The organism is Streptomyces sp. NPDC002676, assembly GCF_053592455.1.
Genome location: NZ_JBSFVT010000009.1, coordinates 144,320 through 257,291 on the forward strand (window position 1 = coordinate 144,320; position 112,972 = coordinate 257,291).

At 71.5% G+C, this 112,972-nt stretch carries 102 protein-coding genes, 2 tRNA genes, 1 pseudogene and 1 riboswitch (2 of these 106 cut by a window edge); of the genes and pseudogenes, 61 read left to right on the forward strand and 44 right to left on the reverse strand.

Features of this window, described 5'->3' with window-relative positions; all coding sequences use genetic code 11:
- Positions 1-559, forward strand: partial view of an adenylyltransferase/sulfurtransferase MoeZ gene (gene moeZ, locus ACWD3E_RS25035; protein WP_451389796.1) — the 3' portion only. The gene continues 620 nt to the left of window position 1, outside the view; the window shows 559 of its 1,179 coding nt (coding positions 621-1,179); its start codon lies beyond the left edge, outside the window; it ends in the stop codon at positions 557-559.
- A 68-nt stretch (positions 560-627) separates the two neighbouring features.
- On the opposite strand, the gene ACWD3E_RS25040 is transcribed toward moeZ, so the two are convergent.
- From ACWD3E_RS25040 to ACWD3E_RS25050, 3 genes are all read right to left on the reverse strand, one after another.
- On the reverse strand, positions 628-2,178 hold the full coding sequence (locus tag ACWD3E_RS25040; RefSeq protein WP_451389797.1) for an alpha/beta hydrolase: 1,551 nt from the start codon (positions 2,176-2,178) through the stop codon (positions 628-630).
- A gap of 167 nt (positions 2,179-2,345) precedes the next feature.
- The gene (locus ACWD3E_RS25045) at positions 2,346-3,893 is read right to left on the reverse strand and encodes an alpha/beta hydrolase (RefSeq protein ID WP_451389798.1); all 1,548 of its coding nucleotides are present in this window, start codon (positions 3,891-3,893) and stop codon (positions 2,346-2,348) included.
- A gap of 109 nt (positions 3,894-4,002) precedes the next feature.
- Positions 4,003-6,801 (reverse strand): lysylphosphatidylglycerol synthase domain-containing protein, encoded by a 2,799-nt coding sequence (locus ACWD3E_RS25050; RefSeq protein ID WP_451389799.1) that lies wholly within the window; start codon positions 6,799-6,801, stop codon positions 4,003-4,005.
- 186 nt (positions 6,802-6,987) lie between these two features.
- Between ACWD3E_RS25050 and ACWD3E_RS25055 the strand changes: the two genes are divergently transcribed.
- The 5 genes from ACWD3E_RS25055 to nudC all read left to right on the forward strand — a co-directional run bounded on the left by ACWD3E_RS25055 (position 6,988) and on the right by nudC (position 17,360).
- On the forward strand, positions 6,988-7,374 hold the full coding sequence (locus tag ACWD3E_RS25055) for an MGMT family protein (protein ID WP_451389800.1): 387 nt from the start codon (positions 6,988-6,990) through the stop codon (positions 7,372-7,374).
- Between the two features lie 257 nt (positions 7,375-7,631).
- Positions 7,632-11,135 carry a UvrD-helicase domain-containing protein gene (locus ACWD3E_RS25060; protein WP_451389801.1) on the forward strand — a complete coding sequence of 1,168 codons (3,504 nt, stop codon included), beginning with the start codon at positions 7,632-7,634 and terminating at the stop codon, positions 11,133-11,135.
- A gap of 115 nt (positions 11,136-11,250) precedes the next feature.
- Positions 11,251-14,808 carry a UvrD-helicase domain-containing protein gene (locus ACWD3E_RS25065; RefSeq protein ID WP_451389802.1) on the forward strand — a complete coding sequence of 1,186 codons (3,558 nt, stop codon included), beginning with the start codon at positions 11,251-11,253 and terminating at the stop codon, positions 14,806-14,808.
- A 47-nt stretch (positions 14,809-14,855) separates the two neighbouring features.
- Positions 14,856-16,259: a dipeptidase gene (locus tag ACWD3E_RS25070; protein WP_451389803.1), complete on the forward strand. Its 1,404-nt coding sequence runs from the start codon at positions 14,856-14,858 to the stop codon at positions 16,257-16,259.
- Positions 16,260-16,415: 156 nt separating this feature from the next.
- A complete protein-coding gene (gene nudC, locus ACWD3E_RS25075) occupies positions 16,416-17,360 on the forward strand; it encodes an NAD(+) diphosphatase (RefSeq protein ID WP_451389804.1) in 945 nt (314 codons plus the stop codon).
- A 111-nt stretch (positions 17,361-17,471) separates the two neighbouring features.
- On the opposite strand, the gene ACWD3E_RS25080 is transcribed toward nudC, so the two are convergent.
- Positions 17,472-17,714, reverse strand: a complete 243-nt coding sequence (locus tag ACWD3E_RS25080) for a mycoredoxin (protein ID WP_451351868.1) — start codon at positions 17,712-17,714, stop codon at positions 17,472-17,474.
- Between the two features lie 239 nt (positions 17,715-17,953).
- Between ACWD3E_RS25080 and ACWD3E_RS25085 the strand changes: the two genes are divergently transcribed.
- The 5 genes from ACWD3E_RS25085 (at position 17,954) to ACWD3E_RS25105 (ending at position 21,844) form a co-directional block, all read left to right on the forward strand.
- Positions 17,954-20,149: an ATP-dependent DNA helicase UvrD2 gene (locus tag ACWD3E_RS25085; protein ID WP_451389805.1), complete on the forward strand. Its 2,196-nt coding sequence runs from the start codon at positions 17,954-17,956 to the stop codon at positions 20,147-20,149.
- 163 nt (positions 20,150-20,312) lie between these two features.
- Entirely contained in the window at positions 20,313-20,633 is a 321-nt protein-coding gene (locus ACWD3E_RS25090) for a hypothetical protein (protein ID WP_451389806.1), read from the forward strand.
- A gap of 172 nt (positions 20,634-20,805) precedes the next feature.
- On the forward strand, positions 20,806-21,174 hold the full coding sequence (locus ACWD3E_RS25095) for a WhiB family transcriptional regulator (RefSeq protein WP_451389807.1): 369 nt from the start codon (positions 20,806-20,808) through the stop codon (positions 21,172-21,174).
- Entirely contained in the window at positions 21,171-21,494 is a 324-nt protein-coding gene (locus tag ACWD3E_RS25100; RefSeq protein ID WP_451389808.1) for a hypothetical protein, read from the forward strand. Before ACWD3E_RS25095 ends, ACWD3E_RS25100 begins: the two co-directional genes overlap by 4 nt.
- A 137-nt stretch (positions 21,495-21,631) precedes the next feature.
- Positions 21,632-21,844 carry a hypothetical protein gene (locus ACWD3E_RS25105; RefSeq protein WP_451389809.1) on the forward strand — a complete coding sequence of 71 codons (213 nt, stop codon included), beginning with the start codon at positions 21,632-21,634 and terminating at the stop codon, positions 21,842-21,844.
- Between the two features lie 124 nt (positions 21,845-21,968).
- Here ACWD3E_RS25105 and ACWD3E_RS25110 read toward each other — a convergent pair whose 3' ends face one another.
- Positions 21,969-23,390: an ABC1 kinase family protein gene (locus tag ACWD3E_RS25110; protein ID WP_451389810.1), complete on the reverse strand. Its 1,422-nt coding sequence runs from the start codon at positions 23,388-23,390 to the stop codon at positions 21,969-21,971.
- The gene (locus ACWD3E_RS25115) at positions 23,383-24,597 is read right to left on the reverse strand and encodes a TOMM precursor leader peptide-binding protein (RefSeq protein ID WP_451389811.1); all 1,215 of its coding nucleotides are present in this window, start codon (positions 24,595-24,597) and stop codon (positions 23,383-23,385) included. The genes ACWD3E_RS25110 and ACWD3E_RS25115 overlap by 8 nt, the downstream gene beginning before the upstream one ends.
- Before the next feature lie 265 nt (positions 24,598-24,862).
- Between ACWD3E_RS25115 and ACWD3E_RS25120 the strand changes: the two genes are divergently transcribed.
- From ACWD3E_RS25120 to ACWD3E_RS25135, 4 genes are all read left to right on the forward strand, one after another.
- Entirely contained in the window at positions 24,863-25,459 is a 597-nt protein-coding gene (locus ACWD3E_RS25120; protein ID WP_451351860.1) for a M48 metallopeptidase family protein, read from the forward strand.
- A gap of 201 nt (positions 25,460-25,660) precedes the next feature.
- On the forward strand, positions 25,661-27,400 hold the full coding sequence (locus tag ACWD3E_RS25125) for a TerD family protein (RefSeq protein WP_451389812.1): 1,740 nt from the start codon (positions 25,661-25,663) through the stop codon (positions 27,398-27,400).
- Positions 27,401-27,411: 11 nt separating this feature from the next.
- A complete protein-coding gene (locus ACWD3E_RS25130; protein ID WP_451351858.1) occupies positions 27,412-28,092 on the forward strand; it encodes an AIM24 family protein in 681 nt (226 codons plus the stop codon).
- Positions 28,093-28,110: 18 nt separating this feature from the next.
- Positions 28,111-28,866 (forward strand): AIM24 family protein, encoded by a 756-nt coding sequence (locus ACWD3E_RS25135; protein ID WP_451389813.1) that lies wholly within the window; start codon positions 28,111-28,113, stop codon positions 28,864-28,866.
- Positions 28,867-29,043: 177 nt separating this feature from the next.
- Here ACWD3E_RS25135 and ACWD3E_RS25140 read toward each other — a convergent pair whose 3' ends face one another.
- Entirely contained in the window at positions 29,044-29,565 is a 522-nt protein-coding gene (locus ACWD3E_RS25140; protein ID WP_451389814.1) for an NUDIX hydrolase, read from the reverse strand.
- Positions 29,562-31,010, reverse strand: coding sequence for a zinc-dependent metalloprotease (locus ACWD3E_RS25145; RefSeq protein ID WP_451389815.1), 1,449 nt, complete (start codon positions 31,008-31,010; stop codon positions 29,562-29,564). Before ACWD3E_RS25145 ends, ACWD3E_RS25140 begins: the two co-directional genes overlap by 4 nt.
- A 192-nt stretch (positions 31,011-31,202) precedes the next feature.
- Here ACWD3E_RS25145 and ACWD3E_RS25150 point away from each other — a divergent pair, with 192 nt between their 5' ends.
- From ACWD3E_RS25150 to ACWD3E_RS25165, 4 genes are all read left to right on the forward strand, one after another.
- On the forward strand, positions 31,203-32,315 hold the full coding sequence (locus ACWD3E_RS25150) for an SDR family oxidoreductase (RefSeq protein WP_451389816.1): 1,113 nt from the start codon (positions 31,203-31,205) through the stop codon (positions 32,313-32,315).
- Positions 32,316-32,436: 121 nt separating this feature from the next.
- Entirely contained in the window at positions 32,437-32,895 is a 459-nt protein-coding gene (locus ACWD3E_RS25155) for a molybdenum cofactor biosynthesis protein MoaE (RefSeq protein ID WP_451389817.1), read from the forward strand.
- Between the two features lie 193 nt (positions 32,896-33,088).
- Positions 33,089-33,274, forward strand: coding sequence for a hypothetical protein (locus ACWD3E_RS25160; protein WP_451389818.1), 186 nt, complete (start codon positions 33,089-33,091; stop codon positions 33,272-33,274).
- A gap of 36 nt (positions 33,275-33,310) precedes the next feature.
- Positions 33,311-34,408, forward strand: coding sequence for a YlbL family protein (locus ACWD3E_RS25165; protein WP_451389819.1), 1,098 nt, complete (start codon positions 33,311-33,313; stop codon positions 34,406-34,408).
- An 81-nt stretch (positions 34,409-34,489) separates the two neighbouring features.
- Here ACWD3E_RS25165 and ACWD3E_RS25170 read toward each other — a convergent pair whose 3' ends face one another.
- Entirely contained in the window at positions 34,490-35,032 is a 543-nt protein-coding gene (locus tag ACWD3E_RS25170; RefSeq protein WP_451389820.1) for a PPA1309 family protein, read from the reverse strand.
- A gap of 164 nt (positions 35,033-35,196) precedes the next feature.
- Between ACWD3E_RS25170 and ACWD3E_RS25175 the strand changes: the two genes are divergently transcribed.
- The 4 genes from ACWD3E_RS25175 to ACWD3E_RS25190 all read left to right on the forward strand — a co-directional run bounded on the left by ACWD3E_RS25175 (position 35,197) and on the right by ACWD3E_RS25190 (position 40,406).
- Positions 35,197-38,130, forward strand: a complete 2,934-nt coding sequence (locus ACWD3E_RS25175; RefSeq protein ID WP_451389933.1) for a UPF0182 family membrane protein — start codon at positions 35,197-35,199, stop codon at positions 38,128-38,130.
- 41 nt (positions 38,131-38,171) lie between these two features.
- Positions 38,172-38,245 (forward strand) — tRNA-Met (locus ACWD3E_RS25180).
- Between the two features lie 204 nt (positions 38,246-38,449).
- A complete protein-coding gene (locus ACWD3E_RS25185; RefSeq protein ID WP_451389821.1) occupies positions 38,450-40,264 on the forward strand; it encodes a sel1 repeat family protein in 1,815 nt (604 codons plus the stop codon).
- Between the two features lie 68 nt (positions 40,265-40,332).
- Positions 40,333-40,406 (forward strand) — tRNA-Met (locus ACWD3E_RS25190).
- A 156-nt stretch (positions 40,407-40,562) separates the two neighbouring features.
- On the opposite strand, the gene ACWD3E_RS25195 is transcribed toward ACWD3E_RS25190, so the two are convergent.
- The 3 genes from ACWD3E_RS25195 to hisN form a co-directional block, all read right to left on the reverse strand.
- Complete coding sequence (locus ACWD3E_RS25195; RefSeq protein ID WP_451389822.1) at positions 40,563-40,979, reverse strand: Fur family transcriptional regulator; 417 nt, start codon at positions 40,977-40,979, stop codon at positions 40,563-40,565.
- Positions 40,980-41,044: 65 nt separating this feature from the next.
- Positions 41,045-41,446, reverse strand: a complete 402-nt coding sequence (locus ACWD3E_RS25200) for a CBS domain-containing protein (RefSeq protein ID WP_451389823.1) — start codon at positions 41,444-41,446, stop codon at positions 41,045-41,047.
- A gap of 174 nt (positions 41,447-41,620) precedes the next feature.
- On the reverse strand, positions 41,621-42,421 hold the full coding sequence (gene hisN / locus ACWD3E_RS25205; protein WP_451389824.1) for a histidinol-phosphatase: 801 nt from the start codon (positions 42,419-42,421) through the stop codon (positions 41,621-41,623).
- Between the two features lie 171 nt (positions 42,422-42,592).
- On the opposite strand from hisN, the gene ACWD3E_RS25210 reads away from it, so the two are divergent.
- Both ACWD3E_RS25210 and ACWD3E_RS25215 read left to right on the forward strand, forming a co-directional pair.
- Entirely contained in the window at positions 42,593-43,201 is a 609-nt protein-coding gene (locus ACWD3E_RS25210; RefSeq protein WP_451389825.1) for a TetR/AcrR family transcriptional regulator, read from the forward strand.
- A 105-nt stretch (positions 43,202-43,306) separates the two neighbouring features.
- Positions 43,307-45,100, forward strand: coding sequence for an outer membrane protein assembly factor BamB family protein (locus tag ACWD3E_RS25215; protein ID WP_451389826.1), 1,794 nt, complete (start codon positions 43,307-43,309; stop codon positions 45,098-45,100).
- Positions 45,101-45,131: 31 nt separating this feature from the next.
- On the opposite strand, the gene ACWD3E_RS25220 is transcribed toward ACWD3E_RS25215, so the two are convergent.
- The 4 genes from ACWD3E_RS25220 to ACWD3E_RS25235 form a co-directional block, all read right to left on the reverse strand.
- On the reverse strand, positions 45,132-45,455 hold the full coding sequence (locus ACWD3E_RS25220) for a DMT family transporter (RefSeq protein WP_451389827.1): 324 nt from the start codon (positions 45,453-45,455) through the stop codon (positions 45,132-45,134).
- Positions 45,456-45,539: 84 nt separating this feature from the next.
- Positions 45,540-46,550 (reverse strand): ribosome small subunit-dependent GTPase A, encoded by a 1,011-nt coding sequence (rsgA, locus tag ACWD3E_RS25225; protein WP_451389828.1) that lies wholly within the window; start codon positions 46,548-46,550, stop codon positions 45,540-45,542.
- Positions 46,551-46,566: 16 nt separating this feature from the next.
- Positions 46,567-47,907, reverse strand: a complete 1,341-nt coding sequence (gene aroA / locus ACWD3E_RS25230) for a 3-phosphoshikimate 1-carboxyvinyltransferase (RefSeq protein WP_451389829.1) — start codon at positions 47,905-47,907, stop codon at positions 46,567-46,569.
- A gap of 28 nt (positions 47,908-47,935) precedes the next feature.
- Positions 47,936-48,658, reverse strand: a complete 723-nt coding sequence (locus tag ACWD3E_RS25235) for a M50 family metallopeptidase (RefSeq protein WP_451389830.1) — start codon at positions 48,656-48,658, stop codon at positions 47,936-47,938.
- A 105-nt stretch (positions 48,659-48,763) separates the two neighbouring features.
- On the opposite strand from ACWD3E_RS25235, the gene ACWD3E_RS25240 reads away from it, so the two are divergent.
- The 10 genes from ACWD3E_RS25240 (at position 48,764) to ACWD3E_RS25285 (ending at position 58,829) form a co-directional block, all read left to right on the forward strand.
- Complete coding sequence (locus tag ACWD3E_RS25240; protein ID WP_451389831.1) at positions 48,764-49,579, forward strand: SOS response-associated peptidase; 816 nt, start codon at positions 48,764-48,766, stop codon at positions 49,577-49,579.
- A 1-nt stretch (position 49,580) separates the two neighbouring features.
- Positions 49,581-50,207 carry an alpha/beta hydrolase family protein gene (locus tag ACWD3E_RS25245; RefSeq protein WP_451389832.1) on the forward strand — a complete coding sequence of 209 codons (627 nt, stop codon included), beginning with the start codon at positions 49,581-49,583 and terminating at the stop codon, positions 50,205-50,207.
- 265 nt (positions 50,208-50,472) lie between these two features.
- Complete coding sequence (locus ACWD3E_RS25250) at positions 50,473-51,192, forward strand: sigma-70 family RNA polymerase sigma factor (RefSeq protein ID WP_451389833.1); 720 nt, start codon at positions 50,473-50,475, stop codon at positions 51,190-51,192.
- On the forward strand, positions 51,189-51,491 hold the full coding sequence (gene rsrA / locus ACWD3E_RS25255) for a mycothiol system anti-sigma-R factor (RefSeq protein WP_451351836.1): 303 nt from the start codon (positions 51,189-51,191) through the stop codon (positions 51,489-51,491). Before ACWD3E_RS25250 ends, rsrA begins: the two co-directional genes overlap by 4 nt.
- A gap of 156 nt (positions 51,492-51,647) precedes the next feature.
- Entirely contained in the window at positions 51,648-52,970 is a 1,323-nt protein-coding gene (locus ACWD3E_RS25260; protein WP_451389834.1) for an HD-GYP domain-containing protein, read from the forward strand.
- Entirely contained in the window at positions 52,967-54,241 is a 1,275-nt protein-coding gene (locus ACWD3E_RS25265; protein ID WP_451389835.1) for an HD-GYP domain-containing protein, read from the forward strand. The genes ACWD3E_RS25260 and ACWD3E_RS25265 overlap by 4 nt, the downstream gene beginning before the upstream one ends.
- A 150-nt stretch (positions 54,242-54,391) precedes the next feature.
- Positions 54,392-55,372 carry a tetratricopeptide repeat protein gene (locus ACWD3E_RS25270; protein WP_451389934.1) on the forward strand — a complete coding sequence of 327 codons (981 nt, stop codon included), beginning with the start codon at positions 54,392-54,394 and terminating at the stop codon, positions 55,370-55,372.
- 63 nt (positions 55,373-55,435) lie between these two features.
- The gene (gene def / locus ACWD3E_RS25275; RefSeq protein WP_451389836.1) at positions 55,436-56,086 is read left to right on the forward strand and encodes a peptide deformylase; all 651 of its coding nucleotides are present in this window, start codon (positions 55,436-55,438) and stop codon (positions 56,084-56,086) included.
- A 257-nt stretch (positions 56,087-56,343) separates the two neighbouring features.
- Positions 56,344-57,462 (forward strand): epi-isozizaene synthase, encoded by a 1,119-nt coding sequence (gene cyc1, locus ACWD3E_RS25280; RefSeq protein ID WP_451389837.1) that lies wholly within the window; start codon positions 56,344-56,346, stop codon positions 57,460-57,462.
- On the forward strand, positions 57,459-58,829 hold the full coding sequence (locus ACWD3E_RS25285) for a bifunctional albaflavenone monooxygenase/terpene synthase (RefSeq protein ID WP_451389838.1): 1,371 nt from the start codon (positions 57,459-57,461) through the stop codon (positions 58,827-58,829). The genes cyc1 and ACWD3E_RS25285 overlap by 4 nt, the downstream gene beginning before the upstream one ends.
- A 157-nt stretch (positions 58,830-58,986) precedes the next feature.
- Here ACWD3E_RS25285 and ACWD3E_RS25290 read toward each other — a convergent pair whose 3' ends face one another.
- The 8 genes from ACWD3E_RS25290 to nagB all read right to left on the reverse strand — a co-directional run bounded on the left by ACWD3E_RS25290 (position 58,987) and on the right by nagB (position 68,088).
- Positions 58,987-60,000, reverse strand: a complete 1,014-nt coding sequence (locus ACWD3E_RS25290) for a ribonucleotide-diphosphate reductase subunit beta (protein ID WP_451389839.1) — start codon at positions 59,998-60,000, stop codon at positions 58,987-58,989.
- Positions 60,000-62,378: a ribonucleoside-diphosphate reductase subunit alpha gene (locus tag ACWD3E_RS25295; RefSeq protein WP_451389840.1), complete on the reverse strand. Its 2,379-nt coding sequence runs from the start codon at positions 62,376-62,378 to the stop codon at positions 60,000-60,002. The genes ACWD3E_RS25290 and ACWD3E_RS25295 overlap by 1 nt, the downstream gene beginning before the upstream one ends.
- A gap of 125 nt (positions 62,379-62,503) precedes the next feature.
- Positions 62,504-62,640: riboswitch (cobalamin riboswitch) on the reverse strand.
- A gap of 63 nt (positions 62,641-62,703) precedes the next feature.
- Positions 62,704-63,210 (reverse strand): GNAT family N-acetyltransferase, encoded by a 507-nt coding sequence (locus tag ACWD3E_RS25300; RefSeq protein WP_451389841.1) that lies wholly within the window; start codon positions 63,208-63,210, stop codon positions 62,704-62,706.
- A gap of 72 nt (positions 63,211-63,282) precedes the next feature.
- Complete coding sequence (gene mctP, locus ACWD3E_RS25305) at positions 63,283-64,884, reverse strand: monocarboxylate uptake permease MctP (protein WP_451389842.1); 1,602 nt, start codon at positions 64,882-64,884, stop codon at positions 63,283-63,285.
- Positions 64,881-65,144 (reverse strand): DUF3311 domain-containing protein, encoded by a 264-nt coding sequence (locus ACWD3E_RS25310; RefSeq protein ID WP_451389843.1) that lies wholly within the window; start codon positions 65,142-65,144, stop codon positions 64,881-64,883. Before ACWD3E_RS25310 ends, mctP begins: the two co-directional genes overlap by 4 nt.
- Positions 65,145-65,242: 98 nt before the next feature.
- On the reverse strand, positions 65,243-66,220 hold the full coding sequence (locus ACWD3E_RS25315) for a polyprenyl synthetase family protein (RefSeq protein ID WP_451389844.1): 978 nt from the start codon (positions 66,218-66,220) through the stop codon (positions 65,243-65,245).
- A gap of 115 nt (positions 66,221-66,335) precedes the next feature.
- Positions 66,336-67,094 carry a GntR family transcriptional regulator gene (locus tag ACWD3E_RS25320; protein ID WP_451389845.1) on the reverse strand — a complete coding sequence of 253 codons (759 nt, stop codon included), beginning with the start codon at positions 67,092-67,094 and terminating at the stop codon, positions 66,336-66,338.
- 208 nt (positions 67,095-67,302) lie between these two features.
- Positions 67,303-68,088 (reverse strand): glucosamine-6-phosphate deaminase, encoded by a 786-nt coding sequence (gene nagB / locus ACWD3E_RS25325; protein WP_451389846.1) that lies wholly within the window; start codon positions 68,086-68,088, stop codon positions 67,303-67,305.
- Positions 68,089-68,570: 482 nt separating this feature from the next.
- On the opposite strand from nagB, the gene ACWD3E_RS25330 reads away from it, so the two are divergent.
- Complete coding sequence (locus ACWD3E_RS25330) at positions 68,571-70,037, forward strand: sensor histidine kinase (RefSeq protein ID WP_451389935.1); 1,467 nt, start codon at positions 68,571-68,573, stop codon at positions 70,035-70,037.
- 201 nt (positions 70,038-70,238) lie between these two features.
- On the opposite strand, the gene ACWD3E_RS25335 is transcribed toward ACWD3E_RS25330, so the two are convergent.
- Both ACWD3E_RS25335 and ACWD3E_RS25340 read right to left on the reverse strand, forming a co-directional pair.
- Positions 70,239-70,496 carry a WhiB family transcriptional regulator gene (locus tag ACWD3E_RS25335; protein WP_003992873.1) on the reverse strand — a complete coding sequence of 86 codons (258 nt, stop codon included), beginning with the start codon at positions 70,494-70,496 and terminating at the stop codon, positions 70,239-70,241.
- Positions 70,497-70,816: 320 nt separating this feature from the next.
- Positions 70,817-71,785: a diacylglycerol/lipid kinase family protein gene (locus ACWD3E_RS25340; RefSeq protein WP_451389847.1), complete on the reverse strand. Its 969-nt coding sequence runs from the start codon at positions 71,783-71,785 to the stop codon at positions 70,817-70,819.
- 157 nt (positions 71,786-71,942) lie between these two features.
- Here ACWD3E_RS25340 and ACWD3E_RS25345 point away from each other — a divergent pair, with 157 nt between their 5' ends.
- On the forward strand, positions 71,943-72,389 hold the full coding sequence (locus ACWD3E_RS25345) for a hypothetical protein (protein ID WP_451389848.1): 447 nt from the start codon (positions 71,943-71,945) through the stop codon (positions 72,387-72,389).
- A 3-nt stretch (positions 72,390-72,392) separates the two neighbouring features.
- Here the strand turns inward: ACWD3E_RS25345 and ACWD3E_RS25350 are convergent, their stop codons facing one another.
- The 3 genes from ACWD3E_RS25350 to ACWD3E_RS25360 form a co-directional block, all read right to left on the reverse strand.
- Positions 72,393-73,463 carry an RNA polymerase sigma factor SigF gene (locus ACWD3E_RS25350; RefSeq protein ID WP_451389849.1) on the reverse strand — a complete coding sequence of 357 codons (1,071 nt, stop codon included), beginning with the start codon at positions 73,461-73,463 and terminating at the stop codon, positions 72,393-72,395.
- 17 nt (positions 73,464-73,480) lie between these two features.
- Complete coding sequence (locus tag ACWD3E_RS25355; RefSeq protein ID WP_009190566.1) at positions 73,481-73,897, reverse strand: ATP-binding protein; 417 nt, start codon at positions 73,895-73,897, stop codon at positions 73,481-73,483.
- Between the two features lie 262 nt (positions 73,898-74,159).
- Positions 74,160-74,420 (reverse strand): UBP-type zinc finger domain-containing protein, encoded by a 261-nt coding sequence (locus ACWD3E_RS25360; RefSeq protein WP_451389850.1) that lies wholly within the window; start codon positions 74,418-74,420, stop codon positions 74,160-74,162.
- A gap of 62 nt (positions 74,421-74,482) precedes the next feature.
- Here ACWD3E_RS25360 and ACWD3E_RS25365 point away from each other — a divergent pair, with 62 nt between their 5' ends.
- Positions 74,483-76,078: a Na+/H+ antiporter gene (locus ACWD3E_RS25365; protein WP_451389851.1), complete on the forward strand. Its 1,596-nt coding sequence runs from the start codon at positions 74,483-74,485 to the stop codon at positions 76,076-76,078.
- Between the two features lie 13 nt (positions 76,079-76,091).
- Here the strand turns inward: ACWD3E_RS25365 and ACWD3E_RS25370 are convergent, their stop codons facing one another.
- Entirely contained in the window at positions 76,092-76,985 is an 894-nt protein-coding gene (locus ACWD3E_RS25370) for a 1-aminocyclopropane-1-carboxylate deaminase/D-cysteine desulfhydrase (RefSeq protein WP_451389936.1), read from the reverse strand.
- Positions 76,986-77,042: 57 nt separating this feature from the next.
- Positions 77,043-77,541: pseudogene (locus ACWD3E_RS25375) on the reverse strand (N-acetylmuramoyl-L-alanine amidase); the annotation flags it as partial.
- Between the two features lie 209 nt (positions 77,542-77,750).
- Between ACWD3E_RS25375 and ACWD3E_RS25380 the strand changes: the two are divergent.
- Positions 77,751-79,157, forward strand: a complete 1,407-nt coding sequence (locus ACWD3E_RS25380) for a family 2B encapsulin nanocompartment shell protein (protein ID WP_451389852.1) — start codon at positions 77,751-77,753, stop codon at positions 79,155-79,157.
- A gap of 259 nt (positions 79,158-79,416) precedes the next feature.
- On the opposite strand, the gene ACWD3E_RS25385 is transcribed toward ACWD3E_RS25380, so the two are convergent.
- On the reverse strand, positions 79,417-80,019 hold the full coding sequence (locus tag ACWD3E_RS25385) for a TetR/AcrR family transcriptional regulator (RefSeq protein ID WP_451389853.1): 603 nt from the start codon (positions 80,017-80,019) through the stop codon (positions 79,417-79,419).
- 123 nt (positions 80,020-80,142) lie between these two features.
- On the opposite strand from ACWD3E_RS25385, the gene ACWD3E_RS25390 reads away from it, so the two are divergent.
- Genes ACWD3E_RS25390 through ACWD3E_RS25410 form a run of 5 tightly spaced genes read left to right on the forward strand, consistent with a single transcriptional unit; the run spans position 80,143 to position 82,074 of the window.
- Positions 80,143-80,727 (forward strand): dihydrofolate reductase family protein, encoded by a 585-nt coding sequence (locus tag ACWD3E_RS25390; RefSeq protein WP_451389854.1) that lies wholly within the window; start codon positions 80,143-80,145, stop codon positions 80,725-80,727.
- 42 nt (positions 80,728-80,769) lie between these two features.
- Positions 80,770-80,988 (forward strand): hypothetical protein, encoded by a 219-nt coding sequence (locus tag ACWD3E_RS25395; RefSeq protein WP_451389855.1) that lies wholly within the window; start codon positions 80,770-80,772, stop codon positions 80,986-80,988.
- 15 nt (positions 80,989-81,003) lie between these two features.
- On the forward strand, positions 81,004-81,426 hold the full coding sequence (locus tag ACWD3E_RS25400; protein ID WP_451389856.1) for a YciI family protein: 423 nt from the start codon (positions 81,004-81,006) through the stop codon (positions 81,424-81,426).
- 49 nt (positions 81,427-81,475) lie between these two features.
- Positions 81,476-81,808: a DUF952 domain-containing protein gene (locus ACWD3E_RS25405; RefSeq protein ID WP_451389857.1), complete on the forward strand. Its 333-nt coding sequence runs from the start codon at positions 81,476-81,478 to the stop codon at positions 81,806-81,808.
- The gene (locus ACWD3E_RS25410) at positions 81,805-82,074 is read left to right on the forward strand and encodes a hypothetical protein (RefSeq protein ID WP_451389858.1); all 270 of its coding nucleotides are present in this window, start codon (positions 81,805-81,807) and stop codon (positions 82,072-82,074) included. Before ACWD3E_RS25405 ends, ACWD3E_RS25410 begins: the two co-directional genes overlap by 4 nt.
- Here the strand turns inward: ACWD3E_RS25410 and ACWD3E_RS25415 are convergent.
- The 5 genes from ACWD3E_RS25415 to ACWD3E_RS25435 are packed head-to-tail and all read right to left on the reverse strand — an operon-like array spanning position 82,053 to position 85,397.
- Positions 82,053-82,820: a VOC family protein gene (locus ACWD3E_RS25415; protein WP_451389859.1), complete on the reverse strand. Its 768-nt coding sequence runs from the start codon at positions 82,818-82,820 to the stop codon at positions 82,053-82,055. The two genes, ACWD3E_RS25410 and ACWD3E_RS25415, sit on opposite strands and share 22 nt — an antisense overlap.
- 43 nt (positions 82,821-82,863) lie before the next feature.
- Positions 82,864-83,298, reverse strand: coding sequence for a VOC family protein (locus ACWD3E_RS25420; protein WP_451389860.1), 435 nt, complete (start codon positions 83,296-83,298; stop codon positions 82,864-82,866).
- A 43-nt stretch (positions 83,299-83,341) separates the two neighbouring features.
- A complete protein-coding gene (locus ACWD3E_RS25425) occupies positions 83,342-83,740 on the reverse strand; it encodes a helix-turn-helix domain-containing protein (protein WP_451351806.1) in 399 nt (132 codons plus the stop codon).
- Complete coding sequence (locus ACWD3E_RS25430) at positions 83,737-84,510, reverse strand: response regulator (protein ID WP_451389861.1); 774 nt, start codon at positions 84,508-84,510, stop codon at positions 83,737-83,739. Before ACWD3E_RS25430 ends, ACWD3E_RS25425 begins: the two co-directional genes overlap by 4 nt.
- Positions 84,507-85,397, reverse strand: coding sequence for a sensor histidine kinase (locus ACWD3E_RS25435; RefSeq protein ID WP_451389862.1), 891 nt, complete (start codon positions 85,395-85,397; stop codon positions 84,507-84,509). The genes ACWD3E_RS25430 and ACWD3E_RS25435 overlap by 4 nt, the downstream gene beginning before the upstream one ends.
- A 128-nt stretch (positions 85,398-85,525) precedes the next feature.
- Here ACWD3E_RS25435 and ACWD3E_RS25440 point away from each other — a divergent pair, with 128 nt between their 5' ends.
- The 4 genes from ACWD3E_RS25440 (at position 85,526) to ACWD3E_RS25455 (ending at position 90,466) form a co-directional block, all read left to right on the forward strand.
- Positions 85,526-86,269 carry an ABC transporter ATP-binding protein gene (locus ACWD3E_RS25440; RefSeq protein WP_451389863.1) on the forward strand — a complete coding sequence of 248 codons (744 nt, stop codon included), beginning with the start codon at positions 85,526-85,528 and terminating at the stop codon, positions 86,267-86,269.
- On the forward strand, positions 86,266-88,611 hold the full coding sequence (locus tag ACWD3E_RS25445; protein WP_451389864.1) for an FtsX-like permease family protein: 2,346 nt from the start codon (positions 86,266-86,268) through the stop codon (positions 88,609-88,611). Before ACWD3E_RS25440 ends, ACWD3E_RS25445 begins: the two co-directional genes overlap by 4 nt.
- A 206-nt stretch (positions 88,612-88,817) precedes the next feature.
- Entirely contained in the window at positions 88,818-89,651 is an 834-nt protein-coding gene (locus ACWD3E_RS25450; protein WP_451389865.1) for a hypothetical protein, read from the forward strand.
- On the forward strand, positions 89,648-90,466 hold the full coding sequence (locus ACWD3E_RS25455; RefSeq protein WP_451389866.1) for a class I SAM-dependent methyltransferase: 819 nt from the start codon (positions 89,648-89,650) through the stop codon (positions 90,464-90,466). The genes ACWD3E_RS25450 and ACWD3E_RS25455 overlap by 4 nt, the downstream gene beginning before the upstream one ends.
- A gap of 93 nt (positions 90,467-90,559) precedes the next feature.
- Here ACWD3E_RS25455 and sodN read toward each other — a convergent pair whose 3' ends face one another.
- Complete coding sequence (sodN, locus tag ACWD3E_RS25460; protein WP_100828187.1) at positions 90,560-90,955, reverse strand: superoxide dismutase, Ni; 396 nt, start codon at positions 90,953-90,955, stop codon at positions 90,560-90,562.
- 145 nt (positions 90,956-91,100) lie between these two features.
- Here sodN and sodX point away from each other — a divergent pair, with 145 nt between their 5' ends.
- The gene (gene sodX, locus ACWD3E_RS25465; protein WP_451389937.1) at positions 91,101-91,535 is read left to right on the forward strand and encodes a nickel-type superoxide dismutase maturation protease; all 435 of its coding nucleotides are present in this window, start codon (positions 91,101-91,103) and stop codon (positions 91,533-91,535) included.
- Here sodX and ACWD3E_RS25470 read toward each other — a convergent pair.
- Complete coding sequence (locus tag ACWD3E_RS25470; protein WP_451389867.1) at positions 91,439-92,068, reverse strand: CGNR zinc finger domain-containing protein; 630 nt, start codon at positions 92,066-92,068, stop codon at positions 91,439-91,441. The two genes, sodX and ACWD3E_RS25470, sit on opposite strands and share 97 nt — an antisense overlap.
- 232 nt (positions 92,069-92,300) lie before the next feature.
- Here ACWD3E_RS25470 and ACWD3E_RS25475 point away from each other — a divergent pair, with 232 nt between their 5' ends.
- Together ACWD3E_RS25475 and ACWD3E_RS25480 are read left to right on the forward strand one after the other, a co-directional pair.
- Positions 92,301-92,789 (forward strand): SigE family RNA polymerase sigma factor, encoded by a 489-nt coding sequence (locus ACWD3E_RS25475; protein ID WP_451351799.1) that lies wholly within the window; start codon positions 92,301-92,303, stop codon positions 92,787-92,789.
- Positions 92,786-93,517, forward strand: coding sequence for a hypothetical protein (locus ACWD3E_RS25480; protein WP_451389868.1), 732 nt, complete (start codon positions 92,786-92,788; stop codon positions 93,515-93,517). The genes ACWD3E_RS25475 and ACWD3E_RS25480 overlap by 4 nt, the downstream gene beginning before the upstream one ends.
- Before the next feature lie 81 nt (positions 93,518-93,598).
- Here the strand turns inward: ACWD3E_RS25480 and ACWD3E_RS25485 are convergent, their stop codons facing one another.
- From ACWD3E_RS25485 to ACWD3E_RS25495, 3 genes are all read right to left on the reverse strand, one after another.
- Positions 93,599-94,351: an amino acid ABC transporter ATP-binding protein gene (locus ACWD3E_RS25485; RefSeq protein ID WP_451389938.1), complete on the reverse strand. Its 753-nt coding sequence runs from the start codon at positions 94,349-94,351 to the stop codon at positions 93,599-93,601.
- Between the two features lie 77 nt (positions 94,352-94,428).
- Positions 94,429-95,367 (reverse strand): amino acid ABC transporter permease, encoded by a 939-nt coding sequence (locus tag ACWD3E_RS25490; RefSeq protein WP_451351797.1) that lies wholly within the window; start codon positions 95,365-95,367, stop codon positions 94,429-94,431.
- Positions 95,368-95,404: 37 nt separating this feature from the next.
- Positions 95,405-96,361 carry an ABC transporter substrate-binding protein gene (locus ACWD3E_RS25495; RefSeq protein WP_451389869.1) on the reverse strand — a complete coding sequence of 319 codons (957 nt, stop codon included), beginning with the start codon at positions 96,359-96,361 and terminating at the stop codon, positions 95,405-95,407.
- Positions 96,362-96,982: 621 nt separating this feature from the next.
- Between ACWD3E_RS25495 and ACWD3E_RS25500 the strand changes: the two genes are divergently transcribed.
- On the forward strand, positions 96,983-98,203 hold the full coding sequence (locus tag ACWD3E_RS25500; RefSeq protein ID WP_451389870.1) for an NAD(P)-dependent malic enzyme: 1,221 nt from the start codon (positions 96,983-96,985) through the stop codon (positions 98,201-98,203).
- Between the two features lie 168 nt (positions 98,204-98,371).
- Positions 98,372-99,337, forward strand: a complete 966-nt coding sequence (locus ACWD3E_RS25505) for a zinc-binding dehydrogenase (RefSeq protein WP_451389871.1) — start codon at positions 98,372-98,374, stop codon at positions 99,335-99,337.
- 46 nt (positions 99,338-99,383) lie between these two features.
- Here ACWD3E_RS25505 and ACWD3E_RS25510 read toward each other — a convergent pair whose 3' ends face one another.
- Complete coding sequence (locus ACWD3E_RS25510; protein WP_451389872.1) at positions 99,384-100,538, reverse strand: PadR family transcriptional regulator; 1,155 nt, start codon at positions 100,536-100,538, stop codon at positions 99,384-99,386.
- A gap of 1 nt (position 100,539) precedes the next feature.
- On the reverse strand, positions 100,540-101,499 hold the full coding sequence (locus ACWD3E_RS25515) for a DUF4097 family beta strand repeat-containing protein (RefSeq protein ID WP_451389873.1): 960 nt from the start codon (positions 101,497-101,499) through the stop codon (positions 100,540-100,542).
- A 242-nt stretch (positions 101,500-101,741) separates the two neighbouring features.
- On the opposite strand from ACWD3E_RS25515, the gene ACWD3E_RS25520 reads away from it, so the two are divergent.
- The 8 genes from ACWD3E_RS25520 to fxsT all read left to right on the forward strand — a co-directional run.
- Entirely contained in the window at positions 101,742-101,921 is a 180-nt protein-coding gene (locus ACWD3E_RS25520; RefSeq protein ID WP_003992906.1) for a DUF6104 family protein, read from the forward strand.
- Positions 101,922-102,066: 145 nt separating this feature from the next.
- Positions 102,067-102,477, forward strand: coding sequence for a CU044_2847 family protein (locus ACWD3E_RS25525; RefSeq protein WP_451389874.1), 411 nt, complete (start codon positions 102,067-102,069; stop codon positions 102,475-102,477).
- A complete protein-coding gene (locus ACWD3E_RS25530) occupies positions 102,474-104,735 on the forward strand; it encodes a VMAP-C domain-containing protein (protein ID WP_451389875.1) in 2,262 nt (753 codons plus the stop codon). The genes ACWD3E_RS25525 and ACWD3E_RS25530 overlap by 4 nt, the downstream gene beginning before the upstream one ends.
- A 175-nt stretch (positions 104,736-104,910) precedes the next feature.
- Entirely contained in the window at positions 104,911-105,951 is a 1,041-nt protein-coding gene (locus ACWD3E_RS25535) for an AAA family ATPase (protein ID WP_451389876.1), read from the forward strand.
- Between the two features lie 7 nt (positions 105,952-105,958).
- Positions 105,959-109,192 (forward strand): SAV_2336 N-terminal domain-related protein, encoded by a 3,234-nt coding sequence (locus tag ACWD3E_RS25540; RefSeq protein ID WP_451389877.1) that lies wholly within the window; start codon positions 105,959-105,961, stop codon positions 109,190-109,192.
- A gap of 121 nt (positions 109,193-109,313) precedes the next feature.
- A complete protein-coding gene (locus tag ACWD3E_RS25545) occupies positions 109,314-109,598 on the forward strand; it encodes a hypothetical protein (protein WP_451389878.1) in 285 nt (94 codons plus the stop codon).
- Positions 109,595-110,872, forward strand: a complete 1,278-nt coding sequence (locus ACWD3E_RS25550) for an aKG-HExxH-type peptide beta-hydroxylase (RefSeq protein ID WP_451389879.1) — start codon at positions 109,595-109,597, stop codon at positions 110,870-110,872. Before ACWD3E_RS25545 ends, ACWD3E_RS25550 begins: the two co-directional genes overlap by 4 nt.
- 78 nt (positions 110,873-110,950) lie before the next feature.
- Positions 110,951-112,972, forward strand: the 5' portion of a protein-coding gene (gene fxsT, locus ACWD3E_RS25555; protein ID WP_451389939.1) for an FxSxx-COOH system tetratricopeptide repeat protein. The gene runs 972 nt beyond the window's last position; 2,022 of the gene's 2,994 nt are visible here — the first part of the coding sequence; the start codon lies at positions 110,951-110,953; the stop codon falls past the right edge of the window.

The window sequence follows — 112,972 nt, forward strand, 5'->3', positions numbered from 1 at the left end:
CGCGTCCATCGGCTCCATCCAGGTCACCGAGGCGATCAAGGTCCTCACCGGCACCGGCGAGCCGCTCGTCGGCCGCCTGATGATCTACGACGCCCTGGAGATGCAGTACCGCCAGGTCAAGGTCCGCAAGGACCCGAACTGCGCGGTCTGCGGCGAGAACCCGACCGTCACCGAACTCATCGACTACGAGGCCTTCTGCGGCGTCGTGTCCGAGGAGGCCCAGCAGGCCGCCGCCGGTTCGACGATCACTCCCAAGCAGCTCAAGGAGTGGATCGACGAGGGCGAGAACATCGAGATCATCGACGTCCGTGAGCCGAACGAGTACGAGATCGTCTCCATCCCGGGCGCCAAGCTGATCCCCAAGAACGAGTTCCTCCTCGGCGCCGCCCTGGAGTCCCTCCCGCAGGACAAGAAGATCGTCTTGCACTGCAAGACGGGTGTCCGCAGTGCGGAAGTCCTCGCGGTCCTGAAGTCCGCGGGCTTCGCCGACGCCGTCCACGTGGGCGGCGGCGTCATCGGCTGGGTCAACCAGATCGAACCGGAGAAGCCGGTCTACTGACCGGGAGATTCGCCTCCCTTTCCGTGACGGGTTCCGCGCACAGCAGGCGCGCGGAACCCGTCGTGCGTTCACGAACAGACCTTGCCGTCCCTCGGCACCGTCCCGTTCAGCAGGTACGCGTCCACCGTCGAGTCGACGCAGTCGCTGCCGTTGCCGTACGCCCCATGTCCCTCGCCCTTCCAGGTGAGTTCGACACCGACACCCTTGCCCAGCTCGTCGGCCATCCTGCGGGCGCCCTCGTACGGGGTGGCAGGGTCCCCGGTGTTGCCGACCAGCAGGATCGGTGCCGCACCGGGCGCGCCGACCTCGGGGGTGTCGTACTGGCCCGGCACCGGCCAGTCGTGGCACCAGCCGGCCGTGTCCCAGCCCAGGAAGTCCCCGAACACCGGAGAGATCCGCTCGAACTCCGGCAGCAGCCTCTTCGTCTCGGCAAGGGTCGGCCGCTGCCTGTCGTCCAGGCACGATATGACCCGCTGGGCGTGGCTCGTGGTGCCGTAGTGTCCCGCGGAGTCCCGTTCGTTGTACCGGTCCGCGAGCGACAGCAGCCGTGAACCGTCGCCCTGCTGCGCCGACTTCAGTGCGTCGGTCAGCGTCCCCCAGCTCGACTCGCTGTACAGCGGCAGCACGATTCCGGTGACCGCGAGCGTCTCGGTCAGCTTCCGCCCCGACGACGTGGGCAGCGGCCGGGCGTCGATCCGCCGCAGCAGGTCCGCGATCTTCCGCGATCCCTGCTCGGGGTTCTGACCGGTGGACTTCAGATAGTCGTCCAGGGCTCGCTGGAAGCCGCGGGCCTGGTTCTCGGCGTGGCCCACCGCGTCCGCCGTCGGGTCGACCACCGCGTCGAGGACGGCCCGCCCGACGTTCTTGGGGAACAAGTGGGCGTAGACACCGCCCAGTTCGGTGCCGTAGGAGATGCCGAAGTAGTGCAGCTTGTCGTCGCCGAGGACCTGGCGCATCAGGTCCATGTCGCGAGCGGTGTCGGTGGTCGACGCGTGGGCCAGCAGGGGGCCGGCGGCCTTCTGGCAGCCCTTGCCGAAGTCGGTGGCGTCCTGGAAGTACGCCTTCTCCTCGGCAGGGGTGTCCGGCGTGACGTCCACGTCCTCCTTGGCCGCGAGCTCCCGGTCGCTCCGGCAGCGGACGCCCTCGCTGGCGCCGACCCCGCGCGGGTCCCAGCTCACCAGGTCGTAATGCTCCCGGAGCTTGGAGGCGGTGCCCGCGTAGTACGGCATCGTCGACACGCCCGAGCCGCCGGGGCCGCCGAAGTTGAACAGCAGCGAGCCGATCCGGTGGCCGCCGGTCGCCCGCGCGCGGATGAGAGAGAGCCCGATCGTCGTACCGTCCGGCTTCGACCAGTCCAGCGGCACCTTCAGCGTCGCGCACCGCCAGTCGTCGCCCGGCGCGCCCGAGTCCGCCGTGGCCTTGCAGCGGTTCCAGTCGAGGCGCTGCCCGGTGAGTGAGGCGGGAAGGGCCCCGGAAGCGGACGGCGCGGACGACGGGGGAGTGGACCGGCCGCCGGCCCCCTTGCCCTCGTTTCCGCCCCCACCTGACGAGCCGCCACCGCACCCGGCCAACAGCAGCGTCGCTGTCGCGGCGGCCAGCCACCGCGGGAATCGAGACATGCGCACCCCCCCTCACAGGCCCTCCGCGTCTCGTCCGCGGCGAGCGATGAGGCCATGTTAGGGCGCCGGACCACAGCCCGTGACGGCCTGTGGATAACGCTGTGACCTGCGGTTTTGTGTGGCTTGTCGACCGGTCCCCGGAAATCGGCCGGGGACTCGAGGGGAAATCAGGAACAGACCGTACCGGCCTTCGGCACCTTCCCGTTCAGCAGATATCCGTTCACCGCAGCCTGCACGCACCTGTTCTTGCTGTCGTACGCACCGTGCCCCTGGCCCTTGTACGTCAGCTCGACGCCGACGCCCTGGCCGAGCGCGTCCACCATCTTCTTCGCGCCCTCGTACGGCGTGGCCGGGTCGCCGGTGTTGCCGACGACGAGGATGGGCGCCGACCCCGGCGCGCTGACGTCGGGATGGTCGGCGGCGCCCGGCACGGCCCAGTCGGTGCAGCTGACCATGCCCCAGGCCAGGAAGTCCCCGAACACCGGGGAGGCGGAACGGAACTCGGGCAGCCTCCCCTGGACGAAGTCGGCCGTGTACCGGGGCTTCTGGTCGGCGCAGTTGATGGCGATGTTCGCCGCGGTGATGTTGCTGTACTCGCCGTTCTCGCTGCGGCCGTTCAACGAGTCGGACAGCAGCATCAGGATCTTGCCGTCGCCGTCGTAGGCCTGTTCAAGCCCCTCGGTGAGGTACTGCCAGAAGTCCTTGGAGTACAGGGACTGCGCGATGCCGTTGGTCGCGGCCGTCTGCGTCAGCTGGCGCGGGGAGATACCGGGGATCGGCTTCGACTCCAGGTCCGCCAGCAGGTGGGCGATGCGGTTCTTGACGTCCTGGGCGGTGTCGCCGATCGGGCACTCGGTGATCTTCGAGGTGCAGTCCTGGGCGAAGTTGTCGAGCGCGAGCTGGAAGCCCTGGGCCTGTCCCAGCGCGCTCTGCTCCGGGTTCTGCGTGGGGTCGACCACCGCGTCGAGGACGGCCCGCCCGACGTTCTTGGGGAACAGGTGGGCGTAGACGCCGCCGAGTTCGGTGCCGTAGGAGATGCCGAAGTAGTGCAGCTTGTCGTCGCCGAGGACCTGGCGCATCAGGTCCATGTCGCGGGCCGCGTCGGTGGTGCGCACATGCGGCAGGATCCTCTTGGAGTTCCTCTCGCAGGCCGCGTTGAACTGCTGGGTGCGCTCGATCAGCTGGGCGCGCTCGGCGCTGTCGTCGGGCGTCGCGTCCTGCTGGAAGTACGCGTCCAGCTGGCTGTCGCTCTCGCACTTCACCGGCGCGCTGCGGCCGACTCCGCGCGGGTCGAAGCTGACCAGGTCGTAGCGGGTGCGCAGGGTGGCGTAGTCCGCGCCGAACGCGGGCAGCGTGGTGACGCCGCTGCCGCCGGGGCCGCCGAAGTTGAACACGAGCGAGCCGATCCGCTTGCTCGCCGCGCCGCTGGCCCTGGCGCGGATGAGGGCGAGGTTGATGGTGTCGCCCTCGGGCTTGCTCCAGTCGAGGGGCGCCTTCATGGTGGCGCACTGCCACCTGGTGCCGTTCGGCAGCGGGGAGGGGGCACTGCCGCCGCCCTCCGCCTCGGACGGGGCCGGGCAGTCCTTCCAGTCCAGCTTCTGCGCCGCCAGGTCACCGACCTCGGTGCCGTTGTTGCCGCATCCGGCGAGCAGCGTGGACAGCAGCACGGCGGTGGTGGTCAGCGCTGCGGCCCGCAGCCGGGAAGGGTTCGCCATGGTCCCATCCTGCGGGCGCGCACGCCGGGGCGCGCGGGGCACGGGCCGTACGAGGTACGTCTCGGGAGGCCGTGGGTGCGTGAGGCTCCGGCCTGCCCGCAGCCGGCTCCTACAGGGCTCCCTTGCGGCTGAGATGGTTGAAGGCCAGCCAGCCGGGCAGCACGGGCAGCCACAGGGTCAGCAGCCGGAACAGCAGGACGGCCGGGGCGGCGACCTCCTTGGGGAGGCCGACGGCGATCAGACCGAGCGTCAGGCTCGCCTCCACGGCGCCCACGCCGCCTGGCGTCGGGGCTGCGGACCCGAGGGCGTTTCCGGCGAGGAAGACCACAGCCACACTGGCGATGCTCAGCGAGGCCGAGCCGTCGCCGAAGGCCCGGATGGAGGCGTCCAGGCACATCACGAAGCAGGCGGTCAGCAGTAGCATCCCGCCGATGCCGGTGACCAGCTTCTGCGGACGCTGAAGCACGTCGAGCATGCGCGGTACGACACCCGCGAACAGCGACCTCACGCGCGTGACGATGAATTTCCGCAGGAACGGCACCGAGGTGACCACGAGCACGAGCACCGCCACGGTCAGCAGACCCGCGATGACCGTCCGGGACGGTGACAGCGACGGCGTCTTCTCCGTGCCGGTCAGGTAGCCGAAGGACAGCAGCATCAGGATGTGGGCCCCGAGCCCGAACAGCTGTGACGCGCCGACGCTCGCCACCGCGAGCCCGGGGCGTACACCCGCGCGCTGCAGGAAGCGCGTGTTGAGGGCCACACCGCCGACGGCGGCCGGCGCCACGATCTTCACGAACGACCCGGCGACCTGCGCGGCCACCGTCCTCAGGAACGGCACCCGCTCGGGCACGAACCCCAGCAGCGCCATCGCCGCGGCGACGTAGCTGAGCGCCGAGAACAGCACCGCCGCCACCACCCAGCCCCACTGGGCCTGCGCGAACAGCGTGCCGAACTGGATGTGGGTGAGCTGGGTCAGCAGGAAGTACGCGCCGATCGCGCCGGCGATGAAGCTGATCAGCGTGCGCGGGCGCACCCGCTCCAGGCGGGCCGGCTCCACGGGGGCCTCGGGCCTGATCCGCAGCACCTGGTGCCGGATCTGCGTGAGCAGATCCTCCTCACGGGCCTCTTCGAGGGCTTCGTCGATGGCCCGCTTCTCCGCGCGCTGCTCCGCGCGGACCGCCTTCTTGTCCGGCTTTTCGAGCGCGGGCCGGGTCGTCTCGGGCGCCTCCTCCAGGCGGGCCAGCTTGGCCTGCTGGGATGCCTCCAGCACCGCCTCGCGCTCACGGTGGGCGCGCTCCCGGGCCAGCCGGCGCAGCGTCGCGCGCGTGGATCGCGTCAGCGCGATGGGCTGGAGCATCGGCAGACAGTCCGCGACCGCGTCCGGGCCGAGCACACCGACCGCCGAGGCCACCGCCCGCTCGGCCCCCACCCGCAGGCCGAGCGTGGTGACCAGCTGCGCCACGTCCATGCGCAGCAGCAGTTCGCCGGCCGCGATCTCGCCGCCACGCAGCTCGGAGAGGATCACCTTGCCGGAACCATCCACCAGGATCGCGTCACCGGCCAGCCGGCGGTGCGCGATGCGCCGCGACTGGAGCGCCTTCACCTGGTGCCAGGTGTTGTGCAGCAGTTCGTCGGTGATCTCGTCGTCGGCCAGCGAGTCCAGCGTGCGCCCGCCGGTGTGCTCGTAGACGAGCATCACCGCGTCGGGGCCGAGCTCGGAGGTCGCGATCAGCTTGGGCGCGTTGGCGCCCGCTGCGATCGCCGCATACGCCAGCAGCGCCTCCTGCTCCAGTGCCTGGCGCAGCGACTGGAGGCTGGAGCGGGTCGCGAAGCCGCGCAGGGTCAGGTTGCGCCACGCGCGGTAGAAGAAGCCCTGGGCCTGCTGCTCCCGGTCGACGACCGTGACGTCCAGCGGCTGTCCGTCCTCCAGGGTGACGAAGTAGCGCCGGCCGCGGTCGCCGTTCTCCGCGTCCGTGGCCTCCTCGCGGGCGGCGCCGACGGGGTGGAAACCGACGTACCTGAGGCCGGCCAGCAGGGTCCGCCCGGTGGGCCGCACGTTGGGGGAGCCGACCGCGTACAGGGTGCCGTAGGCGACGGTCCAGCCGATCAGCACCGTCAGGATGATCGAGAAGGGGGTCGTGTAGCCGGTGACCAGCATCGAGAACGCGTCGAGCAGCAGCACGATCCACAGCACCGCGCGCCACCGGGGTCTGCGGGACATGCCGACGGCCGTCATGTAGGCGATGACGGGCGCCAGATAACCGTGCACGGGGTCGGTGAGCGCGTGGATGTCGCCGGGGGAGGGCTGGGTGAGTGCGTCCTGGATGGAGCCGGGGGCGGCGCGGGCGACCCACAGGTCGGTGGCGAGGGTCACTCCGTGGGCGAGCACCGCCGCGAGGACGCCGTCGGCGATGCGCAGCCCGTCCCGTTTGATCAGCCGTTCGATCGCGAAGGCGACCGGCACCAGGAGGATCGCGATGCTGGACGCCAGTCCCGCAATCTTGATCAGCAGGTCGGGGGCCTGCCCGGTGCCCTTGTTGATGTCCTGTTCGAGGCCCGAGGTGGTGCCGTGCGCGAACGCGGCGATCGCGAGCAGCACGACGATCGCGAGCACGCCCACCAGCAGCCGCATGAGGTCGGAGGGGCGGTGCACGCGCGCGGGGAGCAGCGGTTCGTCCCCCTCGACCTCGTCGGTGCGCGGGTCGTGCTCGGCGCCCGGACCGTGGTCGTCGTCACGCGCGCGCGTGCCGTCGTCTCCGTGCGCACCGGTGTCGTCCTTGTGCGTACCGGGGTCGTCCCGTTGCTTACCGGTGTCGTCGCCCTGGCCCGCGCGGGCGGTGCCGGGGCGCGCGGCGGCGTCAGGGGTGCCCGCCGCGCCTTCGGGGTGCACGCCCTGCTGCTTCATGGTCTCTTCTTGGTCTCGTATCACCAGTCACCGCCCGCACGATGGTGGCATGCCGCACCGACACCCGCGGGCATCAGGGTGCAGATGCGGGGGCGGACAGTCTGCCGGAAGCGCCGCCGAGGAGCGAGGGGCCGCCTTCGGACCGCTCCCGCCGCGCTGTCGGCGGGGTGCGGCAGGATGGGTCGAATGAGCGAGCAGAACCCTGCCGAGGCCACCCGTGAGGAGTACGCGGACGCACTGCCCGAGTACGCAGAGCGGGTCCTGGACGTGGCCGAGCGGATTCCGCCCGGCCGGGTCATGACGTACGGCGACGTCGCCGAGTGGCTGGAGGAGGGAGGGCCCCGCCAGGTCGGCCGGGTGATGGCCCTCTACGGGGGCGCCGTTCCGTGGTGGCGGGTGGTGCGCGCCGACGGGGTGCTGCTGCCCGGGCACGAGCTGCGCGCGCTCGCCCACTACCGCGCGGAGGGCACACCGCTGAAGGAGGCGGGCAGGAGCACCGAGGGCCATCTGCCGCGGCTCGACATGAGGCGGGCGCGATGGGACGGCGGCGCGGGCGCGGAGGGTCACACCTGACAGCTTCCGCCATCGGATGCCGTCGGGGGGAGCCTGTGGCCCGTACGAGGGACATGGGGGACGTCCGTGGCATGACGTACGTTCGTGGGATGTGGGACTCGCGTGGCGCGAGCGCCGCAAGGGATGAAGCGGAAGCCCTGCTTCCGTCCGGAGCGGCGGCGTAGCGTCGGCTGCACGTGTCCCCCTCACCCCGCGGCCACCGCCTCGCACGCGTGACCGCCTGCCCACCAGCACGACCACCAGGACCGGCGAACCACGTGAGCTCCTCTTCCTCCACCAGGCGCCTGCCGCACCTCCCGGTGCGGCAGGGGAGCCGTGGCGCTTACCGACTGGTCCGTACCCAGCCGGTCCGGGTGGATCCCCCTCGTCTGGACGCCGCTCAGCGTGCCGTGGTTGATCACCGGACCGGACCGCTGCTCGTCCTCGCGGGCCCCGGCACCGGCAAGACGACGACCCTGGTCGAGTCCGTGGCCGCGCGCATCGCCCGCGGCGGCGACCCGGAACGCATCCTGGTGCTGACGTTCAGCCGCAAAGCCGCCGTCGACCTGCGCGACCGCATGGCCCTGCGTATCGGCGCCGCCCGCGCGCCCCGCGCCACCACCTTCCACTCCTACGCCTACGCCCTGGTCCGCGCCCACCAGGACAGCGGCCTGTTCGCCGAGCCGCTGCGCCTGCTCTCCGGCCCCGAACAGGACGTCACCGTCCGCGGCCTGCTCGCCGGACAGCCCGAGCTGGAGCGGCTCGGGCTCACCCACGTGCGCTGGCCGGACGAACTGCGCGCCTGCCTGACCACACGCGGCTTCGCCGACGAGGTCCGCGCCGTCCTCGCACGCAGCCGCGAGCTGGGCCTCGGCCCCGACGCCCTGGACGCCTTCGCCCGCCGCATCGGCCGCCCCGACTGGCGTGCAGCCGCCGCCTTCCTCGCCGAATACCTCGACGTGCTCGACCTCCAGGGGGTGATCGACTACGCGGAACTGGTCCACCGCGCGGTCCTGCTCGCCCGCCGCCCCGACACGGCCGCGCGGCTCGCCGCCCAGTACGACGCCGTGTACGTCGACGAGTACCAGGACACGGACCCGGCCCAGGTACGGCTGCTGCACACGCTGGCCGGTGGCGGGCGCAGCCTGGTCGCCTTCGGCGACCCCGACCAGTCGATCTACACCTTCCGGGGCGCCGACGTGAACGGCATCCTCGACTTCCCGGTGGCCTTCCCGCGCGCGGACGGCCGGCCCGCCCCCGTCGAGGTGCTGCGCACCTCCCGCCGCTCCGGCGCCGCCCTGCTGGCCGCGACCCGCCTGATCACCCAGCGCATGCCGCTGACCCGCCTGCCCGCCGACAAGGTCCGCGCCCACCGTGAGCCCGCCCCGGTACGGGACGGCGGTCGCGTCGAGGTCTACACGTACCCGACGTCCGGCACGGAGCTCGACAACATCGCGGACATCCTGCGCCGGGCGCACCTGGAGGACGGCGTTCCGTGGAGCGACATGGCCGTCCTCGTGCGCGCGGGATCCCGCACGATCCCGACCCTCCGCCGCGCCCTCACCGCGGCCGGCGTCCCGCTCGACATCGACGGCGACGACCTTCCCCTCCGGCACGAGCCCGCGGTGGCCCCGCTCCTGACGGCACTCCGCGCGGTGGCGACCGCTGAGGCACGCCGTTCCGACGAGGTGACGCGGACGCAGGAGGCTGCGTCGGTGCAGGAGGCCACGCACGCATCGGGCGCCGACGAGGCCGCGCAGGCGCCGGGCACTGAGGACGCGGTGCAGACACGGGACACCGACGAGGCGGCGCCGCCACCGGGCACGGACGAGGCAGCGCAGGCGTCAGGGGCTGGCGAGGCCGCGCAGGCGCACGGCTCCGCACAGGAAGCGCCCGCCGCCGACACCGCCTGGCTCGACGCCGAGACCGCTCTCACCCTGCTCACCTCCCCCCTTGCCAGCATGGACACGGCCGATCTGCGCCGCCTCGGGCGCGCGCTGCGCGAGGAGGAGCGGGCCGCCGGGAACCCGTTCCCGCCGCCCTCCGACGAGCTGCTCGCGCGGGCGCTCGCCGAGCCCGAACGCCTGGCTGTGCACGACCCGGCGTACGCGCGCGGGGCGCAGCGCCTCGGCGCGCTGCTCCGCACCGCCCGTGAGCGCCTGGCGCGCGGCGGCACGGCCGAGGAGGCGCTGTGGGACCTGTGGGCCGGCACACCATGGCCCACGCGCCTGGAGCGGACCGCCCGGCGAGGCGGCGCGGCCGGCCGCAACGCCGACCGTGACCTGGACGCCGTGTGCGCGCTCTTCGCCACGGCCGCGCGCGCGGAGGAGCGCACCGGAGGCCGCGGCGCGCTGAACTTCCTGGAGGAGATCGAGGCCGAGGACATCGCCGCCGACACGCTGACCCGCCGCGCGGTACGGCCCGACGCCGTCCGCCTGATGACCGCGCACCGCTCCAAGGGCCTGGAGTGGCGGCTGGTCGTCGTCGCGGGCGTCCAGGAGGGCCTGTGGCCCGACCTGCGCCGCCGCGGCTCGCTGCTGGAGGCCGACCGCATCGGACGCGACGGACTCGCCGAACCGCTCACCCCGGGCGCGCTGCTCGCCGAGGAACGCCGCCTGTTCTACGTCGCCGCCACGCGCGCGCGTGAACGCCTCGTCGTCACCGCCGTGAAGGCACCCGCCGACGACGGTGACCAGCCCTCCCGGTTCCTGACCGAGCTGGGCGTCGAACCCCGGGACATCACCGGCCGCCCCCGCCGCCCGCTGTCCGTGGCCGCGCTCGTCGCCGAGCTGCGCGCCACCACCGTCGACCCGCGCGCTTCCGCCACCCTCCGGGAGGCCGCCGCACGCCGCCTGGCCAGACTGGCCGCGCTCGCCGACGAGGACGGCCGCCCCCTGGTGCCGTCCGCGCACCCCTTCCGCTGGTGGGGCATGTTCGAGCCGACCGAGAGCAAGGTGCCGCTGCGCCACCACGACCAGCCCGTCGTGCTCTCCGGCAGCGCCCTCGACCAGCTCGCCAACACCTGCTCCCTGCAGTGGTTCCTGGGCCGCGAGGTGAAGGCCGATGCGCCCGCCACCGCCGCGCAGGGCTTCGGCAACGTCGTCCACGTCCTCGCCGACGAGGTCGCCTCCGGCCGTACCCCCGCCGACCTGGACGTCCTCATGGAGCGCCTGGAATCGGTGTGGAACGCGCTCGCCTTCGACGCGCCCTGGAAGTCGGAGCAGGAGAAGAACAACGCGCGCGCGGCGCTCGAACGCTTCCTCAACTGGCACGTCCTGGACCGCACCGGCCGCACGCCCGTGGCGAGCGAACAGGACTTCGACGTCACCCTCGAAGCGGGCGACTACCAGGTCCGCGTCCGCGGCCAGATGGACCGCGTCGAGGCGGACGGGGAGGGCCGCGCCTACGTCGTGGACTTCAAGACGGGCAAGCAGGCCCCCAGCGCCGCCGAAGTGGGCCGCCACCCGCAGCTCGCCGTCTACCAGCTCGCGGTCCGCGAGGGCGCCGTGGACACCGTCTTCGACGGCGTACGGCCCGAACCCGGCGGCGCCGAACTCGTGCACCTCAGACAGGGCGCCGCCAAGCGGGACGGCGGCGACAGCCTGCCCAAGGTGCAGGCGCAGGAGCCGCTGGCGGGGGAGTGGGTCGGCGAGCTGCTGGCCACCGCCGCCGGAAAGGTCCTCGACGAGCGGTTCACACCGACCACCGGCCAGCACTGCACGCACTGCGCGTTCCGCGCTTCGTGCAGCGCCCGCCCCGAGGGGCGGCACGTGGTCGAGTGACCAGCACCAGCGGTGTGGGTGACGTACAGCACCACGTGCGCTGACCTGCGCATCTTCCTTCCCGGAAGGCCGCTGCGTCCTCGATTGTCAGTGCCCGCCGCTAGCCTCTGACCTCATGCCCGCCCGTATCACCGACCCCGAGCAGCTCAAAGAGCTTCTCGGCATCCCCTTCACCCCGGAGCAGACGGCCTGCATCACCGCGCCGCCCGCCCCGCAGGTGATCGTGGCCGGTGCCGGGTCGGGCAAGACGACGGTGATGGCGGCCCGCGTGGTCTGGCTGGTCGGCACCGGGCAGGTGGCCCCCGAGCAGGTCCTCGGCCTGACCTTCACCAACAAGGCCGCCGGTGAACTCGCCGAGCGCGTCCGCACGGCCCTGATCAAGGCCGGCGTCACCGACCCCGACGCCCCCCCGTCACCCGACCACCACCCCTCGACGACAGCGCTTCGCGCCGGCCCCTTCTGGTCGGACCCGGACAACCCGCCCGGTGAGCCGGTCATCTCCACGTACCACGCCTTCGCCGGCCGGCTGCTGACCGACCACGGCCTGCGCATCGGCCTGGAGCCCACCTCCCGGCTGCTGGCCGACGCCACCCGCTACCAGCTCGCCGCGCGTGTGCTGCGCGAGGCCCCCGGCCCCTATCCGGCGCTGACCCGTTCCTTCGCCGACCTCGTCAGCGACCTGCTCGCCCTCGACTCCGAACTCGCCGAACACCTCGTGGACCCCGAGGAACAGAGCGCCTGGGACGCGGACCTGCTGCGCACCCTGGAGAGCGCCAAGCTCACCAACGCGGACCTGCGCAAGGTCCCCGAGACCGCCGCCGCCCGCCGCGAACTCACCGCACTCGTCCAGCGCTACCGGTCCGCCAAGCGCGAGCGCGACCTGCTCGACTTCGGCGACCAGATCGCCCTGTCCGCCCGCCTCGCACGCGTCCCCGAGGTCGGCCGCCTGCTGCGCGAGGAGTTCCGCGTGGTGCTCCTGGACGAGTACCAGGACACCTCCGTGGCCCAGCGCGTCCTGCTGGCGGGCCTGTTCGGCGACGGCACCGGCCACCCGGTCACCGCCGTCGGCGACCCCTGCCAGGCCATCTACGGCTGGCGCGGCGCCTCCGTGGCCAACCTCGACGACTTCCCCGAGCACTTCGCCCACGCCGACGGCCGCCCGGCCACCCGGCAGGCGCTCAGCGAGAACCGCCGCAGCGGTGGCCGCCTCCTCGACCTCGCCAACGGCCTCGCCGAGCCCCTGCGCGCCATGCACGCGGGCGTACAGGCCCTGCGCCCGGCCCCCGGCGCCGAACGCGACGGCACGGTCCGCTGCGCCCTGCTGCGCACCCACGCCGAGGAGCTCGACTGGATCGCCGACTCCATCGCCCACCTCGTGCGCACCGGAACGGCCCCGGGCGAGATCGCCGTCCTGTGCCGCACGGCCACCGACTTCGCCGAGATCCAGGGCGCCCTCGTGGCCCGGGACATCCCCGTCGAGGTCGTCGGCCTGTCCGGGCTGCTGCACCTGCCCGAGGTCGCCGACCTGGTCGCCGTCTGCGAGGTCCTCCAGGACCCCGGCGCCAACGCCTCCCTGGTCCGCCTGCTCACCGGCCCGCGCTGGCGCATCGGCCCGCGCGACCTCGCCCTCCTGGGCCGCCGCGCCCGCCTGCTGGTCGCCCACGCGCGCGTGGACGGCACCGACGACGCCGACCGCAGACTCGCCGAGGCCGTCGAGGGAGTCGACCCGGCCGAGGTGATATCGCTCGCGGACGCCCTGGACACCTTCCTGGAGTCCCCCCTGAACGACGCCGACGGAGACGACGACGGGCTGCCGTTCTCCCCGGACGCGCGGGTGCGCTTCGCCCGCCTGGCCGCCGAACTGCGCGACCTGCGCCGCTCCCTGTCCGACCCGCTGATGGACGTCCTGCACCGCGTCCTCGCCGTCACCGGCCTGGAGGTGGAGCTGTCCGCGTCCCCGCACGCGCTGGCCGCCCGCCGCCGCGAGACCCTGTCGAACTTCCTCGACGTCGCCGCCTCCTTCGCCGCGAGCGACACGGAGGCCACCCTGCTGGCCTTCCTCGGCTTCCTGCGCACCGCCGCCCAGTACGAGAAGGGCCTCGACAACGCCCTGCCCGGCGGAGAGAACACCGTCAAGGTGCTCACCGCGCACAAGTCCAAGGGCCTGGAGTGGGACGTCGTGGCCGTCCCCGGACTCGTGAACGGCACCTTCCCCAGCGCCCAGGGCCGCGAGAAGTGGACCGCGCAGGCCAAGGTGCTCCCGCACGCCCTGCGCGGCGACACCGACACCCTGCCCGACATCGAGACCTGGGACTCGCGCGGCATGAAGGCCTTCCACGAGGCCATGAAGGAACACCAGCACACCGAGGAGCTCCGCCTCGGCTACGTCACCTTCACCCGCCCCCGCTCCCTCCTGCTCGGCTCCGGCCACTGGTGGGGACCCAGCCAGAAGAAGCCGCGCGGCCCCTCCGACTTCCTCCACGCCCTCTACGAGCACTGCGCCGCCGGACACGGCGAGATCGAGGCATGGGCCGACGAGCCCGCCGAGGACGAGGAGAACCCGGCCCTGCACACGGCCACCGCCGACCAGGCCTGGCCGCTGCCCCTCGACGACACCGCCCTGACCCGCCGCCGCGCCGCCGCCGAAACGGTCCTCGCCCACCTGGACGCCATCGCCGCCCAGGGCCGCATGGCGCCCGACCACGACCCCGGTACCTACGAGGACCCCGACTGGCCTCCGCCCCCGGACGACGAGGAACCGTACGGCGACGCGTTCCCGTACGACGAGGACGCCCCGTACGGCGAAGAGCCGCCCTACGACAGCGGCAGCGCCGAACCGCCGTACGACGAGGGCGCGCCCCAGCCCGAGGAGCCCGGCGACCGGGACTCCTGGAGCACCGGCCGGCCCACGGTTCCCCACCAGGCGACCGCCCCCGCCGAGCCCGAGCGCAGCTCCGTCACCCCAGAGGAGGCCCGCACCATCGCCTCCTGGGACCGCGACCTCGACGCGCTCACCGGAGAGCTGCTGCGCGCCCGGCAGAGCATCACGGACGTCCCCCTGCCGGTCACGCTGACCGCCTCGCAACTGCTGCGCCTCGCCGAGGACCCCGACGGGCTCGCACAGGAACTCGCGCGCCCCATGCCGCGCCCTCCGCAACCCGCCGCACGCCGGGGCACCCGGTTCCACGCCTGGGTCGAAGCCCGCTTCGAGGAACTGACGCTGCCCCTGCTGGAACCCGACGAGCTGCCCGGCGGCGACGCCGAGATCACCGACGAACACGACCTGGAAGCCCTCAAGGAGGCCTTCGAACGCACCGAATACGCCCAGCGCACGCCCTACCGGGTCGAGGCGCCCTTCCAGCTCGCCCTCGCCGGCCGCGTCGTCCGAGGCCGCATCGACGCCGTCTACAAGAACGGCGACGGCGACACGGCGACCTACGAGATCGTGGACTGGAAGACCGGCCGCGACCACACCGCCGACCCCCTCCAGCTCGCCGTCTACCGGCTGGCCTGGGCCGAGCAGCAGGGCATCCCGCCCGAATCGGTCACCGCCGCCTTCCTGTACGTACGCAGCGGCGAAGTCGTACACCCTCAGGGCCTGCCGGACCGGGCCGCCCTGGAACGGCTCCTCACGGAAGACGCCGAAGTGGCGCACCGGGGACCCCGAGTGTGACGAACCGCCCGCCGAGGATGTCGGCGCGGGCCGATAGGCTCGGGAACATGAGCCAGACCCCGGACAGCGCCGTCCGCACGTACATCGAGCAGCACCGCGCCGCCTTCCTCGACGACCTCGCCGCATGGCTGCGCATCCCCTCCGTGTCGGCCCAGCCCGACCACGCGCCCGACGTACGACGCAGCGCCGACTGGCTCGCCGCCAAGCTCCAGGAGACCGGCTTCCCGACCACCGAGGTCTGGGAGACCCCCGGCGCCCCGGCCGTCTTCGCCGAATGGCCCTCCGCCGACCCCGCGGCGCCCACCGTCCTCGTCTACGGCCACCACGACGTGCAGCCCGCCGCCCGCGAGGACGGCTGGGACAGCGAGCCCTTCGAACCGGTCGTCCGCGAAAACCGCCTCTACGCGCGCGGGGCCGCCGACGACAAGGGCCAGGTGTTCTTCCACACACTCGGCGTCCGCGCCCACCTCGCCGCCACCGGCCGCACCGCCCCCGCCGTCAACCTGAAACTGCTGATCGAGGGCGAGGAGGAATCCGGCTCCACGCACTTCCGGGCCCTCGTGGAGGAGCGCGCCGAACGGCTCACAGCCGACGCCGTGATCGTCTCCGACACCGGCATGTGGTCCGAGGACACCCCGACCGTCTGCACCGGCATGCGCGGCCTCGCCGAATGCGAGATCCGGCTGTACGGCCCCGACCAGGACATCCACTCCGGCTCCTTCGGCGGCGCCGTCCCCAACCCGGCCACCGCCGCGGCCCGCCTGGTCGCCGCCCTGCACGACGAGCACACGCGCGTGGCGGTCCCCGGCTTCTACGACGGCATCACCGAGCTGACCGACCGCGAGCGCGCCCTGTTCGCCGAACTGCCCTTCGACGAGGAAGGGTGGCTGCGCACCGCCAGGTCGTATGCCACCCACGGCGAGGCCGGGCACACCACCCTGGAGCGCATCTGGGCCCGCCCGACCGCCGAGGTCAACGGCATCGGCGGCGGCTACCAGGGCCCCGGCAGCAAGACGATCATCCCGTCCTCGGCCATGGTGAAGCTGTCCTTCCGGCTGGTCGCCGGCCAGGACCCCGACCACATCGAGAAGGCCGTCCGCGCCTGGGCCGCCGCGCAGATGCCCGCCGGGATCCGGCACGAGATCACCTTCGGCTCCGCCACGCGCCCGTGCCTGACCCCGCTCGACCACCCCGCGCTGCAGTCCGTGGCCCGCGCCATGGGCCGCGCCTTCCAGAGCCCCGTCCGCTTCACCCGCGAGGGCGGCTCCGGACCCGCCGCCGACCTCCAGGAGGTCCTCGGCGCCCCCGTCCTCTTCCTGGGCATCTCCGTGCCCTCCGACGGCTGGCACGCCCCGAACGAGAAGGTCGAGCTGGACCTCCTGGTCAAGGGCGTCGAGACCAGCGCCTACCTGTGGGGAGACCTGGCCGAGAACTGGCACCCCGCGCCCTGACCGGCCGGCGCCGTACGGAGCGGCGGCGCGTGCGGGGCACACTGGAGGGACCGCCCCGCACGCTCCACCCGCACCCGGCCCGGTGTCCGCCCGCCCCACATCCCGCCGAACCGCCCGCCGAAACGAACATTTCCTCTGGGGGAGTTGGAAGCACCCGTGACCACCTCGACCGAGCACACCGCCGACCGACCCATCTCGCTGACAGCCCCGAGCGGCATCGACCGCGCCGCCCACCACCGGCTGGACGAGGCCTGGCTCGCGGCGGCATGGAGCCACCCCACGACCCGCTGCTTCGTGGTCTCCGGCGGCCAGGTGCTGATCGACGAGACGCCCGACGGGCGGACCGAACTCGTCATGACCCCCTCCTTCGAAGCCCCCCTCACCGAGGCCCACCGCTACTTCCTCGGCATCGACGAGGACGGCGTCAGCTACTTCGCCCTCCAGAAGGACTCGCTGCCCGGCCGCATCGACCAGTCCGCGCGCCCGGCCGGCCTGCGCGAGGCGGGCCTGCTGCTCTCCCCGCGCGACGCGGGCCTCATGGTGCACGCCGTCGGCCTGGAGAACTGGCAGCGCACCCACCGCTTCTGCTCGCGCTGCGGCGAGCGCACCGTCATCGCCGCCGCCGGCCACATCCGCCGCTGCCCCGCCTGCGGCGCCGAGCACTATCCGCGCACCGACCCGGCCGTGATCATGGCCGTCACCGACGAGAAGGACCGCATCCTGCTCGGCCGGCAGGTCCACTGGCCCGAGGGCCGCTTCTCCACGCTCGCCGGCTTCGTCGAGCCCGGCGAGTCCATCGAGCAGTCGGTGCGCCGCGAGGTCTACGAGGAGGTTGGCGTCACCGTCGGCGACGTCGAGTACGTGGCCAGCCAGCCCTGGCCCTTCCCGTCCAGCCTGATGCTCGGCTTCATGGCCCGCGCCACCTCCACGGAGATCAACGTCGACGGCGACGAGATCCACGAGGCCCGCTGGTTCTCCCGCGAGGAACTCCACGCCGCCTTCGAGTCCGGCGAGGTCCTGCCGCCCTACGGCATCTCCATCGCCGCCCGGCTCATCGAGCGGTGGTACGGCAAGCCGCTGCCCACGAGAAGCCTCGTCTGAGGCACCCCACCGTGGTGTGGGACAGAACGGTGTAAGACACAACACAGCAGGGTGGCCCCCGAACGTCAGGGGCCACCCTGCTGTCACATCACCACGGAAACCCGCGGAGCGTCAGGCGGCGAGCTTCTGCTTCACCTGCGCCAGCGACGGGTTCGTCAGCGTGCTGCCGTCCGCGAAGAGCACGGTCGGGACCGTCTGGTTTCCGCCATTCGCCTTCTCCACGAAAGCGGCGGACTCCGGGTCCTGCTCGATGTTGATCTCGGTGAAAGCGATGCCCTCCCGGCTCAGCTGGCTCTTCAGCCGCTGGCAGTAGCCGCACCAAGTCGTGCTGTACATCGTCACAGTGCCCTGCATGTCTCTCGCGCTCCTCAGGCAGCTCAGGTAGGTCGTCCTGGGGAGAAACGTAAGCGACCGGCACGCCATTCCCGCCCGAGGTATCCGAGGTGTCCGGGACACCCCGGCAAAGCGTGTGCGGCACCGCCGTGACGCCCGTACCCGGCACCGCTGTGACGCCTGCCGCATTAGTACGACTGCGAGGCGCTGCCTGTGGACAACCGGCACAGCAGCCCCGGGCGACCTGGCAGCATGGCCGTGTGACACCAGCAACGCACTCCCCCCTCTTCCCGCAGGCACCGGAATCGGCCGACGCGGTGCTCGAAGGGCTCGACCCCGAGCAGCGCGAAGTCGCCACCGCCCTGCACGGCCCGGTGTGCGTCCTGGCCGGAGCGGGCACGGGCAAGACCCGCGCGATCACCCACCGCATCGCCTACGGAGTGCGTGCCGGCATCCTCCAGCCGTCCAGTGTCCTCGCCGTCACCTTCACCAACCGCGCCGCAGGAGAGATGCGCGGACGGCTCCGCCAGCTCGGCGCCCAGGGCGTCCAGGCCCGCACCTTCCACTCCGCGGCGCTGCGCCAGCTCCAGTACTTCTGGCCGAAAGCGATCGGTGGCAGCATGCCCCGGATCGTGGACCGCAAGATCCAGCTCGTCGCCGACGCCGCCGCAGCCTGCGGCATCCGCCTCGACCGGGGCGAGCTGCGCGACACCACCGCCGAGATCGAGTGGTCCAAGGTCACCCAGACCGTCCCCGCCGACTACCCGTACGCGGCTGCGAAGGCCGGCCGCGAGACCCCACGCGACCCCGCCGAGATCGCCCACCTCTACGCCGCCTACGAAGACCTCAAGCGCGACCGCTCCGTCATCGACTTCGAGGACGTCCTGCTGCTGACCGTCGCCATCCTCCAGGACCGGCACGACATCGCCGAACAGGTCCGCTCCCAGTACCAGCACTTCGTCGTCGACGAGTACCAGGACGTCAGCCCCCTCCAGCAGCGGCTGCTCGAACTGTGGCTCGGCAACCGGGACAGCCTGTGCGTCGTCGGCGACGCCAGCCAGACCATCTACTCGTTCACCGGAGCAACCCCCGACCACCTCCTCGACTTCCGCGCCCGCCACCCCGGCGCCACCGTCGTCAAACTCGTCCGCGACTACCGCTCCACCCCACAGGTGGTCCACCTCGCCAACGGACTGCTCGCCCAGGCCAGTGGCCGCGCCGCCGACCACCGGCTGGAACTCGTCTCCCAGCGCCCCGCCGGCCCCGAACCCGTCTACACCGAATACACCGACGAACCGGCCGAGGCCGAAGGAGCCGCCCGCCGCATCCGCGAGCTGATCGACTCCGGCGTCCCCGCCGCCGAGATCGCCATCCTGTTCCGCACCAACTCCCAGTCCGAAACCTACGAACAGGCCCTCGCCGACGCCGGAGTCCCCTACCAGCTGCGCGGCGCCGAGCGCTTCTTCGACCGGCCCGAAGTACGCAAGGCAGGCATCGCCCTGCGCGGCGCCGCCCGCTTCGGCGGCAACGACTCCCTGCTCGACGACGTCGTGGACCTGCCCTCACAAGTACGCGCCGTCCTGTCCGGAGAAGGCTGGACCAGTGAGCCCCCGGCCGGCTCCGGCGCCGTCAGAGAACGCTGGGAATCGCTCGCCGCCCTGGTCAACCTCGCCCACGACTTCACCGCCGCCCGGCCCACAGCCACCCTCGCCGACTTCGTGGCCGAACTGGACGAACGGGCCAACGCCCAGCACGCCCCGACCGTCCAGGGCGTCACCCTCGCCTCCCTGCACGCCGCCAAGGGCCTCGAATGGGACGTCGTCTTCCTGGTCGGCATCGCCGAGGGCATGATGCCGATCACCTACGCCAAGACCGACGAGCAGATCGAAGAGGAACGACGCCTGCTCTACGTCGGCGTCACCCGCGCCAGAGAACGGCTCAATGTCTCCTGGGCGCTGTCCCGCGCACCCGGCGGCCGTCCCCACCGCAGACCCAGCCACTTCCTCGACGGCCTGCGCCCCGGCACGACCGCCACCGTCGGCCGCCCCGGCGCCGGTTCCACCGGAGGCATCGAACGCGGCACTGCCGGCGACACCGCCGCCAGACCCCGCCGCACCCAGCGCACCCCCGCCCGCTGCCGGGTCTGCGGCCGTACCCTCACCGACGCCGGCGAGATGAAGCTGATGCGTTGCGCCGACTGCCCCTCCGACATGGACGCAGGCCTCTACGAGCGGCTGCGCGAGTGGCGGGCGGTCCAGGCCGCGCGGAGCGGCCAGCCGGACTTCTGCGTGTTCACCGACCGCACCCTCATCGCCATCGCCGAGACCCGGCCCGAGAACAGTGCCGAACTGTCCCGCATCCCAGGCGTCCTCAGCCGCAAGCTGCGCAGCTACGGAACCGACGTACTGGCCATCTGCGCAGGCCAGAAGGTCGGGGAAGACGCCGATGACGACTGATACGAACTCGTCGAAAAAATAGTTTGCGCATGCCCCAGCAATCCCCATAGGTTCTAGGCACGGACGCAGCGGCCTTCTCCAAGGCCCTGATTCCGTGTTCTACTTGCATATCCAGCGGGCTGGTTCACCCCAGTCCCCGAGACGCCGAGAGGAGGCGAGTCCAGTGATCAGCATCAACATCAGCACCATCAGCACGGCCAAACTGACCGATCGTTCGACCGTCTCCACGTGCATGCTCGGCGCCTCGAACCAGGGCACCGGTCTGTCCGGCATCCGTGCCGTGCGTCCGGCGTCCTCCCTGTCCCTCGCGGGCCTTCCCGTCCGCGAAGGCAATGAGCGACCGACCAAGGCACTGGAAGCGGTAGCGGCACAGGCTCACGCCTATGCCTTTGCGGCGGCCGGTGCCGGATTCCGGAAGCAGACGACGCAGCACCACCAGATGTGGGCCTTCCGTGGGCCAGAACCCTGGAGTGATCCAGCCTGATCCGATCAGGCCGGCGCCTTCAGGGCCGCGGAACCCCATCCGGGATCCGCGGCCCTTCTGTTTTCCCCGAACGGGGACGACGGAGCGAAGGGGCCTCGGGACAAGAAAAGAACCCGGTACCAAGCCGACACCCGGTCAACCGGCCGGAACGACCAGACGAGGAAGACCAACCGTGCAACTCGAAGCGCACGCCCCGTCCGTACCGCCTTCGCAAACGCTCCCCCCGCCCGGCCTCACGGAGGACACCACCTTGACCCCCCTCACCGCGCTCACCGCGCTCGACGACGCCATCGAGAACCTCGGCGTACCCGTCCCCTGCCGCTCCTACGACCCGGAAGTCTTCTTCGCCGAGTCGCCGGCGGACGTCGAGTACGCCAAGTCCCTGTGCCGCACCTGCCCGCTGATGGAGGCCTGCCTCGCCGGCGCCAAGGAGCGGCGTGAGCCCTGGGGCGTCTGGGGTGGCGAGCTGTTCGTCCAGGGTGTCGTCGTCGCCCGGAAGCGGCCCCGTGGCCGCCCGCGCAAGAACCCGGTCACGGCATGAACACCGCAGGAACGATCGACCGCCCCCTCACGCACGACCCCAAGAAGCAGGCCCCGATGAAGCCGTCCACCAGCGAGCCCACAGGCTCCGCGACCCCAGACTTCAGCACCAATGGCGCGACCGGCTCGCGTCAGAACAGGACCCGAGAAATGCAACTCATCCCAGAAGCCCTGGCACGTGCGCATATGCGCGAGCGCCTGCATGACGCCGAGCGGGAACGCCGGGCCGTGAGCCTGGCGACCGCCCGGCGGATGCAGCGCCGGGCGGAGCGCGCCTCGATGCGCGCCCGCCGCGCGCTCGCCATGGCGGTCATGCAGTAAGCGAACACACCCGAAGCGGTGGCCTCCCGGTCCAGGGAGGCGAAACCTTCCCCGCGGGGGCCGGTCCGACCGAACGGACCGGCCCCCGCGGTGCGTTGCACCCGCAGATCCGCCGGGCGCGGAGTTATCGTCACCGGGTGACGAGTCTTCCCGGAAGCAGTGATCAGGGCGGCTCCACCAGGGAGCCCTGGCCCCTCTTGTGTGCCCGCTGCGGCACCCCCGCCGACGGCCCCCCGCCGGCCACCTGGACCTGCTCCATGGAGAACGGCACCCGCCGGTACTTCTGCGACCGTTGCTCCCGGGAGAACCTTCGGGCGATCGAGGGGCGGCTGGACTCGGCTTGGTGGTGAGGAACGCTTGGGGGGCTTCCCCCTCCCCCCTCCCTCCCCACCCCGCCCACCCCGCCCACCCCGCCCCCGTACTACGGCAGCCCAGATCAAGGTCGCGGTCCGGCGTGCGCCTCCTGCCGGGCCGTCAGGCCTCCGCCGCCGACTCCTCCTCGTCCAGCTCGTCCAGCTCGTCCAGCTCGGCCAAGTCCTCGTCCAGGACGTCCTCCGGGCCCTCCTCGAAGACGAAGCCCGGCAGCCACTCCTCCAGCTCGTCCCGCAGCCGTACGGTGGCTCCCAGCTGGCACAGCACGCCGATGGTGCTCAGTGTCACCCGGTGTATCAGCAGATAGGCCGGCGGCAGGTTCAGCTGCTTGCCCAGCTGGTAGGCGGGGGAGCGTGGGTCGCCGATGCGGGCGGCCTGGCTGCGCATCCAGGAGCGGCTGAAGGTGAACTCCTCGCTGCCGGCCGGTTCGATGATCGGCAGCAGGTAGTCGAGGACCGCGTCGGGGTCCAGCTCTATGGACTTCTTGACGAACCCTTCCCTGCACAGGAGTTCGTAGACCGGCTCGGCCTCGCCGTCCAGGGTCATCCGCAGCGAGATGCCGATCGGGGTCGGCAGACCGCCGGGCAGCCGGTCGACCGTGCCGAAGTCCAGGACGCCCAGCCGCCAGTCGTCCTCGCCGTCCGGGCCGCCGGGCAGCAGACGGAAGTTGCCCGGATGCGGGTCGGCGTGCAGGAGGCCGGTGCGGGCCGGGCCCGAGAAGAGGAAGCGTGCCAGGAGCTGGCCTGCCCGGTCGCGCTGGTCCTGAGTGCCGTCCGCGATGATCTCCGACAGCGGGACCCCGTCGATCCACTCGGTCACCAGGACCTGGTCGCACTGGTGGACCACCGCCGGGACCACCACGTCCGGGTCGTCCGCGAACTCCTCCGCGTGCGCCGCCTGGGCCTGTGCCTCCAGCGCGTAGTCCAGTTCCTCGGAGACGCGGTCCCGCAGCTCCGCGATCAGCGGCTTGATGTCCATGCCGGGAATGAGTGGCCCCAAGAGGCGGGCGAAGCGGCTCAGTTGGCTCAGGTCGGACAGCAGGGCCTCGCCCGCGCCCGGGTACTGCACCTTGACCGCCACCTCACGGCCGTCATGCCACAGCGCCCGGTGCACCTGCCCGATCGAGGCCGCGGCGGCCGGCTTGTCCTCGAACTCCAGGAACAGCTCCCGCCAGTCCGCGCCCAGCCGCTCCGTGAGCACCGCGTGCACCGTGCGGGTCGGCATTGGCGGTGCCGCCTCCTGGAGCTTGGTCAGCGCCGCGCGGTAGGGGCCGGCGATCTCCTCCGGGAGGGCGGACTCGAAGACGGACAGGGCCTGCCCGAACTTCATCGCGCCGCCCTTGAGCTCCCCGAGCACCTTGAACAGCTGTTCCGCCGTGCGCTGTTGCAGCTCACGGCCGACGATCTCCGCGGACTCGCCCACGATCCGCTTGCCAAGCCCCCAGGTCGCCCGGCCTGCGAAGCCGAGCGGGAGCGCGGCGAGCTTGGCGGTCCGGGTGACCGCCTTCCGGGGAAGATCAGACATGCGCCCTCCAAGTCCCAGTCGGCCGCGTCGAGCCTGCCTCGCGTCGTCGCTCGGTCGACGGCCGTTGCATCGCCATTGTCTCGCGTGGCTCCTCGTTGGCTGAGGTGTGTTCCCCATCACCTCTCTCCGCTGCGCCGCACGCGCATGCCGGGTGAGGCCGCACCGGTCGGGGGTGCCAGTTCAGGGTGGGGAGGGACACCTCCCAGCGGACTCCGGCGCCGGCCGGTGACTCCCCGTCGAGGAAGGCCAGGGCGTGGGCCGCGGCCAGCCCGGCGACCGTCGTGGCCAGTGCCAGATCGCAGGCTCCGACCTGGCGGGCCCTTCCGGAGCGCCACTGGGCGACGAGGCGGGGCCAGGCCGGGTCCCGGTCGGTGCGGTCCTGCTGCAGGCAGCCCGCGCAGCTCGTCTGTCCGGGCAGGACGAGGGGGCCGACGATGCCGGTTCCCTCCACGACCCCCGCGTAGAGATGGGGTGTGCCCGAGGCCATGAGGGGTTCGGCGGTGAACGGGTCGGGGGCGTGGACGGCCACGTCGTCCCTGGGGGTGAGGATCACCAGGGAGAGGCCGGGGTCCTGGGCGCCGGATCCGGGGGTGCGGGCGCGGCGGGGCGGGCGGTCCGGGGCCGCGTGGCGGGCGGCGGCCCGTGCCGCTTTGTCCCGGCGTTCGCCGAGGGACTCGGCGGAGAGTCCGCCCGGTGCGAGGTCCCAGGGCTCCACGCGTCCCACGTCGCGCACGTCGACCTCGCCGACCCCCGCGCCCGACAGCACCGACGCGAGCACGGCACCGACCCGCCCCGCGCCCCGCACCTGGACGTGCAGGGAGCGGCGGGCGGCGAGTCTGCCGAGCGCGCCGCCCGGCTCGGGGGTAGTCAGGGACAGCGAGGCGAGGTCGGGACGCAGCCGTCGCAGGACGTCCTCTTTCGCCCGCAGTGCGTCCGCGGCCGGTCCGCCGCCGCGGGCGTCGTCGACGAGGCCCGCGTGGGCGAGCTGCCGCACCAGTGTGTCGACATGGCCGTCCGGCAGGTCCATGCGGCGGGCCTCCTCGCGCAGCAGCGGCAGCCCGCGGGTGCCGTTGAGCAAATCGAGGAAGCTGCCCGTCGCCGTGTCCATCGGCCCCAGTGTCAGTGCGTGCGCCGGAGTCATCCCGAACTGCACGGTGTTGAGATCTCGCCAGCCGCGCCGCAGCGCGGGCTTCACCATCGGATGCATGACAGGCCCCCGTAGCCGTCGAAAGTCCGGAAAGGTCGGAGTCGTTCGGGTGTGGTTCAGTCGGCGGTGTCGGTCGGGCTCCGCCGGTGTGTTGCCAGCATGCCCGGGGTGGCGGACGTGTGCCGGGAGTTGTCCACAGGTGACGGGTATTAATCGCACAAATCGGGCGGAGGTGAGTCGTACAAATCAAACGCACGGTGGGGGATCGGCGGGTAACCGCTCCGGAGCCGGGACTTCGGCCCTGCCCAGCGGGTAACGTCGTGGCGTGCCCGCCGACCCACTGCACCGCGCCGGAAAGCCACAGCGCAGCACGACGAGCCAGCCGCCGAGCGGCTCGGGGGCGAGCGCGATCGAGGTCCGCAGGAGTACCCGGCGCCGCCGCACGGTCTCCGCGTACCGCGACGGCGATCGCACCGTCGTGCTGATCCCCGCCCGGATGTCCGAGGCGGAGGAGAAACGCTGGGTGACCGTCATGCTCGACAAGCTGGCCGCCCAGGAGAGCAAGCGGGTGCTCGGCGACGCCGAGTTGGCCGAGCGCGCCGAACGGCTCTCCGCGCAGTACTTCGACGGCAGGGCCCGCCCCGCATCCGTGCGCTGGGTCACCAACCAGAACACCCGCTGGGGCTCGTGCACCCCCGCCGAGGGCAGCATCCGGCTCTCCCACCGACTCCAGGGGATGCCGGAGTACGTCGTCGACTACGTCCTCTGCCACGAGCTCGCGCATCTGCTGGTGCCCGGTCACGGGCCGGACTTCTGGCGGCTGTTGGAGGCCTATCCACGCACCGAGCGGGCCCGCGGATATCTCGAGGGCGTGGTCGCCGCCGAGCGGCTCCCGCACGTGCCCGGCGCGCGCGGGGAGTGAGCGGTCCGCGCGAGAGGCCCGGGAGAGCAGCTCGTGTGAGCGGCCGTGTGAGCAACTCGTGTGAGCGGCCCGTGTGAGAGACCTGTGTGAGTGACCGGGTGCGGTTGTGTACCGGGTCTGTACCGGCTGCGTTCGTTGTCGGGGTTTGCCGTTAGCCTGGCGCGACGCACTCACACTCGGGATGGGGGACGGTCGTAACGCATGGCCAGGGAATTCCAACGCGGCCACAAGGCCAGGATCAGTGACCTCACGACGGGCACGGATCTGTACGTAGGTGTGCAGATCTCGGCGCCCGGACTGACCTTCGACATCAGCTGCTTCGGTCTGGACGCCGAGGAGCGCCTCTCGGACGACCGGTACTTCGTCTTCTTCAACCAGCCGAAGTCCCCGGAGGAGTCCATCCAGCTGCTGGGCGGGCAGGCGGGCGACACGGAGTCGTTCCGGGTCACGCTGGACCGGATCCCCTCCCAGATCCGCAAGCTGTCCTTCACGGCGACCATCGACGGCGCCGGTCAGATGTCGCAGGTCGATCCCGGGTACCTGCGCATCGTGGCCGGTGGCGAGGAGGTCGCCCGGTACTCCTTCAACGGCTCGGAGTTCTCCACCGAGCGGGCCGTGATGCTCGGTGACTTCTACTTCAAGGACGTGTGGCGGTTCGCCGCGGTCGGGCAGGGCTTCGACGGCGGCCTGGAGGCGTTGCTGAAGAACTTCGGCGGTGAGGTGCTGGAGGAGGAGGCCCCCGCCGCCCCGCAGCCGCAGCAGCCGCAGACCGGGGCGGCGCCCGGTTTCGCCGCGCCCGCTCAGGCCGCCGCGCCGGCCGCACCCCCTGCCTTCGGTGCCCCGGCCGCGCCTGCGCCTGCGCCCACGCCCATGGCCGCACCTGCGCCCTCCGCGGCCCCCGTGCCGCAGCCCGCCCCGCAGGGCTACGCACCGCAGCCTGGACTCACCCCGCCCCCGGCCCCGAACGTGCACGCGGCGCCCACCGTCATCGCTCCGATGACCCCGCCCGCCGGGCCCATGGCACCGCCCCCGCCCCCGGCACCCTACGGCCAGCCGCCGCAGCAGCCGTCGTACGGCGGCCAGCCCCCCGCCCCCGGCGCCCCCATGCCGCCGGGCTACGGCCAGCAGCCGCCCGCGTACGGCCAGCAGCCGCCCTCGTACGGCGGCCAGCAGCCCGGCGTGCCCATGCCCCCGGGCTACGGCCAGCCGCCGGCGTACGGACAGGTCCCCGGCCAGCAGGCCGGCGGCTACGGAGTGCCGCAGGGCGCCCCCCAGGGCGGTGCCGGAGTGGGCGCCGCGCTGCAGGCGTTCAAGGAGACGCCCACCGGGCAGCGTTGGACCCAGCAGAACAAGAAGCTCATCCGGGTCGACCTCGGCATCGGCGGGCAGCCCGTGCTGGCGCGGCAGGGCAGCATGGTGCTCTACCAGGGCAAGGTCGACTTCGGCTACAAGGGCGCCGGATTCGCCGGACGCATCGTCGGCGGCGCCACCGGCCAGGAGATGCAGCTGATGCGCTGCACCGGCAACGGCCAGGTGTTCCTCGCCGAGAACTCCACGATGCTGCACCCCATCGAGCTGCAGGGCGACGCGATCTGCGTCTCCGCCGAGAACGTCCTCGCCTTCGACGAGAGCCTGCAGTACGAGGTCCGCCGCATCGAGGGCCACGGCATCCCCGGCGGGGCGCTGTTCACCATGCAGTTCCAGGGCACCGGCACGATCGTCCTCAAGACGCACGGCACGCCCGTGGTCCTGCCGGTCACGCCGACCACGTTCGCCGACTGCAACGCCGTCGTCGCCTGGTCGGCCGCCGCCCAGGTGGTCGTCTCCAGCCAGGTCCGGATGCGTCGCAACGCCTACCCGGGCGACACCGGGGAGAGCGTCAACCTCCAGTTCCGGGGCGCTCCCGGCAACTTCATCGTCGTCCAGCCGTACGAGGTCTGAGGGAGCCCGTCATGAACCAGCCGCTCGCGGGCTACGCCCCCGCACCCGTCACCGCCCGCATGGAGAACCACGGCAACCACATGCTGAAGGTCGCCATGCAGACCGGGAACGACCTCCTCGCGCGTGTGGGGTCGATGGTCGCCTACGAAGGCTTCGTCACCTACGAGCCCAACCCGCCCGCCGTCCGCCAGATCGCCCGCGACTGGATCACCGGCGAGGGCGCGCCGCTGATGAAGTGCTCCGGCGACGGCCTGCTCTACCTCGCCGACTACGGCGCCAACGTCGTCGTGATCAACCTCAACGGCGACGGCATCTCCGTCAACGCCACCAACCTGCTCGCCTTCGACGCCCACCTCAGCTGGGGCGTCGAGCGGGTCAAGGGGCTCGCCAAGTTCGCCGGGCAGGGCCTGTGGAACACGAAGATCTCCGGCCAGGGCTGGGTCGCGCTGACCTCCCGTGGCAAGCCGATCGTCGTCGACTGCGGCGGCGGCGAGGACGAGACGTACGTCGACCCCGACGCGCTGGTCGCCTGGTCGCCGAACCTGAAGGTCAAGGGCAAGCGCAGCTTCAAGGCGCAGTCGCTGATCGGCCGGGGCAGCGGCGAGGCCTACCAGATGGCCTTCTCCGGCCAGGGCATCGTCGTCGTCCAGCCCAGCGAGGACAGCACCGACCGCCTCCGGATCCGGGGCTGAGGGGGAACCAGAGTCACCATGCAGAGCCCGCTTTTCGCCTACAACGACCAGCAGACCCAGGAGCGTTGGAGCCTGCAGAACAAGCAGATGCTCCGCGTCGCCCTGGAGGGCCACGACGACATCCTCGCCCGCAAGGGCACCATGGTCGCCTACCAGGGACTCGTCGAGTTCGACGCCGAGTACCGCAGCAACAACCAGGCACGCGCGCACGCGTACACCGGCGAGGGCCTGGACCTGATGCGCTGCCACGGGCAGGGCACGGTCTTCCTCGCCAACCTCGCCCAGCACGTGCACGTCATGGAGGTCGAGCAGGACGGGCTGACCGTCGACAGCAGCTACGTCCTCGCCATGGACTCCTCGCTGCACCACGAGGTCATCGCGGTCGACAGCCTGTACGGCATCTCCGGCTCCGGGAAGTACCAGCTCAACATCACCGGGCGCGGCAAGGTCGCCCTGATGACCTCGGGCGCGCCGCTGCTGATGCAGGTCACGCCCGACAAGTACGTCAACTGCGACGCGGACGCGATCGTCGCCTGGTCCACCGGGCTGCGGGTGCAGATGCAGGCCCAGACGCACTCCTCCGGGGTGTGGCGGCGGCGCGGCAACACCGGTGAGGGCTGGGAGCTGAGCTTCATGGGCTCCGGGTTCGCGCTCGTGCAGCCCAGCGAGCTGCTGCCGCCGCAGAACGCGGTGATCGGCCAGGGCCTCGCCGCCCAGTTCGGCATGGGGCAGCACGGGGCGCGCGCGCAGAACCAGGGCAACGTCTGGAGCTGAGCGTCCGGAAAGCCAACGTAAGGGGCGCCCGTCCGTGCGGGCGCCCCTTACACATGCCTCTGTCCAGAGGCGCACATGCCTCGTGTCCGGAGGCGCACATGCCTCTGTCCAGAGGCGCACATGCCTCGTGTCCGGAGGCGCACATGCCTCGTGTCCGGAGGCGCACATGCCTCGTGTTCAGAGGCGCGCGCGGGTCGCTTCCAGCAGGCGTACGACCGACTCGTCCGCTACGGCGGCCACCTCGTCGTAGGCGAACCAGCGCAGGTCGAGCGACTCGTCGCTGATCGCCTGCACCGCGCCGGGCGGGGCCAGGACGGCGTACTGGACGTCGTAGTGCCAGTGGCACGGCGCCGGGATCGGGTGCCGGTCCAGGCGGACCGGGCCGCCGGGCAGCAGCGTCAGCCCGGTGATGCCCGACTCCTCGGTCGCCTCGCGCAGCGCCGCCGCCTCCAGGGTGGCGTCGCCCGGCTCGCAGTGGCCGCCCATCTGCAGCCACATCCGCAGCTTCTTGTGGAGGGTCAGCAGGACCCGGCCGTGCTCGCGGTCGATCACCAGGCCGCTCGCCGTGATGTGGCCCGCCTCGCACGCCTTCCAGGTGCCGTCCGGATGGGCCTCCAGGTGCTCCAGGTAGGACTGGCGCAGCTCTTCCTGGTCCTCGTAGCCCTTCAGCACGAGGACCGCGTCGTCATGGAGGCTCACTCGGTGCCGTCGCCCTTGTCGTCGCTCTGGCCGTCGTCCTTCTTGTGCAGGTCCGGCTTGCCCGCGGTGCCGTCCGCCGCCTCGCCGAGCATCTTGTCCAGCTCGGAGAAGTCCAGCTGCTCGCGGTGGACGAAGCCGTCCGGGTCGTCCAGGTCGGTGGCCGTCGGCAGCATGTCCGGGTGGGCCCACAGGCCGTCCCGGCCGTCCACGCCGCGCGCGTCCGTGAGCGAGGCCCACAGCCGGGAGGCGTCCCGCAGCCGGCGCGGGCGCAGCTCCAGGCCGATCAGCGTGGCGAACGTCTGCTCCGCCGGGCCGCCCGTCGCACGGCGGCGGCGCAGGGTCTCGCGCAGCGCGTCAGCGGACGACAGACGGGGCTTCGCCGCCGCGTGGACCACCGCGTCCACCCAGCCCTCCACGAGCGCCAGAGCGGTCTCCAGGCGGGCCAGGGCCGCCTTCTGCTGCGGGGTGTCCTCCGGCTGGAACATGCCCTGCTGGAGCGCGTCCTGTAGCTGCTCGGGGTTCTGCGGGTCGAACTGGCCGACCACGTCCTCCAGCTTGGCCGTGTCGACCTTGATCCCGCGCGCGTAGCCGTCGACCGCGCCGAACAGGTGTGAGCGCAGCCACGGCACGTGCGCGAACAGGCGCTGGTGGGCGGCCTCACGCAGGGCCAGGTAGAGCCGCACCTCCTCCAGCGGCACACCGAGGTCCTTGCCGAACGCCGCCACGTTGGCCGGCAGCAGCGCGGCCTTGCCGACCGGGCCCAGCGGCAGGCCGATGTCGGTCGAGCCGACGACCTCGCCCGCCAGCACGCCCACGGCCTGCCCGATCTGCGTGCCGAACATGGCGCCGCCCATCGAGCGCATCATGCCGATCAGCGGGCCGGCCATGGCCTGCATCTCCTCCGGCAGGACGTCGCCCATGGCCGCGCCGACGCGCTCGGCGACCGGGTCGACCAGCTCCTGCCAGGCCGGCAGCGTCGCCTCGACCCACTCCGCGCGGGACCACGCCACCGCCGAGGCGGAGCCCGACGGCAGGGACGTCGCGTCGTCCAGCCACAGGTCGGCCAGACGGACGGCGTCCTCGACCGCCTTGCGCTCGGCGGGGCCGACGCTGGCGTCCTTCGTGCCGTCCGGGGTGCCCTGCGAGACCGTCTGGCGGGCGATCTGCTTGGCCATGTCCCAGTTCACCGGGCCGCCCTCGTAGGAGAGCATCTGGCCGAGCTGCTGGAACGCGGCGCCCAGGTCGGCTGGGTTCAGGGAACCGAACATCGCCGCGAGCGGGTTGTCGGCGCCGGGGCCGCCAAAGCCTCCGGCTCCGGGCAGGCCGAAGCCGAACGGGTTGGCCGGTCCCTGCCCACCACCGCTCTGCTGGTCCTTCTCCTTGCCCTCGTCGCCGTCTTCCGGCTCCTCCGGCGGAAGGCCGAATCCGAATGGGGTGTCACTCACGGGGTTCCTCGGCTGGTAAGGCCACCGGCTTCTCTCCGGCGGCGCGGCTGCCCGACAACACCACCCAGCGTAGACACCCGGACCCGATCGGGCCTCGGTGCTTCGCCCACGGAGGGCCTGCGGCAGGATGGATGCTCCTGGTACGTACGCGTCGCTCGCGCCCGTACAGAAGACAACCGCTGGAGACGCCTGGTGAGTTCCCCAGATCCGCAGGTTCGCGCAGCGCGAAACCATGAAAGCACTCCCGCCGTGCGCGGGCCCGTCGTCGCGGTCACCGGAGCCGCCACCGGGGTCGGTGCGCTGCTCACCGAGCGGCTGGCCCAGTCCCCGGAGATCAAGCAGGTCATCGCCATCGACGAGCGGCGCGGGGAGTGCGCGGACGCGCAGTGGCACATCCTTGACGTACGGGACCCGGCGATCGCGGAGAAGCTGCGCGGCGCGGACGTGGTGGTGCATCTGGCGCTCGACCTGGACCTGGGCAGCGAGGCCGCCGCCCGGACGGCGTACAACGTGCGGGGGACGCAGACCGTGCTGACCGCTGCCGCGGCGGCCGGGGTGCACCGGGTGGTGCTGTGCACCTCCGCGATGGTCTACGGAGCGCTGCCGGACAACGAGCTGCCCCTGTCGGAGGACGCCGAGCTGCGCGCGACGGCCGAGGCCACGGGCGTGGGGGACCTGCTGGAGATCGAGCGGCTCGCCCGGCGGGCTCCCCGGGCGCATCCGGGGCTGAACGTCACCGTCGTACGGCCCGCCGTGCTGGTCGGGGGGACGGACACCGCGCTGACCCGGTACTTCGAGTCCCCTCGGCTGCTGGTCGTGGCCGGGTCGCGGCCCGCGTGGCAGTTCTGTCACGTGGAGGACCTGTGCAGCGCCCTGGAGTACGCCGTACTGGAGAAGGTCGACGGGGAGCTGGCCGTCGGCTGCGACGGGTGGCTGGAGCAGGAGGAGGTCGAGGAGCTGAGCGGGATCCGGCGGATGGAACTTCCGTCGGCGGTCGCGCTCGGCGCGGCGGCCCGGCTGCACCGGATCGGGCTCACGCCGTCCCCGGCGGGCGACCTCGCGTACACGATGTACCCCTGGGTGGTCAGCGGGAGCCGGCTGCATGACGCCGGGTGGCGAGCGCGGTGGACCAACGAGGAGGTGCTCGCGGAGCTGCTGGAGGAGGTTTCCGGGCGGCACACGGTTGCTGGGCGGCGGCTGGGGCGGAAGGACGCGACGGCCGCCGGTGCCGCGGGGGCGACGGTGGCTCTGCTGGGCGCTGCCGCTGTCGTGCGGCGGGCCCGGAAGGCCCGGCGGCGGCTGTAGCCCACCCACCGCCCGTCCCGGCACGTCGGAAGGTGACTGTAGAAGGCTCCAAACGCCGCCCCGCGCGTGCCTGGTGAAAGTCGTATTCCGGGAGGTCCGCGGCGTGCGGCACCATGGACCCATGGCAGCAACGAACGATCACCCCGGTGAGCAGGCGGCACACGATCCCATCAAGCTGATCGGCATTCGGGAGACTCCGCTCTCCGTGGACGAGGTGTTCGGTGCCGTCGGGGAGGACTCCGCCGGGGGCATCGCCCTGTTCGTGGGCACCGTGCGCAATCACGACGGGGGTGCCGACGTGGACGCGCTCGGGTACTCATGCCATCCCAGTGCCGAGGCCGAGATGCGGCGGATCGCCGAGAAGGTCGTCGCCGACTTCCCGGTGCGGGCGCTGGCCGCCGTCCACCGGGTGGGGGACCTGAGCGTCGGGGATCTCGCCGTGGTCGTCGCCGTGGCCTGCCCGCACCGCGCGGAGGCCTTCGAGGCCTGCCGGAAGCTCATCGACGACCTCAAGCACGAGGTGCCCATCTGGAAGCACCAGAAGTTCTCCGACGGGACCGACGAATGGGTCGGCGCGTAGCGCCGTCGTTGAGGGGTGGTGGTCGGGCGACGGGAGGACGGGTCGGGGCCTGCTGAGAGGTCCCAACCCCGCTCACCCCTGGCTCACCACCCGTCCGGTTGCGTAACCGGCCCCCTGACGTGAGCGTTGTCAGTGCAGATGGTTAATCTGCTGATCAGTCAGTTGCGGACGCTCAAGGGGTTGGGAGGTCGGCATGGCGGCGCTCGCCTGGTTGCTGATTCCGCTAGTGGCTGCGATCGCAGCAGGCCTGTGGGGCAGTTGGGCCAACCGGACCCGCAGGGTACGCGGCGACGGGCCCGAGCTGGACGGGTATGCGCGCTTCCGCGCGGCCATGGAGAAGCCCCCGAGGGTGCCCGCGGAGCCTGACCGGGTGCCCTGACGGTGCGCTGACAGAGGCGTCCCGTACTGTCGTGGCATGCCACGCCGCACCGCGACGATGCTCGCCTCGACCCTGATGCTGATCGCGCTCCTGTGCGCGGGAGTGCTCATCCCCGTGCCGTACTCGGAGATGTCCCCGGGCCCGACCGTGAACACGCTCGGGGAGCACGACGGCGAGCCGGTGCTGCAGATCACCGGGCACAAGACCTACGCGGCGGACGGTCACCTGAACATGACCACCGTCCGCGTCACCAGCGCCGACTTCCGGATGAACCTGGTGGAGGCCGTCTACGGCTGGCTGGCGCACGACAGCAAGATCGTGCCGCACGACACGCTCTACCCGGACGGCAAGACCGAGGAGCAGTCCACCCAGGAGAACGCCGAGGAGTTCAGCCAGTCCCAGGAGAGCGCCAAGGTCGCCGCCCTGAAGGAGCTGGGCGTCCCGGTGAAGTCCTGGGTGATCGTCTCCACCGTCGTCAAGGGATCACCGGCCGAGGGCAGGCTGCACGCCGGTGACGTGATCAAGGCCGTTGACGGCTCGGCCGTGAAGCAGCCCGCCGATGTCGCCAAGCTGGTGACCAGGCACAAGCCGGGGCAGAAGGTGGTGTTCACCGTCGTGCCCGCCAAGGAGCAGGCCGCCGCCGAGAAGGAGCACCGGACGGCGACGAAGACGCAGGACGTGACCATCACGACCGCGGCCTCCGAAGACAGCGGGCCCAAGCGCGCCATCGTCGGCATCTCCGCCGGGACCGACCACACCTTCCCGTTCACCATCGACATCAAGCTCGCCGACGTCGGCGGGCCGAGCGCCGGCCTGATGTTCGCGCTCGGCATCTACGACAAGCTCACCCCCGGCAATCTCACCGGAGGCAAGTTCGTCGCCGGCACCGGAACGATCGACGACAACGGCACGGTCGGGCCGATCGGCGGCATCGAGATGAAGACCGTCGGCGCGCGCGACAAGGGCGCCCAGTACTTCCTGACGCCCGCCGACAACTGCGCGTCCGCCGCCAAGGACACCCCGGACGGGCTCACCCTCGTCAAGGTGAAGACCATCGGTGACGCCCTCGACGCGCTGAAGGACATCCGCAGCGGCGACACCGCCGCCCTGCCCAAGTGCACCACCAAGGGCTGACATCAAGGGCCTGAGCGGCCCGGAACACGGCTGGGGGCGCCCGTCCCACTCGGGGCGCCCCCATTGCCGTACCGGAGAAGGTCAGTCCGCGAACGTCGCCGCCAGGGCCTCCGCGAGGCCCGGCACCAGGTCGGGGCCGGTCAGGACCTCCGTCGGGGAGTCCTTCTCGCGCAGCCGCAGCGCCGACTCGCGGCTGCCGTCGCGCAGCACCGCGACCGTCATGCGGACCTCCTGGCGCTCGGGGTGCGCCGCGACCCACTTGGCCAGCTTGGCCTCGCTCAGGTTGGAGGGGACCTGCGTCTCGGCGGACGGGGGCAGCATCAGGCGCTCCACCGTGAGCGCGCACCCGACCACCGCGTCGGGCCAGGCGATGGTGCCGAGGAACTCGTCGAGCGGCTTGCCCGCGGGGATCTCGTCCTGCTCGATCGGGGTGAGACCGGAGGTCTCGGACTCGTCCTCCAGGCCGAGCTGGGCCGCGAGGGAGGGTTCTTGGACTCGCAGCCGTGCGGTGTCTACGAGGGCGAAGAGGCGGGCGGGCTGGTCCCAGCCGAGGCTGGAGGCGTACTCGTCGATCTCGAGTACGGCCCGGGTGAGCGGGCTCGCCGCCATGGGAGTGTTGGACATGGTCACAATCCTGCCTCGTTCCCGGCCGGAACCGGGAACCGCGTAGGCCGCGAGTAAGTTGCATAGGTGTGGACCCGCGATCACGGGGGGGCCACGGCGGGCCCGCGAACACGAGGGCCTGACGGATCGACAGCGACTTCGAGGTGCGCACCTTGGCTTTCCAGATGCCGGACCGCGGCGGAGGCCCGACGGGGCCGCGGATGAGAGCGGGCAGCCCGTCCCGGCGTGTCCGCACGCTCCTGACGACTCTGGGCGTGCTTGCCGTCCTCGGTATGGCCTTCACCATGTTCGCGGGCTTCTGGACGGACTGGCTGTGGTACCGGTCGGTGCACTACTCGTCCGTGTTCACCACCGTGCTGTGGACCAAGATCGGGCTCTTCTCCGTCTTCGGCCTGCTGATGGCCGTCGCGGTCGGGCTGAACATCTGGCTCGCGCACCGGCTGCGGCCCCCGCTGAGCGCCATGTCCATGGAGCAGCAGAGCCTGGACCGCTACCGGATGGGCATCGCGCCGTACAAGAAGTGGCTGCTGCTCTCCGTCTCCGCCCTCGTCGGCCTGATCGCCGGCGCCTCCGCCTCCAGCCAGTGGCGGACGTGGCTGATGTGGGTCAACGGCGTGCCCTTCCACCAGAAGGACCCCCAGTTCCACCTGGACGTCTCCTTCTACGCCTTCGACCTGCCCTGGTACCGCTTCCTGCTGGGCTTCGGCTTCGCCGCCGCGATCCTGTGCCTGATCGCCGCCGCGCTCACCCACTACCTGTACGGCGGGCTGCGTGTGACCAGCCCGGGCGCGCGCGCCACCGCCGCCGCGACCGGGCATCTGTCGGTGCTCCTCGGCATCTTCGTCGCGCTGAAGGCGGTCGCCTACTGGCTCGACCGGTACGGCCTCGCGGTCAAGTCCAGCGACTTCAAGGCGACCGGCGACTGGACAGGCCTGCGCTATGTCGACGCCAACGCGTATCTGCCGGCCAAGACGATCCTGTTCTGCATCGCCGTCATCTGCGCGCTGCTGTTCTTCGCCACCCTGTGGCGGCGCACCTGGCAGCTGCCCGTCATCGGCTTCGGTCTGATGGTCCTCTCGGCGATCCTGATCGGCGGCCTGTACCCGGCCATCGTGCAGAAGTTCCAGGTCCAGCCCAACGAGCAGGCCAAGGAAGCCCCGTACGTCCAGAAGAACCTCAAGGCGACGCGCGAGGCGTACGGCATCGACGACGCCCAGGTCACCGAGTACTCCGGTCAGTCCATGACGAAGGACAAGACCGAGCTGCGCGACGACGTGAGCGGCGCGGCCAGCATCCGGATCATGGACCCGAACATCGTCTCGCCGACGTTCCAGCAGCTTCAGCAGATGAAGAACTACTACGGGTTCCCGACCAACCTCGACGTCGACCGGTACTCCAAGGACGGCGAGAAGGCCGAGGACCAAGACACCGTCATCGGTCTGCGCGAACTGAACCTGGCCGGCGTCCCGAAGAACAACTGGATCAACGACCACTTCCGCTACACGCACGGTTACGGCGTGGTCGCCGCCAAGGGCACCGAGGCCGACTCCGGCGGCCAGCCCGTCTTCACCGAGTACGACCTTCCGTCCAAGGGCGCCCTGGGGGCGTACCAGCAGCGGATCTACTACGGCGAGAAGACCAACACGTACTCGATCGTCGGCGGCCCGCAGAAGGAGATCGACTACTCCGACGACAGCGGCGAGAAGACCACCAGCTACCAGGGCAAGAGCGGGGTGAACCTCGACAACCCGCTCAACCGGGCCGCATACGCGGTGGCCTTCAACGAGCCGCAGATCCTGTACTCCGGGGCGATCGGCAAGGGCTCGCGGATCCTGTACAACCGCACGCCCAAGGAGCGCGTCGAGGCGGTCGCGCCCTGGCTGACCATCGACGGCGACGCCTATCCGGCGGTGGTGAACCACCGCATCCAGTGGATCGTCGACGCCTACACGACCTCGAACGGCTATCCGTACTCCTCCCGTACGACCCTCGGTGACACGACGGCCGACTCGCTGACCGCGAACAACAACAACCGCGCGGTGGTGGCCCAGCAGAACCAGGTCAACTACATCCGCAACTCGGTGAAGGCGACCGTCGACGCGTACACCGGTGACGTCAAGCTCTACCAGTGGGACACCAAGGACCCGGTGCTGAAGACCTGGATGAGGGCCTTCCCCGGCACGGTGAAGCCGCGCAGCGCCATCTCCGCGGACCTGCTGGCCCATCTGCGCTACCCGCAGGACCTGTTCAAGGTGCAGCGCGAGCTGCTCACCCGCTACCACGTGTCGGACGCGCAGACGTTCCTCACCGGCAGCGAGGTCTGGCAGGTGCCGGACGACCCGACCAACAAGTCGGGCAACGCGGTGCCGCCGTACTACCTGAGCATGAAGATGCCGGACCAGGCCAAGCAGGCGTTCTCGCTGTCGACGACGTTCACGCCCAACGGGCGTTACAACCTGAGCGCGTTCATGACGGTCGACTCGCAGGCCGGCAGCAGCGACTACGGCAAGATCAGAATCCTGAAACTGCCGACGAGCACGACGGTCGACGGGCCCAAGCAGGTCCAGAGCCAGTTCAACTCCGAACAGGACATTGCCGCCGCCATCAAACTGCTCAAGGGCGGCGACTCCGAGGTGGAGTACGGCAACCTGCTGACCGTGCCGCTGGACGGCGGACTGCTCTACGTGGAGCCGGTCTATGTACGCGGCGGCGGACTGAAGTACCCGTTGCTGCGGAAGGTGCTGGTCACCTACGGCGGGAAGACCGCGTTCGAGAACACGCTCGACGAAGCCCTCGACAAGGTCTTCGGAGTGAAGGGTTCCACCACCACGCCACCGGACACCGGCACCACCAGACCGCCCGCGTCCGGCAACCCGACCGTCCAACAGGCCCTGGACGACGCCCAGAAGGCCTTCGACGCCGGGCAGCAGGCCCTGCAGAAGCCGGGGGGGCCGGACTGGAGCGCGTACGCCAAGGCGCAGAAGGACCTGAAGGACGCGCTGCAGCGGGCCAAGGACGCCCAGTCCAAGGCCGCCGGGGCCAACGGCAAGAACGGCGGCAGGAGCGGCAGCGCGAGCGGCGGCGAGAAGAGCGGTTGATCAAGCACACTCCGCGCCGTGGTACTGTTCTAGTGCAACGGCGCGGGGTGGAGCAGCTCGGTAGCTCGCTGGGCTCATAACCCAGAGGTCGCAGGTTCAAATCCTGTCCCCGCTACTGAAGTCGAAGGCCCGGATCCTCAGGGATCCGGGCCTTCGTGGTGTGCGAACTCATGTCCGGAGTGGGCGGATGGCCGCGCCGCCGTGGGGAGTTGGTGCATGTGTGTTTGACTTGTCTCTCTGTGGGCATGTCGACAAAACGCTGAAGTGACCTCACGGGCTGCGGTATACCGGGTGTACCCAGGTTGCAGGTGGTGCGACGATGGACGTTATGGGGGACAAGGCAACTCTGTTCAGTACAGGGCGATTTGTGCAGCCTTCCGGTGGGGAAGCGTCCCGTGACGAACGGGACGACATGGGGGAGGCCGCCGAGGAGGTACGTCTTCGGCTCGCCGCCGAGACCGGCGACGCCGAAGCCATGAGCGTCCTCGGAGCCATGCTGCTGCGCCGTGGCGACGTCGAGGGAGCCGAACCCCAGCTGCGCGCCGCCACCGCGGCCGGTGACCGGGCCGCCGCCAACAACCTGGGCGTCCTCCTCCACCAGCGCGGATACGCGGACGAGGCGGCCGGCTGGTGGCGGATCGCCGCCGTCGCCGGTTCCGCCGCCGCAGCGCACGCCCTCGGCCGCCACCACCGCGAGCGCGGGGACGAGCCCGCCGCCGAGTACTGGCTGCGCCAGTCCGCCGAGCAGGGCCATGCCCTCGGCGCCTACGCACTCGCCGACCTGCTGGAGCACCGCGGCGACGCCAGCGCCGAGCAGTGGATGCGGGCCGCCGCCGAGCGCGGGCACCGCGAGGCCGCCTACCGGCTGGCGCGCGCGCTCGACCAGCGGGCCGCCGTGCGCGAGGACGATGCCGGGGCCGACAACGCTGTCGCGGAGGCCGAGCAGTGGTACCGGCAGGCCGCCGCGCGCGGTCACCGGCGGGCCGCGCTGCACCTCGGCGCGATCCTGGAGAAGCGCGGCGAACTCAAGGAGGCCGGGCGCTGGTACCTGACCTCCGCCAAGGACGGCGACGCGCGGGCCGCCTGCGCGCTCGGCTTCCTGCTGCGCGACGCGGGGGACACCGAGAGCGCCGCCGTGTGGTGGCTGCGCGCCGCCCAGGACGGCGACGGCAACGCCGCCAACGCGCTCGGCGCGCTGCACGCCGAACGCGGCGAGACGCAGACCGCCGAGCGCTGGTACCGGGCGGCGATGGACGCCGGGGACGACAACGGCGCGTACAACCTCGGGCTGCTCTGCGCCGAGCAGGGCCGCACCGCACAGGCCGAGCAGTGGTACCGGCGGGCCGCCTACGCCGGGCACCGGGAGGCCGCGAACGCGCTGGCCATCCTGCTGCTCCACGGCAGCGACACCACCGGGGCGGAGCCGTGGTTCTCCAAGGCCGCCGAGGCCGGCAGTGTCGACGCCGCTTTCAACCTCGGCATCCTGTACGCCGGGCGCGGCGAGGACGGGATGGCGCTGCGCTGGTACGAGCGGGCCGCCGCCGCGGGGCACACCGAGGCCGCCCTCCAGGTCGGCATCGCCCGGCTGCGCGAGGGGGACGAGCCGGCCGCCGAGCGGCATCTGCGGTGCGCGGCGGGCGGCGGCAGCGCGGAGGCCGCGTACCGGCTGGCGACCGTGCTCGACGCGCGCCGGCCGCCGGAGCCCGCGCACGAGCTGGGCGAGATCGTGCACGAGAAGACCGAGTGCGAGGAGTGGTACGAGCGTGCGGCGTCCCAGGGGCACCGGCGCGCCCAGGTACGGGTGGGCATGCTTGCGGCGGCCCGGGGTGACGTGGTCGAGGCCGCGCGGTGGTACCGGACGGCGGCGGAGGCCGGCTCCCGCAACGGCGCCTTCAACCTGGGGCTGCTCCTGGCCCGCGAAGGCAGCGAGCCGGAGGCCGCGGTGTGGTGGACCCGGGCCGCCGACGCGGGGCACGGGCGGGCGGCGCTGCGGCTGGCCCTCGTCTACGCCCGCCGTGGCGAGCTGGCGGAGGGGCAGAAGTGGGCCGGCCGGGCGGTGGAGCTGGGACCGGCGGAGGTCGCGGAGCGGGCGGGACGGCTGCGGGACGCGCTGCGCGAAGAGCTCTCGGCGTGACCCCGGCCACTTCGCCCCCAATGAATTTGCTTCGGCGGGCTTCCCTCGCGTAACGTCATGTTCACCGACGCGGGGTGGAGCAGCTCGGTAGCTCGCTGGGCTCATAACCCAGAGGTCGCAGGTTCAAATCCTGTCCCCGCTACTGAAGGCCTAGGGCCGGAATCCAGAGATGGGTTCCGGCCCTAGGTGTGTTCAGGAGCAAATGGCTCCGGAGCGGGAAGTTCCGGAGCAAGAAAAAGCAGCAAGAAAAAGGAGCAAGAAAAAAGGGGGCTTACGCCCCCTCTCGCTCACGAGTCCGTCACGCCCCCGCGCAGTCCGGGCACAGCCCCCGGTACGTCACCTCGACGTCCGACACCGTGAAGCCGAAGCGCTCCGTGTCGGGGAGGTCGGCGAGCGGGTTGCCCGTCGGGTGGACGTCCCGGATCGAGCCGCAGCTCGCGCAGACCAGGTGATGGTGCGGCCGGTGCGCGTTCGGGTCGTACCGCTTGGCGCGCTTGTCCGTGCTGACCTCGAGCACCTCGCCGAGGGAAACCAGCTCGCCCAGCGTGTTGTAGACGGTCGCCCGGGAGATCTCGGGGAGCTTCGTGACAGCCCGCGCATGGACCTCGTCGGCCGTCAGGTGAACGTGCTCGCCGTCGAGAACCTCGGCCACGACGCGCCGCTGCGCGGTCATCCGCCATCCGCGTCCGCGCAGCCGTTCCAGAAGGTCACTCATGGCTACCAGCCTAACAGCAAGGCGACCAGGTCACGAATGGGTGTGACTTTGGACCTTCAATTGACTTAGACAACGTCCATCATCGCTGACCGGCGCGCGGGAACCCAGCAGCGGATGATGTCGCGGACCGAGACGATGCCCGCCGCCTCGCCCGCGTCGAGGACGACCAGATGCCGGAAGCCTCCGTGGGTCATGGCGCGGGCGGCCTCCTCCAGGGTCCAGGTGGGGGTGGCGAAGACGACGTCGGTGGTGGTGTGGGCGTGGGTGCGTTCCGTGTCCGGGTCCTGGCCCAGGCCCACGGAGTTGAGGATGTCGCGTTCGGTCAGGATGCCGATGCCGCCGGCGTCCGGGTCGAGGACCACGGCGGCGCCGACGCGGCGGGCGGACATCAGGGCCGCTGCCTGGCGGAGGGTGTGGGCGGGGCCGATGGTGAGGATCATCGTGCTCATGGCGTCACGGACGAGCATGGGATGGGCCACCTCCTACGAATTCCGAACAGGTGCAAGCCCGGCGCCGGAGGCGCCTGTTCGGCATTGCACAAGTTCACAAGTGGGCGGTGGCTTCAGAGTGCCAGGTAAAGGACGGGTCAACAAGAGGGCGCGCGACGCCAGTTGAGGGCGTGCGCGGGACTCCCTCGCCGGTCACTGGCGCTGGTTGAGATACCCCAGCAGCTCGTCGTGCAGCAGGCCGTTGGACGCCGCCGCGTTGCCGCTGTGCGGGCCGGGGCGGCCGTCGAGGCCGGTGAAGGTGCCGCCCGCCTCGGTGACGATGATCGCGTTGGCAGCCATGTCCCACAGGGACAGCTCCGGCTCGGCGCACATGTCCACCGAGCCCTCGGCGACCATCATGTAGGGCCAGAAGTCGCCGTACGCGCGCGTGCGCCACACCGCGCGGGTCAGGTCGAGGAAGCCGTCCAGGCGGCCCTGCTCCTCCCAGCCGGACAGGGAGGAGTACGCGAAGGAGGCGTCCGCGAGCCTGCCGACGCCGGAGACATGGATACGGCTCGCGGAGGACAGGCTGCGCCCGGTGAACGCGCCGTGGCCCTTCGCGGCCCACCAGCGGCGGCCGAGCGCCGGGGCGGAGACGACGCCCACGACGGGGTGGTACCCGCCCTCGCCCGCCTCCATCAGGGAGATGAGCGTGGCCCAGACGGGGACGCCGCGGACGTAGTTCTTGGTGCCGTCGATCGGGTCGATCACCCAGCGGCGCGGGCCGGTGCCCTCGACGCCGTACTCCTCGCCGAGGATCGCGTCCCGGGGGCGGGCACGCTGGAGCTGGGCGCGGATCAGTTCTTCCGCCGCCTTGTCCGCTTCGCTCACCGGCGTCATGTCCGGCTTGGTCTCCACCTTCAGGTCGAGCGCCTTGAAGCGGTCCATGGTGGCGGCGTCGGCGGCGTCCGCGAGGACGTGGGCGAGGCGCAGATCGTCGAGGTAGTCCGGCATGTAACGAACGGTATCTGCCGGGCCCGGCACCGGCCACAGGGCCCCCGGAGGCCCGACGGGCCAAGGGGAGGGCGGGAGGCCGCCGTGCGCCCCCGTATACCACCGCGAACCCTTGACAGTGCATGTACGCGCGTCAAATCTGGGCGCAGTGCCGCTCGCCCCAGGGAGGCGATGATGCCTGCTGCCCGGGAATCTCTGCTGGACGCCGCGTACACAGCGCTCGCGCGCCGGCCGTGGTCCGCTGTGCGGATGGTCGACGTGGCCGCCTCTGCCGGGGTGTCCCGGCAGACCCTGTACAACGAGTTCGGCGGCAAGGACGGGCTGGCCCGCGCCCTGGTGCGACGCGAGGCCGACGGCTATCTCGCCGGGGTCGAACGGGCGCTCTCCGGTTCCGCCGAGCCCCTGGAGCGGCTCACCGCCACCGTCGAGTGGACGGCTGCCGTCGCCCGGGACAACGCGCTGGTCCGGGCCATGCTCACCGGCTGCTGGAGCGAGCGCCTGCCCAGGCCGGGGCTCTCCGCCGTGCCGTCCTCCGCCTCGGTGCCGGCGCAGCGCCGGGCGGACGGGCCGCTGCCGTCGCCCACGGACTTCGTGCGGATCGTGCGGGACCGCGCGGTGGCGGTGCTCGGAGGCCCCGGCGCCACGAAGGCCGACGGCGCCGAACTGACGCGCTCCTGCGAGCTGGTCGTACGCCTCGCGCTGTCCTGCGTGGCCGCGCCGCCGGGGGACGGCGGGGCCGCGGAGCTGGTGCGCGGCGTCCTGTCGCGGCAACCCGCCTGACGAACCGATCCCCCCGCTACGGCTACTTCCGCTCATCCAGGGGGAGTTGGCGCCGTACCCCCGCCCTGGGCTGGGTAGGCTCGATGGGCCGATGGGGAGGTGCGCATGGGGAAGCAGGTCGATCTGCGGCGCCGGGAGAAGGCGCGACGCCGGCTCGCCGAGGAGCAGGGGTGGTCGTTCTCGGAGTGGCACGACGACCTGCTGCGGCACTGCGCGGCGGCGCTCGGCGTAGACCCCGAGCTGGCCCAGGAGCTCAACGTGGTGAGCGGTTCCCTCGACGGCCGCGACGTCACCGTCTTCGACGTGTTCGTGACCGAGCCGCCGTACGCCGTGCGCACCGTCCATCTCGTGTACCTGCCGTGGATGGTGCCGCTGGTCGCGGTGAGCCGGCACGGGGTGGCCGCGGACTCGATGGTCCCGATGCTGAAGCGGCTCGTGGCCGAGCGCCAGGACCGCCACCTTTACGAGACCGGCGACCCCGTCTACGACGCCGTCCACGTCGTGGAGACGCTGGACCCGGAGACCGCCGCGCTGCTGCTCACCCCGGCCGTGCGGGAGTACGCCGACGACCGCCGCTGGCACGAGTGGCAGGTGGACGGCTCGTATCTCTTCTACGCCGAGCCCGAGGGTGCGGCCCGGGCTGACGACGACAGCCAGGAGGTGCTCGCCCAACTGCGGTCGCTGGCGGGCCTGGTGGACCTGATGGATCCGCGGCTGTGGGGCGACCACGCGGACATGGCCCCCGCCGCCCGGACCGCAGTCGCCGACACGGAGGACCCCGAATCCGCGGCCGAGCGGCCCGGTACCGGCCCCTCCGCGATGTTCCGCGGCGGCCCCGCGCACACCGGTGCCTACCCGCAGGGCATACGGCCGGCCGGCTTCGAGGCGTGGAGCGTCCGGCTGCCGGACGCGGTCGCCGCCGAGCCCGTCGTCTGCGCGGGCACCGTGTACGTCAACTGCGCCGACGGCCGCTGCTACGCGCTGGACGCGGTGAGCGGCCGGCCGCGCTGGTCCTTCGACACGCACGCCCCGCTGCGGCGCAGCCCGGCGGTCGCCGACGGGACCGTGTACGTGGTCGGCGAGTCGGGCCTGCTGCACGCGCTGAGCGCGGACACCGGAGAGGAGCGCTGGCTGCGCCGGGTCGGCCACTCCGGCGACCCCGTGGTCGCCGACGGTGTGGTGTTCACCGTCCACCACCCGGCCTTCCTGCTGCGCGACGCCAGCCGGGTCACCGCGCTGGACGCGGCCACCGGCGACGAGCGCTGGCGGGCCCGGCTGCCCGAAGGGTCGGCGGCGGGCGCCGCCGTGGCCGACGGCCGGGTGTTCGTGCAGGGCGCCCGCGCCGAGCTGACCGCGCTGGACGCGGCGAGCGGCGAGGAGCTGTGGCACCAGGGCTCCGCCGAGAACCAGCTGAGCTGCTGCACCCCGAGCGTCGCCGACGGCGTGGTCGTCACGGGCAGCGGCTTGGGCCGGCTGTACGCCTGGGACGCGGCCACCGGCGAGCGTCTTTGGCGTGCCCAGGCGTCGGGTGTGCTCGACAACACCGCGGCGCGCGGCGACGGCGTGGTCTACGCCGGCGACAGCCATGGCGGGCTGTACGCGGTCAACAGCGCGGACGGCTCGCCCCTTTGGCACCTGCCGAACCGTTACGGCGCCTCGTCCCCGGCGCTCTGCGGCTTCTTCGGCTGGCTGGTGAGCACCAAGGCCCAGCGGAGCCTGTTCCGCATCGGCCTCACCACCGGCAGGGTCCTGTGGCGGCACAAACTGGACGGCCCCGGCACCAGCCCCGTGTACGCCGACGGCGTCGTCCACGTCGGCACCGGAGCCGGCACGGTCCTCGCCCTGGACGCCGAGACCGGCCACAAGCCCGCCCGCGCCCGGCGCGCCATGCCGGTCTGAAGACCAACCAGACGACCGACCAGAAGACCAACTAGTGGGCGGAGCCCGACAGCTGGAGCCCGATCACCCCGACGATGACGAGGCCGATCGAGACGAGCTTCAGGGTCGACACCAGGTCGCCGAGGAAGACCATGCCGTAGATCGCGGTGCCCGCCGCGCCGATCCCGGTCCACACCGCGTAGGCCGGGCCGACGTCGAGCCGCCTCAGTGCGAGGGTGAGCAGGCCGAAGCTGCCGAGGGCGAAGGAGGCGAACGCGATCGTCGGCCACAGCCGGGTGAACCCGTGGGAGAGCTTCAGGCACACGGCGAAACCGGTCTCCAGCATCCCGGCCACGATGACCAGCAGCCACGCCATGCGCTGTCCTCCTGTTGATCCGGATCTCCGGCTCGGTGCGATTATGCACTTACCGGCCCCGGACCCCGGCAAACAACGCGGGGCTCAGTCGCCCTCCCGGCGCTCCCGCGTGGCCAGCAGCCGGCGCAGCGAGTACAGCCGGGCCGGGTCCGCATGGCCCTCCTCGACCCACGCGTCCAGCGCGCAGTCCGGCTCGTCGTGACTGCACGCGCGCGGGCAGCCCTCCGTGCCCTGCTCCAGGTCCGGGAAGGCGTGGATGACCCGGGACGGGTCGATGTGCGCGAGGCCGAAGGAGCGCACGCCCGGGGTGTCGACGACCCAGCCCTCCCCGTCGGCGAGCGGCAGGGCGAGCGCCGAGGTGGTGGTGTGCCGGCCGCGCCCGGTCACCGCGTTGACCACACCCGTCGTACGCCGCCGCTCCTGCGGTACGAGCGCGTTGACCAGGGTCGTCTTGCCCACGCCGGAGTGGCCCACGAAGGCGGTGATCCGGCCGTCCAGGTGCTCGCGCACCCGGTCCGCCGCACCGCCGTTCTCCAGCTCGTCCCGGCTGGTGACGACGTACGGGATGTCGAGCGTGCCGTACAGCTCCAGCAGCTTGTCCGGCGGGGCCAGGTCCGACTTGGTCATCACCAGCAGCGGCTCCAGACCGCCGTCGTAGGCCGCGACCAGACAGCGGTCGATCAGCCGGGGACGCGGCTCCGGGTCGGCGAGGGCGGTGACGATCGCCAGCTGGTCGGCGTTGGCGACGACCACCCGCTCGAACGGATCGTCGTCGTCGGCCGTGCGGCGCAGCACCGAGCTGCGCTCCTCGATGCGCACGATCCGCGCGAGCGTGTCCTTCTTGCCGGACAGGTCACCGACCAGGGCCACCCGGTCGCCCACCACGGCCGCCTTGCGGCCCAGTTCACGGGCCTTCATCGCCATGACCGGCCGGTCGTCGACCAGGCAGGTCAGGCGGCCCCGGTCGACGGTGAGGACCAGCCCCTCCGCCGCGTCCTCGTGCTTGGGCCGGATGTTGGTCCGCGGCCGGTTGCCCTTGCGGTTGGGACGGCTGCGGATGTCGTCCTCGTCGGTGTGCTTGCCGTAGCGGCGCATGATTCCAGTCCGCCCGTCAGTTCCCCAGCATCCCGGTCCACAGGTCGGGGAAGTCCGGCAGCGTCTTCGCGGTCGTCGCCACGTTCTCGATCTGCACGCCCTCGACCGCCAGGCCGATGATCGCGCCGGCGGTCGCCATGCGGTGGTCCTCGTAGGTGTGGAAGATCCCGCCGTGCAGCTTGCGCGGGCGGATGTGCAGGCCGTCGGCCGTCTCGGTCACGTCACCGCCGAGTTCGTTGATCTCCTTGGTGAGCGCGGCCAGCCGGTCCGTCTCGTGCAGTCGCAGATGCGCCACGCCCCGCAGGGTGGACGGGGAGTCCGCGAGCGCGGCGACCGCCGCGATGCCCGGGGTCAGCTCGCCGACGTCGCCCAGCTCGACGTCGATGCCGTGGATGGCGCCCGAGCCGGTGAACTCCAGCCCGTATTCGGTGAGTTCGCAGGAACCGCCCATCTCGGTGAAGATCTCCCGGAGCCGGTCACCCGGCTGGGTGGTGCGGGTCGGCCAGTCCGGGATCAGCACCTTGCCGCCCGTGACCAGGGCCGCCGCCAGGAACGGCTGGGCGTTGGACAGGTCGGGCTCGATCGTCAGGTCCCGGCCGAGCAGCGCGCCCGGCGTCACCCGCCACACGTTCGGCTCGCCTCCCGACTCCGGGGTGTCCACCTGGGCGCCGACCGCGCGCAGCATGTCGACGGTCATCCGGATGTGCGGCATGGACGGCAGGGTCGCGCCGGTGTGCCGGACCTCGACGCCCTGGTTGAAGCGGGGGCCGGAAAGCAGCAGCGCGCTCACGAACTGGGAGGACGAGGAGGCGTCGATCGACACCGGGCCGCCTTCGAGGGCCCCGCCGCCGTGGACGGTCAGCGGCAGCGCGCCCCGGCCGTCGTCGTCGATCCGGGCGCCGAGGACGCGCAGCGCGTCGATCACGCCGTGCAGCGGACGCTCGTACGAGCGCGGGTCGCCGTCGAAGCGGATGGGGCCGTCGGCCAGCGCGGCCACCGGCGGCAGGAAGCGCATCACGGTGCCGGCGTTGCCGACGTCGACCGTGGCCGGGCCGCGCAGGCCCGTGGGCAGCACCCGCCAGGCCTCCCCGGAGCCGTCCGGGCCGCCCGCGACGGAGGAGCTGGATGACACTGTTTCCTCGATCTCCACGCCCATGGCGCGCAGGGCGCCGGCCATCAGCAGCGTGTCGCGGGAGCGCAGCGGGCGGCGCAGCCAGCCGGGCTCGGAGGCGAGGGCGGCGAGCACGAGGGCGCGGTTGGTGACCGACTTGGACCCCGGCACGTGGACCGTCGCGTCGACGGCTCCGCTCGCGTGGGGGGCGGGCCAGAGGGCGGGGTGGGCGGTGTTCGGGGCCATGAGGCCACTTTATAAGGAGGGCAAGGCATCAACCTTCCAGCAGCCAGCGGCCCCCGCCTATGAGCGAGCACAGGGACACCGCGTGGAACAGGAACAGCCACAGCCCCGCCGGTACGTGCGTCAGCCGCGACAGCTGGTCCGCGTCCGAGTCGCCCGCGCCTCCCCGCACCCGCTTGGCCTGGAGCTCGAAGGCCGGCCGCACTCCGCCGAGCAGCAGGAACCACACCACCGCGTACGCGAAGGCCGCCTGCACCTGCGGCCCCGCCAGCCACGACACCAGCAGGAACGCGCCGCCGGCCAGCACCACCGTCAGCACCCCGTACGCGTTCCGGATCATCACCAGCATCACCACCAGCAGGGCGGTCGCCACCCACAGCAGCAGGGTGATGCGCCCGGCGGCCAGCAGTGCGGCCCCGCCGAGGCCCAGCAGCGGGGGAGCGGTGTAGCCCGCGGCGGCCGTCAGGATCATGCCGAGGCCGTACGGCTTGCCCCGGCTCACGGTCAGGCCGCTCGTGTCGGAGTGCAGGCGGATGCCGGTCAGGGTGCGGCCGGTCAGCAGGGCCACCAGGCCGTGGCCGCCCTCGTGCGCGATGGTGATGGCGTTGCGTGACAGGCGCCACGGACCGTGCGGGACGGTCACCATGAGCGCCGCGCCCAGGGTGGCGAGCACCACCCACAGATCGGGGTCGGGCTGGGTACCGGTGAGCCGGTCCCAGAGGCCGGACAGCGTGGTGTCGGCGAGGCTGTGCATTTGTGTGAGGCGCTCCCGGTCGTCGTGATCAACAGCAGTCGGCGCGTAGCGCCGTCGTTGAGGGGTGGTGGTCGGGTGACGGGTGGGCCTGGCAGTGTGGCACGTATGTGCGGACGGTATGCATCCAGTCGTAGGCCCGAGGATCTCGCGGGGATCTTCGAGATCGAGAAGTGGGAACCCGAGGAGACCCTGGAGCCCGACTACAACGTGGCGCCGACCAAGGAGGTCTACGCCGTCCTCGACCGTCCCTTGAAAGACGCGGAAGACCCGCGTCCGGTTCGCCAGCTGCGCAAGCTGAAGTGGGGGCTCGTCCCGTCCTGGGCCAAGACGCCCGAGGGCGGCGCCCGGATGATCAACGCGCGCGCCGAGACCGTGCACGAGAAGCCCTCCTACCGCCGCGCCTTCGCCGCCCGCCGCTGCATCCTGCCCGCCGACGGCTACTACGAGTGGGTCACCGGCAAGGACGAGCGGGATCTTGAGGTCGAGGGGAAGAAGAAGCGGCCCCGCAAGCAGCCGTACTTCGTGCTGCCCGCCGACGGCTCGGTGTTCGCGATGGCCGGCCTGTACGAGTTCTGGCGCGACCGGACGCTGCCCGACGACCACCCGCAGGCCTGGTGGGTGACCTGCTCGGTGATCACCACCGAGGCGGAGACGACCCCGCTGGCCGTCGCCCCTGCCGAGGGCCCGTACACCCTCGCCGAGATCCACCCCCGGATGCCGCTCATGCTCACCCCGGACCGCTGGGACGCCTGGCTGGACCCCGCCCGCACCGACCCGGACGACCTGCGCACCCTGCTGACCCCGCCGCCGCCCGGCCTGATGCGCGCCTACGCGGTCCCCACGGCCGTCAGCAACGTCCGCAACAACGGCCCGGAGCTGCTCGAGGAGCTGGCGGCACCGGAAGCGGGCACACTCTTCTAGCGTGATCGAGATTGTCGAGACGGACGCCGGGACCGCACGCGTCACCTGGCACCGGGCGAAGCAGGCACGGCTGGTCCTGGCCATGAGCCATGGGGCCGGCGGCGGCGTCGAGGCGCGGGACCTCCAGGCCCTGGCCCGGGTGCTCCCGGACCACGGTGTGACCGTGGCCCTCGTCGAGCAGCCCTGGCGGGTCGCGGGCAAGAAGGTCGCGCCCGCGCCGAAGACCCTGGACACCGCCTGGCGCGGCATCTGGCCCGCGCTGGCCGGGATGGAGCTGCCGGTGATCTCCGGCGGCCGGAGCGCCGGCGCCCGCGTCGCCTGCCGCACGGCCACCGAGCTGGGCGCCCGTGCCGTGCTCGCGCTCAGCTTCCCGCTGCACCCGCCGGGCAAGCCGGAGAGGTCCCGCGCCGACGAACTGCTCGGGGCCGGGGTGCCCACGCTGGTCGTGCAGGGCGGCAACGACCCCTTCGGGAAGCCGGCGGAGTTTCCGGAGGGCGAATTCGAGCTGGTCGAGGTGCCCTACGGCGATCACGCCTTCGCCGTGCCCAAGCGCGCGGAGCTCACCCAGGAGCGGGCGCTGGAGCTGGTCACCGGGGGCGTCACGAGGTGGATCGCGTCACTCGGGTGACCCCCGGGAATGCCACGCGGCGGAGCGCTGTTGTGCGGGACGGAAGTGCTGAGGCCTCAGCACCGGTGCCGTAGGTGTCGTAGGAGAGGAAGTCCGCCGCATGGGTTCGACCATTTGCCCGAGCCGCAGCAGCCGCGCTGACCTGGACTGGACGGTGCTGCACGCGGCCAAGACCGCTCCTATTCGAGCGGCGGGAGGCACGGGTCGTGTTCTATCCTCCGAAACGAGTGGGACCGGCTTCGGTCCTGCCCGGGATCTTGAGGAGGTGGGTCCGGTCACTGGGACCGACGCAGGGACCGACAACGGTCAGGCGGAGCTGCCCGAGGGCCAGGGCATGAGCGCGGGGACGGACGCGGAGACGAACGCCGCGCCGACCTCCGAGTCGGCCGTGGAGCGCAGTGCGCGCTTCGAACGGGACGCGCTCGAATACCTCGACCAGATGTACTCGGCCGCCCTGCGCATGACGCGCAACCCGGCCGACGCCGAGGACCTGGTGCAGGAGACCTACGCCAAGGCGTACGCGTCCTTCCACCAGTTCCGTGAGGGCACCAACCTCAAGGCATGGCTGTACCGGATCCTCACCAACACCTTCATCAACTCGTACCGCAAGAAGCAGCGCGAACCCCAGCGCAGCGCGGCCGAGGAGATCGAGGACTGGCAGCTGGCCCGCGCCGAGTCGCACATGTCGACCGGTCTGCGCTCCGCCGAGTCGCAGGCGCTCGACCATCTGCCCGACTCGGACGTGAAGGCAGCGCTGCAGGCGATTCCCGAGGAGTTCCGCATCGCCGTGTATCTCGCGGACGTAGAGGGCTTTGCGTACAAGGAGATCGCGGACATCATGGGGACACCCATCGGTACGGTGATGTCCCGGCTGCACCGGGGCCGCCGTCAGCTGCGCGGAATGCTGGAGGACTACGCGCGTGAGCGCGGGCTGGTCCCGGCGGGCGCCGGAGAGTCGAACGAAGCGAAAGGCTCGGGCTCATGAGCTGCGGAGAGCCGCACGAGACTGACTGCAGTGAGGTCCTCGACCATCTCTACGAGTTCCTGGACCACGAGATGCCGGACTCCGACTGCACGAAGTTCGAGCACCACTTCGAGGAATGCTCGCCGTGCCTGGAGAAGTACGGCCTGGAGCAGGCCGTGAAGAAGCTGGTCAAGCGGTGCTGCGGGCATGACGACGTGCCCTCGGACCTGCGCGCCAAGGTCATGGGGCGGATCGACCTGATCCGTTCCGGGCAGGCCGTCCCCGAGCACGACATCACCGCCACACCGCAGGAGGGCTGAGCCCAAGGGCTCGTCCACGGCCCGTCACGGCGCGTGGGCCATCACCCGAACGTGCTAATCCTCGACTCATAGGCCCCCTCACCCCCCGATCCCCGCCCTAGGCTCCGAGCCTGGACGGGCACGGTCGCCTGGACAGGCACGGTCGGGGGAGGGGCGATGGAGGCGGTACCGGCGAGAGCTCGTGGCTACGTGGCCTGCGTAGCCCTGCTCGCCGTGCTCTGCGCACTGCCCCTGCCGGACGCCCGCACCCCCTGGTGGGCCCTCGCCCTGCTCGCGGCGGTGTACGCGGCCTGCGAGCACGTCGTACGGCGCCGCTGCTGCGGCACCTTCTACCCCGTCCTGCTGGCAGGGGCGTTCCTGCTGCCCCCGCCCGCCGCCGCGCTCGTCCCGCTGCCCGCCGCCCTGCTGTCCCCCGTGGACCCCGCCAAGCACCGGGCGGCGCCGCTGCGCCGAGTCTGGCGGGCCGCGCAGCCCTCGCTCGCCGTGTGGGGCGCCGCCCGGGTGCACGGGGCACTCGGCGGCCGGGACGCCGTCGTGGGCTGCGACTTCCCGTACGCCCTCGTGCCCGCCGGGGCGGCCGTCCTCGCCTTCTGCCTGGTGCTCACCGTGCTGGACGGCGGCATGCTCGCGGCGGCCGGGCGGGTACCGCTGCGGCGGGCCTGGCGCGGGCTGCTCTCCCGCTCCCTCGCGCCGGTCGCGGTGCACGGGCTGGCCGGGCTGATGATGGCCGTGCTGTGGCGCAGCCCGTACGGACCCGTCGCCGCCCTGCTCGTGCTGCTGCCGATGGGCGTCTCCTGCTGGATCTTCGCCCAGTACCACCGCGAACGCGCCGCCCACCAGGCCACCATCCGCGCCCTGGTGCAGGCCGTCGACCTCAAGGACGGCTACACGCGTGGCCACAGCGAGCGCGTCGGCCAGGCCTCCGTGCTGATCGCCCGCGAACTCGGCATGGACGACGAACGCGTCGAGGTGCTGCGCTTCGCAGGCATCCTGCACGACGTCGGCAAGCTGGGCGTTCCCACCCGGCTGCTGCGCAAGGACGGCCCGCTCACCCCCGAGGAACGGCGGATCATCGAGCTGCACCCCGAGTACGGGCACGAGATGGTCCGCGGGATCTCCTTCCTCGGCGAGGCCCGCGCGGCGATCCTGCACCACCACGAACGGCTCGACGGCAGCGGCTACCCGTACGGCCTGGCCGGCGACCAGATCCCCGAGTGCGCCCGCGTGGTCGCGGTCGCCGACGCCTTCGACGCCATGACCTCCACCCGCTCCTACCGCCGCGCCCGCTCCGTCGAGACGGCGGTCGCGGAACTGAAGCGGTGCGCGGGCGCCCAGTTCGATCCGCGCATGGTCGGTGCGCTCGTCCGGGCCCTGGAGCACGGGGGCGGCTGGCATCCCACGGTCACCGCGGAGGAGCCGGTCCCGGGCGCGACCCCGCCCGCCGAGCCCGCGCGCAGCGACACCGGGGCACCCCGGTGACCGCCCTGCGGCTCATCCACGGCTCCGCCGCCCTCACCGCCGCCGTGTCCCTCGCCGTCACCCTGTGGACCGGCGTCGAGCAGCGGGGCGTCGCCCTCGCCTTCGGGCTGCTCATAGCCGTCGGCGAGCTGTCCCGGTGGAGCGGCCCGCACCTGAAGCAGGCCGCGCCGCTCGGCGCCGCCGGATCGCTGTCGTACGCCCTGCTGGGAGCCGACGCGGGAGCGCCCACCCGGCACGGCGCGGCGCAGGTCGTCACCGTCGTCCTCGCCGCCGCCCTGCTCGGCGCCGTCCCGCACATCTGGCAGGGCCGCACGCCCACCCTGGATCACCTCGCCCGCCGCATCCTCACCGTCGGCTTCACCGCCGTCTGCTTCCAACCCCTTTACAACGAGGGCGCGTTCGCGACCTGGACCGGCCCCGCCTACGCCCTGCTGCTGCTCGCGCTGCTCTGTCTGACCGCGCTGTGCGACGCCGTCCTCGCCGCCGCCCTCGCCCACTCCCGCACCGGCTGGCCCTTCGGCCCGCTGCTCCGCGACGAACTGAGCGGACTGCTCGGCATCGGCTCGGCGGTCTGCGCGACCGGCGCGGTGATGGCGCTCGCGGTCGCTGTCGTCGGCCTGTGGGCGCTGCCCGTCTTCTGCCTGCCGCTGCTGCTCACCCAGCTCTCGCTGCGCCGGTACACCGCCGTCCGCGCCACCTACCGGCAGACCATCGCCTCCCTGGCCCGCGCCACCGAGATAGCCGGATACACCCCGTCCGGGCACGCCCGCCGGGTCGCCGCGCTCAGCCTGGCCGTCGGCCGGGACCTCGGGCTGTCCGGGCCCGCGCTGACCGTCCTGGAGTACGCGGCCCTCATGCACGACATCGGCCAGCTCAGCCTCGTCGACCCGGTCCCGGCGGGGGCCACCGCCGCACTGCCGCCCGAGGAGCAGCGGCGCATCGCCCTGCTCGGCGGAGCCGTCGTCCGGCAGACCGGCGTGGCCACGGCCGTCGCCGTCGTCGTGGAGCGGCAGGCCGACCCCTACTGGGAGCAGCCGGTCGCCGCGCGGATCGTGCGCGCCGTGAACGCCTACGAGGAGAAGGCCCGCGACGCCGGGCCCGACGGGCCGCTGCACGCCCTGGAGGAACTGCGGCTCGGCACCGCCGGTCAGTACGCGCCCGAGGTCGTGGAGGCCCTGGCCAGGGTCCTCTGGAATCAAGGGGGCGGCGCGGCGGGGGTGCCCCCGGGCATTCGGCACTGGGGGAGTCTCGAGCAGGGTGGTGGTGGGTGACGGGCGGGCGACTGTCTGACCCTGCCCAAGGCTGGGTAACCCATGGGTAATGAGCGCCCTTCCCGCCGTACGTGGTTGGATGCGAGGGAGAGGGTGTCCGGGGGCACAAGCCAGCCCACTGTGCGGAACTGGAACTGGCAGGCGGGAATCGTGAGGATCTTCGGCAAGGGACGGCACCGGCCCTCCGCCTCCTGGCGGCAGGCCACCGACCGCGCGTTCACACTCATCGGCGACGGCCGGTACGAGGACGCGGGCGAGCTGCTGACACGCGCCGCCGACCTGGAACCCTGGCTGGCGGAGTCCTGGTTCAACCTGGCCCTGCTGCACAAGTTCCGGCACGACTGGGAGCAGGCCCGCGCCGCCGGACTGCGCGCCGTGGCCCTCCTGGACCGGGAGTCCGGGGCGCCGGACTGGTGGAACGTCGGCATCGCGGCCACCGCCCTGCAGGACTGGCCGCTGGCCCGCCGCGCCTGGCAGGCCTACGGGCTGAAGGTGCCCGGCGGGGCCACCGAGGCCGGGGAACCGCTCGGCATGGAGCTGGGCAGCGCGGCCGTACGGCTGTCCCCGGAGGGCGAGGCCGAGGTCGTGTGGGGCCGCAGGCTCGATCCGGCGCGGATAGAGGTTCTCTCGATTCCGCTTCCCTCCTCCGGGCGGCGCTGGGGCGAGGTCGTGCTGCACGACGGCGTCCCGCACGGCGAGCGCACCACGTCCGCCGGGCACGCCTACCCCGTCTTCGACGAGATCGAGCTGTGGGCGCCCTCACCCGTGCCGACCTGGGTGGTCCTGCTGGAGGCGGACACCGAGGCCGACCGGGACGCCCTGGAGCAGCTGGCGGCCGACGCCGGGTTCGCCGCGGAGGACTGGTCCTCCTCGGTGCGGCTGCTGTGCCGGATGTGCTCGGAGTCACGGATGCCGTCCGACGAGGGCGACGGGGTGCACCTCGACCCCCACGACCACAGCGAGCCGGGCCACCCCGGCCCCCTGGGCCACCGCACCGACGGACAGCTGTGGGTGCCGGAGCGCGAGTGTGGCGTCGCCGCACCGGCCGCGCTGGTCAGGGGGCTGCTGGACGGGTGGGTCGCGGACAGCCCGGATTCGAGGGATTGGCGTGACTTGGAAGAGGTCTGCTGAGGGATCGCCGTACCCTGTATCAGCATCACACCCCCGTTTTTTGCAGGAAGGCGTACGTCGGTCATGGCGCAGCAGGACACCGATCAGCAGCACGCGGGCGTGCTCCCCGTCGATGACGAGGGTTACGTCGTCGACACGGAGGACTGCGAGGAGCGCGAGCAGGCCTGGCGCGAGCGCGGCACCTCGCGGCCGATCACGGTCGTCGGCAACCCGGTCCTGCACAGGGAGTGCAAGGACGTCACCGAGTTCGGCCCCGAGCTGGACCAGCTGGTCGCCGACATGTTCGCCAGCCAGCGCACCGCCGAGGGCGTGGGCCTGGCCGCCAACCAGATCGGCGTCGACCTGAAGGTCTTCGTCTACGACTGCCAGGACGACGAGGGCAAGCGGCACGTCGGCGTGGTCTGCAACCCGAAGCTGGTCGACCTGCCCGCCGACGAGCGCCATCTGGACGAGAGCAACGAGGGCTGCCTCTCCGTGCCCACGGCGTACGCGCCGCTCGCGCGTCCCGACTACGCCGAGGTGACCGGCCAGGACGAGAAGGGCAACCCGATCAAGGTCCGCGGCACCGGCTACTTCGCGCGGTGTTTGCAGCACGAGACCGACCACCTGTACGGCTACCTGTACATCGACCGGCTCTCCAAGCGGGACCGCAAGGACGCGCTGCGGCAGATGGCCGAGAACGAGCCACGCTACCCCGTGGTCGCCAACGACTAGGCAGCTCAGGGCTGTTGGGCGCCCGGCCGGGATCTCTCCCGGCCGGGCGCCTTCGTGTTGCTGCCGTTCGCGCGTCCGCACTTCGTACAAGCGGTCGCTTCTGCGTCTCTAGTGATCCTTAATCAGTCACACAAGGGGGATTCTCGGCACCTTGGGGTAGTGAGTGAAGCAAATCCGTTCCCACGGCGGTCAGTTGTGGTGCTGAATGGGAAGTGCGGGGATACGCAACGGCGCACGCCCGGCACAACGGGAGGGGCATGCGCCTCCTGGCGGCTGAGAGGGGTTTGTTCGTGCAAGCTTTCCCACACAGCACCACAGTGACGCCCACGGCGGTCGTAGTCCCACCCTCACTGGCACTCCCGGTGATCGAGTCCGCCTTTCCCCGGCAACTGCATCCGTATTGGCCCCAGCTGCAGGACAAGACCCGGCTGTGGCTGCTGGAAAAACGGTTGATGCCGGCGGACAAGGTGCAGGAATATGCCGATGGCCTGTGCTACACCGACCTCATGGCGGGCTACTACACCGGGGCCTCCGACGAGGTCCTGCAGGCCATAGCCGACTACAGCGCATGGTTCTTCGTCTGGGACGACCGCCACGACCGTGACGTCGTCCACGGCCGGGCCGGTGACTGGCGCAGGCTCAGGCACCGCCTGCACGCCGCCACCGACGCGCCCCGGCACCACCTGCACCACCCGGACCCGCTGGTGGCGGGCTTCGCGGACAGCGTGCTGCGGCTGTTCTCGTTCCTGCCGCGCACCTGGAACCAGCGGTTCGCGCGGCACTTCCACGCGGTGATCGAGGCCTACGACCGCGAGTTCCACAACCGCATCAGCGGATACATTCCCGGGGTCGAGGAATACCTCGCGCTGCGCCGCCTCACCTTCGCCCACTGGATATGGACGGACCTGCTGGAACCGAGCGCCGGGACCGAACTGCCCGACGCCGTGAGGAAAAACCCCGCCTATCGCCGGGCGGCACTGCTGAGTCAGGAATTCGCCGCCTGGTACAACGACCTCTGCTCACTGCCGAAGGAAATAGCGGGCGACGAGGTCCACAATCTCGGAATCTCCCTCATCACCCATGAGGGAATGAGCCTCGAAGAAGCCGTCGACGACTTGCGGCGGCGCGTCGAGAAATGCATCGCAGAATTCCTCGAAGTCGAACAGGACGCCCTGCAATTCGCCGACGCACTTGCCGACGGCGCAATGAACGGCAAGGAGTTGAGCACCGCCGTACGCACCTGTGTCGGCTTCATGCGGAACTGGTTCAGCTCCGTCTACTGGTTCCATCACGAATCCGGCCGCTACATGGTCGACAGCTGGGACGACCGGTCCACGCCCCCGTACGTCAACAACGAAACGGCAGGTGAGTCATGACCGTCGAGTCTGTGAAGCCCGTGACCCAGGAGGCGCGGGAACTGCGGGAGCCGCCGCTCGCCGGGGGCGCCGTGCCGGTCCTCGGGCACGGCCTGAAACTGGTCCGCGACCCGCTCGCCTTCATGTCCCGACTACGTGACCACGGCGAGGTCGTACGCCTGAAACTGGGCCCCAAGACGGTGTACGCGGTCACGACGCCGGCGCTCACCGGAGCCCTCGCCCTCAGCCCCGACTACAAGATCGACGGCCCGCTGTGGGAGTCCCTCGAAGGACTGCTCGGCAAGGAGGGTGTCGCCACCGCCAACGGCCCCCGGCACCGCCGCCAGCGACGTACCATCCAGCCCGCGTTCCGCCTGGACGCGATTCCGGACTACGGCGCGATCATGGAGGAGGAGGCGCACGCGCTGACCGACCGCTGGCAGCCCGGCGAGACCGTCGACTGCACCTCCGAGTCCTTCCGGGTCGCCGTCCGCATCGCCGCCCGCTGCCTGCTGCGTGGTGAGTACATGGACGAGCGCGCGGAACGGCTGAGCATCGACCTCGCCACCGTTTTCCGCGGTATGTACCGCCGGATGGTGATCCCGCTCGGACCGCTGTACCGGCTGCCGTTTCCGGCCAACCGCGAATTCAACCGGGCGCTGGCCGATTTGCATCTCCTGGTCGACGAGATCGTCGCCGAGCGCAGGGCATCTGGTCAAAGGCCGGACGATTTGCTGACGGCCTTGCTGGAAGCAAAGGACGACAATGGCGACCCCATCGGCGAACAGGAGATCCACGACCAGGTGGTCGCGATACTCACCCCCGGCAGTGAAACAGTCGCCTCCACGATCATGTGGCTGCTCCAGGTCCTCGCGGAACATCCGGAACACGCCGAGAAGGTGCGCGCGGAGGTCGAATCCGTGACGGGAGGCCAGCCGGTCGGATTCGAGCACGTCCGCCGGCTCACGTACACCAACAATGTCGTCACGGAGTCCATGCGGCTGCGGCCCGCCGTATGGATACTGACGCGCCGCTCGGTGACCGACACCGCACTCGGCGGCTATCGCATTCCGGCTGGGGCGGACATCGTCTACAGCCCCTACGCCATCCAGCGCGACGGCCGCTCCTACGCCGACAACCTCGGCTTCGACCCCGACCGGTGGCAGCCGGAACGGTCCAAGGAGGTGCCCAAGTACGCCATGAGCCCCTTCAGCGTGGGCAACCGCAAGTGCCCCAGCGACCACTTCTCCACCAGCCAGCTGACCCTGATCACCGCGGCGATCTCGGCGAAGTACCGCTTCGAGCAGGTCAGCGGGTCGAACGACACGACCCGGGTGGGCATCACCCTGCGCCCGCACAAGCTGCTGCTGACGCCCGTGCCCTGGTAGGACACGGACACGGGCGCGGCACGCAGCACGACTCACACCTGGTACCGGCGTGCGCTCAGGCGGGCTCAGGGCCCCGGAACGCGCGCCGGTAGGTGTGAGGAAAGGGGGGACTCAGAGGACTCAGAGGACTCAGAAGTCCTCGTCCAGGTCCACGGACTCAGAAGTCCTCGTCCAGGTCCACGGTTCCCTCGACCGCCACCTGGTACGCCGACGGGCGGCGCTCGAAGAAGTTGGTCAGCTCCTGGACGCCCTGCAGCTCCATGAAGGAGAACGGGTTCTCCGAGCCGTACACCGGGGCGAAGCCGAGGCGCGTGAGGCGCTGGTCGGCGACGCACTCCAGGTACTGCCGCATCGAGTCGGTGTTCATGCCCGGCAGCCCGTCACCGCACAGGTCGCGCGCGAACTGCAGCTCGGCGTCGACGGCCTCCTTCAGCATGTCGGTGACCTGCTGCTGGAGCTCGTCGTCGAAGAGGTCCGGCTCCTCCTTGCGGACCGTGTCGACCACTTCGAAGGCGAAGGACATGTGCATCGTCTCGTCCCGGAACACCCAGTTGGTGCCGGTGGCCAGGCCGTGCAGCAGACCCCGGCTGCGGAACCAGTAGACGTACGCGAAGGCGCCGTAGAAGAACAGGCCCTCGATGCACGCGGCGAAGCAGATGAGGTTGAGCAGGAAGCGGCGCCGGTCGGCCCGGGTCTCCAGGCGGTCGAGCTTCTCGACCTCGTTGATCCACTTGAAGCAGAACCCGGCCTTCTCGCGGATGGACGGGATGTTCTCCACGGCCGCGAAGGCGGCGGCGCGGTCGTCCGGGTCCGGGAGGTAGGTGTCGAGCAGCGTCAGATAGAACTGGACGTGCACGGCCTCCTCGAACAGCTGGCGCGACAGGTACAGGCGCGCCTCCGGGGAGTTGATGTGCTTGTACAGCGTCAGCACCAGGTTGTTCGCGACGATCGAGTCGCCCGTCGCGAAGAACGCGACCAGCCGGCCGATGAGGTGCTGCTCGGCGGGCGTCAGCTTCGCGAGGTCGGCGACGTCCGAGTGGAGGTCGACCTCCTCCACGGTCCAGGTGTTCTTGATGGCGTCCCGGTAGCGCTCGTAGAAGTCCGGGTAGCGCATCGGACGCAGGGTGAGTTCGAAGCCCGGGTCGAGCAGGTTGGTGTTACGGGTGGACATTACTGGCAGGCCTCGCAGGACTCGGGGTTCTCAAGGGAGCAGGCGACGGCGTCGGGGTCGGCGACCTGCTGCACGGGGATGGGGGTCTTGGCCTGCGCCTGTGCCGCGCGGGCGATCCGGGTCGCCGGGCGGGAGCGCAGGTAGTACGTCGTCTTCAGGCCCGACTTCCAGGCGTACGCGTACATCGAGGAGAGCTTGCCGATCGTCGGCGTCTCCATGAACAGGTTCAGGGACTGCGCCTGGTCGAGGAAGGGGGTGCGGGCCGCGGCCATGTCGATGAGCCCGCGCTGCGGGATCTCCCACGCTGTGCGGTACAGCGCGCGCACCTCCTCGGGAATCCAGGCGAAGCCCTGCACGGAGCCGTTGGAGTCGCGCAGCGCCTCACGGGTGCGCGCGTCCCACACGCCCAGGTCCTTCAGGTCCTGCACCAGGTACGAGTTGACCTGGAGGAACTCACCCGACAGCGTCTCGCGCTTGAACAGGTTGGAGACCTGCGGCTCGATGCACTCGTACACGCCCGCGATGGAGGCGATGGTGGCCGTCGGGGCGATCGCGAGGAGCAGCGAGTTGCGCATGCCGACCGAGGCGATCCGCTCGCGCAGCGCCGCCCAGCGCTCCGGCCAGGTCAGCTCCACGTCGTAGTGGTCGGGGTGCAGCACGCCCTGGGCGGTACGGGTCTTCTCCCAGGCCGGCAGCGCTCCGTTGCGCTCGGCCAGGTCGGCCGAGGCCTCGTACGCGGCGAGCATGATCCGCTCGGCGATCCGCGTGGACAGCGCCTTGGCCTCGGGGGAGTCGAAGGGCAGCCGCAGCTTGAAGAAGACGTCCTGCAGGCCCATCGCGCCGAGGCCGACGGGACGCCACTTCGCGTTCGACCGCCCGGCCTGCTCGGTCGGGTAGAAGTTGATGTCCACGACCCGGTCGAGGAAGGTGACGGCGGTGCGGACGGTCTCGTCGAGGCGCTGCCAGTCGATGTCCCCGTCGGCCACGAAGGCACCGAGGTTGACCGACCCCAGGTTGCAGACCGCCGTCTCGCCGTCGTCCGTGACCTCCAGGATCTCCGTGCAGAGGTTGGAGGAGTGGACGACATGACCCGGCAGGGCCGTCTGGTTCGCGGTGCGGTTGGCGGCGTCCTTGAAGGTCATCCAGCCGTTGCCGGTCTGCGCGAGGGTGCGCATCATGCGGCCGTACAGGTCGCGGGCCGGGATGGTCTTCCTCGCGAGGCCCGCCTGCTCCGCCTTGCGGTAGGCGGCGTCGAACTCCGCGCCCCACAGGTCGACCAGCTCGGGCACGTCGGCCGGGGAGAACAGCGACCACTGCTCGTCGGCGTTCACGCGGCGCATGAACTCGTCCGGGATCCAGTGCGCGAGGTTCAGGTTGTGCGTCCGGCGGGCGTCCTCGCCGGTGTTGTCCCGCAGCTCCAGGAACTCCTCGATGTCGGAGTGCCAGGTCTCCAGGTAGACGGCCGCGGCACCCTTGCGCCGGCCGCCCTGGTTCACGGCGGCCACCGAGGCGTCCAGGGTCTTCAGGAACGGGACGATGCCGTTGGAGTGCCCGTTGGTGCCACGGATGAGCGAACCGCGGCTGCGGATCCGGGAGTACGACAGCCCGATGCCGCCGGCGTGCTTCGAGAGCCGGGCCACCTGGTGGTAGCGGTCGTAGATGGAGTCCAGCTCGTCCAGCGGGGAGTCGAGGAGGTAGCAGGACGACATCTGCGGGTGCCGCGTGCCGGAGTTGAAGAGCGTGGGGGAGGAGGGCAGGTAGTCGAGCCGGCTCATGAGCCCGTAGAGCGCGGCGACTTCGTCGACGGAGCGGAGGGTGTCGTCCTCGGCGAGCCCGGCGGCGACCCGGAGCATGAAGTGCTGGGGCGTCTCGATGACCTTGCGGGTGATCGGGTGCCGGAGCAGGTAGCGGCTGTGCAGGGTGCGCAGGCCGAAGTAGCCGAAGCGGTCGTCGGCGTGCGCGTCGACGAGTCCGTCGAGCCGCTCGGCGTGCAGCCGCACGAACTCGGCGGTGCGGTCGGCGACGAGGCCCTCCCGGTGCCCGACGGCGACGGACTCGGTGAACGTCGCCACGCCCTGCGAGGCGGCCTCGGCGCGGATGGAGATCGTCAGCAGCCGGGCGGCCAGCCGGGAGTAGGCGGGGTCCTCGGAGATGAGACCGGCGGCGGCCTCCGTGGCCAGCTCGCGCAACTCCGCCTCGTCGGCGTTCGCGGACCGGCCGCGCAGCGCGGCGGCGGCGACCCGGCCGGGGTCGGCGTCGGGGAGGTCGGCGGTCAGCTCGGTCAGGGTCCGCAGCAGCGCGGTACCGGGACCGTCGGTCTCCGCCGGGGCCGCGATCGCCTGGGTGGCTGAAGCCGGTTCGGCTGGCGCGATGGTCACGTGGGGCTCTCCCTCGCTCGGCACGGGGCCTGGCGGAGGGCAGGGGGCGGCACGAGCGCGCACGGCGTCGCGTCCACCAGCCCACTCCGCGAGGCCCGGACGTCTGAAGACACCCGGACCGGACGGCCGGGCGCACGCTGCCGACAGGTCCTCGGACTGACGCGAGTGCGTTCCGCTTCAGGCGGCCACGCACAAGTACACCGTTGCGGGACAGTTCCGGATTCGCACCGGATTCCCCTGCGGCGACAGCGAGGACGAGCATACATCTAGTGCCGGGCCGTCGTGACACCCCCACATGTTGTGTCTCATGCGTGGCGTGGCGGCTTCAGAGCGTCAACTCGTAGGTGAGGAGCGTGATGTCGTCGAGTTCCGGGACGGGGTTCCAGTCCCGTTCCGGCACGCGGACGAAGCGCAGGCGTTCGTAGATGCGGTGGGCGCTGTGCATGGTGCGCTGGGTCGACAGGACGACCGCCGTGCAGCCCTCGGTGGCCCGTGCGCGCTGTACGCAGGCGCGTACGAGGGCCTCGCCGGCGCCCCGGCCGCGGGCCGCGTGGGCGACGGCCAGCATCCGGATCTCGGCCTCGCCGGGGCGGGCGATGTCGGCCATCGGACCGCCGGAGGGCACGAAGGTGACGCCGCCGAGGAGGGTGCCGTTCTGGACGGCTACGAGTACGTCGGCGGCGGCTGCGCGCTTCGCCACGTCCCGTAGTTCGCCGAGGTACCTGTCGCTCTCCCCGAAGTCCAGGAGGCCGTCCTGGAGATAGGCCTGGGCTGTGATCTCTCCCAGGGCTTCGTATTCGGAAGGGTCGGCGGGGCGGATCAAAATGTCCATCTGCGTGAGTGTGTACGACAGCGGGCCGCCGTGGTGCATGGTTTTCGGCGGCCCGCTGTGAGTGTGGGAGTCCTAGGGGGTTGCGGTGGGAGCCAGTTCCGCCTGTCCCCCCACATCGCCCGCGTCCGCCGTGTAGTCCTCCGGCCGCGTCTCGTCCAGGCCCTCGGGGGCCTTGACGGCCTTCAGGACGAGGGTGAGGGCGACCGTGACCGCCACGTTGAGCACGAACGCCGTCAGGCCGATGTAGCCGATCTCGCCGATGCCCGGGATCTCCTTCGTCGTGCCGCCGAAGTGCTGCTGCGTCGGCGAGGCGATCCCGTACATGGCGACCGTGCCGTACACCATGCCGGCTGCCCAGCCGGCGAGCAGCGCCCAGCGGTGGAACCAGCGCGTGAACAGGCCGCCGACGAGTGCCGGGAAGGTCTGCAGGATCCAGATGCCGCCCAGCAGCTGGAAGTTGATGGCCACCGTCTTGTCCATGGTGAGGACGAAGACCAGCGCTCCCACCTTCACCAGCAGCGACACGAGCTTGGAGACCCGGGTCTCCTGCCGGGGCGTCGCGTCGGGGTTGATGAAGTCCTTGTAGATGTTGCGGGTGAAGAGGTTCGCCGCCGCGATCGACATGATCGCCGCCGGCACCAGCGCGCCGATGCCGATCGCCGCGAAGGCCACGCCCGCGAACCAGTCCGGGAACATGTCCTCGAAGAGCTGCGGGATCGCCAGCTGAGCGTTGGTGACCTTCACTCCGGCCGCGATCGCCATGAAGCCCAGCAGGGCCAGCAGGCCGAGCATGAGGGAGTACAGCGGCAGGATCGTGGTGTTGCGGCGGATCACCTCACGGCTCTTGGACGACAGGGTCGCGGTGATCGAGTGCGGGTACATGAACAGGGCCAGCGCGGAGCCGAGCGCCAGCGTGGCGTACGTCCACTGGCCCGCGGGGGCCGGTACGAGCCCGCCCGCACCCGCCTTCGTGAACTTCTCGCCCGCCTTGGCGAACACGTCGTCGAACCCGCCCAGCTTGATCGGGATGTAGATGATCGCCACCGCGATGACGATGTAGATCAGGGCGTCCTTCACGAACGCGATCAGCGCGGGGGCGCGCAGGCCCGAGGAGTAGGTGTAGGCCGCGAGGACGCCGAAGGCGATCATCAGCGGGAGGTCCTTCACGAACCAGTTCGCGTTCTCCCCGCCGCCTACGCCCATGACGTCCAGCACCGCCTGGATGCCGACGAGTTGGAGCGCGATGTAAGGCATCGTCGCGAGGATGCCGGTGAGCGCCACGGCCAGCGACAGGCCCTTGGAGCCGAAGCGTCCGCGCACGAAATCCGAGGTCGTCACGTAGCCGTGCTTGTGGGACACCGACCACAGGCGGGGCAGGAAGGTGAAGATCAGCGGGTAGACCAGGATCGTGTACGGCACCGCGAAGAAGCCGGCCGCGCCCGCCGCGTAGACCGCCGCCGGTACGGCGACGAAGGTGTACGCCGTGTACAGGTCGCCGCCGAGCAGGAACCAGGTGATCCAGGTGCCGAACGACCGTCCGCCCAGGCCCCATTCGTCCAGTGAGTGCTCGTCGTCGGCCCTGCGCCAGCGCGCCGCGAGGAAGCCCATGACCGTGACGGCCAGGAAGAAGAAGATGCAGACGCCGAGCGCGACGCCGTTGACGCCGTTCTTCACCGGGCAGCACCGCCCTTCTGAGCGGCGCGGGAGCGCTGGTCGTGCTGCCACAGCCGGTACGCGGTCACCGTGAGCGCGGTGGAGATCAGCACCCAGAGCATCTGGTACCAGTAGAAGAACGGGATCCCGATGAACGCCGGGTCCGTCTTGGCGTAGGAGCCGACCCACAGCATCGCCACGAAGGGCGCGGCGAGGCACAGGCCGATGATCACCCGGATCGGTGTGACGAGCGGGGGTCTTGCTTCAGGTGTTTCGGACATGCCACGCCTCCGTCCCCTCGTTGATCACACGGGTGTTGATCACTCGTGTAATGCGCAGGCAATCTAGGCGACGGGATCAGGCAAGCGGAAGACTCTGTTCAGAGCGTCTTGTTCACCACGTAGTCGCAGAGCGACTCGAACACGTCCTGTGCCGGGCAGCCGGGCAGTGCGCGGATCTCCCGCCGTGCGAGGTTCGCCCACTTCTGCACTTCCGCGCGGGCCATGTCGATCGCCGGGTGTTCCTGGAGCAGTGCCAGGGCCTCGGAGTGCAGGTCAGGGTCGGTCAGCCGGCCGGAGGTGAGCAGTTCCACGAGGCGCTGGTCGGCGGGCAGGGCGGACCGCAGCGCGAAGATCATGGGCAGGGTGGGGACACCCTCGCGCAGGTCGGCGCCCGCGGGCTTGCCGCTCTCGTCGGTCCCGCTCGTCACGTCGAGCACGTCGTCCAGGAGCTGGTACGCGATCCCCCAGGCCTCGCAGGCCCGGCTGATGCCCGCGGTGACCTCACCGGGCGCCCCCGCGAGCGCGCTGCCGAGTTCCCCGGAGGCGGAGAAGAGGGAGGCGGTCTTGTCGCTGAGGACGCCGATGTGGTGGTGGAGCCGGTCGTCCTCCGACTGGGGGCCGGCCGTCTCGGCCGACTGCCCCACGCAGAGCCGGCTGAAGGTCCTGGCGTGCAGCTGGATCGCCGCCTCGCCCAGCTCGGCCACGAGCCGTGACGCGCGGGCGAAGAGGAAGTCCCCCGTCAGTACGGCGACCTTGCCGCCCCACAGCGCGTGCGCGCTCGGCACGCCGCGCCGGATGGTGGCCTCGTCCATGATGTCGTCGTGGTACAGCGTGCCGATGTGGGTGAGTTCCATCGCGACGGCGGCCGACAGTATGCGCTCGTCCCGCAGTTCCCCGAACTGCGAGCCCAGGAGCACCAGAAAGGGCCGCAGCCGCTTTCCGCCGGCGTTGATCAGATGGCGAGCGGACTCGGTGAGCAGGCCGTGGTCCGACTCCACCGAGGCGAGGAGGTGCTGCTCGGCCAGTTCCATGTTCCGGGTGAGGTCTTCGGCCAACCCCGCATCGGCGACTGCCACGGGCAAAGCAGGGCTCACGCGGCTCCCCCAAATATCATCACGCTGTGCTGTATTGACGGAGCGTACTCAATCATCAGACGTGCGTGAGCGTCCAATATCCGCTACGTCGACTGCGCTACGGCCGCTTCAGCCGCGCCACGAACTTGTAGCGGTCCCCGCGGTACACCGAGCGCACCCACTCCACCGGCTTGCCCTCGCGGTCCAGGGAGTGGCGGGAGAGCATCAGCATCGGCAGGCCGACGTCGGTGCCCAGCAGGCCCGCCTCGCGGGGCGTGGCCAGGGAGGTCTCGATGGTCTCCTCGGCCTCGGCGAGGTGGACGTCGTAGACCTCGGCGAGCGCGGTGTAGAGGGAGGTGTACTTCACGAGGGAGCGCCGCAGGGCGGGGAAGCGCTTGGCGGAGAGGTGGGTGGTCTCGATGGCCATCGGCTCGCCGTTGGCCATGCGCAGCCGCTCGATGCGCAGCACGCGTCCGCCGGGCGTGATGTCGAGCAGCTCGGCGAGCCGGTCGTCGGCGGTGATGTAGCCGACGTCCAGCAGCTGCGAGGTCGGCTCCAGGCCCTGGGCGCGCATGTCCTCGGTGTAGGAGGTGAGCTGCAGCGCCTGGGAGACCTTCGGCTTGGCGACGAAGGTGCCCTTGCCCTGGATGCGCTCCAGCCGGCCCTCGACGACCAGCTCCTGCAGGGCCTGGCGGACGGTCGTGCGGGAGGTGTCGAACTCGGCCGCCAGCGTGCGCTCGGGCGGGACCGGCGTGCCGGGCGCCTGCGTCTCCGTCATGTCGAGCAGGTGCTTCTTCAGGCGGTAGTACTTGGGCACGCGAGCGGTACGGACGCTCGTCCCGGCCTCGTTCTCCGCACTGCTGACGTCGGTGCTCATGCTCTGCCTTCCCGGCTCCGGCTGCCGAAAGCGACCGACAACCATCGGCCACGGCTCACATCGTGGCACGGCTTGGCGTGTGAGGCTCCACCCGCACGCTCCGTGATCCCCTCTGTATACCGTTGCGCCCAGTGTTGGTCTAGTCCATCGATGGCCGGCAGGGCCTGGACGCCCCTGCCGCACCGGTTCTGGGTCTTCATGGACCCCTTCAGATCCCCTGCCACTCCGGCTTGTCGGCGTAGGTGTGGCGAAAGTAGTCGGCCAGCTTCAGCTTGGACGCGGCGGCCTCGTCGGCGACCACCGTGGCGTGCGGGTGCAGCTGGAGCGCGGAGGCCGGGCACACGGCCGCGACCGGCCCCTCGACCGTCGCCGCCACCGCGTCCGCCTTGCCCTCGCCGGTCGCGAGCAGCACCAGGTGCCGGGCCTCCAGGATGGTGCCGATGCCCTGGGTGATGACGTGGTGCGGGACCTGGTCGACGTCGCCGTCGAAGAAGCGGGCGTTGTCGATGCGGGTCTGCTCGGTCAGCGTCTTGATCCGGGTGCGCGAGGCGAGCGAGGAGCAGGGCTCGTTGAACCCGATGTGCCCGTCCGTGCCGATGCCGAGCAGCTGGAGGTCCACGCCGCCCGCCGCGGCGAGCGCCCGGTCGTACGCCTCGCACGCCGCCGGGATGTCCGCGGCCGTGCCGTCCGGGCCCATGAACTGGCCCATGCCTATCCCGAGCGGCTCCAGCACCTCGCGGCGCAGCACCGAACGGTAGGACTCCGGGTGCTCGGCCGGCAGCCCCACGTACTCGTCGAGCTGCGCGATCCGCGCCCGCGAGGCGTCCACGGCGCCGGAGCGCACCTTGGCGGTCAGTGCCTGGTAGACGGGCAGCGGGGTGGAGCCGGTGGCCACACCGAGCAGGGCGTCGGGCTTGCGTCGCAGCAGCTGGGCCATGGCCTCGGCGATCAGCTCGCCACCCGCCGCCGCGTCCGGAACGATGACAACTTCCACGCTGGGCCTGCCGTTCTGAAAGTCTATGTGGTTTAGACCAATCTAGCAGAATCGGGGGTCGGTGGCGCGGGGAGAAGGGGCGGAAGGGGAGGGTGCCTCCAGAGGTATTCGCGGAAATTGCCGTGGCCATCTGGTCCCGCAGCGGACCCCGGACGGGCTAGGCTTCGTGGCATCGGGTGCCATGAGTCGTCAGCGCGCCCCCGCACCCATGGACAGGCTCTGTGGTCTAGTCCACAATGCACAGGGAAACAGCTGCACAGCCTCCGCTTTCCCCGCACAGGAAGGCGGACCGAGGAACCGGAGCTCTCTGCCCTGACTGCCCCGGCTCCTCGACCTTCGGCCGACTGGGACCGCACACCCCACGGCCGATGATGCTCCGGGCTGCGGTGCCGGGTGGGTTGAGGGTCCCTCCCAGGCGCCGCGGCCCGCGGGTGTTTTTCGGCCAGATCCGGCCACCCAGGTACGCTCGCAGCGTGCCCTCCATGAACGAACTCGTACGCCAGCACACGGCCCTCGACGACTCCGATCTCGAGTGGCTCCACCTGCTGGTCTCGGAGTGGCAGCTGCTCTCCGACCTCTCCTTCGCCGACCTGGTCCTGTGGGTCCCCACCCGCGACGGCACCCGGTACGTCTCGGTCGCCCAGATGCGCCCCAACACCGGCCCGACCTCCTACCAGGACGACATGATCGGCCACCTGGTCCCGCGCGGCCGGCGGCCCATGCTGGACGTGGCGCTGGACGAGGGCCGGATCGTGCGCGAGGGCGACCCGGAGTGGCGCGAAGAGGTCCCCGTACGGGTCGAGTCGATCCCCGTACGGCGCGAGGGCCGCGTCCTGGGCGTGATCGCCCGCAACACCAACCTGCTGACCGTCCGCACCCCGAGCCGTCTGGAGCTGACGTATCTCCAGAGCGCCTCCGATCTCGCGCAGATGATCGCGGCCGGTTCCTTCCCCTTCCCGGACCAGCAGGTCGACATGGACGCCTCGCCGCGCGTCGGCGACGGCCTGATCCGGCTGGACGCGGACGGCGTCGTCCAGTACGCCTCTCCGAACGCCCTGTCCGCCTACCACCGCCTCGGCCTCGCCGCCGACCTGGTCGGCCAGCACCTGGGGCAGACCACCGCCGAACTCGCCCCGACCCGGGGCCCGGTGGACGAGGCGCTGGCCAAGGTGGCGAGCGGCTGGGCGCCGCGCGAGTTCGAGATCGAGTCCAACGACGGGGTGATCCAGCTCCGGGCCATCCCGCTCAAGCCCAAGGGCACCCGCATCGGTTCCCTGGTGCTGTGCCGGGACGTCACGGAACTGCGCCGCCGCGAGCGCGAGTTGATCACGAAGGACGCGACCATCCGGGAGATCCACCACCGGGTGAAGAACAACCTCCAGACGGTCGCCGCGCTGCTGCGCCTCCAGGCCCGGCGCATCGATTCCGAGCGCGGCCGGGAGGCCCTGGAGGAGGCCGTGCGACGGGTCGGCTCGATCGCGATCGTGCACGAGACGCTCTCCCAGAACCTGGACGAGCGCGTGGAGTTCGACGACATCGCCGACCGCGTGCTGGCGATGGTCGCCGAGATCTCGCCGGGCAAGGTGACCGGCCGGCGCAGCGGGCGGTTCGGGATACTCGACGCCGAGGTGGCCACCCCGCTGTCGATGGTTCTCACCGAGATCCTGCAGAACGCCCTCGAACACGGGTTCCGGCAGGGCGACACCGGCACGGTCGAGGTCTCCGCGGTCCGCGGCGGCACCACCCGGGAGGCCCGGCTGCTGGTCACCGTCCAGGACGACGGCGTCGGCCTGCCCGAGGGCTTCGACCCGAAGACCGCGGGGAACCTGGGCCTGCAGATCGTACGGACGCTGGTGGAGGGCGAGCTGGGCGGCTCGTTCGACATGGTCCCGGCGCCGGAGCGGGGGACCCGGGTGATCCTCGACATTCCGGTGCGCGCACAGAAGTAGCCGACGTGGAAGCACGGGGCCCAGGACTCCTGGGCACAGCAAAAAGCCTCGGACCGTTCGTCGGTCCGAGGCTCGTGCTCGTTGCTGCTCTGCTAAATCGCTAGCGGCATCGGGGGATACTGCGCGCTGCGGCTCGGGGGCGGGAGATGCGTACGTGGTGTGCGCGCCGCCAAGCTCAGGCTGTCAGCAGGGGTGGGTGTGTCAGGCGGAGGCCTGACGGGCCCGGTTGCGGGCGGCGCGGCGCTTCATGGCGCGGCGCTCGTCCTCGCTGAGACCACCCCAGACGCCGGAGTCCTGACCGGACTCGAGCGCCCACTGCAGACACTGCTCGATCACCGGGCAGCGACGGCAGACGGCCTTGGCTTCCTCGATCTGCAGCAGCGCAGGACCGGTGTTGCCGATGGGGAAGAAGAGCTCGGGGTCTTCCTCGCGGCAAACGGCGTTGTGACGCCAGTCCATGGCTGCTACCTCTCCTTGGTATTACATGCAAGTTGCTTGTGAATGTGAACGCTTTCACGAATCCCTCAACAAGTGAAGGGCCGACCGCCGAGTCTTCCCCGGCGTGGTCCTGTGGTTGAAGAGGGGTTCTGGTGATCAGTGGAGGCCGGTGTTGCGGGCCGTCCCGATCGCCACGTAGAGACTCGCAAACCTCAGCGACGGATACAACCCCTTCCGGAAAGTTTTTTTTGATTCCTCGGTGTCGACTGGGTCACAGCCGTACTTCCATGGGGTGGATCCTGGCCTAAACGTTCGAGTGAAAGGACTTTCGCCCGTTCCGCTCACACAATCACACGCAGTGCGCGGCGTACACCTGTGAACGTCACGCTCGTACGCAGTCCCAGGTGGTCGCCGTCCATCTGGAGGGGCAGGGGGACCTTCGAATGCAAGGTGAACTGGTCCAGATCGTGCAGTGAGAGCACGTGCCTTCCATGGGGTCCGCGCTCGGGGGACGAAGTGAGCAACTGGGTGCCATACCGGGCAACCGCGGCCGTCGAGAGGCGGCTGAGACCGAGCACGTCGACGCCCGTGTCGAACGAGGCCTTAGGTGACGTGTACATCGGGCGATTGCCGAGATACGTCCAAGGGGACGTGTTCGAGACTATGGCGACAACAAGATCCTCGACCGGGTCCGCGCCCGGCCGCTCCAGAGTGATCGCTCCGTGCCGGCGGTTCGGCTCGCCGAGGAACTGCCGGACCACCTGGCGGACGTAGAGCGCGTGCGTCGACTTCTTGCCGCGCTCGCGCTGCTGCTCCACCCGGCCCACCACGCCCGCGTCGAAGCCGAGGCCCGCGTTGAAGGTGAACCAGCGCTCCGGGACCGCCTCGTCCTCCGTGCCGGGCGTGCCCGAGGTCAGACCGAGTCCGACGACGCGCTCGCGGTTCTCGCGCAGCGCGTCCAGCAGGGCGCCGGTGGCCTCGACGGGGTCGTTGGGCAGGCCCAGGGCGCGGGCGAAGACGTTCGTGGAGCCGCCGGGGACCACGGCGAGGCCGGGCAGGCGATCCAGGTCGGGACCGGCGTGCAGGAGGCCGTTGACGACCTCGTTGACGGTGCCGTCGCCGCCGAGGGCGACCACCATGTCGATGTCGTCGCTCTCCGCCGCCTGCCGGCCGAGGTCGCGCGCGTGGCCGCGGTACTCGGTGGTGACCGCTTCCAGCTTCATCTCGCTCGCGAGCGCGTGGATCAGGACGTCACGTCTGCGTGCGCTTGTAGTGGTAGCCGCCGGATTCACCACGAGAAGTGCACGCATGATGTGCAGCGTACCTACTGGGTGGTACCCGGCCCAGACCGAGGTAGGGATCAGGTAAGAGGGGGCTGCGTGAGTCTGGACACTCCGGGGCAGCGGGCGCCCTGACGCCGGGGCCCTTCCCGGCCGGGGCGTACGGGGCGCGGGCTACCCTTCTGGGGTGAGCAGCGAGCAGAAACCCGCCCCGGAGAGCGCCGAGACCGCCGGACCGCGCCCGCGCCGGCTGACGTACGCGGCCGTGCTGGCCGCACTGGAGGGCGTCGCTGTGCTGGCAGGCGGCCTGTGGATGTTCGTACTCGGGCTCGTCGGCAAGCCGGACGACCGGCAGCAGGCCGTGACCCTGGGGATCACCCTGGTCGCGCTCGCGCTGCTGCCGCTGCTGGCCGCGCGCGGTCTGCTGCTGCGGCGCGGCTGGAGCCGGGGCCCGGCGGTGATCACCCAGCTCATGGCCATGCCGGTGGCCTACAACCTGCTGAAGGCCGACAGTATGGCCATCCCGGCAGGCATCGCCCTCGGCGTCGTCTCCGTGACGGCGTTCGTGCTGCTGATCAGCCCGGCGACGACCCAGGCCCTCGGGATCAAGGGACCGGGCCGGTCGGCCGAATAGGCCTCACTCCTCGACGAGGAGCTTCTCCCGCAGCTGGGCCAGGGTCCGGGCCAGCAGCCGGGAGACGTGCATCTGGGAGATGCCGACCTCCTGCGCGATCTGCGACTGGGTCATGTTCCCGAAGAAGCGCAGCAGCAGGATCCGCTTCTCCCGCGGCGGCAGGTCCTCCAGCAGCGGCTTGAGGGACTCCCGGTACTCCACGCCCTCCAGCGCCTCGTCCTCCGCGCCGAGCGTGTCGGCGACCGCAGGGGACTCGTCGTCGGTGTCGGGGACGTCCAGGGACAGCGTGGAGTACGCGTTGGCGGACTCCAGGCCCTCCAGGACCTCCTCCTCCGAGATGGCCAGCTTCTCGGCCAGCTCGTGGACGGTGGGGGAGCGGCCGTGCTGCTGGGACAGCTCGGCCGTCGCCGTGGTCAGCGCGAGCCGCAGCTCCTGGAGCCGGCGCGGCACGCGGACCGCCCAGCCCTTGTCGCGGAAGTGCCGCTTGATCTCGCCGACGACGGTCGGGGTGGCGTAGGTGGAGAACTCCACCCCGCGGTCCGGGTCGAAGCGGTCGACGGACTTGATCAGGCCGATCGTGGCGACCTGGGTGAGGTCGTCCAGCGGCTCGCCGCGGTTGCGGAACCGGCGCGCCAGGTGCTCCACGAGCGGCAGGTGCATACGGACCAGCTGGTTGCGCAGCTCCGCGTACTCCGGGCTGCCCTCCCTCAGCTTGCGCAGCTCGACGAAGAGCGCCCGTGCCCCGCTGCGGTCCTGGGGGTCGTGCCGCACGGCAGGCACGCCCTCCGGGCCCAGCGTGTCGTCCTCGGCGTATCGCTCGTGCTCGCTCATCGTCCCGCCCGTAGCCCTTCCCCGAGCCCTCGCCTCCGCGCGGACGGCGGAAGCGGTCCCGCCGTGTCCTTCCGGAGGCGCGCTCTGCACGGCACCGTCGCCGACGGCCTGTGCGGAGGCGTCCTCCGGATGCGGTCTGGCCTGCTCGGGGATGCCGTCGATGCCGTCAGCCATGCGTCGGGAGCCGTTCGCGGGGCCGTTCCCGGCCGGCAGCTCCCGTGTGCCGCGCTCTTCGTCCCGCACCGGCCCGTCCCCGTTCCTCACGCCGGCCCGGGACCCGCGCCGCGCTGTTTGTAGAGGCTGATCGACACGGTCTTGTCCTCGTCGACGGCGGACGAGACCTTGCCCGCGAGGGCCGAGAGCACGGTCCAGGCGAAGGTGTCCCGCGAGGGGGCATGGCCGTCCGTGGTCGGCGCCGACACCGTGACTTCCAGCGAGTCGTCGACGAGCCGGAAGACGCAGCTGAGCACGGAGCCCGGCACGGCCTGCTGGAGCAGGATCGCGCAGGCCTCGTCCACGGCGATGCGCAGGTCCTCGATCTCGTCCAGGGTGAAGTCCAAGCGGGCCGCGAGACCGGCCGTGGCCGTCCGCAGCACCGACAGGTAGGCACCCGCAGCCGGCAGCCGGACTTCCACGAAGTCCTGGTTCGCCGCGGGCTCGCCTGCGATCTGGGACACCCTCACCTCCATGGTGGTACAAGCTTTACGGGGCCGAGGGATCTCCCCCCGGGGTAACGCCTACGTGGTTCCGCGGTGACGCTATCGCGCTCCGAACGCTCTTGTCCCGGGACCCCAACCCCCCGACGTCACTCACAGTAAAGCTGCGGATACGCTCCGTGTCTAGAGGGTTTGCGGGCCCAAATGGGAAGAGGGCGCGCCGGGTTGACGTACCCAGACGTCAGACGCCCGAACCGTGATACGGCCACCACCGCATGCAGTGTCACACGAGAACGTGGTCGACGAAGCACCAGCGCCAGTCCTCGCCGGGTTCGAAGGTCCGCATCACCGGGTGACCGGACGTCTCGTGGTGCTCCGTTGCGTGTCTTCCCGGCGAGGAGTCGCAGCAGCCGACGTGGCCACAGGTCAGACAGAGCCGCAGCTGGACCGGGTGTGTCCCGCGCGCGAGACACTCCGGGCAGGTCTCGCTCAGCGGCTCGGGTTCCGGGTGCGGCAGCGCGTCGGCGTGCGTGCACTGTTTCATGATTGCCAGATTACGACGGGTGTGCGGGTGGCCGCGCGGAAAATCGAGGGCGGGCGAGGACCATGGACGTGTTGCCGCTGCTGTTGCTGGTGGCGGGCAGTGCCGCGGTGTCGGGGGCCGCCCGGCGCAGCCCCGTGCCGGCGCCGCTGCTGCTGGTCGCGGTGGGTCTGGCGGTCTCGTACCTCCCCGGTGTCCCGGACTACACGCTCGACCCCGACGTCGTCCTGCCCCTGGTGCTGCCGCCGCTGCTCTACAAGGAGGGCACCGAGAGCTCGTACCTGGACCTGCGGGCGCAGCTGCGGCCCGTGGGGCTGCTGTCGGTCGGGTACGTGCTCTTCGCGACCTTCGTCGTCGGCTGGGCCGCCTATGCCGTCGTGCCCGGGCTGCCGCTGCCCGCGGCCCTGGTGCTGGGCGCGGTGGTGGCGCCGACGGACGCGGTCGCGGCCACCGCGATCGCGCGCCGGGTGGGGCTGCCCTCGCGGATCACCACGATCCTCCAGGGCGAGTCCCTGCTGAACGACGCCACCGCGATCACCGCCTACAAGGTGGCCCTCGCCGCCGCGGTCGGTGCCGGCGCAAGCTGGGGCAAGGGGATCGGCGAGTTCCTGATCGCGGCGGTCGGCGGTGTCGCCGTCGGAATGGTGCTCATGGTGCCGATCCACTGGCTGCGCACGCACCTCAAGGAGGCGCTGCTGCAGAACACCCTCTCCCTGCTGATTCCGTTCGTCGCCTACGGACTCGCCGAGCAGGTGCACGCCTCCGGTGTCCTCGCGGTCGTGGTCGTCGCCGTCTACCTCGGACACCATGCGTGGGAGGTCGACTTCGCCACCCGGCTCCAGGAGGAGGCGGTGTGGCGGATGGTCGCCTACGTCCTGGAGTCGGCGGTGTTCGCGCTGATCGGCCTGCAGCTGCCGCGCGTGCTCAAGGGGCTCGCCGCGTACCGGGGCGTCGACGCCGCCTGGTACGCGATCGTCGTCTTCCTGGTCGTCGTCGCGGCCCGGTTCGCCTGGGTGTACCCCGCGACCTTCCTCCCGCGCGCCCTCTTCGGCCGGATCCGGGAACGCGAGGAGAACCCCACCTGGCGGGCGCCGATCGTGACGTCCTGGGCGGGCATGCGCGGCGTGGTCTCGCTGGCCATCGCCTTCTCGATCCCGCTCACGGTGCGCGGCGGCGCCCCCTTCCCGCACCGCAACCTGATCCTCTTCCTCACCTTCACCACCGTCATCGGCACGCTGGTCGTGCAGGGCCTCACGCTCCCGCCGCTGATCCGCCTGCTGAAGTTCCCCGGCCGCGACCAGCAGGCCGAGACGCTCGCCGAGGCCAACGCCCAGGCGCAGGCCTCCCGGGCCGCCGAGAGCCACCTGGACGACCTCCTCGCCGACGAGCGCAACGCCCTGCCGCCGCCGCTCGCCGACCGCCTGCGCATGGTCCTGGAACGCCGCCGCAACGCCGTCTGGGAGCGCCTCGGCCAGGTCAACCCCGTGACCGGCGAGTCCGTGGACGACACCTACCGCCGGCTGTCCCGCGAGATGATCAGCGCCGAACGCGAGGTCTTCGTCAAGCTCCGCGATCACCGCTACATCGACGACGAGATGCTGCGCGCCCTGCTGCGCAGACTGGACCTGGAGGAGGCCGCCGCCTACCGGGAGGCCGCGTAGGGGCTACGGAGCCCTAGGGGAACGGCTGTCCGGTGACGACCGCCGCGACGGTCGTTCCGTGCGCGAAGGCGCCCTCCCCGGCGAGGGTGACGAGTCCGTAGAGCAACTTGGCGACATAGAGACGTTCGACGGGCAGACCGTGGCGGTCCTCGAAGTCCGCCGCGAACGCCTCCAGCTCCGGGGTCGTACGGGCGTAGCCGCCGAAGTGGAAGCGGTCGTCCAGGGTCCAGGAGCCGCTGCGGGCGCCGAAGGCACGTTCCTGCAGGGCCTGTATGTCGGCCTCCAGGAAGCCTCCCTTGAGGACCGGAACCCCGAGCGCACGCTGCCCTACCGCCAGCCCGGCCGCGAGCCCCGCCAGTGTGCCGCCGGTGCCGCAGGCCACCGCGACGACCTCGGCCCGGCCGCGCAGCTCCGCGCCGAGGTCACGGCAGCCGCGCACGGCCTCGGCGTTGCTGCCGCCCTCGGGGACGACGTATGCCCCCTCGGCGCCGGCCCCGCGCAGGATCGCGGCCAGCGTCTTTGGCTCGCTCTTGTGCCGATACGTCGACCTGTCGACGAAGTGCAGCCGCATGCCGTCGGCCGCGCAGCGGGACAGGGACGGGTTGAGCGGGCGGCCGGCCAGTTCCTGACCGCGGACCACGCCGACGGTCGGCAGGCCGAGCAGCCGGCCCGCGGCGGCCGTGGCCCGCAGGTGGTTGGAGTAGGCCCCGCCGAAGGTGACCAGGGCCCGGCCCCGCGCCGCGTCGATGTTCGGCACGAGTTTGCGCCACTTGTTGCCGATCAGCTCCGGGTGGATCAGGTCGTCCCGCTTGAGCAGGAGCCGGAGGCCGTGCCGGGCGAAGCGCTCGTCCCGCACCTCCTGGAGAGGTGAGGGCAGGCGGGGGGCGAGCGGGTCCGGGCCGGTCACGGGGCTGGTCACGGCACCATTCTCGCCCGCCGGCGGTTCTGCCCCCCGGTGCTGTCCCTTCAGGCGCTCGGCGATCCGCTCCCGCAGCCGGTCCATCGTGAACCCGCGCGGGTCCACCTTGCCCGGCGCGGCTCGGGCCAGGGATCCTCGCCGTCGCCGAGGTTCTCGCACTCGAAGCCGTAGAAGTGCCGGTTGCCGTCGGTGTTCGCCTGGTTGTCCGGCGGCAGCCCCTTCTCGGCGATCACCGCGCGCAGTACGTCGTCGTCGCCGAGGCCGGCATGGTTGGCGCGGCCGTGACCGACCAGGTGGACCGTGCCGTCCTTGGTGATCACGCCGTGGCACAGCGGGCCCGGGAGAGCCGGGTGGCCGTCCCGGCAGAGGGCCACCGTGCGGTCGTCCCCCTGGGTCGCCGTTGGTGGATCACCACGCCGTGGACCGGCCCCCAGGGGCCCTTGTGGTTGCGGTTGTGGTTCTGCCAGTCGCCGACCTCGACGACCGTGACGCCCTCCGCGCGAAGCGCGTCCAGAAATCCGCTCGCGGACATGGGTGGGGCCATGCCGCCTCCTTCGTGCTGTGCCCGGTGACCGCCCGGCGCGGCCCTCTCGTACGGGTGGACAGGAGCCCTCTTTCTGCCCAGTCGGCGGGTGCCCCATTCCCGCTCTTTCGGGTAATGGCGCCGCCCCGGTCGGCGGTGGAAGGCTCGATCCCGAGACCGGTGCCCGGGGTGCCTTCGGGGCCGGGCATGTACTGGGAGGACACTTTCTTATGTCGGTAGGCGAAGAGGTCCGCACAGGGCAGGACAAGCCGCAGCAGTCCCTCGGGACGGCGGCAGCGCGGAACCTGGCCACCACTACCAAGTCCGTACCGCAGATGCAGGAGATCAGCTCCCGCTGGCTGCTGCGCACGCTGCCCTGGGTCGAGGTACAGGGCGGCACGTACCGGGTGAACCGGCGACTCACGTACGCGGTCGGAGACGGCCGCATCACCTTCGTGAAGACCGGGGACCAGGTCGAGGTCATCCCGGCCGAACTCGGCGAACTGCCGGCGCTGCGGTCGTACGAGGACGACGAGGTGCTGACGGAGCTGGCGCGGCGCTGCCGCCAGCGGGACTTTGCCCCCGGCGAGGTCATTGCCGACTTCGGCAACCAGACCAACGAGGTGTATCTGCTGGCCCACGGCCGGGTCGAGAAGATCGGCACGGGCCCCTACGGCGACGACGCGGTCCTCGGAGTCCTCGCCGACGGTGCCTATTTCGGCGAGCAGTCGCTGCTCGACCCGGACGCCATCTGGGAGTACACCGCCCGCGCGGACACCGCGTGCACGGTTCTGATCCTCACCCGCCAGGACTTCGAGCAGGTCGCGGAGCGCGCCGACTCGCTCCGCGAGCACCTCCAGCAGCTGCGCGCGGTTCCCGAGCAGCGGACCAACAAGTACGGCGAGAAGGAGGTCGAGCTGGCGGCCGGCCACAGCGGCGAGCCCGACATCCCGCACACCTTCGTCGACTACGAGGCCCGGCCCCGCGAGTACGAACTGAGCATCGCCCAGACCGTGCTGCGCATCCACTCGCGCGTGGCCGACCTGTACAACCAGCCGATGAACCAGACCGAGCAGCAACTGCGGCTGACGGTCGAGGCGCTGAAGGAGCGCCAGGAGCACGAACTCGTCAACAACCGGGAGTTCGGGCTGCTCAACAACTGCGAGTACGACCAGCGGATCCAGCCGCATGACGGCGTGCCCGGCCCGGACGACATGGACGAGCTGCTCAGCCGCCGCCGCGGCACCAAGCTGTTCCTCGCCCACCCGCGCGCGATCGCCGCGTTCGGACGCGAGCTGAACAAGCGCGGACTGGTCCCGGAGACCATCGAGATCGGCGGCAACCGCATCCCGACCTGGCGCGGTGTGCCGATCTACCCGTGCAACAAGATCCCGGTCACCGAGGCCCGTACGACCTCGATCATCGCGATGCGTACCGGCGAGGACGACCAGGGTGTCATCGGCCTGCGCCAGTCCGGCATCCCGGACGAGATCGAGCCGAGCCTGTCCGTCCGCTTCATGGGCATCAACGAACAGGCCATCATCAAGTACCTGGTGACGGCCTACTACTCGGCGGCCGTCCTGGTTCCCGACGCGCTCGGCGTGCTGGAGAACGTCGAGATCGGCCGCTGGAGGTGACGTTTCCGCACGTCACGGCAGCGTCTGCCGCCACTGCGGACGGACTGCCGGCGCCGGCGGAGTTCGCGACGAGGCGGAGCAGCTGAGAGGCCGCGTCCGGCGGCCAGGTGGAACGCCGGAGTCTCCGGTGATCGTGCGGATCCTGACCCGCACGGTCACCGGGCTCCGGTCCGGCGGGCCCCGCACATCCCCACAGTGTGCGGGGCCCGGCGCATACGGGGTCCTGCACCCGCCCGCGTACTCCCCGGGCCGGCTCCCGCTACTCCCCGCCCGGCTCCTGCGGGACGATCGTCGTGACGATGCGCTCGACCAGCCCCTCCGGCACGGACACCCCCGGCAGGGCGCCGTCCAGGACACCGGGCAGGGTCAGGTGTTCCAGGAGGAGGCCGAGCATCGCGAGGTAGAGCACGGTGACGGTCTCGTCCCCGCCGGGCAGTCCCGCCTCACGGTGGAACTCCATGCCCTGTTCCAGCTCCGCGCGCACCGACTCGGTGAAGGAGGCGCGCAGTTCGGGGCGCCGGGTGGCCTCCAGGCGCATCTCCAGCAGGGCCAGATAGCCGTCGCGGTCCCCGGCGGCCCGGTTCATCAGGTCGTGCATGAAGGCCGTCACCAGTGACCGGTCCCGCCGCTGCCGCAGCAGCTTCTCCAGCACCTGCGGGTCCGGGGCGAGCCGGAGGTGCAGCCGGGCGTCGATCTGGCGGAGCAGCTCGTCGCGCCCGGTGAAGTAGTTGGAGGCGGTGCCGGTGGGCACGCCCGCCTCGGCGTCCACCGCGCGGAACGTCAGCCCCCGCGCACCCTCGCGCGCGAGCACCGCGATCCCGGCGTCCACCAGCGCCGCCCGCCGCTCCGGATTACCGGCCATGCGGAATCTCCTCTCTCACTTGCCCCCGACTCCACTCTTTCTCCGGAACACTCTTGCAACCACTACAGTCGAAGTACTACAACTGTCGTTGTCACCGCTCGCAGCCTACGGAAAGAGACAAGCTTGCGGAAGCTCACGTACTTCGTCGCCTGCTCCATCGACGGCTTCATCGGAGACCCCGACGGCGATGCCTCGTCGATGTTCACGTTCCTCGACGAGGAGTTCCTCGGGTACCTGACCTCGACGTACCCCGAGACCATCGCGGCCCAGGGCCGCGAGCCGCTGGGCGTCAAGGACACCGGGAACCGGCACTTCGACACCGTGATCCAGGGCCGCGGCAGCTACCAGCTGGCCCTCGACATCGGCGTCACCAGCCCCTACGGGCACCTGCGCGAGTACGTCGCCTCGCGCACCCTCGGCGCCTCGCCCGACCCCGCCGTGACCGTGATCGACAGCGATCTGGTCGCCAGGATCCGCGAGTTGAAGGCCGAGGAAGGCGACCTCGGCATCTGGCTCTGCGGCGGCTCCCAGCTCGCGGGCGAGCTGCTCGACGAGATCGACGAACTCGTCATCAAGACCTATCCGCAGGTGTACGGCTCCGGCATGCCCATGTTCGGCACCGGCTTCGCCGTCACCGACTTCGCCCTGGAATCGGTGCGCACGTTCCAGAACGGGGTGCTCGTGCGGACGTACAGCAGGAAGCGCTGACGGCGGGAAGCGCCGAGCCCCCGCCCGGCCTACCCTGAGGGCATGGCCAGCGAGGAACCGCTCTGTCCGGTCTGCGGACAGCCCGTCGGAACGGTCGTCGGCCGGCACAAGACGCTCGGCGCCTGGGTGCCGGTCTGGGGCTCCGGCCCGTGCCGCAACCCTGATTGCCGGGCCTACGCCGAACGCCCCGAGACCGTGGCTTCGGCCGCGGAGCGGAAGGCGGGTGGGCAGGCCGGGGATTCCGCCGCGAAAAATTCCTGAGCCCGGGAGCGGACCATGAAGTACCTGGTGATGGTGCGGGGCACGCAGGCGGACTACGACGCGATGGCAGGCAGGCCCACCCCGCACGCCCCGGCCTGGACCGAGGTGCAGCTGAAGGCCATGTACGCGTACATGAGCGCGATCAACGACGACCTCGCCGAGAAGGGCGAGCTGCTCGACGCCGAGGGTCTGGCCGAGCCCGCCCGCACCCGGCTGGTCGCGCGCGGAAAGGACGGCCGCACGGTGATCACCGACGGCCCCTACGGCGAGACCGAGGAAGTGACGGTCGGCTACTGGTTGCTGGACTGCGCCGGCCTGGAGCGGGTCACCGAGATCGCCGAGCGCGTCACCCGCTGCCCCGCCCCCGAGGGCCTGGCGGACTACCCCGTGGTGATCCGGCCCATCATGGAAGGCCCCGGAGGCAACGACGCGGGATGAGCAGCACGACGCGGGACGAACGGCCGGGCTCAGGCCGTAGCGTGGGCGCATGACGAAACCTCCGCGCATCTTCCACGTCACCGAACGCTCCCTGTGGGACGCGGCCCGCGAGCGCGGCGCCTTCGAGATGTCCACCCGGGGCCGCACCCTCCAGGAGGAGGGCTTCATCCACTTCTCCACCCGCGAACAGCTCCCGCGCATCGCCGAGTTGCTCTACGGCACGTACGACGGCCCCGACGACCTGGTGGTCCTGGTCGTGGACCCGGCCCTGCTCGGCGTGCCGGTGAAGTACGAGTCGGCGGAGCCGGGCGGCGAGGAGTTCCCGCACGTGTACGGTCCCGTGCCGGTCGACGCTGTGGTGGACGTGGAGCCCTGGGGGTGAACCGCAGGTGGTGGCGCTGGGTGCTGGCCTCCTGGGTGCTGACCGTGGCCGTGGGAGGAGGACTCACCCTCTGGCTCCAGGACTCGGCCCGCCCGCGGGGCCCGTACGTCTGGGAGAACGGGGGCGCAACGCCCCCGGCGGCACCGGGGGCGGGTGAGCCGTACGGACAGTACGCCCCGCCGGAGGGCGACGAGAGCCGAGCCTGCCCGCCCGGTCCGACGCCCCCGACCGCAGCCCTCTGCGCCTACGCGACGACGGCTCCCTGACCGCTGCCGCTGCCTCCGCCCGGCAGACCGCCCGTCTCCGGATCCCGGCCGGTCAGGCAGTACGTGCCGCCGGCCGGATCGCGCATGACCGTCCAGTGCGGGCCCTGATGGACCACCTCCGCTCCCAGCCGCTCGTGCCGGGCGCGGACGGAGGCGTGGTCGGCGCAGGCGAGGTCCAGGTGGGCGGAGGCGGGGCGTTCGGCGTCGAGCCGCTGCAACAGGATCCGTACGGGGAGACCGGCCGGCGGCTTCAGGACGCAGAACTCGGGACGCGAGCCGGCCACCAGATCCCAGCCGGTCAGGTCGGCCCAGAAGGCGCGCTCGGTGTCGTAGACGGACGGCGGGATGTCGAGACACACCTGGTCGAGCCGGCTGCCGGCTACGACCGGAGGCCGTACCGCCTCCCCCTGCCAGGGCACGGCGCAGAAGGGCAGGCCGGCGGGGGAGCGCAGCACGGCCCAGTCGCCGTGGTCCGCGAGGAGGTCGGCGCCGAGTCCGCGGGCGGCTCGGACCAGTTCCCGTATGTCCTCGACGCAGAGGTCGAGGTGGGCCCCGCCGTCCCCCGCGTCGACGCCCTGGAGCTTCACGCAGGCGTCCGCGCCGTCGGGCAGCAGGGTGACGAACTCGCCCTGTTCGCCGCGAGGTTCGGACAGTCGCGTGCCCGTGACCTGCGTCCAGAAGGCTTGGGCCGCGGCGAGGCGTGCCGCGGGGCGGTCGGCGAAGGCGTACGTCCAGCGGATGATCACGCGGCGAGTGTAGGCAGGGAACTCACTGGAAACCCAGGGGATTTCAGCGCGCAGGTCGTTCGAGGAAGCGGAGCTGGTTGCCGGCCGGGTCGCGGAATGCGCAGTCGCGGACGCCGTACGGCTGGTCCGTCGGCTCCTGGAGCACATCGGCACCGGACGCCCGGACCCGTTCGAACAGCGCGTCGCAGTCGGAGGTGGTGAAGATGACGCCTCGCAGCAGGCCCTTGGCGAGCAGCTCGGCCATCGCCTGCCGGTCGGCGGGGGAGGCGTCCGGGTCCGCGCCGGGCGGCTCCAGCACGATCTCCACGTCCGGCTGGAGCGGCGAGGCCAGCGTCACCCACCGCATTCCCTCGAAGCCCACGTCGTTGCGGACCTCCAGGCCGAGCACGTCACGGTAGAAGGCGAGGGCCTTGTCGTGATCGTCCACGGCGATGAAGCACTGAGCGAGTTTCACGTCATTCGCGTCATTCACGTTCATGAACCCACGCTAAGGCCGGCGTGCGTGCCGTGCCTCGGTGCGGTCAGTAGGGCCGGCGGCGGGGGCGGGTGAACTTCCGGGCCACGCAGGACGGGATCACCGCGCCCGCCTCGTGCGAACGGGCCCGGTACGCGCTCGGCGTCTCCCCGACCAGCTCGGTGAACCGGGAACTGAAGGAGCCCAGCGAGGTACACCCGACGGCCAGGCACACCTCGGTCACGCTGAGGTCCCCCCGCCGCAGCAGCGCCTTGGCCCGCTCGACCCGCCGGGTCATGAGATAGCTGTACGGCGTCTCCCCGAACGCCTTGCGGAAGCTCCGCTGAAAATGCCCGGGGGACATCAGGGCACCACGGGCCAGCTCGGTCATGTCGAGCGGTTCGGCATACTCACGGTCCATACGATCCCGCGCCCGCCGCAACCGCACCAGGTCCTCCAGGGTCACGGCTTCAGCTTCGCATGAAGGCCCACGCCGGGGGTGACCAGGCCCGTCTCGTAGGCGAGGACGACCGCCTGGGCGCGGTCGCGGAGGGTGAGCTTGGCGAAGATCCGGGCGACGTGGGTCTTCACCGTGGCCTCGCTGAGGGTGAGGGCTTCGGCGAGTTCGGTGTTCGACAGGCCCCGGCCCATCAGCGCCAGCACCTCGCGCTCACGGGCGGTCAGCGGAGCGAGGTCGCGGTGCAACGCGGGCGCGCGGTCCACGGTCCCCGCGGCGGCGGGGCGGTGAGCCGTCCCGGCCCGGTCGGTCTCCTGGGCGGTCGCGTAGCGTTCGACCAGACGGCGGGTGATCGAGGGGGCCAGCAGCGCGTCGCCGGTGTCGACCAGTCGCACGGCCGCGGCGAGATGGGCGGCGGTGACGTCCTTGAGCAGGAAGCCGCTCGCCCCGGCGGCGAGCGCCGCGTAGACGTAACGGTCGAGGTCGAACGTGGTGAGCATGAGGACCCGGCAGTCGGGGAGCAGCCGCAGGACGCGTCGGGCTGCTTGCAGGCCGTCCAGGTTCGGCATCCGGATGTCCATCAGAACGACGTCCGGGCGCAGCCGTTCGGCCTCGGCGACGGCCTGCACGCCGTCCGCGGCCTCGCCGACGACCTCGATGCCCCGCGAGGTGAGGATGAGGCGGAAGCCGGTTCGGATCAGCTCCTCGTCGTCGGCCACGAGGACGCGCGGGGCGCCGGGCTGCCGGCCGGGGACCGCGCCAGGGTCCTGTGAGTTCACGGGCGCTCCAGAGGGATGCGGGCGCGGACACGGTATCCACCGCCGATACGCCGCCGGGCTTCGAAGTGGCCTCCGTAGACGGCTACGCGCTCGCGCAGGCCGATCAGGCCGCGTCCCGCTCCGTCGTCCCGTGCCGTGCGGGGATCCGGTTCGGTACCCGCGCTCGCGGGGTCGGCGGACAGCACGCTCGGTCCGCTGTTGAGCACCTCGACCCGCAGGCTGTGGTCGGCATAGCGCACCGTCACGGTCGCCGTGCTGCCGTCGCCGTACTTGAGCGTGTTGGTCAGGGCCTCCTGGACGATCCGGTAGGCGGTGACGTCGATGCCGGGCGGCAGCGGACGCGGGTCCCCGGAGATACGTACCTCGACCGGCAGGCCGGCGAAGGCGATCCGGTCGATCAGGGTGCCCAGTTGACGCAGGCTCGGCTGCGGCGCGAGCCCGGAGGGATCTCCTTCGGCGTACCGCTCGGCCCCGCCGTCGTCACCGTCGTCGCCGTCGGGCGACGGCGCCAGCAGGCCCAGCAGATGGCGCAGTTCGGTCATCGCGTCCCGTCCGGCACCCTCGACGGCCTCCAGCGCGGTCTCCGCCGCGTCCGGCAGGGTGGCCAGCACCTCCCGGGCGGCGGTCGCCTGCACGACCATGAGGCTGACCTTGTGGCTGACGATGTCGTGCAACTCGCGGGCGATACGGGCACGCTCGGCCGACACCGCCGTGCGGGCAGCCGCCTCCCGTTCGCGCTCCAGCAGCCAGCGCCGGTCCTCCAGAGCCCTGCGGTAGCGGCGGCGGGCGCGCGCCAGCAGTACGACGCTGGCTCCGGCCACCGCCGGGCCGGCCGTCGCAAGGGCGATGAGCAGCGAGCCCGTTCCCGATCCCCACACGGTGCCCATCGTGCCAGGCGGCCGACCGGCGGACGTCCTACTCCGGGGCCACCCCGTACATCTCCAGGATGACCGCCGTCCCGGGATACCTCCGGGGGCTGACGCCCGGGGCTGCCACCCCGCCTACCGTCCCTGTCATGACCACCGAAAACATCAGCGGCACGACTGCGGGGGCCGGCCCGGCCGCCGTGCGCGAGCAGGAAGTCGTCCGGGTGAGCGGCCTGCGCAAGGAGTACGGCGACACCGTCGCCCTGGACGGGGTGTCGCTGGAGATCGGCGCCGGGGAGGCGGTGGCGGTGATGGGGCCGTCCGGCTGCGGTAAGTCCACGCTGCTCAACATGATCGCCGGCCTTGACCGGCCGAGCGCCGGCCGGGTGTGCGTGCACGGCGAGGACCTGGGCGCGATGAACGAGACCGGGCTGGCGCTCTTCCGGCGCCGCCGGATCGGCATGATCTTCCAGTTCTTCAACCTCATCGACGACCTGCCCACGATCGACAACGTCGCCCTGGCCGCCCAGCTCACCGGAACGCCCACCCGTCAGGCCCGGCGCCGGGCACTGGAACTGCTGGACGAACTCGGCATCGCCGACCGCAGGAACGTCTACCCCGCCGCACTCAGCGGGGGCGAGCGCCAGCGGGTGGCGGTGGCCCGCGCGCTGATGAACCGGCCCGCGCTGCTGCTGGCGGACGAGCCGACCGGCGCGCTGGACAGCCATGCGGGCGAGCAGGTCATGGACCTCCTCATCGACCTCAACGAACTGGGTCAGACCCTGCTGTTGGTGACGCACGATCAGACGCTGGCCATGCGCTGCGCGAGCCGTCTGGTGACGATGGCGGACGGCCGGATCACCAGTGAGCGGACCCTGGAGCGGACGGCATGAGCGCGGTGTGGCGGGCCTCTCGCGCGGCCGTGCGCCGCCGACGACTGCAGACCTCGGTCATCGGTGTGGTGGTCCTGGTCTCCAGCATGGCCCTGGTGGTCGCTCTCGGGCTGCTGGACGTCGCGTCCGGTCCTTTCGACCGGATCTTCGCCCAGGCCCATGGCGCCCACGTCGTCGCCACGTTCGACGCGACGAAGGTCTCCGGCACCAGGCTGGCACGGACCGCGCACCGACCGGGCGTGCGCGCCTCGGCCGGGCCGTTCCCGGAAGCGGTGATCGACCTGCCGCAGAGCGCGGTCGCCGAGCTGCCCGGGATGGGGCCCGGCCCGCTGACCGTGGTGGGCCGGGCGGACCCCGGCGGCCCGGTCGACCGGCTGGACCTGTTCGCCGGGCACTGGGCCACCGGCCCCGGTCAGCTCGTCCTGGAGCTTCCGGACGCGCCCGGGATGGGCGACGGGCCGCACTCTCCGATCGGGAAGCGGATCCGGCTGCCCGGACTGGCGCCGCTGACCGTCGTCGGCCTCGCCTCCAGCGTGAGCGGGACCGCGCAGGCATGGGTCTCCCCGCGGCAGATCGGGGCCCTGCACCCCACGACGTACCAGATGCTGTACAGGTTCGACCGGGCCGCGTCGGCCCGGCAGATCGCGGCGGACACCGCGGCGGTGAGCGCCGGCCTGCCGTCCGGATCGCTGGTCGCCCACCAGTCGTATCTGACGCTGAAGGAGCAGTTCGCGGCCGAGCCCAACACCTTCGTGCCGTTCCTCATGGCCTTCGGCATCCTCGGCCTGCTGGTGGCGGTCCTGATCGTGGCCAATGTGGTGAGCGGTGCCGTCGTGTCCGGCTTCCGGCACATCGGGGTGCTCAAGTCCGTGGGATTCACGCCGATCCAGGTGGTCGCGGTCTACCTGGTGATGGTCTGTGTCCCGGCGACGGCGGGCGCGGCGATCGGCACGGCCCTGGGCGGGGTGGTGGCACGGCCGCTGTTGCGCCAGGTCTTCTACGGCGCTGACTTCGGCTCGGTGACCCTCAGGCCGACGGTCGGCTCCTGGGTGTACGTGACCACGGCGCTGGGCATGCCCGCAGTCGTGCTGCTGGCCGCACTGATCCCGGCGCTGCGCGCGCACCGGCTCTCCGCGGCACTGGCGATCAGCGCGGGTGGCGCGTCCGTTGGCGGGCGGCGGCCGGCGGTGCAGCGGTGGCTGAGCGGAGTGCGGCTGCCGCGCTCGGTGACGCTGGGCCTGGGCCTGCCCCTCGCCCGGCCCGGACGGGCGCTGCTCACCGTCTCCGCCGTACTGCTCGGGGTGGCGACGGTGACCTTCGCCACCGGCCTGTCGGCCACCATGGTCTCCTACAGCGACGCCATCGAGGGCGTGGGCAGGATGCAGGTGGTCGTCTGGGCGGGGCAGGCCAGGTTCGGGGAGACCGTTCCGCAGCACGGCGACGCCGCGACACAGACGCTGCTGCGCTCTCTGCCCCATGCGGCGGACGTGTCCGCCGTGGGCTTCACCCAGGTGCGGATGCTCGGGCAGAGCCAGGACGTGACGATCGAGGGAGCGCGCGGGGGCCGGTCCGTGCTCCAGGACGACCTGGCCAGGGGCCGGTGGACGCGCAGGCCCGGCGAGGTGGTGGCCTCCGGCAGGTTCCTGGCCAAGTACGGTCTGCGCGTCGGTGACTCGTTCACGCTGGGCGCGGCGGGCGGCCGGACGGAGCGCGTGACCCTGGTCGGGGAGGTCATGTCCGGGCCGTCGGACTGGATGCGCGCGGACTGGGCGACGGTGACCGCCCTGGCACCCCACGCGCGGGCCAACCAGTACTGGGTGCGGCTCACCCCCGGAGCCGAGGTCAGCGCCTATACGAAGGCGGTTCGAGCCGCCGATCCCGGGCTCTACCCGTCCGAGCAGCCCTCGGTCAACACCGGGGCGGTGACGGTGATCAGCTCTGCGTCCGTGCTGACCCTGATGCTGACGGCGGTCGCCGCGATGGGGGTGTTCAACACGGTCGTGCTGAGTGCCCGGGAACGGCGGCGCGACCTGGGCATGCTGAAGTCGATCGGGATGACGCCACGGCAGGTCACGGTGATGCTGGTGGTGTCCATGGCCGGGCTCGGTCTGGTCGGCGGGATCCTGGGGCTGCCGCTGGGAGTCGCGGCCTACCGTGTGGTGATCCCGCTGACCGAGCACAGCGCCCATCTCGCCTTCCCGGCACGGATGCTGGACGTGTGGCACCCCGGGACCATGGTGTTGCCGGCGCTGGCCGGGGTGGTGATCGCCGCACTGGGCGCGGTGGTACCGGCGCGTGCGGCGGCCCGGCAGACCATCGCCCGGGTCCTGCACACCGAGTGACCGCCTCCGCCGTGATCACTGCGGAGCTACTCCCACCTGGGGCCGGGCAGGAAGACCAGCGACCAAAGAAATCGCAGGTCAAGTGGCGTGATCGAAGATCAGGCCTTCTTGGTCTCCTAGTAATCGGCCAGGTCCGTACCTACGTCAGCCATCCGCTGCTGGAGCTGTACGTTGAGATCAAGCGGCTTCGAAACGGGGTGTTCGAGTTGTTGCGCGGGCGGCAGCATCCCCGGCAGACCACCGATCTGTACGTCACGGCCTCTCGGTTGTGCGGGCTGTCCGCGCACGTCTGCTTGGACCTGGGCGACTATGACTCTGCCGCCACGCACAGCCGTACCGCCCGGGCGTGCGCCGAGGCGGCCGGCCACGAGGGGATGCTGGCCTGGGTACGGGCTGTGGAGTCCCTGATCGCCTACTGGACCGGGCACCACGAGCGGGCGGCTCGGCTGGCGCAGGCCGGTCGCCGGCACCGGGCGGGCGGGAGCATCGGGGCTCGGCTGGCGAGCCTGGAGGCGCGGGCGCTGGCCATAGTCGGAGACCGGGCGGGTGCCGTATCCGCGCTGGCGGGCGCCGAGCGCTCCCGCGAGGCGATGCGTGGCCACGACGAGGTGCCGGGCATCTTCGCCTTCCCGGCCGCCAAGCAGTTCGCGTACGCGGGGACGAGCCACCTGGCCGTGGGCGGGCGGGAGCACGTCCGGCAGGCCATCGCCAGCGCCGACACCGCGATCCGGCTCTACCGCAGCGCCGAAGACGACGACCAGTCGGTTGGTGACCTGTTCGCCGCCCACGTCGATCTCGCCCGCGGCCACATGCTCCTCGGCGACCTGGACGCTACCGAGGCGATGCTCGGTTTCGTCCTCGGCTCCCCTCCGGAGCGCATGTCGGCCAGCATCGTGCGCCGGCTCACTGCTTTGGGCCAGGAGCTGAGCAGGCCGCAGTACGGTGGAGCCGCGCAGGCCGTACACCTGCGCGAACGACTCCAGCACACGGCCGTCCTTGCAGCCGCACCCGCCGCCCACCCTCCGGAGTTGCCGACGTGACCGAACTGTCCGCCGCACACGACGCCGCCGTCACCGACCGGGGCCGTCTCGCCGGAAGTGCCTACAGCAGTGACCGGGATCTGGCCGCCCGCCAGTCGCTCTATCAGTGGCAGACGCCCCGTTACGACCTGCCAGGCATCGTCGCCGAGCAGCTGAGGGGCGTGAACGGGTGTGTGGTCGATGTCGGCTGCGGCAACGGCAAGTTCATCCAGAGGCTTCGCGACGACCGGCCCGACTTGACCCTGCTGGGCCTGGACATCGCTCCCGGCATCCTCGCCGGTGTCCCTGGCCCGGTTGCCGTTGCGGACGCCACCCGCTTGCCGCTGGCCACGGAGAGCGCCGATGCTGCCTTGGCGTTGCACATGCTTTACCACGTGCCGGACATCCTTCAGGCGGTCAGGGAGCTGTCCCGTGTGGCTGCTCGTGACGGGCTGGTGATCGCTTCCACCAACAGCGATCGGGACAAGGCTGAACTCGACGACCTGTGGCAGCGGGCCGCCGGCGACGTGCTCGGCACCGGACGTGGCCCGGCCCGCATCTCGCTCAGCGCCCGCTTCTCCCTGGAGAAGGCTCCGGCCTTCCTGGGGGAGGAGTTCGGCCGGGTGGAGATACTCGAACTGCCCGGCACCATCATGGTTCACGAACCCGATCCGGTCATCGCGCACATGGCCTCCTACCGGGCATGGGCGGACCAGCACGATGTGCCCTTCGACGCCACGATCGAGCGGGCCCGCACGATCCTCCTCGATCACATCGCCCAGCACGGGGCCTTCGAGGTCACGTGCCTGGGCGGCATCCTCGTCTGCCGTCGCTGAGGGCAGACCCCGCCGTTCCGCTGAGGTCGTCTGCGTACAGGAAGGGGCTCGGTCGGAGGTACCGACCGAGCCCCTTTCCAGGGAGAGAAAGCCTCAGGCCTTCTTGGTCTCCCAGAAGATCTTGTCGATCTGGGCGATGTAGTCCAGCGCCTTCTGGCCCGTCGCCGGGTCGGTGGACGCCTTGGCGGCCGAGAGGGCCTTCAGGGTGTCGTTGACCAGCTGGTGCAGCTCCGGGTACTTCTCGAAGTGCGGGGCCTTGAAGTAGTCGCTCCAGAGCACGGAGACGTGGTGCTTCGCCAGCTCCGCGCGCTGCTCCTTGATGACGGTGGCGCGCGCCTGGAAGTGCGGGTCGTCGTTGGCGGCCATCTTCTCCTGCACGGCCTTCACCGACTCCGCCTCGATGCGGGCCTGGGCCGGGTCGTACACACCGCAGGGCAGGTCGCAGTGCGCGCTGACCTTGACCTTGGGGGCAAACAGGCGGGAAAGCATGGAGCATTCCTTCCTCGTGATCGTCTTCTCAGGTGGGACATTACTCCCTGAGCCACGGGTTTTCGCGAGTGCCCCCTACGGCTTAGGACAAAAGTCCAGGGTCAGACTGAGACTGGTGGAGGAACGGACCGGGGAGGTGCCGGTGATGCCGGAGCTGTCGCAGGAGACCGAGCGGGGGAGGGCCGGGGCGCCCTTCGGAGTGGCCGAGGTGACCGGCCCGTCCATGGTGCCCACGCTCCATCACGGGGACCGGCTGCTGCTGCAGTACGGGGCCGTGGTCAGGCCGGGGGACATCGTGGTCCTGCGTCATCCGTTCCAGCAGGACCTGCTGGTCGTCAAGCGTGCCGTGGAGCGGCGCGAGGGCGGCTGGTGGGTGCTCGGGGACAATCCGTACGCGGGCGGGGACAGCACCGACTACGGGGTGGTGCCGGAGGAGCTGATCCTCGGCACGGCCCGCTTCCGCTACCGCCCGCTCGGCGCCGGTCAGCGTTCGCCGCTGGCGCTGCTGCGCTGGGCACTGTCGGCCGCGAGGCCGCTGTTCTCCCCCCTGTCCGCCTCCAGGCGCTTGCGGGCCCGGTAGGCGGCCACGTTGGCCCGGGTCGCGCAGCGGTCCGAGCAGTAGCGCCTGGAGCGGTTCGTGGAGGTGTCCAGGTAGGCGTTGCGGCACGGCGCCGCCTGGCACAGGCCGAGGCGGTCCACGCCGTACTCGGTCAGGTGGAAGGCCAGGCCCATCGCCGCGATGGCCGCGTAGCCCGCGGTGGCGTTGGACGGGTGGTCGGCCAGGTGCATGTGCCACAGGGGGCGGCCGTCCTCGTCGCGGTGGTCGTGCCCGGAGATCTGCGGGCTGACCGGGAACTCCAGGAGGAGTGAGTTCAGCAGGTCCACGGCGAGCGTCTCGTCGCCCTTGTCGGCCGCCTCGAACACCGCGCGCAGCCGGGCCCGGACCGAGCGGAAGCGTGTGACGTCGGCGTCCGTGGCGCGGCGGGCCGCCGCCGCGTTGACACCGAACAGATCGCGGACGGCCTCGACCGAGGTCAGCGAGTCCTTGCCCCGGGCCGGCTCCTCGCTGTTGACGAGGCGTACGGCGTAATCCGAGTAATAGGCCAGTTCCACTTGTATTCCTTACGGGGCGCTCTGTGGTCGGGAGTGCGGTCGGGTAACAGCGGCGGTAACAGACGGTGGTAACAGACGGTCGTTACTTTAGGGTATTACGCATCCGGGGGAACGCTTCGCCGAGCCGCGGTACGGAAATTCGTACCGCCTCCACTGCGTCCCCGGCAGTCCCCCACCGCACTGGTACGGGTGAGACGGTCCGTACCCGGTGGACCGGCGGAAAGGGGGAGGGATGACGCGGGGCGCGGAAGCGGCTCTGCACGCCTTCGTCGAGGGCAGGCGCACGGCGCTGTTCCGCAGCGCCTACCTGTTGTGCGGCAACCGCGACGAGGCGGAGGACCTCGTCCAGACGACGCTCGTGAAGGTCGTCCTCGGCGCGCGCAGGCACGGGCGGCTGGAGAACCTCGAAGCCTATGCGCGCAAGACGCTGGTCAACACCTTCATCTCGGCCCGCCGCCGCTTCTGGCGGCGCGAGCAGGCCTACGGCGAACTGCCCGACCGGCCCGGCCGGTCGGTCGACAGCGACACGGGTCTGATGGTCCGGGCCGCTCTCGCGGGACTCGCGCCCAGACAGCGGGCGGTGCTCGTGCTGCGCTACTGGGAGGACCTCAGCGTGGCCGCCACCGCCGAGCTGCTCGGGATGCGGGAGAGCACGGTCAAGAGCCACACGGCAAGAGGACTGGCGGCCTTGCGGGCCGCGGTGCTGGAGGAGCACGTATGAGTGACAACGACATGCCGGTACGCGAACTGCTCGGCCGGGCGGTCGACACCGTCCCGGTGCCGGCGGGGCGCGGGAGCGAGAGCGTCTTCGCGCGCGCCTCACGGGTGCGCCGGGGCCGGCGCGCGGCGGCCACCGGCGCGGTGGCGGCGGCGGTGGCGGCGGGAGTCGTCTTCGGCTCGGGCGTGCTGCCCGGCCGGGAGGGCCAGAACGTGGCCGCCTCGCCGACCGCCGCCGAGACGGGCTTCGGGAAGCTGCTGCCCCCGGGCGTCGGCACGGTTCGCGAGGTGTCGCTGGGACAGCTGATCAAGGGCACTAAGAAGCCGCTCGACGTCGCGAAGGTGGGGCCCTACGACGGGGAGTACGCGGTCACCCGCGGCGGGGGCACCGGATTCATCACGGTCCGGGTGGTGAAGAAGGCCCAGAACGTCGAGAAGGCCCCGTGCGCCATGCCCCACGAGAGCCCCCGGAAGGAGAACTGCACCCAGGAGAAGGTCTCCGGCGGCCGCCTGCTGACCCTGTGGCAGTGGCCCGCGCAGAAGGCGGTCCAGCCCGCCTACAGCGGCCCCGAGTTGAACGCCACCCTGCTCCTCAAGGACGGCACGCTGGTGAGCATCCGTGACTGGACCGGCTTCGCCGGCAAGGGAGCCCTCGGCCCGGTGCTGAAGTCGTTCCCGCTGACCCGCACCCAGCTGCGCGAACTGGCCCTGAAGCCACAGCTGTTGCCGTAGGGATACATGAGGCGCAGGCGGACATGACGAAGGGGCGGTACGAGGATCCCGTACCGCCCCCTCACACGCTCACGCGCCGAACTACAGCACCTTGGACAGGAACGACTGCGTCCGCTCGTGCTGCGGGTTCGTCAGGACGTCGCGCGGGTGGCCGGACTCGACCACCACGCCGCCGTCCATGAACACCAGGCTGTCGCCCACCTCGCGGGCGAAGCCCATCTCGTGGGTGACGACGACCATCGTCATGCCCGACTCGGCGAGGTCGCGCATGACGTCGAGAACGTCACCGACCAGCTCCGGGTCGAGGGCCGAGGTCGGCTCGTCGAACAGCATCAGCTTGGGGTCCATAGCCAGGGCGCGGGCGATCGCCACCCGCTGCTGCTGGCCGCCGGAGAGCTGGGAGGGGTAGTTCCCGGACTTGTCCGCCAGGCCGACCCGCGCCAGCAGCTGCTGCGCCCGCTCCCGGGCCTCGCTCCTGCTCTGGCCCTTGACCTGGACCGGCGCCTCCATGACGTTCTCCAGGGCCGTCATGTGCGGGAACAGGTTGAAGCGCTGGAAGACCATGCCGATGTTGCGGCGCTTCATGGCGACCTCGCGGTCGCGCAGCTCGTACAGCTTGTCGCCCTGCTGGCGGTAGCCGACCAGCTCGCCGTCCACGTACAGCCGCCCGGCGTTGATCTTCTCCAGGTGGTTGATGCAGCGCAGGAAGGTCGACTTGCCCGAGCCGGAGGGGCCGATGAGGCAGAACACCTCGCCGGGCTTCACCTCCAGGTCGATGCCCTTGAGGACCTCGACGGGACCGAAGGACTTGTGCACGCCCTCGGACTTGACCATCGGGACGTTGTTGTCCCTCGGCGCGGCCGACGGGGTGTCCGTGCTGTCCGTCTTGCTGAGCTTGCTGTTCTTGTCGCTCATGCGCTCACGGCTCCCCTCGGGCGGCCCAGGGAGAACATGTTGGCCTTCACCTTCTGCCACGGCGTCGGCGGCAGCTGGCGGCTGGAGCCGCGGGCGTAGTACCGCTCGATGTAGTACTGGCCGACGCTCAGCACCGAGGTCATGATCAGGTACCAGGCCGCGGCGAGGAAGTACATCTCCACCGGGGCACCGGAGTTCTGGCCGATGTCCTGGGCGTATCGGAACAGTTCCGGATACTGGACGGCCGCCACGAGCGAGGTCGTCTTCAGCATGTTGATCACTTCGTTGCCCGTCGGCGGCACGATCACGCGCATCGCCTGCGGGATGATGATCCGCCGCAGCGTCTTGCTGTGGCTCATGCCCAGTGCGTGGGCGGCCTCGGTCTGACCCTCGTCCACCGCGAGCAGACCGGCACGGCAGATCTCCGCCATGTACGCCGCCTCGTTGAGGCCCAGGCCGAGCAGCGCCGTCAGCAGCGGCGTCATGAAGTTCGACCAGTAGTCCTTGTAGAACGGCATCAGGTTGATGTACTCGAAGACCAGGCCGAGGTTGAACCAGAGGAACAGCTGGACCAGGACCGGGGTGCCGCGGAAGAACCAGATGTAGAACCAGGCGATGGACGAGGTCACCGGGTTCTTCGACAGGCGCATCACCGCGAGGACGATGCCGCCGACGATGCCGATCAGCATCGACAGGACCGTCAGCAGGAGGGTCTTGCTGACACCGGTCGTGATCCGGTGGTCGAAGAAGTAGTCGGGTACCGCGTGCCAGTTGATCTTGCCCTGGCCGAACGCGTAGATGATCGCGACGAGGAGCGCGATGGCTATGACGGCGGAGACGTATCGTCCGTAGTGCCGGACCGGGATGGCCCTGATGGCCTCCGGGCCGGCCGGGGGCGTGGTGTCCGCCCCGGCCGTCTTGTCGATGTCAGTCACGGGTGTTGCCTCTCAGTGGCCGCTCGGGATGCGCGGGTCACTTGCCGCCGTTGATCACGGACTCCTTGACGGCGCCGTCCTGGGCGCCCCACTTCTGGAGGATCTTCTGGTACTCGCCGTTCTTGATGATCGCGTTCATCGCGGCCTGGAGCGCGTCCCGCAGCTGGGTGTCCTTCTTGGCCACGGCGATGCCGTACGGGGCCGCCTCGACCTGCTGGCCGACGATCTGGAAGTCCTTGCCGCCGCCGGAGGTCTTCACCGCGTACGCGGCGACGGGGAAGTCGGAGGAGGCCGCGTCCACGCCGCCCGAGCGCAGACGGGTCTGCGACTGCTGGTCGTCGTCGAAGGGCTCGATGGTGAGCTTCTTGCCCTTCGGGCACTTCTTGGCCTCGGCCTTGGCCAGGTCGTTGGAGACGGTGCCGCGCTCGACGGCGATCTTCTTGCCGCACAGGTCGGACCAGGACTGGATGCCCTTGGTGTCGCCGTTGCGGGTGTAGATCGAGACACCGGCGGTCAGGTAGTCGACGAAGTCGACGCCCTCGCCGACCTTCTTGCCCGTGTCCGGGTCGACGCCCTCCTGGCGGTTCTTGTTGTCCGTCATGGCGGACATGGCGATGTCGTAGCGGCCCGAACGCAGACCGGTGAGCAGCGCGTCGAAGGTGCCGTTGTCGAACTCGACCTTCACGCCGAGCTGCTTGCCCAGAGCGGCGCCGAGGTCGGGGTCCAGGCCGACGGCCTTGCCGGAGGAGTCCTTGAACTCCACCGGGGCGTACGCGATGTCCGAACCGACCTTGATGACGCCCTTGTCACGGATGTCCTGCGGGAGCTTGCTCGCCAGCGGGGCGCTGGCGGCGGAAGAGCTGTTGTCGTTGCTCTTCTTCTTCGTCTGGTCACCGCAGCCGGTGAGTACCAGGGCGCCTGCGACCGCGATCGCACCGACCGCTACTAGCCGGGAGTGCGCGGCGGTCGTACGACGGGTGGAGCTTGCGGTCATCGTGGGTTCCTCCGGCTGGTGGGAAGAGTTGCCGATGGGTCGACGAGAACACACACCTTCGGGTGTTGCGACCTCGTGGGTTTACGGCATCTTGCCATTCGGACTAGGCCATTCAGGGGCGCTCCCATGTCAAAATCGGATAACGGGTGACCCCCGAACCGGCGCAGGTCGGTACAACCTCGGCCCATCGCCACCGAACCATCTGCGGAAATCAAGCTTTCCTGCCGGAAAACCTTCGGCGTGTCTCACGATGTGGTCCGGCCGGGTCGCGCCTTTTGTGTCATTCGAACCCTGCGCGCACCCCGCCAAACCCGGCAGGAGCCCCCGCATGCGGTCGTCTTGACGATCACTCGAGAATCGGTACATCCGTCAGCGGCACGTCATCTTCCGGTGGCTTTCGGATCCCAGGATGTGACCTTGTACCCAATGGACTCGTCGTGGGCACCGTCCGTCCGGTAAGAAGGTTCTTTACACCCCTCATCCGGGGCTCAGGGCGCGTGTGCGGCGCGCCCGTCGCGCAGGGCCTGTACGTATCAGCAATCGGGCCGTGCGCGGTGCCCGCCCACCCCTCACCAGGAGTGGTCGACCCTCAAACCATGCATACCTAAGGGGTAAAACGAAGTGGCAGCGGAGACCGTCAATCCTCGCAGCGACAATACGGATCAGGACGGGGCCACCGAGCCTCTCGATTCCATCGATCCGGCGTTCGCGCTGCACCGTGGCGGCAAGATGGCCGTGCAGGCCACCGTGCCGGTCCGCGACAAGGACGACCTTTCCCTCGCGTACACGCCCGGCGTCGCGCGCGTGTGCACCGCGATCGCGGAGCAGCCGGAGCTGGTCAACGACTACACGTGGAAGTCCAACGTGGTCGCCGTCGTGACCGACGGAACGGCCGTGCTCGGACTCGGGGACATCGGTCCCCAGGCCTCGCTCCCCGTCATGGAGGGCAAGGCGATCCTGTTCAAGCAGTTCGGCGGCGTGGACGCCGTGCCGATCGCGCTCGACTGCACGGACGCCGACGACATCGTCGAGACCGTGGTCCGGCTCGCCCCGTCCTTCGGCGGTGTGAACCTGGAGGACATCTCGGCGCCCCGGTGCTTCGAGATCGAGCGCCGGCTCCAGGAGCGCCTGGACATCCCGGTCTTCCATGACGACCAGCACGGTACGGCCGTCGTGACGCTCGCGGCGCTGCGGAACGCGGCGCGGCTGAGCGGGCGCGAGATCGGGCAGCTGCGCGCCGTCATCTCGGGCGCCGGCGCGGCCGGTGTCGCCATCGCGAAGATGCTCGTCGAGGCCGGCATCGGTGACGTGGCGGTGGCGGACCGCAAGGGCGTCGTGTCCGCCGACCGCGAGGACCTGACCTCGGTCAAGCGGGAGCTGGCCTCCTTCACGAACAAGGCGGGCATCACCGGCTCGCTCGAGACCGCGCTGGCGGGCGCCGACGTCTTCATCGGCGTCTCCGGCGGTACGGTCCCGGAGGAGGCCGTGGCCTCCATGGCCGAGGGTGCCTTCGTCTTCGCGATGGCCAACCCGAACCCGGAGGTGCACCCGGACGTCGCGCACAAGTACGCGGCGGTCGTCGCGACCGGGCGGTCGGACTTCCCGAACCAGATCAACAACGTGCTGGCCTTCCCCGGGATCTTCGCGGGCGCCCTTCAGGTGCGGGCCACGCGGATCACGGAGGGTATGAAGATCGCGGCGGCCGAGGCGCTGGCCTCGGTGGTCGGGGACGACCTTGCCGCGGACTACGTGATTCCGTCGCCGTTCGACGAGCGCGTCGCTCCGGCCGTCACCGCGGCGGTCGCGGCTGCGGCTCGGGCCGAGGGCGTTGCCCGGCTCTGACGTTGTGGTGAATGGCCCCGCCCGGTCGGGCGGGGCCGTTTTCTTCGCCCGCCTGCCCGCCCGCCAGTTCGGGTCACTGGGGAGGCGGGCTGTTGATTTGTGCAAGAGGGCGTGTGTCACAGGCACTTGTGGTTCCGTCCGTTGCGTTGCGCACCTATCGTCGGCTGCATGTTCGCTGTCTACGCCGCCCGAATCGACCGCGACCAGCCGCTTTCCGGCCTTGAGCTGGGGGAGCGCCCGGCGCCCGAGGCCCGCCCCGGCTGGAGCACGGTCAATGTCAGGGCCGCCTCCCTGAACCACCACGACCTCTGGTCCCTGAGAGGCGTGGGCCTCCCGGAGGACCGGCTGCCGATGATCCTCGGCTGCGACGCCGCCGGAGTGGACGAGGACGGCAACGAAGTCGTCCTGCACTCCGTCATCGGCCAGACCGGCCACGGCGTCGGCCCGAACGAGCCGCGCTCCATCCTCACCGAGCGCTACCAGGGCACCTTCGCCGAGCAGGTCGCCGTGCCGACCTGGAACATCCTGCCCAAGCCCAAGGAGCTGTCCTTCGCGGAGGCCGCCTGTCTACCGACCGCCTGGCTGACGGCGTACCGGATGCTGTTCACCAACGCCGGGGTACGGCCCGGTGACTCGGTCCTCGTGCAGGGTGCGGGCGGCGGTGTCGCCACGGCCGCGATCGTGCTCGGCAAGGCGGCCGGTCTGCGGGTCTTCGCCACCAGCCGGGACGAGGCCAAGCGGAAGCGGGCGCTGGAGCTGGGCGCCGTCGAGGCGGTCGAGCCGGGAGCGCGGCTGCCGCAGCGGGTGGACGCCGTCATCGAGACGGTCGGCGCCGCCACCTGGTCCCACTCGGTGAAGTCGCTGCGGCCCGGCGGCACGCTGGTCATCTCCGGCGCCACCAGCGGCGACCGGCCCTCGCACGCCGAGCTGACCCGGATCTTCTTCCTCGAACTGAAGGTCGTCGGCTCCACCATGGGCTCCAAGGAGGAGCTGGCCGAACTGCTCTCCTTCTGCGCCACGGCCGGGGTGCGGCCCGTCATCGACGAACTGCTCCCGCTGGACCGGGCCCGGGAGGGCTTCGAACGGCTCGCGTCCGGCGAGCAGTTCGGCAAGATCGTGCTCACCAACTCCTGACGTCCCCGGGCGGGTCCGGGGTACCGGGCCCGCCCCACGGGGTGACTCAGGGCTTCGGGGCGCGCAGTGCCGCCCCGATGTGCGCCGCCGCCGTCGACAGGTGGCGGCGGGCGTCGCGGAGCTGGTCGGCGGTGACGCCGTGGTCGCGGGCCGCGTCGCGGATGTCGTCGCGGAAGCGGTCCAGCAGGCGGTCCAGGTCGCGGGCCGGGTCGCCGGTGGAGTCCTCGTGCGCCCAGGCCGGTTCGTACGCGGCCGGGAAGTCCTCCGGGGTGGCGGAGTAGTCGGGGAGGGGTGCGCCGGGGGCGGTGGCCGTGGCCGGCTCGCCGGCAGGGCGGCCGGAGTCCCGGTCCTTGCCGGGCTCCTCGGCGGTTCCCTTCCCGGATTCCTTGGCGGGTTCCTTCCCGAAGTCCGTCTTGACCCCCCTTCCGAAGCCGTTTCCAAAGTCCTTTCCGAACTCGCTGAATTCCTTGGCCAGTTCGGTCAGGCCCTCCCGTACGCCGGTCGGCCAGTCGCCGCGCGTGAAGTGGTCCTGGACGCGGTCCTGGACCCGGCGGGCGATGCGCTGCATCTCCTCCTGGGCCTGGGCCCGCGCCTCGGCCTGGGCCTCGGCCTGGGCCTCCTGGGCCTGGCGACGGGCCCGCTGAGCCTCGTCACGGGCCCGGCGGCTCTCGTCCTTGGCGCGGCGGGCCTGCTCCTTCCACTCCTGCTTGACCCGGCGCAACTCCTCCTTGGCGGCCCGCCAGGCCTCCTTGTCGGTCAGCTCGCCGTACTCCGCGAAGGGGCCCTCCGCGGCGCCGCCCGCCTTCGCGCCCCGGCGGGCCTCGGAGGCGGCGGCGCGCATCTCGCGGCGCAGATCGCCGGCCGCGCCGCGCACGTCGGCCCTTATCTCGGCGGCGAGTTCCGCGACCGACTCACGGATCTCCAGCTCCAGGTCGGCCAGTTCACCACTGCGGTCGGCCAGTTCGGCGCGGCCGGCGTCCGTGATGGCGTACACCTTGCGGCCGCCCTCGGTGGTGTGCGTGACCAGGCCCTCGGCCTCCAGCTTGGCCAGCCGGGGGTAGACGGTGCCCGCCGAGGGCGCGTACAGCCCCTGGAAGCGTTCTTCGAGGAGCCTGATCACCTCGTAGCCGTGGCGCGGGGCCTCGTCGAGCAGCTTGAGCAGGTAGAGGCGGAGGCGGCCGTGGGCGAAGACGGGGGGCATGTCAGAGCACCTTCTTGTGGGTCGTGCCGTCGGCCGGGACGCTGTCGGCGTCGGCATCCTGACCGGAGACGGAATTGTCCCCCGGGGCGGCCGCGGTGCCGGTCGCGGGGTCGGCCCCCGGGCCGGACGCGGTCCGGGCGGCGTCCTCCTCGTCCTCCCGTGGCGGGCGGCGCAGCAGGGCGATCGAGCCGGAGACCGTGGTGGCCCGCAGCCTGCCGTTGCCCGCGCCGAGGCGGCCGGTGATCTTGTGGGCGCCCCACTGGCCGTGCACCCGCAGGCCGTCGAAGGCGTTGGAGATCATGCCGCTCGCCGTGTTCGCCTCCACCTCCGCGTCCGCCGGGTGCGGCAGGCGGATGGCGATCTCGCCGGAGACGCTGGTCAGGCTGACGTCCGTGGGGCCGTCCGGGTCCAGGTCGATGATCATGGAGCCGCTGACGGAGTCGGCCCGCACGGAGGGGCCGGAGCCCTCCAGCACGGTCAGGTCGCCCGAGACCGAGTTGAAGCGCAGCTCGCCGGTGACGGACTGGGCCTCCAGGTTCCCGGACACGGTGTCCGCGCGGACGGGGCCGGAGAGGCCGACCAGGGTCGTGTCGCCGGTGACGCCCTTGACCGTCGCGGGGCCGCTGATGCCCGAGACGACCGCCGCGGCGCCCACCACGCCCACCTCCATGCGTGTGCCCGCCGGGACCGTGAGGGAGACGACGGCGCTGCGCCGCCAGCCCTTGCGGTCGAGCCACTTGAGGAAGCCCTTCCAGGGCAGGTCCTCGTACGCCACCGTGAGGATGCCGCCCTTCAGGGTGACCGTCAGCGGTGGGCCCTCGATGTCCGAGACCTCCAGGCGTGCGGAACCTTCGTCCGTGCCCACGACGTTCACCGTTCCGTTGACGATGCGTACGTTCAGGTCGCTCACGGGGGTGTCGAAGGTGAGCTTCTGGGGCTCGGTGACGGACCACTCGGGCATGGGGACCTCCTCGGCCGAACAGGAGTCGCGACACGCCATATCGCGTCTTCCGAGATTCACGATATATCGCGGACGGGGAAAGTCAAGACACCCTTTCGTGTGAGCGCCTGGCGCATGGGACGCTGGGGCCGGCGTACGAGGGGACGCGCGGGCGCGGGCGGCTCGTGCGCCTACGCTTGTCCCTGGACCCACCGGTGGCGGAACAGCCGCTGGTCTGGATGTATACGCAGGAGACGCACCCCATGTACTTCACCGACCGCGGTATCGAGGAGTTGGAGAAGCGGCGCGGCGAGGAGGAGGTCACCTTCGAGTGGCTTGCCGAACAGCTGCGCACGTTCGTCGATCTCAACCCCGACTTCGAGGTGCCCGTCGAGCGGCTCGCCACCTGGCTCGCCCGCCTGGACGACGAGGACGACGAGTAAGCCGTAAGACGCGTAACCGAACGCGTAACCGATCGCGTAACCAGGCGTGTCATCAGGCGTGTAATCAGCCGTATCGTCCGCGGCCCCTCCCTCTCCCCTTCCTCGGGAGTTAGCCTTCTCCTCCCATTCGGTGAACGGGGGCGTCATGGGTGGAGGAGTCGAACGCATCCGGCTGGACGACGGGACCGTCGTCTGGGCCAGGGTCGGCGCGGCCGACGGGAGTGCGCTGGACGGGGGCGGCTACTGGGACACCGGGTTCGGGGACCGGGTCATCGACATGGCGGACGGACTCGCCGGCACGGTGGGCGGAATCGTGCGCTCCCTGCGCGCCGGTCTGGACACCCCGGCCCCGGTAGAGGTGTCCGTCAGCTTCGGAATCGAACTGACGGCGCAGTCCGGCAAGATCGTGAGCGCCATCGGGCAGGGAGGTGGCAAGTCCTCCCTGACGGTGTCCCTGACCTGGACCGAACCCGCCGCGACGGCCCCCGGCGCCGACCCCGCGGCGGCCGGCGGCGGCGCCGTACCGCCCGGATCTCCGGACCCCGACGGCGCATGAGCGCCTTCAGCGAGATGGTGCGCCCCTCCCTCGCGCGCATCGGAGCACCGCGTAACGGGTATGCAACGGACCGTGACCCGTACTGGGGATCAGGGTTCTTCGTGGCCCCCGGCTGGATGCTGACCTGCGCCCATGTCGTGGGGCACGGGGGAGCCGCGGTGTGCCGAGGGGAGAGCGCGATGAGCGTGACCTGGCTGGAGCGCACCGCCGTCGGCGCCTGGGAGGAGCGCACCGGCGAGGGGACGGCCGTCCTCGTCACGCCCCTGCCCGAGGCCGGACAGGCGCTGCGCGAGCCGTGGCCGTTCCCCGACCTCGCGCTGGTCCGGGTGAGCGGCGCCGACGACGTGCCCTGCCTGTGGCTCGCCGACCGGGAACCGGGCGCCTGCACCCCGGCCGGGCTGTACGGCTGGTCGGTGCAGACCGGTGAGCCGGGCATCCGGCACGGCACCGGGGAACTCGCCGGTGCCGACGGCCCGTTCCTGATGCTGTCCGGGAGTCTGCCGATCGGCGGGCTGTCCGGCGGGCCGGTGCTCGACCTCGGGCACGGCTCCGTCGTCGGCGTGATCAAAGGGCGCGGCCGGGAGGAGGGGCTCGTCGTCCCGGTCACCGCGCTGTACGAGCTGCTGAACACGCGCGACGGAGGCCGCGTGGTGCGCGAGGTGCTGCGCGCGCACGACCGGTACCACCTCGGCCGCCTCGACGCCCCGTCGCAGTACCCGGACTGGACGGTCCTCCAGGCCGCCCTGCCCGCGCATCTGCCGCCCGCCTCCGGGATCGGCGCCGAGCTGCGGACCCGGCTCCACGGCCACCTGGCAGAGCTGCCGCCACCGTCCGGAGCGGGCGAGATCGTGCACCTCGTGGACGAGGTCAAGGAGCAGGTGCGCGGCGAACGGCTGCGGTCGCCGGTGCTCCAGAACGTGCGCACCTGGCGCCAGGGCGCGGGGCTGCTGTACGGGCTGCGCACGCTTGAGCAGGGCGGCGGCGGCACGCTGGTCGACCTCGACGCCGTTCTGCTGTACGCGGCCAAGGTGGCCCGCAGGACCGCCCGGCAGCGGGCCGGCGAGGTGGCGCCCGGGCGGCTGCGGGCCTTCGCCGACTGGATCGCGGGCCAGGCCGACGGCCACCGCCACTGGGCGGTCGGCGAGGCCATCCGGGCCCTGCTGGACGGCATGGACGGCATGGACGGCCTGGATGGCACGGGCGGCATCGACGACGATCAGGACCGCCGCGCCGACGGTCCCTTGGACACCCTGCCCGCGATCGAGACCGGGCAGCTCGATCCCACCCCGTCCCAGCCGCCTGCCGAAGGCCGTACCGATGTGCTCGTCAAGGTCGGTGCGCCGATGTACGGCGGGCGTTACCCGTGGAGCGTGCAGCTGCTCTACGACGGCCAGGACGTCACCCCGGTCGACGGCGACGACCGGGGCGTGCGTGCCGAGGAGTTGGCCGAGGTGCTCCGGGGGCCGCTCGCCCTCGCGCTGAGCCAGGGCGACCACGGGGAGCACCTGGCCGCCATCGAGGTGTTCCTGCCGAGCAAGCTGTTCGATCTGCCGGTGGACGAGTGGCAGCTGCTGCCGGACGGGGCCGGCCCTCCCGCCCGCTCCGAAGGCGACTCGGACGACGACGGTGACGACTACGACTTCCGTGACGACAGCGACTTCGGTGACGACGGCGACTTCGTGGACGAGCGGTCGATACCGCTCGGGATGCGCCGGACCGTCGTCATCCGGGACGTCCGGCGCCATCACCGGCCGCCTTCCCCGGAGTGGCGCCGCCGCTGGCGGGGCGCGACACGCGGGCCGCTGGCGCACGAGTCGCTGCACGGGCGGCCCCCCGCCGACGGCCACCCGGCCGGGGCGCGGATCGGCGGCAAGCTCCCGTACTACGGCGCCCTGTCGGCGATGGGGGACGCGTGCGTGCCGGTGTACTGCGGTCCCGTGGGCAGCGGCGAGGGGCAGGCGGCGATGAAGGACGCGCTGATGGCCGGGCACTCGGTGGTGCTGTGGCGCCGCGACCGGCACGATCACGACGAGTGCGGGGACTTCCACCGCCAGGCCGCCCAGGTGCTGGGACTCGCCAAGCATGCCGACGGGCTGCACGGCCCGGTGCGGGACCTGCGGATACGGCTGGCCGACCCGGACACCGCCCGGGCTCAAGGCCTGCGTGGCAAGCTCGCCGTACTGCTGGACCCGCCGGACCGGCCCCCGTACGGCACGGAGACCATGCGACCGCCGCCGCTGGCCGCACCCGGCGGCTGAACCGCCCGTGGCTGACCGGACGTACCGTCAAATTGCTTGAAAAGCAGGGGTGTTGCCTCGGCCGGAACCGAATGGGAAGCGCACCGAACCTCGGCAGGCACGGCCGGCGAGCGGTAGCCTCATGGTCGGCCGGCCGGGCCCGCTGCATGATCACCAGAGCCGGGAGGAGCCCAAGGTGAACGACTGGCGGATCTACCGTGGAGTGGGTCAGCCGCACGACGGCATCCAGCGGTTGCCCGAACCACCGCCCTGGCGCGACTTCGCGGCGTCCCGGTACGGCGCGGATCCCGGCCCGGAGGACGGTTCGGAGTCCGGCCTGGAGGATCCCAGCAGCGCCCGCCGCCTCGGTGTCCGCCGCCGCGTGGTCGAGAACTACGCGCCCCGGCCCGCCGAGGTCGACGCCGTGAACGCCGCGCTGTATCTGCGCCGGCCCCTGCTGGTCACCGGCAACCCGGGCACCGGCAAGTCGACCCTGGCGTACGCGATCGCCCACGAACTCGGCCTGGGCAGGGTGCTGCGCTGGCCCATCGTCAGCCGCACCACCCTCCTGGACGGGCTCTACCGCTACGACGCGATCGGCCGACTGCAGGACGTCCAGCTGGAGCGCGCGGGGGGCGGGGACGGGGCCGCCGCCACCGCCTCCGGCATCGGCTCGTATATCCGGCTCGGTCCGCTCGGCACCGCGCTGCTGCCCTCCGAGCTGCCCCGCGTCCTGCTCATCGACGAGCTGGACAAGAGCGACCTCGACCTGCCCAACGACCTGCTCAACACCCTGGAGGAGGGCGAGTTCTCCATCCCGGAGCTGGAGCGGCTCGCCGACCGAGAACCCGTGGTGGACGTGCTCACCCACGACGGTGACCGGATCGCCGTGCACGGCGGTCGGATCGCCTGCACCTCCTTCCCGGTGATCGTCCTGACCTCCAACGGCGAACGCGACTTCCCCGCCCCGCTGTTGCGCCGCTGCATCCAGCTGGAGCTGGACCCCCCCGGCGAGGAGCAGCTGACCGCCATGGTCGAGGCCCACCTCGGTACCGACGGCGTCGAGGGCGGCGCCGATCTGATCCGCAGATTCCTGGCGCGCGAACCCGGTGAGGTGCTCGCCGCCGACCAGCTTCTCAACGCCCTCTTCCTCACCCGGCACGACCCGCGGGCGCAGAGCCTCACCCGGGAGCGGATCGCGGAGATGCTCATGCAGCCGCTCGACCGTACGAGGTGAGGGACGGATGCCGGGGATGCGGCTGGACGAGCTGATCGGGAAACTGCGCCGGGGCGGGCTCGACGTCACCGCCGAGGACGTGGCGGACGCGCTCTGGCTCGCCCGTTCGCTCGGCGCGGCACCGCACGGCGCAGACTCCGAGCCGTCCGCACCTCCCTCCGGCAGCCGATTCGCCGACGTACCCGACGCAGACGTACCTCCGGCCGCCGAGCCGTCCGCCGGCCCCCCGGAGCCGTACGACGGCCCCGAGCCGCGGCGCACGCCCGCGGGCCTGCCTGCCGTCCCGCTGCACACCCCGGGCTTCGGGCCGCGCACGCGGACCGAGGACGCCACCCTGGACGGCGGGGCCTCCTCGGCGCCCTACGCCTCCTTCCCCGTACGGGCCCCCGCCGCCGGTGCCCTGCCCGGACTGCTCGGACTGGAGCGGGCGTTGCGCGCGCTCGGCCGCTACCGGACCGCCTCCCTGCGCGACCGGGACGAGCGGATCGACGAGGAGGCCACGGCCGACCGGGCCGCCGCCAGCGGCATCCTGCTCCCCGTCACCCGGCCGGTGCGCCGCCCGCGCTGCGAGGTCCAGCTACTCATGGACACCGGGCCCGCGATGGCCGTGTGGGGGCGGCTGGTCGAGGAACTGCGCCAGGCCTGCCAGCAGTCCGGCGCGTTCGTCTCCGTCCGCGTCCACCACCTGTACGCCGACGAATCCGGAGCCCCGGTCATCGGTACGACCGCCGGTCCCGGCCGGCGCACCCGGCTGCGCCCGGCCGACCAGCTGCACGACCCCACCGGCCGCCGGATCACCTTCGTCATCAGCGACTGCGTGGGCCCCCTGTGGCAGAACGGCAGCGCCCAGCGCCTGCTGCACGCCTGGCCGCGCACTGCCCCGCTGGCCGTCGTCCAGCCGCTGCCGCCGCGGCTGTGGGGCCGCACCGCGCTGCCCGCCGAGCCCGGCCGGCTGGTCCGGTCCGCCGACGCGGGCGGGCGCCTGGACTTCCTGCCGGACGACGAGCCCTGGGACGAACCGGACCCGGGCGCCCGGCCCGTGCCGGTGCTGCAGCCCACCCCGGAGGCGTTCGAGGCCTTCGCGCGGCTGCTCGGCGGCACCGGGCCCACGAGTGAACACGCCTGGGCCGCCTACGCGGGAACCGGTACGACGGCCCCGGTCGCACCCCCCGCCCCCGTGCAGCGCAGTGAGGACGACCTGCTGCGCGCCTTCCGCGCCGGAGCCTCGCCCGGCGCCCTCCGGCTGGCCGTCTACTTCGCCGCGGCCCCGCTCACGCTGCCCGTGATGCAGCTGGTCCAGCGGGCGATGCTGCCCGACACCGGCCCGATGGAACTGGCCGAGGTGCTGCTCGGCGGGCTGCTGCGGCAGCTTCCCGGGACCGAGGACCAGCCCTGCTTCGTGTACCCCCAACGGGTCCAGCACCTGCTGCTGGCCTCCCTCGACCAGCACACCGCCTCCCTCGTCCTCAAGCACTGCTCGGCCTATGTGGAACGGCACTTCGGGAAGGGCACCCGCAACTTCGCCGCCCTCGCCTCGGCCCGGCTCGCCGACCAGGACCCGGCCGCGGGCGCCGACGCGGGCACCGGGGGGCCCGCCGAGGGCACCGGGCCGCGGGACGGCGGGGGCGGGGTCGAGGCCGAACTCTTCGCGCGCGTGCCCGCCCGCGTCCTGCGCTTCTACCTGCCGGGCCTGATCCCCTCCGACCCGCTGGCCGAGGCCGAGCACCTGCTCGACCAGTTCCACCAGCTGGCCGACCCGGAAGTGCTGCGCCGCGCCCGGGAACAGGCCCTGGCCGCGGCGACCGGCACCGAGCCCGGTCCGGGGGCCGACGGCGCCGCCGAGCCCGGCGCCCGGGCCCGCCTCGTGCTCGGCCGCGTGCTGCGCGCCGAGGCCGGCACGGCCGCCGCGCGAGCGGCGGGCCGACGCACCGAGCTGCTGCGCGAGGCCGCCGCCGAACTCGCCGCGGCCCACGCGGACGCTCCCGCCGACAGCCGCGTACGAGCCGATGCCGCCCTCGAACTCGCCTCCTGCCACCGCGAACTGTGGCAACAGACGGCAGAGTCGGCCGCCCTCACCGCCGCGCTGGCCCCTCTGGCCGCCGACAGCCCGCCGTGGCCGGGGGTGGCCGAGCGGGCCAGGGGGTGGTACCGCCACCACGGCCGGGCCGACCGAGACGTCACGGACGAGGTGCCCCGGGAGGTGGCCGCGCACCGGGCTCGGGCTCTGCTGCGCGGGCGGATTCTGCTCGATCTCGGGCGCCCTGGGGTGGCCGTCGCCGAACTCCGCGAGGGGTGTGACCTGTTGGCGGCCGAGGGGGCTGGTGACGGGGTGCGGGCGCCTGCCTTGCTGGATCTCGCGCGGGCCCTGCGGGGAGCCGGGGCCGATGGTGCCGAGGCGCGCGAGACGTTGCTGCTGGCCCAGCGGGTCGCCGGGCGCGATCCCGCCCTGCTGCTGCCCTGTCTGGCCGCGCTGGCCGCCTTCCACGACGGGACGGGCGAGCACCGGGAGGCCGACGAGACGTACGAGCGGGCCGTGTTGCTCGCGCCTGCTGATGGCGCCCAGCGCGGGCGGCTTCTCACCGCCTGGGGCGAGTCGCTGCTCAGGCGGGCGTCCGGGCCGGACGGCGCGGACGTCGTGGACCGGGCCGAGTACGTGCTGCGCGAGGCGCTGAACTCGCTGCCCGCGAGGTCCGCGGACCGCGGCCGGCTGCAGGGCCTGGTCGGCAGCGCGCTCGCCCAGCGGTTCCGCCATGTCGGCTTCCTGCCCGACCTGTTCGAGAGCCGGCACCTGCTCGGCCAGGCGGTGCGCGCGGCGGCCGACCCGGCCGTACGGGCCGAGGCCTGGCTGCAGTTGGGGCGGGTACGGCTGGAGGGCTGGTACCACGCCGGGGCGCCGGTGCTGATGGAGGCGCTGCAGGCGTATGAGAACGCCGAGCGGGAGGCACGGGCCGCCCACGGCGGCGACCCCGGCTCGGTGACGGCCGCACGAGCCCGGTACGCCGCCGGCACGGTGCTCACGCTGATGGGGCGGCCCCGCGCGGCCCGTGACGCCCACCGGGCGGCCCGCGAGCAGTGGCAGCGGCTCGTTGGCACGCTGAACGAGGTCGACTGGGCGGATGTCGAGCTGTCCCGGCGGGCCGAGGAGGAGTCCGGGGAAGCCGCTGTGGACGACGGCCGTTCGATGCCGGAGTCGCAGTGGCGGGAAGCGGTTCCGCCGTGGTGGCCCTGGACCGGCGAGTAGGCGAACTGGTCGGCAATTGACCGGAGTTGATCGATTCAGGGTTTCTGCTCCCTGCGCCTCGGGAAGAACTGGGCAGCTGTTATGGCCGTGCGGGGCGGGCGTAGGCAGGGAGGGAGCCGAGGTGACGGAGCAGAGGAAAGGAGCGGCCGGTCCCGGGGAGGACGGCGGCCGGACCGCGCCCCCGCCCGACCTCACCGACGTCGACCTGCGGACATTGCGCGCCATGGACGATCCGGGGCTGCTGACGGCAGTGGCGGGGGTCCTGTGCCGGTCCCGGGAGCCGAGCGAGGTCTGGTACGTCGGCGAGGATTTCCTGAGGCCGCCCGGGAGTCCGGTCCCGCCCGCGGACCGAACGTTTCCAGCCGGACTCGGCGCGTCGGCCGCCGATAAGGACGACTGGGGATGATCTTGGCGACCGTCCCCGTCGAGATCATCAGGCAACTCGCCACCACCCGGCCCGCCCACGCGGGTACCGCGGCACTGCGTGCCGCACTCCACGCGCGTCGCATGCTGCTCCTGAAGGCCCTCCTGGTCCGGGTCGAGCGGGAACGCGCCTCCCTCGCTCCGGCCGCCCGCAGCCGCTTCGAGACCGACTGGGCGCTGCTGGAGCGGGCCGAGCGGTCCGACCCGGCGGCGGTCCGTGACGTCCTCGACTACCCGATGACCGGGGCTTGGCTCGCCGCCGCGCTCGCCGCCCCCGAAGGCCCCGCGCTGGAAGGGCAGTTGGCCCAGTTGAGCGGGGTCGCCCTGGCCGCCGCCGTCCGCGCGGGCTGCGCCGTGACGGGGGAGCGGGCGGTGCCCTCGGGGCTGCTCGCGCTGCCCGGCCTCGGCGTGCTGCGCTGCCCGTCCGGCCGGGTCCTGCTGGGCGGATACCCGGGCCTGGCGCGCATCGGCGACCCCGCCGGGCGGACCGAGGCGCTGCTCACCCGCGGCGGCCCCGCCGCCCACCGGCCGGTCGGCGGCGGCACCGGCTGGTCGGGGCTGCGCGCGCTGCCCGGCAGCGCCGTACTCCTCGACGATCTGGACCCGTACCGGGCGCCGGCGCAAGGGATCGGCCCCGAGGCGCTGGCCGCCGCCGGGCGCCCGCACTCCACCCCCGCGCGGTGGGCCGAAGTCTGGCGGGCCGCGCGGGCGCTGCTGGCGGCGACCGATCCCGGCCGGGTGGCGGAGACGGGGACGGTGCTGCGGGCCGTGGTGCCCCTGGCGCCGTCGGGGCCCGCGGACGGCACCCCGATGAGCGCGACCCTGCGGACCGCCCCCGGCGCCATGCTCAGCCAGCTGCCGTACGGCGGCGACCGCCTGGCCGAGGCCCTGGTGCACGAGACCCAGCACACCAAGCTGGCCGCGCTGCACGAACTCGTGCCGTTGTACCGGCCCGGCGGCGCCCGGTACCGGGTGGGCTGGCGGCCCGATCCGCGCCCCGTCCCCGGGGTGTTCCAGGGCGTGTACGCCCACCTGGCCCTGACCGACCTGTGGGGGCGGGCCCGCGCCGGACCCGCCGGCACGGAGGGCTGGCGGCTCCGGGCCGAGCGCCAGTTCGAGGTGTACTGGGATCAGGTCGGAGAAGCCTTGTCCATACTCCGTGAATCAGATGAACTGACCTTTGCCGGACGGGAGTTCGTCCAGGAGATGGAACGGCGCCACGCAAGTCTCGGCGTGGCGGCGAGAAGTCCTGGGTGACAGGCCGTACATGGTGTATTGCGCTACGTTGTGTGGGCGCTCGCCCGCGAGTCGGGCGCGGAGAAGCAGGGAGCGGCGATGGCGGAACAGCGGCGGTCGGACAGCGACGGGGCACAGCACTTCCTGGTGGTCTTCCCCGGCTATCACCGCTCATGGGCGAGCTGGATCGCGCAGACCCTGGAACGCCACGGCCACCGTGTCACCCTGCAACGCTGGGACCCGCCCCGCGAGGTCCCGCTGGAGGACTCGCTCGGCGACCTGCTGCTCTCCAGCGGCCGGGTGCTGCTCGTGCTCAACGACTGGTTCTTCGAACTCGGCCCGCGCCCCGCGGGTGAGTGGAACGACGTGCTGCGCGGCTTCGTCGCCGCCCACGCGGACCGGTTCGCCGCTGTCAACCTCACCAACCGGCCGCTGCTGCCCGCCACCGCCGTCCTCGAACCGGCCAGCCTCTGGGCGCTCAGCGAGGAAGCCGCCGAGGAGCGGCTGCTCGGCCGGCTCGGCCTGGAACGCCGGCGCAACCCGCGCGTCCTGTCCGGCCGGGCCCGCTACCCCGAGCTGCGCTGCGAGATTTGGGGGGAGGTGCCGCGCCGCAACCCGCGCTTCACCGGCCGCGACGACCTGCTCAACGACATCCACGAGCGCCTCTCCGACGCCGAGCGCGGCGCCGCCGCCTGCACCCTGCTCGGCATGTCCGGCATCGGCAAGACCCAGCTCGCCGCCGAGTACGCGCACCGCTTCAGCACCGACTACGACCTGGTGTGGTGGGTCAACTCCGACGACCGCAACGTCCAGCGCGACCGCTTCGGCGAACTCGCCGTGGAACTCGGCCTGCCCATCGGCGGCGAGCCGGGCGAGCGCATCCGCGCCGTCCTGCACGCGCTGCGCCGCGGCGAGCCCTACGCCAACTGGCTGGTCATCTTCGACGGCTGGGACGACAGCGAGGGCATCAACGCGCTGCTCCCGCAGGGGTCGGGCCATGTCCTGATCACCTCCCGCAACCGGGCCTGGACCGAGTACACCGACGTCCTGGAGGTGCCGGGCTTCCTGCGCGCGGAGTCCACCGCCTATCTGATGCGGCGCGCCCCGCACATCACCGCGGCCGAGGCAGACGAGGTCGCCGCCGAGTTCGGCGACGTACCGCTGCCGCTGGTGCAGGCCGCCTCCTGGCTCGGCGAGTCCCGCATGGAGGTGCCCGAATACCTGCGGATGGTGCGCGAGCGCAAGCTCTCCACCGTGGACGAGCCCGCCACCGGCGAGGGCTTCCCGCAGTCCTCCATGACCTCCTGGTCGATACTGCTCAACCGGCTGCGCCGCTCCCAGCCCCAGGCGATCGACGTCCTCGGGCTGTGCACGTCCTTCGCCCCCGGACGCATCCCGCTGGGCCTCATCCGCGCCTACCCGCAGACCGACCTGCCCGAAGAGCTGCGCTGGATGGTCACGGACCTGCCCGCCTGGACCCGTGCCCTGGACACCCTCGTCAACTACTCGGTGCTCACCCGCGAGACCCGCGGCCCGCTCGGCGCCGAGATGGGCCCGCACCAGGAGTCGGTCCATATGCACCGGCTCGTGCACGACATCGTCTCCAAGCTGACCAGCGACGAGAACCAGGCCGTCCATCGCCGGGCGGTGCGCACGCTGCTCGCCGAGGCCGACCCCGGCAACCCCGTGGACAGCAGGAACTGGCCGCGCTACGCCGAGCTGCTGCCGCACCTGGAACCCTCCGGCGCGCTGAGCAGTGGCCAGCCGCGGGTGCGGGCGACGGTCCTCAACTGCCTCCAGTACTGCCGGCGCAGCGGCGAGTACAACAGCGGCCTCGAACTGGCCCAGAAGATCCGCGACCGCTGGTCGAAGACCCTGGACCCGCTGTCCCAGCACATGCTCGAACTGACCAACCTGGAGAGCTACATCCTGCGCTCCAGCGGCAGGTTCCGTGAGGCGCACGAGCTGGACCGCCGCTTCCTGGAGCGGGTGCAGGCCGCCCCCCGGCGCAACGAACTCGCCGAGCTGATCACCCAGGGCTCCCTGGCCGGAGATCTGCGCTACCTGGGCCGGTACGAGGAGGCGTACGCCCTTCAGCGTCAGGTCCTGGAAGGCAACGCA

Excerpts from the sequence above, each read along its gene's own strand:
- ACWD3E_RS25040 (WP_451389797.1), bottom strand. The coding sequence starts at position 2,178 with ATGTCTCGATTCCCGCGGTGGCTGGCCGCCGCGACAGCGACGCTGCTG.
- ACWD3E_RS25045 (WP_451389798.1), bottom strand. The coding sequence starts at position 3,893 with ATGGCGAACCCTTCCCGGCTGCGGGCCGCAGCGCTGACCACCACCGCC.
- ACWD3E_RS25050 (WP_451389799.1), bottom strand. The coding sequence starts at position 6,801 with ATGAAGCAGCAGGGCGTGCACCCCGAAGGCGCGGCGGGCACCCCTGAC.
- ACWD3E_RS25055 (WP_451389800.1), top strand. The coding sequence starts at position 6,988 with ATGAGCGAGCAGAACCCTGCCGAGGCCACCCGTGAGGAGTACGCGGAC.
- ACWD3E_RS25065 (WP_451389802.1), top strand. The coding sequence starts at position 11,251 with ATGCCCGCCCGTATCACCGACCCCGAGCAGCTCAAAGAGCTTCTCGGC.
- ACWD3E_RS25070 (WP_451389803.1), top strand. The coding sequence starts at position 14,856 with ATGAGCCAGACCCCGGACAGCGCCGTCCGCACGTACATCGAGCAGCAC.
- ACWD3E_RS25080 (WP_451351868.1), bottom strand. The coding sequence starts at position 17,714 with ATGCAGGGCACTGTGACGATGTACAGCACGACTTGGTGCGGCTACTGC.
- ACWD3E_RS25100 (WP_451389808.1), top strand. The coding sequence starts at position 21,171 with ATGAACACCGCAGGAACGATCGACCGCCCCCTCACGCACGACCCCAAG.
- ACWD3E_RS25110 (WP_451389810.1), bottom strand. The coding sequence starts at position 23,390 with ATGTCTGATCTTCCCCGGAAGGCGGTCACCCGGACCGCCAAGCTCGCC.
- ACWD3E_RS25115 (WP_451389811.1), bottom strand. The coding sequence starts at position 24,597 with ATGCATCCGATGGTGAAGCCCGCGCTGCGGCGCGGCTGGCGAGATCTC.
- ACWD3E_RS25125 (WP_451389812.1), top strand. The coding sequence starts at position 25,661 with ATGGCCAGGGAATTCCAACGCGGCCACAAGGCCAGGATCAGTGACCTC.
- ACWD3E_RS25130 (WP_451351858.1), top strand. The coding sequence starts at position 27,412 with ATGAACCAGCCGCTCGCGGGCTACGCCCCCGCACCCGTCACCGCCCGC.
- ACWD3E_RS25135 (WP_451389813.1), top strand. The coding sequence starts at position 28,111 with ATGCAGAGCCCGCTTTTCGCCTACAACGACCAGCAGACCCAGGAGCGT.
- ACWD3E_RS25155 (WP_451389817.1), top strand. The coding sequence starts at position 32,437 with ATGGCAGCAACGAACGATCACCCCGGTGAGCAGGCGGCACACGATCCC.
- ACWD3E_RS25160 (WP_451389818.1), top strand. The coding sequence starts at position 33,089 with ATGGCGGCGCTCGCCTGGTTGCTGATTCCGCTAGTGGCTGCGATCGCA.
- ACWD3E_RS25165 (WP_451389819.1), top strand. The coding sequence starts at position 33,311 with ATGCCACGCCGCACCGCGACGATGCTCGCCTCGACCCTGATGCTGATC.
- ACWD3E_RS25170 (WP_451389820.1), bottom strand. The coding sequence starts at position 35,032 with ATGTCCAACACTCCCATGGCGGCGAGCCCGCTCACCCGGGCCGTACTC.
- ACWD3E_RS25175 (WP_451389933.1), top strand. The coding sequence starts at position 35,197 with ATGCCGGACCGCGGCGGAGGCCCGACGGGGCCGCGGATGAGAGCGGGC.
- ACWD3E_RS25185 (WP_451389821.1), top strand. The coding sequence starts at position 38,450 with ATGGACGTTATGGGGGACAAGGCAACTCTGTTCAGTACAGGGCGATTT.
- ACWD3E_RS25195 (WP_451389822.1), bottom strand. The coding sequence starts at position 40,979 with ATGAGTGACCTTCTGGAACGGCTGCGCGGACGCGGATGGCGGATGACC.
- ACWD3E_RS25200 (WP_451389823.1), bottom strand. The coding sequence starts at position 41,446 with ATGCTCGTCCGTGACGCCATGAGCACGATGATCCTCACCATCGGCCCC.
- hisN (WP_451389824.1), bottom strand. The coding sequence starts at position 42,421 with ATGCCGGACTACCTCGACGATCTGCGCCTCGCCCACGTCCTCGCGGAC.
- ACWD3E_RS25210 (WP_451389825.1), top strand. The coding sequence starts at position 42,593 with ATGATGCCTGCTGCCCGGGAATCTCTGCTGGACGCCGCGTACACAGCG.
- ACWD3E_RS25215 (WP_451389826.1), top strand. The coding sequence starts at position 43,307 with ATGGGGAAGCAGGTCGATCTGCGGCGCCGGGAGAAGGCGCGACGCCGG.
- ACWD3E_RS25220 (WP_451389827.1), bottom strand. The coding sequence starts at position 45,455 with ATGGCGTGGCTGCTGGTCATCGTGGCCGGGATGCTGGAGACCGGTTTC.
- rsgA (WP_451389828.1), bottom strand. The coding sequence starts at position 46,550 with ATGCGCCGCTACGGCAAGCACACCGACGAGGACGACATCCGCAGCCGT.
- aroA (WP_451389829.1), bottom strand. The coding sequence starts at position 47,907 with ATGGCCCCGAACACCGCCCACCCCGCCCTCTGGCCCGCCCCCCACGCG.
- ACWD3E_RS25235 (WP_451389830.1), bottom strand. The coding sequence starts at position 48,658 with ATGCACAGCCTCGCCGACACCACGCTGTCCGGCCTCTGGGACCGGCTC.
- ACWD3E_RS25240 (WP_451389831.1), top strand. The coding sequence starts at position 48,764 with ATGTGCGGACGGTATGCATCCAGTCGTAGGCCCGAGGATCTCGCGGGG.
- rsrA (WP_451351836.1), top strand. The coding sequence starts at position 51,189 with ATGAGCTGCGGAGAGCCGCACGAGACTGACTGCAGTGAGGTCCTCGAC.
- ACWD3E_RS25260 (WP_451389834.1), top strand. The coding sequence starts at position 51,648 with ATGGAGGCGGTACCGGCGAGAGCTCGTGGCTACGTGGCCTGCGTAGCC.
- def (WP_451389836.1), top strand. The coding sequence starts at position 55,436 with ATGGCGCAGCAGGACACCGATCAGCAGCACGCGGGCGTGCTCCCCGTC.
- cyc1 (WP_451389837.1), top strand. The coding sequence starts at position 56,344 with ATGCGCCTCCTGGCGGCTGAGAGGGGTTTGTTCGTGCAAGCTTTCCCA.
- ACWD3E_RS25285 (WP_451389838.1), top strand. The coding sequence starts at position 57,459 with ATGACCGTCGAGTCTGTGAAGCCCGTGACCCAGGAGGCGCGGGAACTG.
- ACWD3E_RS25290 (WP_451389839.1), bottom strand. The coding sequence starts at position 60,000 with ATGTCCACCCGTAACACCAACCTGCTCGACCCGGGCTTCGAACTCACC.
- ACWD3E_RS25300 (WP_451389841.1), bottom strand. The coding sequence starts at position 63,210 with ATGGACATTTTGATCCGCCCCGCCGACCCTTCCGAATACGAAGCCCTG.
- ACWD3E_RS25310 (WP_451389843.1), bottom strand. The coding sequence starts at position 65,144 with ATGTCCGAAACACCTGAAGCAAGACCCCCGCTCGTCACACCGATCCGG.
- ACWD3E_RS25320 (WP_451389845.1), bottom strand. The coding sequence starts at position 67,094 with ATGAGCACCGACGTCAGCAGTGCGGAGAACGAGGCCGGGACGAGCGTC.
- ACWD3E_RS25330 (WP_451389935.1), top strand. The coding sequence starts at position 68,571 with ATGAACGAACTCGTACGCCAGCACACGGCCCTCGACGACTCCGATCTC.
- ACWD3E_RS25335 (WP_003992873.1), bottom strand. The coding sequence starts at position 70,496 with ATGGACTGGCGTCACAACGCCGTTTGCCGCGAGGAAGACCCCGAGCTC.
- ACWD3E_RS25340 (WP_451389847.1), bottom strand. The coding sequence starts at position 71,785 with ATGCGTGCACTTCTCGTGGTGAATCCGGCGGCTACCACTACAAGCGCA.
- ACWD3E_RS25360 (WP_451389850.1), bottom strand. The coding sequence starts at position 74,420 with ATGAAACAGTGCACGCACGCCGACGCGCTGCCGCACCCGGAACCCGAG.
- ACWD3E_RS25365 (WP_451389851.1), top strand. The coding sequence starts at position 74,483 with ATGGACGTGTTGCCGCTGCTGTTGCTGGTGGCGGGCAGTGCCGCGGTG.
- ACWD3E_RS25380 (WP_451389852.1), top strand. The coding sequence starts at position 77,751 with ATGTCGGTAGGCGAAGAGGTCCGCACAGGGCAGGACAAGCCGCAGCAG.
- ACWD3E_RS25385 (WP_451389853.1), bottom strand. The coding sequence starts at position 80,019 with ATGGCCGGTAATCCGGAGCGGCGGGCGGCGCTGGTGGACGCCGGGATC.
- ACWD3E_RS25395 (WP_451389855.1), top strand. The coding sequence starts at position 80,770 with ATGGCCAGCGAGGAACCGCTCTGTCCGGTCTGCGGACAGCCCGTCGGA.
- ACWD3E_RS25400 (WP_451389856.1), top strand. The coding sequence starts at position 81,004 with ATGAAGTACCTGGTGATGGTGCGGGGCACGCAGGCGGACTACGACGCG.
- ACWD3E_RS25405 (WP_451389857.1), top strand. The coding sequence starts at position 81,476 with ATGACGAAACCTCCGCGCATCTTCCACGTCACCGAACGCTCCCTGTGG.
- ACWD3E_RS25420 (WP_451389860.1), bottom strand. The coding sequence starts at position 83,298 with ATGAACGTGAATGACGCGAATGACGTGAAACTCGCTCAGTGCTTCATC.
- ACWD3E_RS25435 (WP_451389862.1), bottom strand. The coding sequence starts at position 85,397 with ATGGGCACCGTGTGGGGATCGGGAACGGGCTCGCTGCTCATCGCCCTT.
- ACWD3E_RS25440 (WP_451389863.1), top strand. The coding sequence starts at position 85,526 with ATGACCACCGAAAACATCAGCGGCACGACTGCGGGGGCCGGCCCGGCC.
- ACWD3E_RS25445 (WP_451389864.1), top strand. The coding sequence starts at position 86,266 with ATGAGCGCGGTGTGGCGGGCCTCTCGCGCGGCCGTGCGCCGCCGACGA.
- sodN (WP_100828187.1), bottom strand. The coding sequence starts at position 90,955 with ATGCTTTCCCGCCTGTTTGCCCCCAAGGTCAAGGTCAGCGCGCACTGC.
- sodX (WP_451389937.1), top strand. The coding sequence starts at position 91,101 with ATGCCGGAGCTGTCGCAGGAGACCGAGCGGGGGAGGGCCGGGGCGCCC.
- ACWD3E_RS25475 (WP_451351799.1), top strand. The coding sequence starts at position 92,301 with ATGACGCGGGGCGCGGAAGCGGCTCTGCACGCCTTCGTCGAGGGCAGG.
- ACWD3E_RS25480 (WP_451389868.1), top strand. The coding sequence starts at position 92,786 with ATGAGTGACAACGACATGCCGGTACGCGAACTGCTCGGCCGGGCGGTC.
- ACWD3E_RS25485 (WP_451389938.1), bottom strand. The coding sequence starts at position 94,351 with ATGGTCAAGTCCGAGGGCGTGCACAAGTCCTTCGGTCCCGTCGAGGTC.
- ACWD3E_RS25495 (WP_451389869.1), bottom strand. The coding sequence starts at position 96,361 with ATGACCGCAAGCTCCACCCGTCGTACGACCGCCGCGCACTCCCGGCTA.
- ACWD3E_RS25505 (WP_451389871.1), top strand. The coding sequence starts at position 98,372 with ATGTTCGCTGTCTACGCCGCCCGAATCGACCGCGACCAGCCGCTTTCC.
- ACWD3E_RS25510 (WP_451389872.1), bottom strand. The coding sequence starts at position 100,538 with ATGCCCCCCGTCTTCGCCCACGGCCGCCTCCGCCTCTACCTGCTCAAG.
- ACWD3E_RS25515 (WP_451389873.1), bottom strand. The coding sequence starts at position 101,499 with ATGCCCGAGTGGTCCGTCACCGAGCCCCAGAAGCTCACCTTCGACACC.
- ACWD3E_RS25520 (WP_003992906.1), top strand. The coding sequence starts at position 101,742 with ATGTACTTCACCGACCGCGGTATCGAGGAGTTGGAGAAGCGGCGCGGC.
- ACWD3E_RS25525 (WP_451389874.1), top strand. The coding sequence starts at position 102,067 with ATGGGTGGAGGAGTCGAACGCATCCGGCTGGACGACGGGACCGTCGTC.
- ACWD3E_RS25530 (WP_451389875.1), top strand. The coding sequence starts at position 102,474 with ATGAGCGCCTTCAGCGAGATGGTGCGCCCCTCCCTCGCGCGCATCGGA.
- ACWD3E_RS25540 (WP_451389877.1), top strand. The coding sequence starts at position 105,959 with ATGCCGGGGATGCGGCTGGACGAGCTGATCGGGAAACTGCGCCGGGGC.
- ACWD3E_RS25550 (WP_451389879.1), top strand. The coding sequence starts at position 109,595 with ATGATCTTGGCGACCGTCCCCGTCGAGATCATCAGGCAACTCGCCACC.